This is a genomic window from Paraburkholderia sp. BL18I3N2 (assembly GCF_003001875.1).
In the GTDB taxonomy this organism is placed as follows: Bacteria; Pseudomonadota; Gammaproteobacteria; order Burkholderiales; family Burkholderiaceae; genus Paraburkholderia; species Paraburkholderia phytofirmans.
The window spans coordinates 1-95,629 of record NZ_PVNC01000022.1 but is presented as its reverse complement, the minus strand read 5'-3'; the positions used below and the strand labels follow the sequence as shown (position 1 = coordinate 95,629).

Annotated in this window: 89 protein-coding genes and 1 pseudogene; 42 read left to right on the top strand and 48 right to left on the bottom strand. The window is 64.0% G+C overall.

Going from position 1 to position 95,629, the window contains the following annotated elements; all coding sequences use genetic code 11:
• Both B0G75_RS34730 and B0G75_RS34725 read left to right on the top strand, forming a co-directional pair.
• Positions 1 to 213: TolC family protein (locus tag B0G75_RS34730; RefSeq protein ID WP_146142568.1), on the top strand; the 213-nt coding region annotated here is incomplete at its 5' end.
• 450 nt (positions 214 to 663) lie between these two features.
• A complete protein-coding gene (locus B0G75_RS34725; RefSeq protein WP_374956938.1) occupies positions 664 to 1,545 on the top strand; it encodes a fructose bisphosphate aldolase in 882 nt (293 codons plus the stop codon).
• Between the two features lie 240 nt (positions 1,546 to 1,785).
• Here B0G75_RS34725 and B0G75_RS34720 read toward each other — a convergent pair whose 3' ends face one another.
• The 4 genes from B0G75_RS34720 to B0G75_RS34705 form a co-directional block, all read right to left on the bottom strand.
• Positions 1,786 to 2,457, bottom strand: coding sequence for a TetR/AcrR family transcriptional regulator (locus B0G75_RS34720; RefSeq protein WP_106314334.1), 672 nt, complete (start codon positions 2,455 to 2,457; stop codon positions 1,786 to 1,788).
• Positions 2,458 to 2,554: 97 nt separating this feature from the next.
• Positions 2,555 to 3,406, bottom strand: a complete 852-nt coding sequence (locus B0G75_RS34715) for a sugar phosphate isomerase/epimerase (RefSeq protein WP_106314333.1) — start codon at positions 3,404 to 3,406, stop codon at positions 2,555 to 2,557.
• A 63-nt stretch (positions 3,407 to 3,469) separates the two neighbouring features.
• Entirely contained in the window at positions 3,470 to 4,630 is a 1,161-nt protein-coding gene (locus B0G75_RS34710; protein WP_106314332.1) for a dihydrodipicolinate synthase family protein, read from the bottom strand.
• A gap of 7 nt (positions 4,631 to 4,637) precedes the next feature.
• Positions 4,638 to 5,420: a 3-ketoacyl-ACP reductase gene (locus tag B0G75_RS34705; RefSeq protein ID WP_106314331.1), complete on the bottom strand. Its 783-nt coding sequence runs from the start codon at positions 5,418 to 5,420 to the stop codon at positions 4,638 to 4,640.
• Positions 5,421 to 5,807: 387 nt separating this feature from the next.
• On the opposite strand from B0G75_RS34705, the gene B0G75_RS34700 reads away from it, so the two are divergent.
• The 3 genes from B0G75_RS34700 (at position 5,808) to B0G75_RS34690 (ending at position 9,527) form a co-directional block, all read left to right on the top strand.
• Positions 5,808 to 7,316 (top strand): acyl CoA:acetate/3-ketoacid CoA transferase, encoded by a 1,509-nt coding sequence (locus B0G75_RS34700; RefSeq protein WP_106314330.1) that lies wholly within the window; start codon positions 5,808 to 5,810, stop codon positions 7,314 to 7,316.
• A gap of 59 nt (positions 7,317 to 7,375) precedes the next feature.
• Entirely contained in the window at positions 7,376 to 8,149 is a 774-nt protein-coding gene (locus B0G75_RS34695) for an enoyl-CoA hydratase/isomerase family protein (RefSeq protein WP_106314329.1), read from the top strand.
• Positions 8,150 to 8,225: 76 nt separating this feature from the next.
• Positions 8,226 to 9,527 (top strand): MFS transporter, encoded by a 1,302-nt coding sequence (locus tag B0G75_RS34690; protein WP_106314328.1) that lies wholly within the window; start codon positions 8,226 to 8,228, stop codon positions 9,525 to 9,527.
• A 105-nt stretch (positions 9,528 to 9,632) separates the two neighbouring features.
• Here B0G75_RS34690 and B0G75_RS34685 read toward each other — a convergent pair whose 3' ends face one another.
• Entirely contained in the window at positions 9,633 to 10,292 is a 660-nt protein-coding gene (locus B0G75_RS34685; RefSeq protein WP_106314327.1) for an NADPH-dependent F420 reductase, read from the bottom strand.
• 133 nt (positions 10,293 to 10,425) lie between these two features.
• Between B0G75_RS34685 and B0G75_RS34680 the strand changes: the two genes are divergently transcribed.
• From B0G75_RS34680 to B0G75_RS34665, 4 genes are all read left to right on the top strand, one after another.
• Positions 10,426 to 11,322 (top strand): LysR family transcriptional regulator, encoded by an 897-nt coding sequence (locus B0G75_RS34680; RefSeq protein WP_106314326.1) that lies wholly within the window; start codon positions 10,426 to 10,428, stop codon positions 11,320 to 11,322.
• 330 nt (positions 11,323 to 11,652) lie between these two features.
• A complete protein-coding gene (locus B0G75_RS34675; RefSeq protein WP_106314325.1) occupies positions 11,653 to 12,231 on the top strand; it encodes a DUF2760 domain-containing protein in 579 nt (192 codons plus the stop codon).
• A complete protein-coding gene (locus tag B0G75_RS34670) occupies positions 12,228 to 14,087 on the top strand; it encodes an Hsp70 family protein (protein WP_106314324.1) in 1,860 nt (619 codons plus the stop codon). The genes B0G75_RS34675 and B0G75_RS34670 overlap by 4 nt, the downstream gene beginning before the upstream one ends.
• Positions 14,084 to 16,966: an Hsp70 family protein gene (locus B0G75_RS34665; protein ID WP_181309412.1), complete on the top strand. Its 2,883-nt coding sequence runs from the start codon at positions 14,084 to 14,086 to the stop codon at positions 16,964 to 16,966. Before B0G75_RS34670 ends, B0G75_RS34665 begins: the two co-directional genes overlap by 4 nt.
• A gap of 11 nt (positions 16,967 to 16,977) precedes the next feature.
• On the opposite strand, the gene B0G75_RS34660 is transcribed toward B0G75_RS34665, so the two are convergent.
• Positions 16,978 to 17,187 carry a hypothetical protein gene (locus B0G75_RS34660; protein WP_106314323.1) on the bottom strand — a complete coding sequence of 70 codons (210 nt, stop codon included), beginning with the start codon at positions 17,185 to 17,187 and terminating at the stop codon, positions 16,978 to 16,980.
• A gap of 367 nt (positions 17,188 to 17,554) precedes the next feature.
• Positions 17,555 to 18,337 carry a glucose 1-dehydrogenase gene (locus B0G75_RS34655; RefSeq protein ID WP_106314322.1) on the bottom strand — a complete coding sequence of 261 codons (783 nt, stop codon included), beginning with the start codon at positions 18,335 to 18,337 and terminating at the stop codon, positions 17,555 to 17,557.
• 131 nt (positions 18,338 to 18,468) lie between these two features.
• On the opposite strand from B0G75_RS34655, the gene B0G75_RS34650 reads away from it, so the two are divergent.
• Positions 18,469 to 19,377, top strand: coding sequence for a LysR family transcriptional regulator (locus tag B0G75_RS34650; RefSeq protein ID WP_106314321.1), 909 nt, complete (start codon positions 18,469 to 18,471; stop codon positions 19,375 to 19,377).
• A gap of 13 nt (positions 19,378 to 19,390) precedes the next feature.
• On the opposite strand, the gene B0G75_RS34645 is transcribed toward B0G75_RS34650, so the two are convergent.
• A complete protein-coding gene (locus B0G75_RS34645; protein ID WP_258194837.1) occupies positions 19,391 to 20,422 on the bottom strand; it encodes a sensor domain-containing diguanylate cyclase in 1,032 nt (343 codons plus the stop codon).
• A gap of 236 nt (positions 20,423 to 20,658) precedes the next feature.
• Between B0G75_RS34645 and B0G75_RS34640 the strand changes: the two genes are divergently transcribed.
• On the top strand, positions 20,659 to 21,555 hold the full coding sequence (locus B0G75_RS34640; RefSeq protein ID WP_106314342.1) for a LysR family transcriptional regulator: 897 nt from the start codon (positions 20,659 to 20,661) through the stop codon (positions 21,553 to 21,555).
• 36 nt (positions 21,556 to 21,591) lie between these two features.
• Here the strand turns inward: B0G75_RS34640 and phnX are convergent, their stop codons facing one another.
• Positions 21,592 to 22,395, bottom strand: coding sequence for a phosphonoacetaldehyde hydrolase (phnX, locus tag B0G75_RS34635; RefSeq protein WP_106314320.1), 804 nt, complete (start codon positions 22,393 to 22,395; stop codon positions 21,592 to 21,594).
• A gap of 56 nt (positions 22,396 to 22,451) precedes the next feature.
• Positions 22,452 to 23,684, bottom strand: a complete 1,233-nt coding sequence (locus tag B0G75_RS34630) for a 2-aminoethylphosphonate--pyruvate transaminase (protein WP_106314319.1) — start codon at positions 23,682 to 23,684, stop codon at positions 22,452 to 22,454.
• Between the two features lie 119 nt (positions 23,685 to 23,803).
• Here B0G75_RS34630 and B0G75_RS34625 point away from each other — a divergent pair, with 119 nt between their 5' ends.
• On the top strand, positions 23,804 to 24,712 hold the full coding sequence (locus B0G75_RS34625; RefSeq protein ID WP_106314318.1) for a LysR substrate-binding domain-containing protein: 909 nt from the start codon (positions 23,804 to 23,806) through the stop codon (positions 24,710 to 24,712).
• 117 nt (positions 24,713 to 24,829) lie between these two features.
• On the opposite strand, the gene B0G75_RS34620 is transcribed toward B0G75_RS34625, so the two are convergent.
• Both B0G75_RS34620 and cynR read right to left on the bottom strand, forming a co-directional pair.
• Entirely contained in the window at positions 24,830 to 25,576 is a 747-nt protein-coding gene (locus B0G75_RS34620) for an SDR family NAD(P)-dependent oxidoreductase (protein ID WP_106314317.1), read from the bottom strand.
• A 308-nt stretch (positions 25,577 to 25,884) separates the two neighbouring features.
• Positions 25,885 to 26,799: a transcriptional regulator CynR gene (gene cynR, locus B0G75_RS34615; protein WP_106314316.1), complete on the bottom strand. Its 915-nt coding sequence runs from the start codon at positions 26,797 to 26,799 to the stop codon at positions 25,885 to 25,887.
• A 123-nt stretch (positions 26,800 to 26,922) separates the two neighbouring features.
• Here cynR and B0G75_RS34610 point away from each other — a divergent pair, with 123 nt between their 5' ends.
• Positions 26,923 to 27,582 carry a carbonic anhydrase gene (locus B0G75_RS34610; RefSeq protein ID WP_106314315.1) on the top strand — a complete coding sequence of 220 codons (660 nt, stop codon included), beginning with the start codon at positions 26,923 to 26,925 and terminating at the stop codon, positions 27,580 to 27,582.
• Positions 27,583 to 27,621: 39 nt separating this feature from the next.
• On the top strand, positions 27,622 to 28,092 hold the full coding sequence (gene cynS / locus B0G75_RS34605) for a cyanase (protein WP_106314314.1): 471 nt from the start codon (positions 27,622 to 27,624) through the stop codon (positions 28,090 to 28,092).
• Between the two features lie 196 nt (positions 28,093 to 28,288).
• On the opposite strand, the gene B0G75_RS34600 is transcribed toward cynS, so the two are convergent.
• Positions 28,289 to 29,038, bottom strand: coding sequence for a sulfite exporter TauE/SafE family protein (locus B0G75_RS34600; protein ID WP_258194836.1), 750 nt, complete (start codon positions 29,036 to 29,038; stop codon positions 28,289 to 28,291).
• 152 nt (positions 29,039 to 29,190) lie between these two features.
• Between B0G75_RS34600 and B0G75_RS34595 the strand changes: the two genes are divergently transcribed.
• Positions 29,191 to 30,075: a LysR family transcriptional regulator gene (locus B0G75_RS34595; protein ID WP_106314313.1), complete on the top strand. Its 885-nt coding sequence runs from the start codon at positions 29,191 to 29,193 to the stop codon at positions 30,073 to 30,075.
• A gap of 162 nt (positions 30,076 to 30,237) precedes the next feature.
• The gene (locus B0G75_RS34590) at positions 30,238 to 31,215 is read left to right on the top strand and encodes a PDR/VanB family oxidoreductase (protein WP_106314340.1); all 978 of its coding nucleotides are present in this window, start codon (positions 30,238 to 30,240) and stop codon (positions 31,213 to 31,215) included.
• A gap of 50 nt (positions 31,216 to 31,265) precedes the next feature.
• Here the strand turns inward: B0G75_RS34590 and catC are convergent, their stop codons facing one another.
• From catC to B0G75_RS34575, 3 genes are all read right to left on the bottom strand, one after another.
• Entirely contained in the window at positions 31,266 to 31,556 is a 291-nt protein-coding gene (gene catC / locus B0G75_RS34585) for a muconolactone Delta-isomerase (RefSeq protein WP_012433151.1), read from the bottom strand.
• 139 nt (positions 31,557 to 31,695) lie between these two features.
• Positions 31,696 to 32,604, bottom strand: coding sequence for a catechol 1,2-dioxygenase (gene catA, locus B0G75_RS34580; protein ID WP_106314312.1), 909 nt, complete (start codon positions 32,602 to 32,604; stop codon positions 31,696 to 31,698).
• A gap of 63 nt (positions 32,605 to 32,667) precedes the next feature.
• Positions 32,668 to 33,825 carry a muconate/chloromuconate family cycloisomerase gene (locus B0G75_RS34575; RefSeq protein ID WP_106314311.1) on the bottom strand — a complete coding sequence of 386 codons (1,158 nt, stop codon included), beginning with the start codon at positions 33,823 to 33,825 and terminating at the stop codon, positions 32,668 to 32,670.
• Between the two features lie 103 nt (positions 33,826 to 33,928).
• Here B0G75_RS34575 and B0G75_RS34570 point away from each other — a divergent pair, with 103 nt between their 5' ends.
• Positions 33,929 to 34,816, top strand: coding sequence for a LysR family transcriptional regulator (locus B0G75_RS34570; RefSeq protein WP_106314310.1), 888 nt, complete (start codon positions 33,929 to 33,931; stop codon positions 34,814 to 34,816).
• A gap of 21 nt (positions 34,817 to 34,837) precedes the next feature.
• On the opposite strand, the gene B0G75_RS34565 is transcribed toward B0G75_RS34570, so the two are convergent.
• Complete coding sequence (locus B0G75_RS34565) at positions 34,838 to 35,755, bottom strand: LysR family transcriptional regulator (protein ID WP_106314339.1); 918 nt, start codon at positions 35,753 to 35,755, stop codon at positions 34,838 to 34,840.
• Positions 35,756 to 35,859: 104 nt separating this feature from the next.
• Here B0G75_RS34565 and B0G75_RS34560 point away from each other — a divergent pair, with 104 nt between their 5' ends.
• The 4 genes from B0G75_RS34560 to B0G75_RS34545 are packed head-to-tail and all read left to right on the top strand — an operon-like array spanning position 35,860 to position 39,411.
• Positions 35,860 to 37,143, top strand: a complete 1,284-nt coding sequence (locus B0G75_RS34560; protein WP_106314309.1) for a Rieske 2Fe-2S domain-containing protein — start codon at positions 35,860 to 35,862, stop codon at positions 37,141 to 37,143.
• Positions 37,140 to 37,640: an aromatic-ring-hydroxylating dioxygenase subunit beta gene (locus B0G75_RS34555; RefSeq protein WP_106314308.1), complete on the top strand. Its 501-nt coding sequence runs from the start codon at positions 37,140 to 37,142 to the stop codon at positions 37,638 to 37,640. The genes B0G75_RS34560 and B0G75_RS34555 overlap by 4 nt, the downstream gene beginning before the upstream one ends.
• Positions 37,641 to 37,671: 31 nt before the next feature.
• Positions 37,672 to 38,055, top strand: coding sequence for a tautomerase family protein (locus B0G75_RS34550; RefSeq protein ID WP_106314307.1), 384 nt, complete (start codon positions 37,672 to 37,674; stop codon positions 38,053 to 38,055).
• A gap of 39 nt (positions 38,056 to 38,094) precedes the next feature.
• Positions 38,095 to 39,411, top strand: a complete 1,317-nt coding sequence (locus B0G75_RS34545) for an MFS transporter (RefSeq protein ID WP_106314306.1) — start codon at positions 38,095 to 38,097, stop codon at positions 39,409 to 39,411.
• A gap of 10 nt (positions 39,412 to 39,421) precedes the next feature.
• On the opposite strand, the gene B0G75_RS34540 is transcribed toward B0G75_RS34545, so the two are convergent.
• Positions 39,422 to 40,918: an ATP-binding protein gene (locus B0G75_RS34540; RefSeq protein ID WP_106314305.1), complete on the bottom strand. Its 1,497-nt coding sequence runs from the start codon at positions 40,916 to 40,918 to the stop codon at positions 39,422 to 39,424.
• 238 nt (positions 40,919 to 41,156) lie between these two features.
• Here B0G75_RS34540 and B0G75_RS34535 point away from each other — a divergent pair, with 238 nt between their 5' ends.
• From B0G75_RS34535 to B0G75_RS34515, 5 genes are all read left to right on the top strand, one after another.
• Positions 41,157 to 42,335 carry an acyl-CoA dehydrogenase family protein gene (locus B0G75_RS34535; protein WP_106314304.1) on the top strand — a complete coding sequence of 393 codons (1,179 nt, stop codon included), beginning with the start codon at positions 41,157 to 41,159 and terminating at the stop codon, positions 42,333 to 42,335.
• Between the two features lie 56 nt (positions 42,336 to 42,391).
• Positions 42,392 to 42,769, top strand: a complete 378-nt coding sequence (locus B0G75_RS34530; RefSeq protein ID WP_106314303.1) for a hypothetical protein — start codon at positions 42,392 to 42,394, stop codon at positions 42,767 to 42,769.
• An 18-nt stretch (positions 42,770 to 42,787) separates the two neighbouring features.
• Complete coding sequence (locus B0G75_RS34525) at positions 42,788 to 43,303, top strand: nuclear transport factor 2 family protein (protein WP_106314302.1); 516 nt, start codon at positions 42,788 to 42,790, stop codon at positions 43,301 to 43,303.
• Positions 43,300 to 44,424 (top strand): amidase, encoded by a 1,125-nt coding sequence (locus tag B0G75_RS34520; protein WP_106314301.1) that lies wholly within the window; start codon positions 43,300 to 43,302, stop codon positions 44,422 to 44,424. The genes B0G75_RS34525 and B0G75_RS34520 overlap by 4 nt, the downstream gene beginning before the upstream one ends.
• 64 nt (positions 44,425 to 44,488) lie before the next feature.
• Positions 44,489 to 45,232, top strand: coding sequence for an SDR family NAD(P)-dependent oxidoreductase (locus B0G75_RS34515; protein ID WP_106314300.1), 744 nt, complete (start codon positions 44,489 to 44,491; stop codon positions 45,230 to 45,232).
• A gap of 39 nt (positions 45,233 to 45,271) precedes the next feature.
• On the opposite strand, the gene B0G75_RS34510 is transcribed toward B0G75_RS34515, so the two are convergent.
• Positions 45,272 to 45,913: a response regulator transcription factor gene (locus B0G75_RS34510; protein WP_181309413.1), complete on the bottom strand. Its 642-nt coding sequence runs from the start codon at positions 45,911 to 45,913 to the stop codon at positions 45,272 to 45,274.
• A gap of 278 nt (positions 45,914 to 46,191) precedes the next feature.
• Between B0G75_RS34510 and hpaC the strand changes: the two genes are divergently transcribed.
• On the top strand, positions 46,192 to 46,731 hold the full coding sequence (hpaC, locus tag B0G75_RS34505; RefSeq protein ID WP_106314298.1) for a 4-hydroxyphenylacetate 3-monooxygenase, reductase component: 540 nt from the start codon (positions 46,192 to 46,194) through the stop codon (positions 46,729 to 46,731).
• A 246-nt stretch (positions 46,732 to 46,977) separates the two neighbouring features.
• Here hpaC and B0G75_RS34495 read toward each other — a convergent pair whose 3' ends face one another.
• From B0G75_RS34495 to B0G75_RS34485, 3 genes are all read right to left on the bottom strand, one after another.
• On the bottom strand, positions 46,978 to 47,370 hold the full coding sequence (locus tag B0G75_RS34495; RefSeq protein ID WP_106314338.1) for a copper resistance CopC family protein: 393 nt from the start codon (positions 47,368 to 47,370) through the stop codon (positions 46,978 to 46,980).
• A 15-nt stretch (positions 47,371 to 47,385) separates the two neighbouring features.
• Positions 47,386 to 48,279 (bottom strand): hypothetical protein, encoded by an 894-nt coding sequence (locus B0G75_RS34490; protein WP_106314337.1) that lies wholly within the window; start codon positions 48,277 to 48,279, stop codon positions 47,386 to 47,388.
• A 106-nt stretch (positions 48,280 to 48,385) separates the two neighbouring features.
• Positions 48,386 to 48,832, bottom strand: coding sequence for a DUF2946 domain-containing protein (locus B0G75_RS34485; RefSeq protein WP_106314297.1), 447 nt, complete (start codon positions 48,830 to 48,832; stop codon positions 48,386 to 48,388).
• A gap of 126 nt (positions 48,833 to 48,958) precedes the next feature.
• Here B0G75_RS34485 and B0G75_RS34480 point away from each other — a divergent pair, with 126 nt between their 5' ends.
• Positions 48,959 to 50,311: a TAXI family TRAP transporter solute-binding subunit gene (locus B0G75_RS34480; RefSeq protein WP_106314296.1), complete on the top strand. Its 1,353-nt coding sequence runs from the start codon at positions 48,959 to 48,961 to the stop codon at positions 50,309 to 50,311.
• A gap of 15 nt (positions 50,312 to 50,326) precedes the next feature.
• On the opposite strand, the gene B0G75_RS34475 is transcribed toward B0G75_RS34480, so the two are convergent.
• Complete coding sequence (locus tag B0G75_RS34475; RefSeq protein ID WP_106314295.1) at positions 50,327 to 51,070, bottom strand: ProQ/FinO family protein; 744 nt, start codon at positions 51,068 to 51,070, stop codon at positions 50,327 to 50,329.
• A gap of 177 nt (positions 51,071 to 51,247) precedes the next feature.
• Between B0G75_RS34475 and B0G75_RS34470 the strand changes: the two genes are divergently transcribed.
• The gene (locus tag B0G75_RS34470) at positions 51,248 to 52,171 is read left to right on the top strand and encodes a LysR family transcriptional regulator (RefSeq protein WP_106314294.1); all 924 of its coding nucleotides are present in this window, start codon (positions 51,248 to 51,250) and stop codon (positions 52,169 to 52,171) included.
• Here the strand turns inward: B0G75_RS34470 and B0G75_RS34465 are convergent.
• From B0G75_RS34465 to B0G75_RS34425, 9 genes are all read right to left on the bottom strand, one after another.
• Positions 52,168 to 53,544 carry an MFS transporter gene (locus B0G75_RS34465; RefSeq protein ID WP_106314336.1) on the bottom strand — a complete coding sequence of 459 codons (1,377 nt, stop codon included), beginning with the start codon at positions 53,542 to 53,544 and terminating at the stop codon, positions 52,168 to 52,170. The two genes, B0G75_RS34470 and B0G75_RS34465, sit on opposite strands and share 4 nt — an antisense overlap.
• A gap of 93 nt (positions 53,545 to 53,637) precedes the next feature.
• Positions 53,638 to 55,371, bottom strand: coding sequence for a GMC family oxidoreductase (locus B0G75_RS34460; protein ID WP_106314293.1), 1,734 nt, complete (start codon positions 55,369 to 55,371; stop codon positions 53,638 to 53,640).
• Positions 55,372 to 55,416: 45 nt separating this feature from the next.
• Entirely contained in the window at positions 55,417 to 56,223 is an 807-nt protein-coding gene (locus B0G75_RS34455; protein ID WP_106314292.1) for an enoyl-CoA hydratase/isomerase family protein, read from the bottom strand.
• A 3-nt stretch (positions 56,224 to 56,226) separates the two neighbouring features.
• The gene (locus B0G75_RS34450) at positions 56,227 to 57,804 is read right to left on the bottom strand and encodes an AMP-binding protein (protein WP_106314291.1); all 1,578 of its coding nucleotides are present in this window, start codon (positions 57,802 to 57,804) and stop codon (positions 56,227 to 56,229) included.
• Positions 57,797 to 58,318: a (2Fe-2S)-binding protein gene (locus tag B0G75_RS34445; protein WP_106314335.1), complete on the bottom strand. Its 522-nt coding sequence runs from the start codon at positions 58,316 to 58,318 to the stop codon at positions 57,797 to 57,799. The genes B0G75_RS34450 and B0G75_RS34445 overlap by 8 nt, the downstream gene beginning before the upstream one ends.
• Positions 58,319 to 58,350: 32 nt before the next feature.
• A complete protein-coding gene (locus B0G75_RS34440) occupies positions 58,351 to 59,172 on the bottom strand; it encodes a xanthine dehydrogenase family protein subunit M (protein WP_106314290.1) in 822 nt (273 codons plus the stop codon).
• A complete protein-coding gene (locus tag B0G75_RS34435; RefSeq protein ID WP_106314289.1) occupies positions 59,169 to 62,207 on the bottom strand; it encodes a molybdopterin cofactor-binding domain-containing protein in 3,039 nt (1,012 codons plus the stop codon). The genes B0G75_RS34440 and B0G75_RS34435 overlap by 4 nt, the downstream gene beginning before the upstream one ends.
• Positions 62,204 to 62,830 (bottom strand): UbiX family flavin prenyltransferase, encoded by a 627-nt coding sequence (locus tag B0G75_RS34430; protein ID WP_106314288.1) that lies wholly within the window; start codon positions 62,828 to 62,830, stop codon positions 62,204 to 62,206. Before B0G75_RS34430 ends, B0G75_RS34435 begins: the two co-directional genes overlap by 4 nt.
• Positions 62,823 to 64,307, bottom strand: coding sequence for a UbiD family decarboxylase (locus tag B0G75_RS34425; protein WP_106314287.1), 1,485 nt, complete (start codon positions 64,305 to 64,307; stop codon positions 62,823 to 62,825). Before B0G75_RS34425 ends, B0G75_RS34430 begins: the two co-directional genes overlap by 8 nt.
• A 306-nt stretch (positions 64,308 to 64,613) precedes the next feature.
• Between B0G75_RS34425 and B0G75_RS34420 the strand changes: the two genes are divergently transcribed.
• Positions 64,614 to 65,603 carry a LysR family transcriptional regulator gene (locus B0G75_RS34420; RefSeq protein WP_106314286.1) on the top strand — a complete coding sequence of 330 codons (990 nt, stop codon included), beginning with the start codon at positions 64,614 to 64,616 and terminating at the stop codon, positions 65,601 to 65,603.
• 25 nt (positions 65,604 to 65,628) lie between these two features.
• Here B0G75_RS34420 and B0G75_RS34415 read toward each other — a convergent pair whose 3' ends face one another.
• Complete coding sequence (locus B0G75_RS34415) at positions 65,629 to 66,993, bottom strand: ATP-binding protein (RefSeq protein ID WP_106314285.1); 1,365 nt, start codon at positions 66,991 to 66,993, stop codon at positions 65,629 to 65,631.
• Complete coding sequence (locus tag B0G75_RS34410) at positions 66,993 to 67,652, bottom strand: response regulator (protein ID WP_106314284.1); 660 nt, start codon at positions 67,650 to 67,652, stop codon at positions 66,993 to 66,995. The genes B0G75_RS34415 and B0G75_RS34410 overlap by 1 nt, the downstream gene beginning before the upstream one ends.
• A gap of 254 nt (positions 67,653 to 67,906) precedes the next feature.
• On the opposite strand from B0G75_RS34410, the gene B0G75_RS34405 reads away from it, so the two are divergent.
• From B0G75_RS34405 to B0G75_RS34395, 3 genes are read left to right on the top strand one after another with little or no spacing between them, the layout of a single operon-like run.
• Complete coding sequence (locus B0G75_RS34405) at positions 67,907 to 69,349, top strand: TolC family protein (RefSeq protein WP_258194834.1); 1,443 nt, start codon at positions 67,907 to 67,909, stop codon at positions 69,347 to 69,349.
• Positions 69,339 to 70,460 carry an efflux RND transporter periplasmic adaptor subunit gene (locus B0G75_RS34400; RefSeq protein WP_106314282.1) on the top strand — a complete coding sequence of 374 codons (1,122 nt, stop codon included), beginning with the start codon at positions 69,339 to 69,341 and terminating at the stop codon, positions 70,458 to 70,460. The genes B0G75_RS34405 and B0G75_RS34400 overlap by 11 nt, the downstream gene beginning before the upstream one ends.
• The gene (locus B0G75_RS34395; RefSeq protein WP_106314281.1) at positions 70,457 to 73,507 is read left to right on the top strand and encodes an efflux RND transporter permease subunit; all 3,051 of its coding nucleotides are present in this window, start codon (positions 70,457 to 70,459) and stop codon (positions 73,505 to 73,507) included. The genes B0G75_RS34400 and B0G75_RS34395 overlap by 4 nt, the downstream gene beginning before the upstream one ends.
• A gap of 140 nt (positions 73,508 to 73,647) precedes the next feature.
• On the opposite strand, the gene hpnK is transcribed toward B0G75_RS34395, so the two are convergent.
• From hpnK to B0G75_RS34380, 3 genes are read right to left on the bottom strand one after another with little or no spacing between them, the layout of a single operon-like run.
• Complete coding sequence (gene hpnK, locus B0G75_RS34390; RefSeq protein WP_106314280.1) at positions 73,648 to 74,472, bottom strand: hopanoid biosynthesis-associated protein HpnK; 825 nt, start codon at positions 74,470 to 74,472, stop codon at positions 73,648 to 73,650.
• A complete protein-coding gene (gene hpnI, locus B0G75_RS34385) occupies positions 74,462 to 75,751 on the bottom strand; it encodes a bacteriohopanetetrol glucosamine biosynthesis glycosyltransferase HpnI (protein WP_106314279.1) in 1,290 nt (429 codons plus the stop codon). Before hpnI (B0G75_RS34385) ends, hpnK begins: the two co-directional genes overlap by 11 nt.
• Positions 75,752 to 75,763: 12 nt before the next feature.
• Positions 75,764 to 76,114 carry a hypothetical protein gene (locus B0G75_RS34380; protein WP_106314278.1) on the bottom strand — a complete coding sequence of 117 codons (351 nt, stop codon included), beginning with the start codon at positions 76,112 to 76,114 and terminating at the stop codon, positions 75,764 to 75,766.
• Between the two features lie 179 nt (positions 76,115 to 76,293).
• Here B0G75_RS34380 and B0G75_RS34375 point away from each other — a divergent pair, with 179 nt between their 5' ends.
• Both B0G75_RS34375 and B0G75_RS34370 read left to right on the top strand, forming a co-directional pair.
• Positions 76,294 to 76,953 carry a response regulator transcription factor gene (locus B0G75_RS34375; RefSeq protein ID WP_106314277.1) on the top strand — a complete coding sequence of 220 codons (660 nt, stop codon included), beginning with the start codon at positions 76,294 to 76,296 and terminating at the stop codon, positions 76,951 to 76,953.
• A complete protein-coding gene (locus B0G75_RS34370; RefSeq protein WP_106314276.1) occupies positions 76,950 to 78,353 on the top strand; it encodes an ATP-binding protein in 1,404 nt (467 codons plus the stop codon). Before B0G75_RS34375 ends, B0G75_RS34370 begins: the two co-directional genes overlap by 4 nt.
• Positions 78,354 to 78,479: 126 nt before the next feature.
• On the opposite strand, the gene B0G75_RS34365 is transcribed toward B0G75_RS34370, so the two are convergent.
• From B0G75_RS34365 to B0G75_RS34350, 4 genes are all read right to left on the bottom strand, one after another.
• Positions 78,480 to 79,475, bottom strand: a complete 996-nt coding sequence (locus tag B0G75_RS34365; RefSeq protein WP_106314275.1) for a flippase-like domain-containing protein — start codon at positions 79,473 to 79,475, stop codon at positions 78,480 to 78,482.
• A 96-nt stretch (positions 79,476 to 79,571) separates the two neighbouring features.
• Positions 79,572 to 80,732, bottom strand: coding sequence for a bacteriohopanetetrol glucosamine biosynthesis glycosyltransferase HpnI (gene hpnI / locus B0G75_RS34360; protein ID WP_106314274.1), 1,161 nt, complete (start codon positions 80,730 to 80,732; stop codon positions 79,572 to 79,574).
• Positions 80,729 to 82,150, bottom strand: a complete 1,422-nt coding sequence (gene hpnJ, locus B0G75_RS34355) for a hopanoid biosynthesis associated radical SAM protein HpnJ (protein WP_106314273.1) — start codon at positions 82,148 to 82,150, stop codon at positions 80,729 to 80,731. The genes hpnI (B0G75_RS34360) and hpnJ overlap by 4 nt, the downstream gene beginning before the upstream one ends.
• A gap of 342 nt (positions 82,151 to 82,492) precedes the next feature.
• Positions 82,493 to 82,696 carry a cold-shock protein gene (locus B0G75_RS34350; RefSeq protein ID WP_007181784.1) on the bottom strand — a complete coding sequence of 68 codons (204 nt, stop codon included), beginning with the start codon at positions 82,694 to 82,696 and terminating at the stop codon, positions 82,493 to 82,495.
• A 321-nt stretch (positions 82,697 to 83,017) separates the two neighbouring features.
• Between B0G75_RS34350 and B0G75_RS34345 the strand changes: the two genes are divergently transcribed.
• The gene (locus B0G75_RS34345; protein WP_106314272.1) at positions 83,018 to 84,463 is read left to right on the top strand and encodes an NAD-dependent succinate-semialdehyde dehydrogenase; all 1,446 of its coding nucleotides are present in this window, start codon (positions 83,018 to 83,020) and stop codon (positions 84,461 to 84,463) included.
• Positions 84,464 to 84,551: 88 nt separating this feature from the next.
• Positions 84,552 to 85,151 carry a GNAT family N-acetyltransferase gene (locus B0G75_RS34340; RefSeq protein ID WP_106314271.1) on the top strand — a complete coding sequence of 200 codons (600 nt, stop codon included), beginning with the start codon at positions 84,552 to 84,554 and terminating at the stop codon, positions 85,149 to 85,151.
• A gap of 70 nt (positions 85,152 to 85,221) precedes the next feature.
• On the opposite strand, the gene kdgT is transcribed toward B0G75_RS34340, so the two are convergent.
• Entirely contained in the window at positions 85,222 to 86,247 is a 1,026-nt protein-coding gene (kdgT, locus tag B0G75_RS34335; protein WP_106314270.1) for a 2-keto-3-deoxygluconate transporter, read from the bottom strand.
• Positions 86,248 to 86,516: 269 nt separating this feature from the next.
• Here kdgT and kduI point away from each other — a divergent pair, with 269 nt between their 5' ends.
• From kduI to kdgR, 3 genes are all read left to right on the top strand, one after another.
• Positions 86,517 to 87,353 (top strand): 5-dehydro-4-deoxy-D-glucuronate isomerase, encoded by an 837-nt coding sequence (gene kduI, locus B0G75_RS34330; protein ID WP_106314269.1) that lies wholly within the window; start codon positions 86,517 to 86,519, stop codon positions 87,351 to 87,353.
• A 40-nt stretch (positions 87,354 to 87,393) separates the two neighbouring features.
• Entirely contained in the window at positions 87,394 to 88,164 is a 771-nt protein-coding gene (gene kduD, locus B0G75_RS34325; RefSeq protein ID WP_106314268.1) for a 2-dehydro-3-deoxy-D-gluconate 5-dehydrogenase KduD, read from the top strand.
• Between the two features lie 124 nt (positions 88,165 to 88,288).
• On the top strand, positions 88,289 to 89,161 hold the full coding sequence (gene kdgR / locus B0G75_RS34320) for a DNA-binding transcriptional regulator KdgR (RefSeq protein ID WP_106314267.1): 873 nt from the start codon (positions 88,289 to 88,291) through the stop codon (positions 89,159 to 89,161).
• Positions 89,162 to 89,188: 27 nt separating this feature from the next.
• Here kdgR and B0G75_RS34315 read toward each other — a convergent pair whose 3' ends face one another.
• On the bottom strand, positions 89,189 to 90,121 hold the full coding sequence (locus tag B0G75_RS34315) for a TauD/TfdA family dioxygenase (protein ID WP_106314266.1): 933 nt from the start codon (positions 90,119 to 90,121) through the stop codon (positions 89,189 to 89,191).
• Positions 90,122 to 90,925: 804 nt separating this feature from the next.
• Between B0G75_RS34315 and B0G75_RS34305 the strand changes: the two genes are divergently transcribed.
• Complete coding sequence (locus tag B0G75_RS34305) at positions 90,926 to 91,315, top strand: hypothetical protein (protein ID WP_106314264.1); 390 nt, start codon at positions 90,926 to 90,928, stop codon at positions 91,313 to 91,315.
• Positions 91,316 to 91,393: 78 nt separating this feature from the next.
• A complete protein-coding gene (locus tag B0G75_RS34300; RefSeq protein WP_106314263.1) occupies positions 91,394 to 91,642 on the top strand; it encodes a hypothetical protein in 249 nt (82 codons plus the stop codon).
• A 56-nt stretch (positions 91,643 to 91,698) separates the two neighbouring features.
• On the opposite strand, the gene B0G75_RS34295 is transcribed toward B0G75_RS34300, so the two are convergent.
• From B0G75_RS34295 to B0G75_RS34270, 5 genes and pseudogenes are all read right to left on the bottom strand, one after another.
• Entirely contained in the window at positions 91,699 to 91,941 is a 243-nt protein-coding gene (locus tag B0G75_RS34295) for a hypothetical protein (RefSeq protein ID WP_106314262.1), read from the bottom strand.
• A 524-nt stretch (positions 91,942 to 92,465) separates the two neighbouring features.
• A complete protein-coding gene (locus tag B0G75_RS34285; protein ID WP_106314261.1) occupies positions 92,466 to 93,230 on the bottom strand; it encodes a ParA family protein in 765 nt (254 codons plus the stop codon).
• A gap of 117 nt (positions 93,231 to 93,347) precedes the next feature.
• Positions 93,348 to 93,644, bottom strand: a complete 297-nt coding sequence (locus B0G75_RS34280; protein ID WP_219908309.1) for a hypothetical protein — start codon at positions 93,642 to 93,644, stop codon at positions 93,348 to 93,350.
• Between the two features lie 393 nt (positions 93,645 to 94,037).
• On the bottom strand, positions 94,038 to 95,216 hold the full coding sequence (locus B0G75_RS34275; RefSeq protein ID WP_106314259.1) for a 4-hydroxybenzoate 3-monooxygenase: 1,179 nt from the start codon (positions 95,214 to 95,216) through the stop codon (positions 94,038 to 94,040).
• A 240-nt stretch (positions 95,217 to 95,456) separates the two neighbouring features.
• Positions 95,457 to 95,629: pseudogene (locus B0G75_RS34270) on the bottom strand (threonine ammonia-lyase, biosynthetic); the annotation flags it as partial.

Sequence of the window (95,629 nt, the reverse complement as noted above, 5' to 3'; positions counted from 1 at the left end):
CTGAACCAGCGCGCGCTGTCGATTGCGCAGCAACGGTACAAGGCAGGTGCGGTGGATTTCCTCGACGTGCTGAACGTGCAGAAACAGTTGCTCGACGCGCAGAGTAATCTCGAACGGAGCAAGGCCGACGCTGACGCGAACCTCATCACGCTGTGCAAGGTGCTCGGTGGTGGATGGGAATCGACGTATGCCAGGCAGGACAGTCCTCATTGATTCGTGAGCACGAACCTGTTCGCCCCTTCGGGGCGAACCGCCTTTCGCGAATACTGCACACGATGATCGGTAACACTGCGATCTCAAAGAGAACCGGCCGCGAGCGGTGCATCAGCGCAAGGCAGTTCAGAAGGATCGCTACCAATCCCCCCGCTTAAATACCGTTTGCATGCCGGTCGCTACGAGAAACGACATGATTCTTCTCTTTCGAACGGTGCGGTCATCGCGTCGCGCCACACCCGGAGCATATGCGGCGTCGATCGCCTGAACGCCGTGCCGGAACAAAGCCGGAGCAAGGCAACGGCCGCGCCGCGACCATTTTTTCGTCAAATCTCACATTTGCATTAACATCGTGACACTGAACGTATGCAACTCGACGCGTCGCGAGCGGACGTGCCGGTTCGATATTCCACTGTGAAAGAGAGGGAGACGATCGTGGCTGATGAAAAGATGCTGGCGCAAGTTTGTGAAAAACAGGGATTTTTTGCCGCGTTGGACCAGAGCGGCGGATCGACCCCTGGCGCACTGCGGCTCTACGGCATCCCGGAGACCGCCTACAACGGTGACGCCGAGATGTTCAAACTGATACACGAGATGCGCGTGCGCATCATCACGGCGCCCGCCTTTACGGGGGACAAGATCATCGGCGCCATCCTGTTCGAAGCGACCATGGACGGACAGGCCCAGGGCAAACCCGTTCCGGCCTTCCTGTGGGAAGAGCGCGGCGTCGTACCGTTCCTGAAGGTCGACAAGGGCCTGCAAGCCGAAGCCGACGGTGTCCAGTTGATGAAGCCCATTCCCGGCCTGGACGACCTGCTTGCGCGGGCCGTGAAGCTCGGCATCTGCGGCACCAAGATGCGGTCGGTGATCAATCTGAATTCGCAAACCGGGATCGCTTCGATCGTCAAGCAACAGTTCGAACTGGCGGCGCAGATCGACGCGCACGGCCTCCTGCCGATCCTCGAACCCGAGGTTTCGATCAAGAGTCCGGACAAGCCCGGCGCGGAAGCCACCCTGCGCGCCGAACTGATCAAAGGTCTCGACGCGTTGCCGGATAGCCGCCGCGTGATGCTCAAGCTGACCATACCCGATGCGGCGGACTTCTATCGTCCGCTGATCGAACACCCGCGTGTCGCACGGGTGGTGGCGCTGTCCGGAGGCTACACGCGCGCCGACGCGTGTCAACGGCTCGCGTCGAATCACGGCATGATCGCCAGCTTTTCGAGGGCGTTGATCAACGAGCTCAAGGAATCGATGAGCGACAGCGAATTCAACGCAGCGCTCGAGAAGGCCGTCGACGAGATCTATCAGGCCTCTGTCGTCAAGGTTTGAAGCGGCTTTCGGGAGACGGCGCCGGGCGCATCAAGGCCCGGGTCCGTCGAAGGTGAACGGGTTGCTTTATCCGGCCTCATGGCCGGATAAAGCGCGCGGCCTCGCATTAATCAGGCGCTGTATCGTCGTCATAGTGAAGCGGAGTGGTAGTTCGTCCGCGAGACTTGCCAGAATTTGTTCCGATCTTTTTTCGCCGATGGTTGGCGTCGTCGGCCCGTGTCGACGGCAGCCTGGCGGCGCTTACCGCGGACGCAGGACGCTGAGCACGGTATCGATATTGAATTCGAGCCGTGCCTCACGCGCCTCTTTCGACATGAAGTCAAAACCGAAAATCACTTCACCGGTGTGGCGGTTATTCAGGTAGTAATAGCCGACCGCCGCGAGCGTCAGATGCAGCTGCCGCGGGTCGACACCGGGCCGGAAATCCCCCGTAGCGACGCCCCGGTCGAGGATACGCTGCAGCATGTCGATGAAACCGCCGTGCAGTTCATGAAACCGCCGTGATTTCTTCACGTGACGGGCCTCATGCAGATTTGCGCTGTTCACCAGAGAAATGAATTCCGGATGACTGAGGTAGTACTCCCACGTGAAAATCATCAATTGCCTGATGGCTTCCACCGGAGGTAGCGCGTCGAGTTGCAACCTGTTCTCCGCGGTACGAATTTCGGCCCACGCGTCTTCGAGGACAGCCTGGAACAACTGGTCCTTTCCCTCGAAGTACTCATAGATCATCCGCTTGTTGACGCCGGCCTTTTCCGCGATCGTGTCGATCCGGGCACCGCCTAGCCCCACTTTCGCGAACTCCGCCTTGGCTGCCGCCAGGATCTTGATCTGGGTCTGGACCGGGTCCCGCATTTTCGTGGAACGCTCCGGCAAGCGCGTTTTCTTTTCGGTCGCGGACATGGTGGACATTGCTTCAACCTTGCTTTATTCGTGAAACAGGTTCCAGAACTTTACACCACCCGCGTCGCCCCCACCGACATTACTCTTAACCGGCGCACAGCCGCTTCTAGCAGACGGACTGCAGGCGGCCGGCACACATCTGCAGAACCTCGTCAGGCGCAGTAGTCCACCAGCGCTCCTTCGAAAAGATTTCGACTTCGACGAGGCCACGATAGCCGGCATGCTCGACAAGTCCGCGGATGTGTTCGAGGTCCACCACCCCGTCACCCATCATTCCGCGATCGAGAAGCATATCGCGGGTATTGGGCAGCCAGTCGGACACGTGATAGGCGAAGATCCGCTGTGCGTCGCCCGCCGCCTGTATCGATTCGGCGAGTTGCGGATCCCACCAGCAGTGGTAGATATCTATGGCGATGCCCAACACGTCCGCGCCATCCGGTTCGATGACCTGACACAACGCCAGTGCCTGACTGATCGTATTGATTACCGAACGGTCGGCCGCGTACATCGGATGCAGCGGTTCAATGGCAAGTCGGACACCAAGCCTGCGTGCCTCGCCGCAAAGTGCAGCGACGCCTTCCGCCACCTGCTCGCGTGCGGCCGACAGATCGCGGCTGCCGGCCGGCAGACCGCCGACGACCAGCACGAAACATTGCGCGCCGATTTGCGCGGCCTGCCGCAACGCGTTCACGTTGGACTCGATTGCGGCAGCCCTTTCCGCTGCGGTATCCGCAGGAAAATAGGTCGAGCGGCAGTAGCCAGTGACCGTCAGTTCGAGAGCGCGTATCTGCTTCGCAATATCGTCGAGATTGGCCGCGTCGAGTTCGTGCCGCCATGGAGCGACGCCGCCGAAACCGGCACGCGCAATGCGGTCGATCGTCAGGCTCAGGGGTTCGCGATGGCCTAGCGTGGCCGTATTGATCGAGCAGCGATCGAGTCGCCCGCGCAGTGAGTCCATGATGAGTTCCGGTCCAGAAGAAAGGACGCCCTCCGAAAGCGACGCCCAAAAGCGTAGTGAGGATCAGGCGATGCCAAACGTCGTCATGACGTTGCGCATCCGGTGAACCGCGACTTCCGGATCGAGCAGCAGATTCGCTTCGTCGGCGAGGCGAAACACATCCGCCAGGTAGACTGGCGGCCGCATGCCGTGGTGGCCGCCGAGCATGAAGAAGTGAGGCTGGAACCCGTTCAGGTAGGCAAGAAACACGACGCCGGTCTTGTAGTACTGCGTCGGCGTGCGGAAGATATGGCGCGACAGGGGCACGGTCGGCACGAGCAGCCGTTCGTAACGGGCGCGGTCGTTGTCAGCCAGCGCGGCCAGCGCCTGCGACGCGGCCGGGGCAATGGCATCGAATATGCCGAGGAGCGCGTGTGAATAGCCCGCCTCGTCACCGGCGATCAACTCGGGGTAATTGAAGTCGTCGCCGGTGTACATCTTCACGGATGCGGGCAAGCGGCGCCGGAATGCGATTTCCTTCGCATCGTCGAGCAAAGAGATTTTGATCCCGTCCACCTTGGCGCTGCTCGTCGCGATAGCTTCGAGGCAGACGTTCGCAGCGTCTTTGAAACTCGCATGCCCCCAATAGCCCGCCAGCTCCGGATCGAATGCTTCGCCCAGCCAATGCAGGATCACCGGCTGCTCGCACATCGACAGCACTTCGCGATATACACGGAGGTAGTCGCTCGCACCGCGCGCGACCCGAGCCAATGCGCGGCTCGCCATCAGGATGATCCGGCCTCCCGCACGCTGCACTTCGGCGATCTGCATTGCGTAGGCACGAATCACGTCGTCGCACGTCGTCGCTTCGCCGGGCAGCAGGTGATCCGTACCGCAACCTGAAGCGATAAGCGCTCCAGAAATGTCTCGTGTTTCTGCAAGGGTGCGCACAACAAGCTCGCGGGCTTGCGGCCATGAAAGTCCCATGCCCCGCTGTGCCGTATCCATTGCTTCTGCGATGCCCAGACCCTGCTCGAGCAGATAGCGGCGGTATTCGATCGTGCGGGTCCAGTCGATTGCGCAAGGGTGATTCAGTTCGCCGGCGCGCAGCGGGTCCGCAACGACATGCGCCGCCGAGTAAGCGATCCGCGTGAATGGTCTGGCGGGACGCACGGGCGCGAGAGGCGTGCCTCTGACGAGATATTCGTACGTTTGACCGTCACTACCGGGAAGATTGATTTGCATGATTGACTCAGTACTTGTGAACGAGCAGGCCACCGTCTACGCGAATCGCCTGGCCAACGCTATAGGGGAGACAGTCTGTCGCGAGGGTGCGCACGACGGTCGCCACCTCCTGAGGCGTACCCCATCGTTTGATGGTGGTTAGCCCGCTCTCCATTTGCGCGTCGTAGCGCGCTTTGGATGGAGATGTCATCTCGGTTTCGATGAAGCCCGGCTGCACTTCGTAGACGCGCACGCCGACCTCGGCGAGGCGCACCGAGAAAAGCGTCGTTGCCATGGATAGGCCGGCTTTCGATACGCAATACTCGCCGCGCTGTATCGACGCCGCGACTGCGTTAGACGACGTGATCGTGATGATCGAACGGGAGGTGCCGGCCGCGGCGCCCGCTCGCGCCGCCTGCTCGGCCCTCCTGCCAAATGCCTGCATCAGGAAGAACGTGCCGCGCGTGTTCACTCCGAGGCATCGGTCATAGCTTTCGGGTGTGACGTTCAGCAAGTCGCCACGCGACATGACCGAGACACCCGCATTGTTGACAAGGCACGTGACTGCTCCAAGCGCGTCCTCGACCGACTGCAGCAAGGTTTCATGAGTCTCGATGCGGGCCAGATCGGAGACGAACGTCGCTGCTCGTGCGCCTCGTTGCTGGACGGCGTGGCGCACGCTGTCGAGTTCGTCGGACGCGCTCACGTCGGTCAGCGCGATGTCGAAACCGGCATCCGCGAGTTCGAGCGCGATGGCCCGGCCGATTCCCCGTCGGGCGCCTGTTACGAGCGCGATCGGGCGTTGTGGCATGGGTGCTTCCTCCTGCGTTAGGTCGAGATGAATTCGAGTCCACGGCATGAATCACCGGTAAATAAGTTAAGTAACGACTCGGTTCTACTTTAATACGTTCAAGCGATCGCCGTCAAAAGGGTTTTCACCAGGCCACTGGACGACTCGGGACCCATCAGTGATCGACACACGCTCCATTGTCCTTGAATAATTTCACTTCCATCGCCACACTTTAGCGTTCTTTGAAGCACTGCACAGTCCAGCCGAAGCAGCCAGCAACCTGTCGTAAACCCGACCACAAGCCACAATTTCTTGAACCTCGTCGAGTCATGTGCCACCATTATAAACAAGTAACGATTCAGTTCGGTTTAGACCAGAACCGATGCGAATTTATGACAAGGAGGCACGGTGGACAAATGGACGAGCGCTGAAGCGGTTGCCGCTTCAATCTTTGACGGTGCGACGATTGCGATCACCGGTTCCGGTGGCGGCCTGCTCGAACCGGACGCCCTACTCGCCGCAATTGAAGCGCGGTATCTCGAGAGCGGGCACCCGCGAAATCTGACAGTTGTCCATGCCCTCGGTGTTGGAGACGGACAAGGCAGCGGCCTCGGCAGGCTCGCGCACGCCGGCATGGTCAAGCGCGTCATTGGCGGCCACTGGGTGTGGTCATCGGAAATGCAGAAACTGGCTGAAAGCGGCCAGATCGAGGCTTACAGCTTTCCTGGTGGCGTCATCGCAACCCTGTTCCGCGAAATCGGGGCTGGGCGCCCAGGCGTGATTACGCGAGTTGGCCTGCGAACTTTTGTCGATCCCCGGCTCGACGGCGGCAAACTCAATGCGGCGACGACTGAGGATCTCGTAGAACTCGTCAACGTCGGTGGCGAAGAGTATCTGCGCTTCAAGCCGTTCAGGATCGACTTCGCCCTCGTCATGGCGTCGTCGGCCGACGACCGCGGGAATCTCACCACCCAACGTGAGCCGGCCGATCTCGACATCTACGCGGTCGCACTGGCTGCGCACAACAGCGGCGGAAAGGTCATCGCGCAAGTCAAGGCGAAGTCTGCCGACCACGTACTTGCGCGTCTCGTGCGAGTCCCCGGCGTAATGGTCGATCAACTTGTCGAGACAGGTAGCCAGCGCCAGTGCGCCATTAGTGATTACGACCCGACGTTGAGCGGTGAAGCCCATGGTGCGGATGCGGAGATGGAAATGCCGGAAGGCATGCGTCTCTTTGTTGCTGAACGCGCCGCTCAGGAACTGGGCGTGGACCGGTCGGTGAACTTCGGTTTTGGTTTTCCCGGTGCAATCCCTGCCGTGCTCTCGCGGCAAGGACGAGGCGGCCAGTACTGGGGCTCGGTCGAACAGGGCATCCATCGCGGATCCATGCTAGACGGCGCGATGTTCGGCACAGCCCGCAATGCGGACGCCATCGTGCCGAGCGTCGACCAGTTCGATTTTTACAGCGGCGGCGGTATCGACGTCACGTTCCTCGGCATGGGGGAATTCGACGAAGAAGGCAACGTCAATGTCTCGAAACTGGGCAGCACCGTTGTCGGACCGGGCGGATTCATGGACATCGCTCAAGGCGCCAAAAAGATCGTGTTCTGCGGCGCATTCGAAGCGAAAGGGCTGAAGGTCAGTCGGCAGGAAGGAACGCTTGAGATTGTCTGCCCCGGTTCCGTTCCCAAGGCGGTGAAAAAGGTTCGCCACGTGACCTTTAGCGGGGTTCAGGCCCGACTCGAAGGCAAAGAGGTTCTGTACATCACGGAGCGTGCCGTGTTCAAGCTCGATCCGCTTGGGGTTCGTCTGATCGAGGTGGCCAGGGGCATCGACGTCCACAAGGATGTCCTGTCGCGCATGGAGTTCACGCCCGTAGTCGATGAGCACCTCCTTGAAGCCGAGGCCGCACAGTAACCGACCTCGTCGATCGCGATACAAGGGTTGTTCTTCTCCTTAAAAAACCGGGTGCCTACATGCAGTCGAATTCCGACGTTCTCTTCAACATCAGCGGGTGTGTTGCAACCATCACGCTCAATCGAGTTTCACGCCATAACGCATTGACGATTCACATGCTCGAACAGATCGAGCACGCGATTGCGAGCGTCGAGCGTAACGATGAAGTACGCGTGCTGAAACTCGAGACATCGAGTCAGCGTTTTTTTTGCAGCGGCGCGGACATTAATGAATGGGGTGACCTCGAAGCCGCGAAAATGGGCTCCCGGTTCATCCGGGAAGGAAACCGCGTGTTCCGCAGACTTGCGGAGCTGGACAAACCCACCATCGCCGTGCTTTCCGCCAGCGCGCTAGGAGGCGGCTTTGAACTGGCGTTGGCCTGCGATCTCCGTTACGCGAGCGTCGATGCGAAGGTAGGTTTCCCCGAGTCATCGGTGGGCGCCATCCCGGGATGGATGGGATGTGCGCGACTCGTTGAGCTCGTAGGGGCGACGCGCACGCGCGAACTGATCCTGCTCGGAGATTCCATCACGGCCAGTCGCGCCGCGCAGTGGGGAATTGTCAATGAAGCCCTGCAGCCGGACGAACTTCAGCAACGAATCGACGCTGTCTGCGACACCTTGCAGAAGCGCTCACGAACTTCGCTGTCGGTCGGCAAGAGGCTTGTCCGGATGATGGAAACCGGTCAGCCCGAATACGCCCACGAATTCGCCGCTTCAGTCTGCAAAGCATCGCCCGATGCAATCGAAGGCGTGGCAGCGTTCCGGGAAAAACGCGAGGCAAAGTTCAATTGACCAGCGACAGTGCAAACCAACGCGTCAGCGCAGTCGCTAACCTGCGCAAGCGCATATCAGGAGACAGGAGTACTTCATGGAAGATCGTTCAAATTACCGGTGGCGCATTTGCGCTCTGCTGTTCTTCGCGACCACGATCAATTATCTGGACCGGCAGGTTCTCGGGCTGCTCAAGCCTGTACTTGCGCTGCAATTCGACTGGTCGGAAACCCAGTACAGTTACATCGTCATCGTTTTCACCGGCTGTTACGCGATCGGCATGCTCCTTTCGGGCAAGCTCGTTGACAGGGTCGGCGTGAAGCTCGGCTATGGCGTCTGTGTTCTGCTCTGGAGCATTGCCGCGTGCGGCCATGCTCTCGTGCGCAGCACGTTCGGGTTCGGAGTCATGCGCGCCTTGCTGGGTCTTTCAGAGTCGGGCAGCTTTCCCTGCGCGGTCAAGACCGTATCCGAATGGTTCCCGCGCAAGGAACAGGCCCTGGCCGTCGGGATCCTCACTTCCGGTACGAGTATCGGTGCCGTTGCCGCGCCCGCCGTCGTTCCGTGGCTTGCCGCGACGTATGGCTGGGAAGCGGCTTTCCTGATCACCGGTCTGACGGGCTTCATCTGGCTTGGCTTCTGGTACGTGATGTACCAGGCCCCGCTGAAACACGGGAAGGTGTCCAGATCTGAAATCGAGTACATCAACGACGACCCGGTGCCGGCTTCTCCGGCCGCGCGGGTGCACTGGTTCTCGCTATTGAAGCTGCGTCCCACGTGGGCTTTTTTCGCGGGCAAACTTCTCACCGACCCCATCTGGTGGTTCATGCTCTTCTGGCTGCCGTCCTACTTCAACTCGCTGTTTCATCTCGACCTGAAGAATCTCGGTCTGCCACTTGTCATCGTCTACGTTGCTACTTCGATCGGCAGCATCGGCGGCGGCTGGATTTCCTCTGCACTGATCGAGCGAGGCTGGCCGGTCACGAAGGCGCGTCAAACCACGATGCTCGGACTTGCGTTTCTGGTCACGCCGATCGCTTTCTCACCGTGGATCGATAACATGTGGGCGATGGTGGGCCTCCTCAGTCTGGCTGCGGCAGCGCATCAGGGGTGGTCGGCCAACCTTTTCACGACCGCTTCAGACATGTTCCCGAAGGCGGCTGTCGGCTCGGTTGTGGGGATCGGGGGGCTGGCCGGCGCCTTGGGCGCGACGCTGTTTCCTTTGCTGGTCGGCACGCTGCTCGACCATTTCAAATTGCTTGGCCAGATCAATGCCGGCTATAACATCCTGTTCGTCATCTGCGGGTCGGCATATCTGGTGGCATGGGTGGCGATGCGCGCGATCCGCGCATCCAGCACGGCAGTGGATATGACGCAACTGTCGGCTACTACGAGCGGCTAAATCGATCAGGCGCGGGAGCGTGGGGTTCGCGCCCGCGCATAGTTCGTCTATACGTTGGACCGGCAAGCTGAAGGCTCTCTTCGGGCTGAACTGCCCGTGCGCCAATCAATGCCGCCACGACCCATGCGGCAACTCCACATGCCGCTGTGCCGCAGCCAATCCTTCCAGCATGCCGGCTCGATCGAGCGGAATGCAATACACCGGCTTGGCGCGCTCGAAGCGCCAACTGTCCGCCAGCGCGCCCGCGTCGACGGGATCGAAACCGAACTGATCCAGCAGTTCGCTCACGACGCGTTTGGCCGATTCATCGTCACCGGCAAACGGCAGCGCGCGACGCTTCGGCGTATGCGGCGCTGAGCCATCCGTTTCGAGGTCCCTCGCCAGAATCGCGTTAAAGGCTTTCACCACGCGAGCGCCCGGCAAGGCGGCGGCGAGCAGCTGGCTGGTGGTCGTGGCGTGGCTGGCGAGCGCCTCGATCTGGCCGTCGCGCTCGGGATAATGATTGCAGGTGTCGATCACGATCTTGCCGTCGAGCGCCGCCGCCGGCAGCGCGTCGATGCTGCTGAACGGCACGGCGACCACGACCACTTCGCCGAACCTCGCCGCCTCCTGCGCCGTGCCGAGCGCGCAACCGAGCGCCGCAGCCGTGCTGATCAAGGTCCGCGGATCGCGGGAATTGCTGATCATGACTTCGTGACCGTTCTGCTTCGCCAAAGTCGCCATCGCGCGGCCGATAAAGCCGGCGCCGAGAATACCTATCTTCATCTTTCACACTCCATGCATGTCCGGGGATCGCTCCGTCGAGCCCACGCTCGCCGGTGAGAACCACTATGATTCAAAACTCAAACGGGATAAACATGCGCAGTTCGACGACTGTCGAAAGCAGGAATAGGGAATCATGGATCGACTGACCAGCATGGCGATCTTCGTCAAAACGGCCGACAGCGGCTCGTTCGCCGCGGCGGCGCTCGCCTTCGGCATTTCGTCGCAGATGGCCGGCAAGCACGTGAGCACGCTCGAAGAGCGCGTCGGCGCCCGGCTGCTGAACCGCACCACGCGCCGCCAGAGCCTCACCGAAATCGGCCAGATCTTCTACGAGCGCTGCAAGGCGCTGCTCGCCGACGCGGCGGCGGCGGAGTCGGTCGCTCAGGAACTGTCGGCGTCGCCGCGCGGACGCCTGCGCATCACCGCGCCCGTCACGTTCGGCGCCTGCTGTCTCGCGCCGCTGATCGCGCACTATCTGAAAGCGCATCCCGAGGTGCGCGTCGAGTTGACATTGACGGACCGTTTCGTCGATCTGATCGATGAGGGTTACGAGGCCGCGATCCGCCTTGGCGCGCTGTCGGATTCGTCGTTGATCGCGCGGCCGTTGATGCCATACCGGCTGGTCGCGTGTGCATCGCCCGGCTATCTGGCGGAACGCGGCGAACCGCGCACGCCGCAGGAACTGACGGCCCACGAGTGTCTGAGCTTCGCCTACACGAGCATGCCGGCCGATACCGAATGGCGTTTCGCCGATGCACAAGGCGAACAGGCGGTGCCGATTGCCGGCCGCTTCGAGGCCAACGACGTGAAGGCGCTGCTGGCCGCCGCGCTCAACGGCGGCGGCGTGATGCTCGCCCCCGAAGTCGCGGTCAGGGACGAACTCGCGGCCGGCCGCCTCGTGCGCCTGCTGACCGGCTACGAGGCGACCGCGCGGCCGATGCATCTGGTATTCCCGGCCAGCCGCGTCACGCCGAAATTGCGTGCGTTCATCGACCAGGTGGTCGCCGAATTCGGCCCGCACAATGCGTGAACCATGCGTGAAGATCCCACGAACATCGCGCGAACGAGCTGCACGGAAATGCTCACCACACGCCCATGACAAGCCGCCAATCTCGCCGCATTGCCCGCTAGAATGGCCGCCTTTGCCCGCTTCGGGCTCGCCACAAGGCAAAATACGGGTTTTGCGCGCGCCAGCCGCGCCGCGCATCCCGGTAAATCAGACGCCGGCGGCACGCATGCCGACGGCCTTAGCAAACTCGCACGACGACCGCCCGTTCATGCCCAACGGGGCTCCAGCGGCCGGCCGCGTGCGGCGCAGCCAGGACAGCTCGTCCTCTAACAGAGCACCTCAGGAGCATTTATGACCGATTCGAACCCATCCTTCCTCGGCAGGATTTCGCTGGCCGTGGGCACGTTCTTCCGCATCCTCGGCGATGGCGAATTCGCCGCCGGCGTGCTGCGCCTGCGTGACGGCGGCGTTGCCGCCAGCGCCGCGCCCGCCCCGGCTCCCACGCCGGCGCCAGCACCCGCGCCGCAACCCGCGCCCGTCCTGAAGGAAGCAAGCCCCGACGCCGCCTTGCAACTGCTCGGCCTGCTGCAACGCGACGCGCGTTTCATCGATTTCGTCGAGGAAGACATCAAGAGCTACAGCGACGCCGATATCGGCGCGGCCGCGCGCCTCGTGCACGACGGTTGCCGCGCGACGCTGCGCGAGCATTTCACGATCCGCCCGGTGCGCGACGAAGCCGAAGGCAGCCGCGTCACGCTGGCCGAAGGTTTCGATGCGGCCTCGATTCGCCTGACCGGCAATGTCGTCGGCAAGGCCCCGTTCAACGGCAGCATCAGCCATCGCGGCTGGCGCGTCGACGAAGTGCGTCTGCCGAAGCTCGCGGACAGCCACAACGCGAAAGTGATCGCACCGGCCGAGGTGGAGCTATGAGCGACGCACGCCAATCACGCTACGCCATCGGCATCGATCTGGGCACCACGCACTGCGCGCTGTCCTATGTGGACACGAGCGCCAGCGACGGCGAAAAGACCTCGCAAGGCGTGCTGCCGATCGCGCAGCTCACGGGCCCCGGCGCGATCGACAACCTCGATCTGCTGCCCTCGTTCCTCTATCTGCCGCATCCTGACGAACTCGCCTCGGGCGACCTCTATCTGCCGTGGACCGGCCAGCGCGAATTCGCCGTCGGTGAATTCGCCCGCAGCCGCGGCGCGGCCACGCCGATCCGGCTCGTGTCGAGCGCGAAGAGCTGGCTGTGCCATCCGGGCGTCGACCGGCGCGCGGCGATTCTGCCCAACGACGCGCCGCCCGAAGTCGCGCGCGTCTCGCCGCTCGAAAGCTCGGTGCGTTATCTGACGCACTTGCGCGAAGCCTGGGACCACGCGCATCCCGACGCGCCGTTCAGCGAGCAGGACATCACGGTGACGATCCCCGCATCGTTCGATCCGGCCGCGCGCGAACTGACCGCCGAAGCCGCCGAGGCCGCGGGCTTCGGCCGCATGACGCTGCTCGAAGAACCGCAGGCCGCGCTGTATAGCTGGATCCAGAAGAGCGGCGGCGACTGGCGCAAGCAGGTCAAGATCGGCGACATCATCCTCGTGGTCGATGTGGGCGGCGGCACGACCGACCTCTCGCTGATCGCCGTGATCGAGCGCGAAGGCAATCTCGAACTGCATCGCGTCGCGGTCGGCGAACACATTCTGCTCGGCGGCGACAACATGGACCTCGCGCTCGCGCACGTGGTCGCGCGCAAGCTGGCCGCGGCAGGCACCCAGGCCGACGCGTGGCAGTTGCGCGCCCTCACCTACGCGTGCCGCTCGGCCAAGGAAACGCTGCTCAGCGATCCGGCCACCGATACCGTGCCGCTCGTCGTGCCGAGCCGCGGCTCGAAGCTGATCGGCGGCTCGATCCGCACCGAGCTCACGCGCGCCGAATTGACCCAGACGATCCTCGAAGGCTTCTTCCCGCAGGTGGACAGCGCCGCGCGTCCGGTGAGCCGCGCGCGCGCCGGGCTGACGCAGCTCGGCCTGCCGTATGCGCAGGACGCCGGCATCACGCGTCATCTGGCGGCGTTCCTCGGCCGTCAAGTGGGCGCGCTCGCGGAGCTGGCGGGAACGAGCGGCATCGCGGCCGCTGAGAATGCGAGCTTCCTGCATCCCACGGCGGTGCTGTTCAACGGCGGCGTGTTCAAATCGCCGCTGCTGGTCGAACGGATCATGGGCACGCTGAACAACTGGCTCGCCGCGGAAGGCGCGGCGCCGGCGCGGCTGCTCGAAGGCGCCGATCTCGATCTCGCCGTGGCGCGCGGCGCGGCCTATTACGGCTACGTGCGACGCGGCCGCGGCGTGCGGATTCGCGGCGGCACGGCGCGCGCGTATTACATCGCGATCGAATCGGCGATGCCCGCCGTGCCCGGTCTCGAACCGCCGATCCAGGCGCTGTGCGTCGCGCCGTTCGGCATGGAGGAAGGCACCGAGGCCGAGCTGCCCGCGCAGGAATTCGGACTCGTGGTCGGCGAGCCGGTGCACTTCCGCTTCTTCGGGTCGTCGGTGCGCCGTCAGGATCAGGTCGGCACGCTGCTCGACTTCTGGGGTCCCGAGGAATTGCAGGAACTCGAGGAGATTCAGGCGACATTGCCCGCCTCCGGCCGCAACGCCGGTGAAGTCGTGCCGGTCAAGCTGCACGCGCGCGTCACCGAAGCGGGCACACTCGAACTCGAAGCCGTGCCGCGCGGCACCGACGAGCGCTGGAAGGTCGAGTTCGACGTGCGCGGCAACGCGAATGCATGACTGAGATGAAGCGGTACAGCGTCGGTATCGATCTCGGCACCAGCAACACGGTGCTCGCCTATGCGGAGGCGGGATCGCCGGGTGGGTCGCCGCTTATCCACGTCTTCGAGATCGAGCAACTGGTGAGCCCCGGCGAAGTGGCCGCGCGGCCGCTTCTGCCCTCGGTGCGCTATCAGGCAGCGCAAGGCGAACTGAACCCCGGCGATCTGCAATTGCCGTGGTCCGGCGCCGCTCAGAGCGGCGCGCGCAAGGATGCACAGCAGGCCACGCAGGACGCACAGCCGGTCGTGATCGGCCGGCTCGCGCGCGTGCTTGGCGCTCAGGTGCCGGGCCGGCTGGTGTCGAGCGCGAAGAGCTGGCTCTCGCATGCGTCGGTGGATCGCACCGCGCCGATCCTGCCGTGGGGCGCCGCCGACGACGTCCGCAAAGTCTCGCCGGTCGAAGCCAGCGCGAGCTATCTGGCGCACGTGCGCGCGGCCTGGAATCAGCGGTTTCCAGACGCGCCGCTCGAACGCCAGGACGTGGTGCTGACAGTGCCGGCGTCTTTCGACGAAGGCGCGCGAGCGTTGACCGTGGAAGCCGCCCGCATGGCCGGCTTGCATACTTTGAAGCTGCTGGAAGAGCCGCAAGCGGCCTTCTACGACTGGCTGTTTCATCATCGCGAGCGGCTCGCAAGCGAACTCGCGGACACGCGTCTCGTGCTCATCTGCGATGTGGGCGGCGGCACCACCGACCTCACGCTGATCGAAGTCGGCCTGCGCGACGGCGAGCCGCAGCTCACGCGCATCGGCGTGGGCAATCATCTGATGCTCGGCGGCGACAACATGGACCTGGCGCTCGCGCATCTGGTGGAAGCGCGGTTGCCGGGCGGCTCGAACCAGCCGGGCGAGCGCGCGCGTCTGTCGGCGGCGAGCCTGTCGCAGCTGGTCGAGCGTTGCCGCAACGCCAAGGAACAACTGCTCGGCGCGCAGGCGCCCGACTCCACGTCGATCACACTGCTGGGCGCGGGCTCGAAGCTGATAGGTGGCGCGCGCACAGCACAAGTCACGCGCGACGAGGTCGAGCGGATCATCGTCGATGGTTTCTTTCCGGCGGTGGCGTCGCATGAACGGCCTGGCCGGCCGCGTGGCGCGATCGTCGAATTCGGTCTGCCCTATGCGACCGATGCCGCGGTCACGCGTCATATCGCGGCGTTCCTGAGCCGCTTCGCGGCGCAATCACGCAAGGCGCTGGGCGTCGCGGAACCCTCCGGTTCATCGGACGAAGCAACGTTGCCCGTACCCGACACGCTGCTGCTGAACGGCGGCGTATTCCGCGCCGAAGCGCTCACGCAACGTCTGGCGAGCACCTTAGGCACATGGCGCGGCGAAGCGCTCAACGTGCTGCACAACGACAATCCCGACGTGGCCGTGGCGCGCGGCGCGGTCGCCTATTCGCTCGCGCGCGCCGGCAACGCGCCGAAAATCGGCGGCGGCTCGCCGCGCAGCTATTTCCTCGTGCTCGACGAAGCCGGCGACGGCAAGCCCGATGCCGAACCCGTGCAACGCGGCATCTGCCTGCTGCCGCGCGGCACGGAAGAAGGCCACGAGATTCTGATCGCGGACCGCACCTTCGCGCTGCGTCTCGGGCATCCGGTGCGGTTTCACCTTGTCTCGTCGAGCGCGGATACGGTGTATGTACCCGGCGAACTGATCGATCTCGCCGGCGGCGATTTTGTCCGCCTGCCACCGATCGCGACCATCGTGCAGCCGCGCGGCGCGAAGAGTGCGCGCGAAACCGCGGTGCAGATCGCGACGTCGCTCACCGAAGTGGGCACGCTCGACGTCCACTGCATCGAACTGGACGATCCCACCCAGCGTTGGCTGCTCGAATTCCAGTTGCGCCGCGAACACGCGCAAGTGAACCTGACCGACGATGCCGCGCAGGCCCGTCATCCGGCGCTCGATCAGGCGATCGACCACATCGACCGATGCTTCGGCTCGCGCGCGCAGAAAGTCGATCCGAAAGAAGTCAAACGTCTGCGCTCGCAACTCGAACAACTGCTGGGCCCGCGCGAAAGCTGGAACAGCGCGTTGCTGCGCGAACTGTTCGGCGCGCTGTGGGAACGCGCGCGCCGCCGGCGCCGCTCGGCGGATCACGAGCGCCTCTGGCTGAATCTGGCCGGCTATTGCGTGCGGCCCGGCTTCGGCTATCCGCTCGACGAATGGCGCGTCGAACAACTCTGGTCGCTGTTCGACGACGGCATCCAGTACGTCAACGAAAGCCAGGTCTGGTCGGAATGGTGGACGCTCTGGCGTCGCGCCGCCGGCGGCCTCGACGAGAGCGCGCAGCTGCGCGTGCTCGACGCGATGGCGTATCTGCAAGGCGCCGCGCAATCGCGTCACAAGCTGCCGTTCGACGTGGCGAAGACCGGCTTCACCGACATGGTTCGTTTGAGCGCATCGCTCGAACGCATTCCTGTGGAGCGCAAGATCGAACTCGGCGAGTCGGTGCTGACGCGTCTGAAAAAACCCGCTGAGAATCATCAAAGCTGGTGGGCGGTCGGCCGTATCGGTGCGCGGCGGCCGTTCTACGGCAGTGCGCATAGCGTCGTGCCGCCGGAGATTGCCGGTGTATGGCTCAACGCGATCCTCGCGCTCGACTGGAAGAAGGTCGATCCCGCCGCGTTCGCCGCCGTGCAGATCGCCCGCATGACCGGCGACCGTTCGCGAGACTTGCCCGAAGACTTGCGTCTTGCGGTAGTGCGCCGCCTCGAAGCGGCTAACGCGCCGCGCGCGTGGATCACCATGGTGAGCGAGAGCGTCGAGCTCGATAACGCCGACGAAGGCCGCGTGTTCGGCGAGTCGCTGCCGGCGGGGCTGAAGCTGATCGCGAGCTGAGGCTGGCGCGACTAGGGCAGCTCGAAATTCAGCACCGCCTCCGCCGCAAGTTTGTGCTTGCGATTCTTGAGACTCTCCGCGAGCAGATCGCGGAAGATGAGCAATGCGTCGGCGCCGTGCTCCTCGCGAAATCCGTTCAGGACTTCAGCGATGGCGGCCTGTTGCGTCGCCGGCGTCAACGTGCTGGCAATGTACGAACTGCCGCGCGCCAACTCCATCATGTAGGTGGATCTGCAAAGCGTCTTCTCTGCCTCTCGAGCGGATTTTCGTCCGTTATGCATCGTTGTTTTTCTCGGTTGTTTTTCGTTGCGCGTGCAACCAGCGGCTCTCCCCGCTGGCGAGGCGAAGCGTTCTTATGCTCCGGCCCGACGCAACCGTCTCCTTCTATCTGAACAGTTCAAGCTTAAGAGAACCTTATGCGTAACGGATAAAAGCTCACGCAGAGGCACGCTTGAGAAACGCAATCTATTCGTTCGATGAATATCGGAATGTTTTGCTGAATGCGCCGTGGCCTTTGACCCTTCACATGCAAAAAAGGCCGGAAAAACCGGCCTTTTATTATGAAGTCTCGACGCTTGCCTGGTAGTGCTACACCTGCGCCATGCCACCGTCGACAGCCATTTCGATCCCCGTGATGTAGCTCGCGTCGTCCGAAGCGAGGAACGAGACGGCTTTGGCGATCTCGTCCGGTTCGCCCACGCGGCCAAGCGGTGTCGTTTCGCTGGCCTGCTGGGCGAAGGCGGCGATCTGCTCGTCGTTCATTCCGAGTTCGGATTTGTAGGCCGGCGTCACCACCACGCCGGGCGCCACCACGTTGACGCGAATTCCGCGGCCCTTCAGATCGGTCGCCCATGTACGCGCGAACGAGCGCAGCGCGGCCTTGGTCGCCGCATACACGCCGAAGGCCGGCATGCCCTTGCTTCCGGCAATCGAGCCCGTGATGACGATCGCGCTGCCCGGACGCATCAACGGCAAAGCTTTCTGCACCGTGAACAGCGTGCCTTTCACGTTGATGCCGAAGTACTTGTCGAACTGCGCCTCGGTGATCGCGCCGAGCGGCGAAAACTCGCCGCCGCCTGCATTCGCGAACAGAATGTCGAGCCGGTTATGGGCGGTCTGCACGGTGTTGAACATGCGGTCGAGATCTTCGGCTGACGAGATGTCCGCGCGAATCCCGGTGGCGCCGTGGCCGATGCGCTCCACCGCATCGTCGAGTTCGGCCTGACGCCGGCCGGTGATGTAGACGGTCGCGCCTTCCTGAGCGAAGCGCGTTGCGGCGGCGAAGCCAATGCCGCTGCTGCCGCCCGTCACCAGCACGATCTTGCCAGCGTGTTTGCGGGAATTGACGTTTCCAAGTGTGGACGTGTTCATGATCTGCTCCTAAGTTTGTGAGGTCGGTTGACCATGAAGAGAAGCTTATTTCATGCACACGTAGAGATAAATAGGTATACTGTGACTTCTTTATCCACCTATGTGGATAATCACCGGGAAATCGAGTCCGCATGGATCATTTGCAGGCCATCCGCATCTTTGCGCGTGTGGTGGAAACCGGCGGCTTCAGCCGGGCGGCGCAGTCGCTGCAGATGCCGAACGCGACGGTCAGCAAGTGGGTCAAGTCGCTCGAAGACCATCTGGGCGTGAAACTGCTCGAACGCAGCACGCGCAGCGTCAGCGTCACGACGGACGGCACGGCGTATTACGAGCGCACGCGGTATTTGCTGAGTGAACTCGACGATATCGAGGCGACCTTGGGCCGCGACCGCGCGAATCCGCGCGGCGTGCTGCGGGTCGACAGCGGCGGCTCGACCGCGAGCGGCATTCTGATTCCCGCGCTGCCCGAATTTTGCGCGCGTTACCCGGACATTCAGGTGCGCCTGAGCGTGACGGACCGGACCGCCGATCTGATCGCGGAGAACATCGACTGCGCGATTCGCAGCACGGCGGACGACCCCAATCTCGTGACAAACGCCATCGGCACGCTGCGCTGGACCACGTGTGCGAGCCCGGCGTATCTGGCCGAACATGGCACGCCGCTACATCCGCGCGAGATCGTCGATGACGGGCATGCGGTGGCCGGCTATTTTTCGGCGAGCAGCGGACTCGCGCCGCCCTTGCATTTCCTCAAGGACGGCGAGCGCATCGTGCTCGACAAGGTCCGCAATACGGTGATGGTGAGCGAGAGCAACGCGCATCTGGCCACTGCGCTGGCGGGACTCGGCATCGTTCATACGCTGGATTTCATGGTGCGGCCGGCCGTGGAGCGCGGCGAGCTCGTGCCGATTCTCACGGACTGGCGGCCGGACCCGCTGCAGGTTTATCTCGCCTATCCGCCGAGCCGCCGTTACAGCACCAAACTCCGCGTGTTCGCCGACTGGGTGAGCCAGCTCTACGCGCAGCTTGAGACTGCCTGAACGCAGAGGCGCGCTACGCCATCGTCACCTGGTTTCGACCGCCATGTTTCGATCGATACAGCGCGCGATCCGCGCTCGCGAAACCCTCGCGATGCGCCGGCCGGGAGGTTTCGCTGATGCGCGTCAACGACGCGCCCACGCTCACCGTCACCCTGCCGAGCGGCGACGCGCGATGCTCGATCGCCAGATCCGCCACGCCCTGACGCAGCATGTCGAGCGTGTCTTCGAGCGCCGCGTGCTCCGCGTGCAGCACCAGCAGGCCGAACTCCTCGCCGCCCATGCGCCCGACGATGATGCGTTCGCCATCGGCCGCGGCCTGCATCACCGAGGCTACTTCGCGCAGGCAGCGATCGCCCGCCTGGTGGCCGTAGGTATCGTTGTATTGCTTGAACCAGTCGACGTCGACCACGACCGATCCCATCACGTCGCCGTCCTGTGCCTCTTTCCAGCGGCGCGTGATGCTCTCCAGCAGGAACCGCCGGTTGTACAACTGCGTCAGCGGATCGATCGCGGTGGCCGTGCGCATCTTCAGGTCGTTCTCGATCATCGCGCGCAGGTGATAGAACACGCCGCGCTGGCCCGCGTCGAGGCGGCCGGGCGCCGGGTCCATCGCGCACAACGCGCCGACGATCTCGCCATTGGGCGCGCGCAGCGCGATCGCCGCGTAGAAACGCACGAACGGATGCCGCTGCACCAGCATGCATTCGCCGAAACGGGTGTCGTCGTGCGCGTCCTCGATGACGAACAGCTCGGCGTCGCGCACCGCATAGTCGGCGAGCGAACGGGCCCGCGTGACGAGCGGCATCGCCATGCCGACCTCGGCGCGGTAATGCTGGTACTCCTCGTCGAGCAGCGTGATCGCGGTGATCGCCGCACCGGTCACGCTCTTGAGAATTTCCGCCGCGTGGGTGAAGCATTCGCGCATCACCTGATCGTCGTGCAACAGCCATTCAATCACCGACGACTCCACCTCGGGTTCACCGGCGGCGGACGAATCGAACTGCATGCGGCTGGACAGACGGTCGTTACTGAAGGCGAGTTGCACGGCTGGGTCCCGGAATGTGATTAGCTCGTGTCAACGGCACAACCGCGCGAAACTTGAGCGGCCGCGAAACCTTGTCGGCGCGCAAGCCACGCATGGCGGCGCGGATCGGCGCGGGGTGCCAGGACGTACAATTCACCCGCCGGTCACGCGCCGCCTGCGTTTACTCGAGTAACAGGCAGCGCGGCCTTTTCAATAGACAATTGCACGCGCTCTCGCCGCGCGCATTTCGCATTCTCATGATCAATCTCTTCCAGGCCATGCAAGCGTTCGTCAAGGTCGCGGACGCGGGCAGCTTCGCGCAGGCCGCGGAGCAACTCGGCGTCTCGACCTCGGTGGTCACGCGCCACGTGTCGAGCCTTGAAAAGCATCTCGGCATTCGCCTATTCCAGCGCACCACGCGCAAGGTCGTGCTGACCGAAGCCGGCGCCGAGTATGCCGACGGCTGCCGCCTCCTGATGGCCGAACTCCAAGAAGTCGAATCGCGCGCCACCACTGCTTCAAAGGAAGTCGCGGGCGATCTGCGCATCGTGGCGCTGGGCAGCTTTTCGCTATTCCGCCTCACGCCGCTGTTCGCGGAGTATCAGGCCAAGTTTCCGCGTGTGAATCTGCGGGTCACGTTGACGGAGAAACGCGTCGATCTGCTCGAAGGCGGTTTCGACGTGGGGATCGTGACCGAGCATATGATCCGCTCGGAGTCGCTGGTGGTGCGCCGGCTGATCAACTCGCACGCGGTGCCGGTGGCGTCGGCCGCTTACCTCGCGCAGGCCGGCCATCCGAAAACGCCCGCCGATCTCGCGCGGCATCGCGTGATCACCGCGCCGCTCGACACCAGTCCGCAGACCTGGGTGTTCGACAACGGCGACGGCGGCGAAGACAGCATAGCGCTCGATGCGTCGTTCACCGTCAACAGCATGATCATGCAGAAACAGGCGGCGCTCGGCGCGATGGGTATTGCGCTGCTGCCGCTGGAGATGGTCGATGACGAATTGCGCGCGGGCACGCTGATGCGGATTCTCGAGGATCACGCCGTGCTCAACGGCGACGTGGCGGTGTCGCTCGTGTATCCGAGCCGGGAATTCGTGCCGCGCAAGATCCGGGAGTTTATCGATCTGGCGGTGGGGTTTTTCGAGTAATGCCTTAGAGAGAGGCGTCTTAGGCCCCTCTCCCGATCAAGGCCGCTCGCCTCGCGCCAGCCGCGCCTCGATGTCATACACCACCGGCATCAGATCCGCGACGCTGTCGATCACGTAGTGCGCGCCCGCCGCCTGCAGCTTTTCAATCGCCGCCTTGCGACGCCACGCGAACTCATCCGGGGCCAGCGCCTTGACGTCGTTTTCAGCCATGCCGAAAGCGTTGCCGCTCACCGCGACGCCGACCGCCCACGTGCCGCCGTTGATGCCCTCTTCGATGCCGACTTCGGTGTCGTCGACCTTGATCGCATCCTTCGCGCGCCACACGCCCAGTTCCGGCAACGTCTTGTAGATCATGTACGGCGAGGGCCGCCCTTCCGGTGTATCGCAGGTGCACACGATGCTGTCCGGCGAGAACCCCTGCGCGGCCGCGCCCGGCACGATCTCGGCCATGATTTCGCGCGTATAGCCGGTGGTCGTGCCGATCCGGATGTCGTCGCTGCGCAGCGCGCTCGCCACGTCGGCCACGCCGGGAATCACCGAGCTGTAGCTCGCCGCCACGGCGATGTTCTTCGGCACGAACACGTCGTATACGGCGTCGATATCCGCTTCGCCCGGCGCGCGGCCGTACTTGTCGGCCCACGCCTGCGCGACGCGCGGCAACGCCATCAGCGCCGCGATATGCGGACGCTTGGCCATGCCCATCGGGCCGCGCGCTTCATCGATCGTGATCGACACGCCGAACTGTTCGAAGGTTTCGACGAAGGCGCCCATCGGCGCCAGCGAACCATAATCGACCACTGTGCCGGCCCAATCGAAAATCACTGCTTTTACGTGTTTCATTTACTTCGATCCCAAGGAATTTCCCAAGCTCGCGCGGTGCGCCCGATCTGTGTGCTTCAGGCCGCGTCGGCCAATCTCTTGCGCTCGTCGAGCGCGGCCGACGGCGGAGCCGCGTGCTCGACGCCCATCGTCCCGAGCGCGTTGCCGCACGCCGCCACGACGCGGCGCATCACGTGCTCGTTCACCTGACCGATGCAGCCGATCCGGAAGCTGTCCACCACCGTCAATTTGCCCGGATAGATGATGAAACCCTGCTGCTTCATCAATTCATAGAAGCGCTCGAATCTGAACGACGGATGCGCCGGCGCGAAGAACGTCACGATGATCGGCGAGCGCCAGCGCGCGTTCAGCAGCGGCTCGAAGCCGAGTTCGTGCATGCCGGCCACCAGCACGTCGCGATTGTTCGCGTAGCGCGCGAGACGTCCGGCCTGCCCGCCTTCGAGCTTGTGCAAGCGCAGCGCCTCGATAAACGCGGCGACCGTGTGCGTGGGCGGCGTGAAACGCCACTGGCCGGTACGGTTCATCACGTCCCATTGATCATGGACGTCGAGCGCGAGCGAGTGACTGCGGCCCTTCGCTTCTTGCAACGCACCCTTGCGGGCGATCACGAAGCCGAAACCCGGCACGCCCTCGATACATTTATTCGCCGACGACACGAAGGCCTCGCAGGCAATCTCGCGCACGTCGAGCGGCACCGCGCCGAAGGCGCTCATCGAATCGATCAGCAGCTTGCGGCCCTTCTTCGCGGTGGCGGCGGCGATTTCTTCGAGCGGGTTCAGAATCCCCGAGCTGGTTTCGCAGTGCACGGCGACCACGTGCGTGATGCGTGGATCGGCGTCCAGCATGTGCTCGATTTCAGCGCCGCGCGGCGGCAGGTAGTCGCCCTTGTCGAGCAGCGTATAGGCGCGACCAAGATAACCGAGCGTGGTCGCGATGCGCTTGCCGTACGCGCCGTTGGCCAGCACGAGCGCATGGCCGTCACGCGGGATCAGGCTGCCGAGCATCGCTTCGACGCAATAGCTGCCGCTGCCTTGCAGCGGCACGCAGTCGTAGTCGCCCGCCGTGTCGCCGGCAATCTCCAGCAAGCTGCTGCGCAATAGCGCTGTCATCGCGCGGAAATCGCCGTCCCACGAACCCCAGTCGCGCAGCATCGCTTCCTTGGTCGAGAGCGCCGTGCTGAGCGGCCCGGGTGTCAACAGATACGGCTCGCCCCCGGCCGGTGCCGCGCACGTGACGGCGGAAGGTCCCGCGGCGTTCACGGCTGCTAAACGGTCGATCACGCTGTCCATGTTCGGAATCTCCGATATCGCTGGTTTGGTGACTTACACAGTACAGAAACGCGTGGCATCGGTAAAATCGATATAATCGATGCAGGTATCGCAATAACTTATAGGGTAGCGAGGTACACGTGCAATACGCGCAGTTGCGGGCATTTCATGCGGTCGCGGAACATGGCGGGTTTTCCAAAGCGGCGCAGGCGCTTTCGCTCACGCAGCCGGCCGTGTCGGATCACGTGCGGCGGCTGGAACAGGATTACGGCGTCAAACTGTTCGAACGCGGGCCGCGCGGCGTCGAGACCACCGAACTCGGCCTGCGCCTCTTCAGCGTGACGCGGCAGATGCTCAGTTGCGAGCGCGACGCGCGGCAATTGCTCGAATCGGCGGGCGGGCTCGAATCCGGCTCGCTGTCGCTGGCCGCGGACGCGCCCGACCTGGCGGTCGCGCTGATCGGCGCGTTTCGCAAGCTGCATCCGGGCATCGTCGTGACGCTGTCCATCGCCAACGCCGCGGACTGCATGCAGCGCGTGCTCTCGAGCGTCGTCGACGCGGCCATTACCGCCGCGCCGCAAGTGCACAGCCGGCTGGAGGCGCGCGTATTGCGGCGCGATCCGCTGGTGGCGATGGTGCCGGCAAGCTATCCGGTGGCGAAAAAACGCAAGCTGAGCTACGCCGAACTGGTGCAGCAGCCGATGATTTTCCGCGAGTCGCAATCCGTCACGCAGCAGTTGCTCGAAATCGAACTGGTGCGCGAGTCGCTGCAAGTGGAACCGGTGATGTATGTGGACGGCCGCGAGGCGCTCGAAGAAGCAGTCGCGCAAGGCATGGGAGTTGGGGTCATCGCGCGCGCCGAATTCAAGGAGTCGCGGCGGATCAGGATGATTCCGCTACAGGACTGCCGGGTGCAGATGATCGAATCGCTGACGCGGCTCGCCGAGCGGCCGGGCTCGAATCTGCTGGACGCGTTGTTCGCGGTGGAGTTGGGGAAGCCGGCCGCGGCATTAAACGACAAGCCAGTTCCCGCTGCTCCGGCTGAATGAAACGACAAGCCGCCCGGCAGGCGATGCCTGCGGGCGGCGCTTCTTTCGTTTCTTTCTCGTGTTGCGATTGCGGCGTGGACTTATGCGGCCACGCTACATCCCTTCACACCGAATCGCTTAACGCGATCCGCCGCTAGCGATCAGGCTTTCACCAGTCAGCCAGCGTGCATCGTCGGAAGCGAGGAAGGCGACCACATCGGCGATGTCGTCAGGCTGGCCGATACGGCCGAGCGGCGTCGTACTGACGGCCCACGTTTCGAAGTCGGAGCCGAGGATGCCGCCGGTGTGCGTGCCTTCGGTTGCGACCATGCCCGGATTCACCGAATTGACGCGAATCTTGCGCGGGCCAAGCTCACGTGCCAGCACGCCGGTGATGCCATCGACAGCGCCCTTCGTGGCGGTGTAGACCGCGCTGCCCGACGGCGTGATGCGGCTCACCACCGAACTGATATTGACGATGCTCGCGCCTTCGCCGAGATGCTTGACCGCTGCCTGCGTGGTCAACAGAAGACCCAGCACGTTCACGTTGAAGTGCTTATGAAAATGCTCTTCGGTGATCTCTTCGATCGGCGCGAATTCATACACGCCCGAGTTGTTGACCAGAATGTCGAGACGGCCATACTTTTCCACCGCCGTATCGATGATGCCTTGCGCGTCCGCTGCTTTGGACACGTCGCCCGCGACGGCCACGGCCTTACCGCCGGCAGCGGTGATCGCCTCGACCACGCTGTCAGCGCCGGCCTTGCTCGACGCGTAGTTCACCACCACCGAAGCGCCTTGTGCGGCCAATGCCTTGGCGATTGCCGCGCCGATACCTTTCGATGCACCGGTTACGACTGCAACTTTACCTGTGAGCTTGCTCATGATCGATTCCTATAGATGGGATTGGCGCCGACGCTGTCGCGAAGATTCGCGGGCTGCGGTGGAAATGCACTGGCGCTGACACTGGTGACAATGTAGTTACGTCGGCCGCGCGGATAAAGCGGCTGAAGGCGAATAGATACGTCGGTTGAGACGAACAATCGGAAGACACGTGACGCGGATGGCCCGAAGGCTCGATGCGACCAGCGGTGTCGCCCGCCAGTGCGAATGGGAAAGCACGAGTAAGCACGCACATAAGAACGAACAGTACTTCCCCCTGTCAGTGTAGGCGGTTCGAAGCGTCGGCGTTTCTATAAAACAGCCTTTGCCCGCCGCCCGCCTGTATCAGCCGCAAGCCCCTCCATCGCGAGTTCGATGAACGCGCGCGTTGCCGCGCTCCGGTACGCGCCTTTGCGCAATAGCAGCGCAGCCGTACGCTGTGGCAGAGCCGGCTCCAACTGCACGAGAAACAGTTCGCTCTGCTCGCGCGCGATCGCGGCCGGCAGCAGCGTGGCGAGCGCACTGCGACGCACGATCTGGACGACCGCGCCAATCGAGTTCACCTCCATCGCGATGCGAGGTGACACGCCATGCAGCTTGCAATAACGATCGATGTACTGACGCGTTGCGAACTCTTCATTAAGCAGAACGAGCGCTTCTTTCTGGAACTGGCTCAGCTTCAACGCGGAACGACGCTTCGCATGCGGATGCGCCTTGCCGACCACCATTGCCAGCGCTTCGACGAATAGTGTTTGCGTCTCGATGTCCGGCGTGTTCGTGTCGTCGAATGCGATGCCGACGTCGAGCGCGTCTTCGCTCAGCAACGCTTCCATCCGGTCCTGCGGCATTTCGAGGATGTTCAGCGTAATGTCCGGATAGCGGCGGTTGTACTTCTCCAGAAGCGGGCCGATCAGGTAGGCCGTGAAGGTCGGTGTCATCGCGAGACGCAGCGAGCCGCGGCTCAACTCCTCCACGTCGTGAATCGCCCGCTTGCCCGCCTCGAGGTCCTGCAGCGCGCGCTGAGCGTAATGCACATAGGCGGTGCCGGCGTCGGTCAGCTGGATCGTGCGGCCGGACCGGTCGAGCAACTGCACTCGCAAGGTGTCTTCCAGCTGCTTGATCTGTTGCGACAGCGTCGGCTGCGACACGTGCAGCGCCTCGGCCGCGCGCGTGAAATTGCGGTGCTCGGCGACTGCAAGAAAGTAACGGATGTGCCTGAGTAGCATGACGTCCTCTTGAACTATTGGTGTTTCTTATCGAGAGAATAATAAACCGGTCTTGGACGCTATAGCTTGATCGGCGCATTGTTCGTCCATTGATTCCCCACGAACAACCTGATGGAGCGAAACATGCAAGACATCATCGACGGCTTCCTGAAGTTTCAGCGCGACGCCTTTCCGCAGCGCTCCGAGCTTTTCAGGAAGCTGGCCACGACCCAGAACCCGCGCACCTTGTTCATTTCGTGCTCGGACAGCCGGCTCGTGCCCGAACTCGTCACGCAGCGCGAACCAGGCGATCTGTTCGTGATCCGCAACGCGGGCAACATCGTGCCTTCGTACGGTCCGGAGCCGGGCGGCGTGACCGCCACGGTCGAGTACGCAGTCGCCGCGCTCGGTGTCACCGATGTGGTGATCTGCGGTCATTCCGACTGCGGCGCGATGACGGCCATCGCGAGTTGCAAATGCATGGACCATATGCCTGCCGTGCGCAGCTGGCTGCACTACGCGGACTCCGCGAAAGTCGTCAACGAGGCGCGCGAGCACAAGAGCGAACGCGACCGGGTCGACTCGATGGTCCGCGAAAACGTGATCGCGCAACTGGCTAACATCAAGACTCATCCTTCCGTGCGGCTCGCCCTCGAACAGGGACATCTCGCGCTGCACGGCTGGGTGTACGACATCGAAACCGGCTCGATCGATGCGCTCGACGGCTCGACGAATCGCTTCGTTTCTCTCGCGGATCATCCGCATACGTGTGCCACCCCGGCTCGACTCGACGTCGCGGCCTGACCGCACTTATTTCATTGACTTACTCTGAGGAAATTCATCATGACGCAGTCCCAATACAGCCAGGCCCCGCGTGAAGCACTGACCGACGCGATCATCGACGCGAAGGTTCGCAAGAATCTGACGTTCGAGCAGATCAACGAAGGCACCGGTCTGAGTCTTGCATTCGTCACCGCCGCCTTGCTCGGCCAGCATCCGCTGCCCGCAGACGCCGCGAAGGTCGTGGCCGACAAACTCGAACTCGGCGAAGATGCGGTGCGCCTGCTGCAAACCATCCCGTTACGCGGCAGCATTCCGGGCGGCGTGCCGACCGATCCGACCATCTACCGCTTCTACGAAATGGTGCAGATCTACGGTTCGACGCTGAAGGCGCTGGTGCACGAGCAGTTCGGCGACGGCATTATCAGCGCGATCAACTTCAAGCTCGACATCAAGAAAGTCGACGATCCGGAAGGCGGTCAGCGTGCCGTGATCACGCTCGACGGAAAGTATCTGCCGACCAAACCGTTCTGAGACGGCAGCGGAGTCGTTCTATCAAGAACGGCTCCGTCAAAACCTGTGACGCAGCCTGCCACGCAATGAATTCAGCACTTACGCAGCAACATGATTTGCGCGGCCACGCTGGCCAGCACCGCCAGCGCGCCGAGTGTATCCAGAATAACGTGCCACACGATATCGCTCCTTCCACATTCGTTTCACCATTGCCTGATTAAACGAATGCTCGTGCCATTAATTGAATACCCAGTCCGAGCAGACAGATAAAGAACCAGCGTCTGAACGTGTCCGCGCCGATGCGTCCGCGCACGTGCTGTCCGATCCACATGCCGAGCAGCGCCGGCACCACGGCGAATATCGATTCGCCCAGATCGCCGGCGGCGAACGCGTGCTCCCTGGTGAGCCCGATTGCCAGCGCGATGGTCGACATCGTGAACGACAAGCCGAGCGCCTGCACCAGTTCCTCTTTCTTCAGCGCCAGCCCTTGCAGATACGGTACCGCCGGCACGACGAACACGCCAGTGCCGCCGGTGACGAGGCCCGTCACCGCGCCGATCGCCGGCGACAACCAGCGCTCGTGCCGCGCCGGCACCGAAAAGCGCCACGCCAGCAAACCGGCCACGCCGTAGAGCGTCAATGCGGCGCCGAGTCCGACCACGGCCCATTCGCCGCCTCCGCCCGCGATGAACGACGCGGCCCCGACAGTGCCGGCGACGATGCCGAGCATCATTGGCCACAAACGTATGAGCAGCGCCCGCACGCTCGGCCCCGCGAACAGTTGCCAGACATTCGTCACGAACGACGGCAACAACAGCACGGCGGCGGCCTGCGCCGGCAGCATCAGCGTGCCGAGCACGCCCATGGCGACGGTTGGCAGTCCCATGCCGGTCACCCCCTTGACGAAGCCGGCAACCACGAAAGTCGCGGCGACCACGCCCGCACGCATCGCAAACGAAGAGATCATCGGGAGCTTGTTGTTGAAGTGATGCCGGCAATTTTCAATCGCCGCAAGCGCGGCCACAATGCGTAAGATACTTACCGTGACTTAGGCTGGGGCTAAGGCTGTGACCCTTGCTGAATCCCACCCGCTTCCACACACATAACGATCCGTCTTCCATGCGCTTCGACCTCATCGACCTACGCCTCTTTCTGCATATCCTCGAAACCGGCAGCATCACTCACGGCGCGGCGCGCGCGAACATGTCGCTGCCGTCGGCGAGCGCGCGGCTGCGCGGCATGGAAGACGCGCTCGGCATGCCGCTGCTCGAACGCGGCCGCCGCGGTGTCGAATCCACGCCGACCGGCGACACGCTCGCGCATCACGCGCGGCTCGTGCTCGGACAGATCGAACGCATGCAGGGCGAACTAGGCGAGCATCAGGAAGGCCGCAAAGCGTGCATACGGTTGTGGACCAACACCGCGGCCATCACCGAGTTCCTGCCCTCGGCGATCGGCCTCTTTCTGCGCGATCACCCCAACGTGCAGATCGATCTGAAGGAGCGTCAGAGCAGCGAAACGGTCAAGGCCGTGCTGACCGGCGCGGCTGAAATCGGCATCATCTCCGACGCGGTCGATCACGGCGCGCTGCAGACCTTCCCCTTCGCCGTCGACAAACTCGTGCTGATCACGAGCCGCGACGATCCGCTTGCCGCGCTGCGCCGCACGACACTAGCGGAAGTGGCGGAGCGGGAATTCATCGGGCTGAGCGCGGACAGCGCGTTGCAGGCCTATCTAGGCGAGCGAGCGCTGCTGGCCGGCCAGCCGCTCAGCTTCCGCACCCACGTGCGGACGTTCGACGCCATCTGCTGCATGGTCGAGCAAGGCGCCGGCGTCGGTATCGTGCCGGCCACGGCGGCGAAGCGCTATCGCGGCACGCCCGGCATCCGCACGATCGAGCTGACCGATAGCTGGGCCGCGCGCCAGTTGCTGATCTGCATGCGCGATCTGAACGCGATGCCGCGGCCGGAAAAGGCGCTGGTGCGGCATCTGGCGGGGATTTGAATTTCCGTCTGGAATGCCTGCACCGCACTATTATCAGTCTGGTTTATCTAACTGCCTATTTTTAATCGATTTGCCTGATTTAGCACGGTTTCTTATCCTTGACCCACAACCGCATGCGGCTCGATGCATGCGCCGTCCGCCACTTTTTTTGCCGGCAAGATCATGGAAAGAACCACCTTCAACGTGCGCGTCGATAGCGTTAGCGACGAAGCGCATGGCGTGCGCTCGTTCAGCGTCTCGCGACTGGACGGGCAACCGTTCGATCACTACGAACCCGGCGCGCACATCGACGTGACCGGACCATCCGGCCTCACACGGCAATACTCGTTGTGCGGCGACCCGGACCAGCGGGACGCGCATCTGTTCGCCGTGAAGCGCGAAGACACATCACGCGGCGGCTCGCGTTCGCTGCATGACGATGTCACGGTCGGCAGCGAATTGACTATCGGCGCACCGCGCAATCTGTTCCGGCTCGCTCCGGGCGCCGAAGAACATGTGCTCATCGCCGCGGGTATCGGTGTGACGCCGTTGCTAAGCATGGCGTACCGTCTGCTCAGGCAACAAGAGCGCTTCGTGTTGCATTATTTCGCGCGCAGCGCGGAGCACGCGGCGTTCTTGCCGCTGCTTTCACGCGCGCCCTTCAGTGACTATGTGAAGCTCCACTTCGGCGTCGCGCGCGAGCAACTCGACGCGGTGCTTGGCGATTGTCTCGCGAACGCGCGCGAAGGCACGCACGTTTATACCTGCGGGCCGGCGCCTTTCATGGAACGTGTGGTGGCGATCGGCGAAACGCGTATCGCGTCTGAAGCGATTCACCTCGAACGATTCGCCGCTGAGCCGGTTTCGACTACGAGCGCCGAAGCGGCCGCGCTCGATACCTTCGACGTGCGGATCGCGAGCAGCGGCGCGACCGTGCGCGTCGACAAGGACACGACCATCGTCGCGGCTCTGGCGTCGATCGGCATTGAAGTGGATACGTCGTGCGGAGAAGGTGTATGCGGCACGTGCATGGTCGACGTGTTGAGCGGCACGCCCGAGCATCGCGACCATTGCCTGAGCAAAGCGGAACGCGCGAGCGGCAAAGTGATCTGCTGCTGCATTTCACGCGCTACGTCGCCCGTGCTGGTGTTGGATCTTTAGAAGACTCCACGAGGTGCTGCATTCGCAGCACCTTTCACAAGCGCCTCTTCTTACCGGTCGTCGTCGCGAATCGACGACGCATGCCGGCACAGCGCGCGCACTTCGACATCCATATACGGAAACAGCGGCAACTGGCTCAGCACGTCGTGCAGATGCGCGGGGCTCTCCACGTCGAATACGCTGATATTCGCGTAACGGCCGGCGATGCGCCACAGATGCCGCCACACGCCCTCCTGTTGCAGCCTTTGCGACATCGCTTTCTCATCGGCCTTCAGGCGCGCCGCGCGTTCGGCATCCATATCGGCCGGCAGGTGGACGGTCATCTCGACGTGAAACAGCATGCTTGCTCTCCTCTCTGATCGGTAAAAAAAAGCCCCGGCGGCGCGGCCAATCGCGCTGCGCAACCGGGGCTGACAGATTCGTGCGATACGTCAGGGCGTTTTCTGTTCAACGCCCGGCTTCAGCCCTGCGAACGCAGCATCAGGCTTCGGCGCGCAGACGCTCCACTTCGGCGTCCGGCAGGTTGTCGCGCTCTTTGAACAGCGTGAAGTCGAAATCGATCAGCGCGAAATTGCCGTCCACGCCATACGGTTTGCCTTCGGCACCTTCAGCCTGCTTGACCGCCGGCACGAGGCCGTCGCGCGTGGCGAAGGCGAAGTCGTCCCACAGATACGGATCGCCGTCGATGTTGATCTGCGTGGTCAGCTTGCGAAAACCCGGCGCGGATACGAAGAAGTGGATATGTGCCGGACGATGCCCATGCCGGCCGAGCTGATCGAGCAGCAATTGCGTCTGGCCTTGCGGCGGCACGCTATAGCCGACCGGCACCACGCTGCGGAAGCTGTATTGGCCTTCGGCGTCGGTACGGATCGAGCGGCGCAGATTGAAGGCAGGCTGCGATTTGTCGAAGTACGAATAGTTGCCCAGATGGTCCGCGTGCCACACTTCGACGAGCGCATGAGCGAGCGGCTTGCCGTCTTCGCCGAGCACGCGGCCACGCATAACCAGCGTCTGGCCCGGATCGGTGCCGTCGTCCAGTCGCGCATGTCCGTCGGAAACGGGCGCGCCGGCCACGTACAACGGACCTTCAATCGTGCGCGGCGTGCCGCCTTCGATGCCGGCCTTTGCCTCCGCTTCATCCAGACGCAGATCGAGAAAATGCTCGAAACCCAGACCCGCGGCCAGCAGACCGAGTTCGCCGCTCTTGCCGGCGTCGCCGAGATAGTTCAGCGCGGTCCAGAATTCGGCGGGCTGCACGTCGAGATCTTCGATCGTATAGAACAGGTCCTGCACGATCCGGTTGACGATCTGCCTGGTGCGCGGATTGCCTTCGCTGGTGGCGCTGTCGTTGATCTTATTGAGCAGCGCGTCGATTGCTTGCTTGTTCATGGGGTATCTCCTTCGATTGATGTTCTGGATGGCTAACGGATGAGCCTTCAGTGCTTCGATGCTTCAGTTCGTGGCAACGCTGGCGCCTTTGCGCGTATCGCGCCGCAGGCGATCGATCTTGTCCCAGTCGAGCGTGATGCCAAGACCCGGACCTTGAGGCAGATGCAGCGCGAAATTCTCGTAGCGCAGCGGTTCGGTGAGAATCTCTTCGGTCAGCAGCAAGGGGCCGAACAGTTCCGTGCCCCACTTCAACTCGCCGAAGGTGCTGAAGAGTTGCGCGGAAGCGATCGTGCCCACCGCGCCTTCGAGCATCGTGCCGCCGTACAGATCGATGTTCGAGGCCGACGCGATGGCCGCCACCTGCGCGGCGCCCACTAGGCCGCCCGATTGCGCGATCTTCACGGCGAACACATCGGCGGCGCGCGCGCTGGCGACGGCGAACGCATCGGCCGGACCGTGCAGCGCTTCGTCGGCCATAATCGGCACCAGCGCGAGGTCGGTCAGACGCTTGAGACCCGCACGATTCTCCGCGGCGATGGGTTGCTCGATCAGCGTCACGCCTGCATCGGCAAAACGCCGCGCGGCCCAGATGGCGTCCGCTTCGCTCCATGCCTGGTTCACGTCGACGCGCACTTCGCCACGTCCTTCCACCGCTTCCTGGATCGCGACGACATGCGCGACATCGTCGGCGACAGCGCGCGTGCCGATCTTCAGCTTGAACACGCGGTGGCGCTTCGTCTCGTACACCTGCTCGGCTTCGTCGATATCGCGTTGCGTATCGCCGCTTGCGAGCGTCCAAGCCACCTCCACGGAATCGCGCACACGGCCGCCGAACAGTTCCGACAGCGGCACGCCGAGGCGCTGTGCCTGCGCATCGAACAACGCCGTTTCCAGCGCGGACTTCGCAAAGCGGTTGCCTTGAAACAGTTCGCGCAGTTTCGCCATCGCGGCGCCCGGACGCGTCGCGTCCATGCCTTTGAGCAACGGCGCGAAATAGGTGTCGATATTGACCTTGATACTTTCCGGGCTTTCCTCGCCGTACGCGAGGCCGCCGATCGTGGTGCCCTCGCCCACGCCGACCAACCCGTCGGCGCAACGGATGCGTACCAGCACCAGCGTCTGGCAGTTCATCGTTGCGACCGAGAGGCGGTGCGGACGGATCGTCGGTACGTCGACGAGAATCGTCTCCACGCTCTCGATCTTCACGGGTGTTGCTATCATTCGTTGCCCTCCTGAACTGCCTGACCGGGAGCCCTCATAGTAGAAACAACCCGCGAAGCAGTCCAACACCGATTCCGACTACTTCCATACCGTAGGGGTATGCATGGAACTTCGCCAACTCCGCTACTTCATCGCGGTCGCCGAAGAAATGAACATCACGCGGGCCGCCCAGCGCCTGCACATGACCCAGCCGCCGCTCAGCCGCCAGATCCAGCAGATCGAGGAAAGCGTCGGGCTGGCGCTGTTCGAGCGCGGCTCGCGGCCGCTGCGGCTGACCGAAGCCGGCCGGATTTTCTATACACAGGCGAAGCGCCTCGCCGACGAGGCGGACGAACTTGCCCCGCTCACGCGGCGCCTCGCGCAACTGGCCGAGCGCGTCGTCATCGGCTTCGTGCCGTCGACGCTGTATGGCGCGCTGCCCGCCGTGATCCGCGCGTTTCGCGAGGCCGCGCCGCATATCGAACTGTCGCTGATCGAAATGTTCACCATCGAACAACTCGCGGCGCTCAAAGGCGGTCGCATCGATGTGGGCTTCGGCCGCCTGCGTTTCGACGACGCGCAACTCGCGCGCGAGGTGCTTCTGGAAGAAAAAATGATTGCCGCATTGCCGCAAGACCATCCGCTGGCACGACAAAAGAAGCCGCTGACGCTGGCAGCGCTCGCCCAGGAAACCTTGATCGTCTACCCCAGCACGCCGCGGCCGAGCTATGCCGACCAGCAGCTATCGGCCATGCACGATCATGCGTTGGAACCGAAGGCGATTCATGAAGTGCGCGAATTGCAGACCGCGTTGGGTCTGGTGGCGGCGCAAGTGGGCGTGTGTCTCGTGCCGGAAAGCGTGGAAGGTTTGCGCGCGCATGGCGTGGTGTACCGCCCAATTCCGGCGGCCAACGTCGCTTCGCCGATCATCATGAGCCGCCGCTTGCAGGACGAATCGCCAACCACCACGTTGCTGTGTTCGATCGCGCGAGACCTGTTCAAGAAGAACTGAAATACCGAGAGCGTGGCCTTGTCACTCGTCGAAGCGCCTCACGATATCCGCCATCAGATTGCGCAGCCACACGTTGCCCTCGTCCTGATCGAAATGCTCGTGCCAGTGCATCGTGACCGCCGCGATCGGCAAGGTCACGGGCAATTCGTAGATCTGAAAGCCGCCGTCGCGATTGAAAATGTGCGCGAGGCGACGCGGCAGCGTGGCGAACAGATCGGTGACGGCCAGCACACTCGGCAACGCCACGAAATGCGGTAGCTCCAGCGCAATATGACGGCCGACGCCTTGCGCGCGGAATTCGTCGTCGAGCGCGTGGTGGCTGTGCTCGACCGACGTGATCTGCACGTGCGACGCATCCAGAAACGCCTTCAGACTCAGCTCCTTCGTGCGCGGCAGGCCGCGCCGCTTTCTCGTCATACACACGTACGTCTCTTCGAACAGCGCCTGATGCCGCGTGCGCGCGGTTAGCGTGGGCAGATTGCCGATGGCGAAATCGAGCCGGCTCGCGCGCAGTGCATCTTCCATTTCCTCCACCGGCAGCGGCTCGATACGCAGCCTCACGCGCGGCGCTTGCCGGTGCAAAGCCTCGCATATCGGCGGCAGATAAGCCAGTTCGCCCGCGTCCGACAGTGACAGCCGGAACGTGCGCGTGCTCACCGCCGGGTCGAAATGCTCCGCGTAACGCAGCGCTTCGCGCACGGTGTCGAGCGCGCGGGACACGATAGACGACAGTTCCAGCGCGATCGGCGTGGGCTGCATGCCGGCGCGCGTGCGGATGAACAGCGGATCGTCGAACAGCGTGCGCAAACGCCCCAGCGAATAGCTGATGGCCGGCTGCGAGAGCGCCAGCCGCTCGCCCGCGCGAGTCAGGCTGCGCTCCTCGACGATCGCCTGAAAAACGCGCAGCAAATTGAGGTCGACGTGGTCCAGCGAGTTCATCCAGATATCCATGCGGTTGATTTTATATTTCATTTTAGATCAATTTGACGCATATCAACGGGCGGGCGAGACTTGGCTTCATCGACCACCCACTTACACAAGCCATGAGCGAATCCTCATATCAGACCGTCGATGCGAGCGCGTTGTATCAGCGCGCGCAGTCCGACCGCGTGGCCCCGTCGCTGTACTACGACCCGGCCGTCTTCGAAGCGGAACTCGAGCGCATTTTCTACAAGACGTGGATCTGGGTCGCGCACGAAAGCGAACTGCCGAATCCGGGCGACTTCCGCACCACCACGATCGGCCGTCAGCCGGTGATCGTGGTGCGCGACAAGAGCGGCGCGGTCAACGTCTTGCAGAACCGCTGCCGTCATCGCGGCGCGACCGTCTGCGAACAGCACAAGGGCAACGCAAAGGGGTTCACGTGTCCGTATCACAGCTGGACTTACGGCCTTGACGGCGCCTTGCGCGCGCTGCCGTATGGCGACGGTTATGAAGGCGTGGTCGACAAAGCCGAATTGCCGCTCGCCAGTCTGCGCGTGGGCATCTATCAAGGCCTGATCTTCGCGAGCTTCAATCAGGAGATCGAGCCGCTGGAAGACTTCCTCGGCGGCGCCAAGCCGTGGATCGATCTGTTCATGAAGCAAGGCGCGGGCTATCCGATCAAGGCTAACGGCGAACACCGTTTCCGCTTCAACGGCAACTGGAAGATCCAGCTGGAGAACACCACCGACCTGTACCACTTCCCGGTGGTCCACAAGTCCTGGATGAAATCGATCGACGACGAAACCGCCGCCGCGATCACGAGCTTCATGACCAGCGACCAGGCCTTCTGCCGCTCGCTCGGCAACGGCCACAGCCTCGCCGTGCTGGTGCCCGAAATCGTCGATCTCGACAAGGACGACGGCGCGCCGATTCCCGAACGTTTCGAAGAACTGGCGGCCTCGCTCGCCAGGGATCACACGCCGGAGGAAGTGCGCCGCATCGTGCGCTCGCTGATGGGCGTCGGCTTCAACCTGAATCTGTTTCCGAACCTCGCGCTGTCGATGGCGTTTTTCCGCGTACTGCGGCCCATTTCCGCGAACGAGACCGAGATCCGTCACGTCGCCCTCGCGATGGACGGCGGCCCCGAGGAAGCGAACCGCGTGCGTCTGCGCATTCACGAACACTTCCAGGGCCCGTTCGGTTTCGGCAGCCCGGACGACGCCGAAGCGTGGGAGCGCGTGCAGCGCGGCTCGCATGCCGGCCCCGATCTGCCGATTCTCGTCAACCGTGGCTTGAATCGCGAACGCACCGCGCCGAACGGCGAAAAGACCGCCCACGCCACCGACGAGACCGGCATGCGCGAAGCGTACGCGCAATGGCGCACGATGATGGAGCAAGCATGATGGATGACAGAAACACGCTGTTTTCGCAGAAGACTTTTGCCGGCGCGATCGAACTCATCTGGCGCGAAGCCGAGTTGCTGGACCGCAAGGACTATCGCGAGTGGCTCACGCTGTGGGACCCGGCGGGTTTCTACGTGGTGCCGATCGATCACAACACCACCGACTTCGCCGCCACGCTGAACTACGCGTACGACGATCAGGACATGCGCGAAAAACGCGTGCAGCGCATGACGTCCGGCTATTCGGCATCGGCCACCGACGCCGCCCGCACTGTGCGCACCGTGTCGCGCTTCACGCTCACGAGCGACGCCAGCGATGAAGTGACGGTGAATTCGGCGCAAGTCATCGTTGCGTACAAACGCGGCAAGTCGACGCTGTTCGCCGCGGACCTCACGCATCGCATCAGCTTCGCGAGCGGCGAGCCGCGCATCGTGCAGAAGGTGATCCGCCTGATCGATTCGACCGAAGCGTTGAGCGCGATCGGCTTCCTGCTCTGATCTTCTCGTCTTTGAAACTGCGAGCGCAGCAATGCCTACACTGGAAGTTTATTTGCCGGATGGTCACTGGCCGGCGCGCAAGGCGCAATTGATCGCGGCTCTTACGAAGGCCACGGTCGCGGCAATCGGCGCGCCCGCTGAATCGGTGCGGATTCTGCTGAGTGAACTGCCGTCGCACGATTTCGGTTTGGGCGGCGTGAGCAACGCGAATGTTCGAGCGCCGCTGCTCACCATCGTGGCGATCCTGATCGCGGGCCGCACGCCCGCGCAAAAGGAAGCCCTGATCGCCGCGCTCAGCAAGACCGGCGCGGATCTGCTCGACACGCCGCTCGATGCCGCCCGCGTGATGATCAAGGACATTCCGAACACCGATTTCGGCATCGGCGGGCAGACCGCGAAATCACTCGGGCGCTAGCGCCTTTCCTTTAGTCAACGCGAACCAACGGGCACGCAGATGCAAAACGACACGTTTTCTCCCACGGCCGGATCGCCACCTGTATCCGCAGCGCCGGCCACCTCGCGAACCTTGCGGCGGATCATCATCGCCTCCGTGCTCGGCAATGCGCTCGAGTGGTACGACTTTTTTCTGTACGGCACGGCCGCCGCACTGATCTTCGGACCATTGTTCTTCCCGCTGCACGGCGATCCGCTGTTGGGCACGCTGGCCGCTTTCGCGGGCTTCGCGATCGGTTTCCTCGCGCGGCCGTTGGGCGGCATCGTGTTCGGCCATATCGGCGACCGGCACGGCCGCAAGCGCGCGCTCGTCATCACGCTGATGATGATGGGCGTGGCCACCTTCGGCATCGGCCTGTTGCCCACGTTCTCGCAAGTCGGCTTTCTCGCGCCTGCCGCGCTCGTGTGTTTACGAGTCGTGCAAGGCATCGCGTCAGGCGGCGAATGGGGCGGCGGCGTGCTGCTGATCAGCGAGAGCGCGCCGGCCAATCGTCGCGGCTACTATGCGGCGTTCAGCCAGTTGGGTGTGGCCGGTGGCTTCGTGTTGTCGGCGGCCGCGTTTTATCTGGTGCAGCGCTTGCCGCTAGAAAGCTTCATGTCGTGGGGCTGGCGTGTGCCGTTTCTGGCCAGCGTGCTGATTTTCGGCGTGGGCGTGTACATTCGCCGGCGCCTGCCGGAGAGCCGCGACTTCGCCGCCGCCAAACCGAAGCACATGCCTGTGCTGACGGTGCTGCGCAATCATCCGAAGCAGGTGTTGCAAGCGATGGGGCTGCGCGTCGCCGAAAACGGCGGCACGTATATCTTTCTTTCGTTCGTGCTGGTGTACGGCAAGACGATCGGCGTGCCCGTTTCGGTGATGCTCGGCGGCGTGATGCTCGCCATGTTGCTCGAACTCGTGACGATCGTGTTGTGGGGACGTCTATCGGATGTAATCGGACGGCGGCCCGTGTATATGATCGGCGCGCTCGGGCTGGTGGTCATCGCGTTTCCCGCCTTCTGGCTGATCGACACGCATCAACCGATGCTGGTGTTCCTCTCGCTCGTGCTCGGTCTGCCCTTCTGCCACGCGGCGATGATCGGCACACAACCCGCGTTGATGGGCGAACTGTTCCCCACTGAAGTGCGTTACTCGGGCATGGCGCTCGGCCACGAAATCGCTTCGGTCTTTTCCGGCGGACTCGCGCCACTCGTCGCTACCGCGCTGTATGCGCAAGTGCGCGCACCGTGGCCGGTCGCGCTGATGCTGATCGGCTTCGGCGTGATTACCGCGCTCACGCTCGTGACGATTCCGCGCAACACCAGCATCACGCATGATTGAACTGTTGCAATCAACCGGCCGGCGCGGCGGCGAGCGGCAGCGAGAAGCTGCATTCGAGCCCGCCGTGCAGCGCCGGTTTTGCCCAGATCTCGCCGCCGTGTCGCGTGACGATGTTCTTGCACAGCGAAAGTCCGATGCCGTTGCCGCCCGCTTTCGACGAAGAGAAGCCGTCGAACAGGCGGCCATGAGCATCGGCGGGTACGCCTGGGCCGTTGTCGATCACCTGGACGATCGCGTATTTACCGCGCAAGTGCGTGACGAGGCGAAGCTCGCGGCTTTCCGAGGTCGCGCTTCTGTTTGTCCCTTCCCCAAGCGCTTCGATTGCGTTGAAGGCCAGATTCAACACCACCTGGCCGATCAACACGCGCTCAACGTACACAGGCAGCGGCTGCGTCGCCTGCTCGATCGTGAGCGTCACGCCCGCCTCGCGCGCGCGCAATTCGATGAAGTACGCAACCTCCGCGAGCACCTCGCGCAGATCCGTATGCGTCTCGCTCGGCTCGCGCTTGACCATGTAATCGCGCACACTCTTGATGATCAATGCCGCATGTTCAGCCTGACGATCGGCGCTGCGCAGGCCCCATACAGCGTCGTCGATCGAAGCGGGTTGCGCGAGCCGCCGGATCGCGCCTTCGATGAAGTTGCGCACGGCGGCAAGCGGCTGGCTCAGCTCATGAGCAATGGCGGTCGCCATTTCCCCCATCGCGTTGTAACGTCCAGCGTATTCAAGCAGACGCGCTTCATTGCGCCGCGCTTCTTCGACGGCGACTTCGTCCGTCACGTCGCGAAAGTGCAGCAGCCTTCCATTCAGGTCGTTTTCAATCTCGATACGCCGGCACGTGATGCGCAACCAGCCCGGCGTGCCGTCGCGGCGCGTGATGCGATAACGCTGCGGCGCCGACGGTTGAATCCGCGGCGCGTTCGCGAGCTGCTCCAGCAGACGCTCGCGGTCCGGCTCGCTGCAATAGTCGAGCAGGTCGCCCATCGGCGCGCCCTCTTCCAGACCGAGCACACGCCGCCCGGATTCGCTGACGAACTCCACTTCGCCCGTGGGTGTCAGCACCGCGACGCCTTCGCCGAGATCCTGCATGAATTCGCGCAACCGCGATTCGTAACGGCGCAGCGACTGCTTGAGCGTGTCTTCGACGCTGATGTCGCGGAACTGCACCATCACCACCGCGCGCTCGCGCAGCGGCACGTAAGTGGCAATCGCCTCGGACAACATGTCGGCACCGGTGCGCGAGCGGTAACACCACTCGTACACCTGCGGGCCTTCGGTGATCGAACGGTCCATCGCGCCGACGCCGATCTCGCGGCGGTATTTCGGCACCGGACGCGTCATGTCCTTTGCCTTGAGCGGAAGCAATTCGGCGAGCGTAAAGCCAAGCGCCTCGCAGGCCGCGCGATTCGCCCACACGATCGCCTTGGTTTCGGCGTCGTGCAGCAGCACGCACAGCGTGAGCGCGTCGAGCAGGCGGTGGAAGTCTTCTTCGGCGGGGAAATTCATCGGGCAGTACCGCACACAGGTTCGATCACGTATGGGCAGAAACATAACACCGGTGCGCGTGTTGCGCGTCTGAAGATTTCTTTAGACGACCCCGGAGCATTACCTAAAACGGCGCCTCGCGTCCCAATTGAAGCGTTCTTTTTGCATTTCTAGACTGATTCGAATCTGCGCGGCTCACCGTTTCGGGTCCAACTTGCCGCGCATTCCAGTCAATAACGAATCAAGGAGATACCCCACCATGTCCGACACCGCCGCCGTTGCTGCCGAACAATCGAACACGTCGAATACCGCGCGCCTGCCGCTCGACGAAGTGATCGCCGAGATCGCAGCGCGCCGCGATGAATTCGACCGCCTTTCGCATGTGCCGCGTGACGTGATCGCGAAGCTCAAGCGTGCGGGTGTGTATCGCGCGGCCACGCCGCGGCGGTTCGGCGGCGACGCGCTGGCGCCCGCCCTGTTTCTCGACATGATCGAGCGTATCGCGGTCGCGGACGGTTCGGCGGCGTGGGTCGCGAGCTTCGGCTCGGCCAACGTCTACCTGGCGGCGCTGCCGTTGCATACACAAGCGGAAATCTATGCGGACGGGCCCGACCAGGTGTTCGCGGGCGGACTCTTCCCGGTGCAGCCTGCGCAGTCCGCTGAAGGCGGCTGGCGCGTGAACGGCACGTGGAAATTCGCGAGCGGCTGCAAAGGCGCGGACTGGCTCGGCGTAGGCATCGGCGTAGGTGCTCCAAGCGCTCCAGGCGCGGGCGGTAAACCGCGCACGGCCGTGTTCCGTCCGCATCAGGTGGAGATCGTCGAGAACTGGGACGTGGTCGGCATGCAGGGCACCGGCAGTCACGATCTGCGCGTCTCCGACCAGTTCGTTGCGGACGACTGGACCTTCGTGCGTGGCGGCGAACCCTGCGTGGACGAGCCGTTGTATCGCTACCCAACCATCGCCTACGCCGCGCAAGTGCTCGCCGTGGTCAACCTCGGCCTCGCGCGCGCCGCGCTCGACGTCGCGAACCACATGGCCGGCGGCCGCAAGACGACCACCGGCGCGCCGCAACTCGCCGACCGCGCGTACTACCGCATCGAACTTGCGAAAGCCGAGGCGCAATTGCGCTCGGCGCGCGCATTCTTCTACGACACCACTCACCAGGTCTGGCAATCGATCCTCGCCGGCAATCCCGTCACAGCGGATCAGGTGAGCCTGCTGCGTCTTTCGGCAACGCAGATCGCCCGCGAAGGCGCCGACGTCGTGCAGCGCGCTTACCGGCTCGGCGGCACGACGGCGATTTATCGCACGCATCCGTTGCAACGTCTGATGCGCGACTCGATGGTCGTCACGCAGCACGCGTTTCTCGGCGAAGGCAACTATGACGGCGCGGGCGCGGTGTTCGTCGGTGTGCCGCCGATTCCTGGCTACCTGTAAGCCGTTTTCTGATTGATCACTATCCGCACAACCAGGATTGCAAGGAGCAACATCTCATGTCCGATACTTCAACGCTGCCGCTGCGTGTTCTGTTCTGCTGCGGCGTCACGCAGAATTTCTTCGATCTGCCACGCGAACAGATCGGCGAAGTCTGGCAGGCCTACGGCAAGATGCTCGCCGCGATCGAGTCGATGGAAGGCGTCAAGGTGCTCGGCATCATGGACGACGACCGTCTCACCGTGGGCCACGCCGACAACTCGCCGTGGACCTTCTACATCATGGCCGACGTGCGTAATTTCGACACGACTGTCGCCGTGTGCAATCTGTATCGCACCACGCCGGTGGGTGAATACAACCTGTGGCGCTATGGCAAGATCGAAGCGCGTGTCGGGCGCGCGCTGCAAGTACCGCCGCAACATGCCAATGCCGCTTGACCGTATTGGAGCAATGCAATGAACGTCAACCAGGATGCGCTTGCCACGTTGACCGAACGGCTCGCCGCGCTCGAAGCCGAATCGGCCGTGCGCCGGACGATGGCGCGCTATATGGCGCTATGCGACGTGCCGTCCGGCGTGCTCGAAGGCGAAACGCTCGCGGCTCTCTTCTGCGCCGACGCGATCTGGGAAGGCATCGGCCCACAGTACGCGAACAAGTTCGGCCGCCTGACGGGCCACGCTGAAATTCTCACGATGCTCACGCGCTACCTGCCGCCCTCACCGCATTTCTCGGTGAACGTGCACTTCCTAACGTCGGAAACCATCGACGTGCAGGGAGCGAGCGCGAAAGGCCGCTGGATCATGCTGCAGGCCTCGGGCTATGTCGATGCGCCGGCCGAATTGATCTCGGCGCGCCTCGAAGTGGATTTCGCGCCCGCCGATAGCAGCCGCGACTGGCTCATCACGCACTTTCGCACGGAGCGTCTGTTCGACGCGCCGTGGCAGGTCAACGCAAGGAAAACGCATCCATGAACGAGTTTATCCAGACGCTGTCGATAGGCGGCGCCGGCCCGAGCATCGCGATCAAGGACACGATCGATATTGCCGGTTACGCCACCACCGCCGCGAGCCGCGCGCTGGCCGATACGCCGCCCGCGCAACAGCATGCGGAGGTTGTCGAACGTTTGATCGCTTCCGGCTGGCGCATCGTCGGCAAAGCGAACATGCATGAGCTGGCGTTCGGCATGACCGGTATCAACGACTACACCGGCACGCCGCAGAATCCGCAAGATGCTGCGCGCATTCCGGGCGGATCGTCGAGCGGATCGGCGGCGGCAGTCGGACTGAAACTCGCCGACGCCGCGCTCGGCACCGACACCGGCGGCTCGATTCGCGGCCCCGCCGCATGCTGCGGCGTGATCGGATTGAAGCCCACCTTCGGGCGCGTGTCGCGACTCGGCGTGGCGCCGCGAGAATCCACGCTCGATTGTGTCGGCCCGTTTGCACGCGACATGCGCATGCTCGTTGCCGCGATGCAGGCCATCACCGCTAACTTCGATGCGAATGCCGCGCATGCGTGGCAAGGCGCGTGCAAGGTCGGCATCGTGCAAGCCGAAGCCACGGCCGAAATCCTCCAAGCCGTGACACGCGCGGCAGACAAGGCGGGTTGTGTCGCCCAGACGGTGCCGCTTGCAGGACTCGCCGCCGCCTTCGACGCGGGCCTCTCCGTCATCAATGTCGAGACCTCGCGTGCATTCGGCCATCTGGTGGCAAGCGGCAAACTCGGCGCGGATCTCGACGCACGCTTGCGCGCCGCGGCCAACACCACCGCCGCGCAACTCGACGCGGCAGAACAGGTGCGCCGCGACTTCACCGCGGCGGTCGACCACGCGCTCGACAACGTCGACCTGCTGATTCTGCCCACGCTGCCCGCCCTGCCGATCACACTTGAACAGGCGCGCAGCGGCACATCGGTGATCGCAATGTCGTCGCTGATCCGGCCGTTCAATCTGAGCGGCCATCCCGCGCTGAGTTTGCCGTTGCCGATCGGCGGTTCGCCGCTCAAGGCGGGTTTGCAGATTGTCGGACGCAAGGGCCAGGATGAGCAGGTGTGTGCGATCGCCGGGCGTTTCGAAGCCGCCCTCGCCGCTTGAATCGCTTGCGCTGTGCCTCGGGCCGCTCGAACAGCGGCCGTTATTTCGAAGTGGAGTGGATGCAATGCAGAAGAGAGTCGTTCTTGTCACCGGCGCCGCGCGCGGTTTGGGCGCCGCGATCGCCACGCGCTTTCACGCGGCGGGTTACGCGGTCGCCATCGGCGATATCGCGTTCGATGCCGCAGAAGCGCTCGCGCGCGATCTGAGCGCCGACGGTTCCACTGCGTTCGCGCTGAATCTCGACGTCACCGCGAAAGCGGCCTTCACTGCGGCGCGCGACGCGATGTTGCAGCGTTGGGGGCGTATCGACGCGTTGGTGAATAACGCGGGTGCCTCCAAAGTCGTCTCCGTGATGGACATTACCGCCGAGCAATTCGATCAGGTCATCAACGTCAACTTGCGCAGCGTGCTGTTCGGCTGTCAGGTGTTCGGCCAGCATTTCGCCGACGTGGGCGCGGGCCGTATCGTCAATATCGCGTCGCTCGCGGGACAGAACGGTGGCTCGGCGACCGGCGCGCACTATGCGGCCGCGAAAGGCGGTGTGATCACGCTCACCAAGGTTTTCGCGCGCGATCTCGGCGCGGCGGGCGTGACCGTCAACGCCATTTCGCCCGGACCGATGGATCTGCCGATCGTGCATGAAAGCGTCGCGCCCGACAAACTGAAGGCGGTGATCGCGAACATTCCCGCAGGACGTCTGGGCTCGGCGGAGTATGTCGCGGATGTCGCCGTCATGCTCGCTGCGGAAAATGCCTACTTTGCGAACGGCGCGTGCTGGGATGTGAACGGCGGACTCTTCATGCGCTGATGCGGTTGCGGTTGCGTGGGAACACCACAGCGGCATGCATCAACGCTGCATGCCGCCCGTGTTTGCATCCTGATCCCACACCGCCATCACTTCGCGCACCAGCATCGCGATCGACGGCGCGCCGAGCTTGTCCTTGATGCTCGCGCGATGCACGTCGACGGTCTTCACGCTGATCGACAGATCGCTGGCAATGCTTTTGCTGCCTTTACCGTCGATCACGCCGCGCAGCACTTCTTTTTCACGCGCGGTCAGCGACTCGATCCGCTTGCGCAACTCGCGCTGCTTCTGGCCCGCTACGTGACGTTGCGACGCAAGCTTTAGCGCGCTTTGCACGCGGTCGAGCATCTGCTGCGAGTTATACGGTTTCTCGACGAAATCGATCGCGCCGTTTTGCAGCGCGCGCACCGACATCGGAATATCGCCATGGCCGCTCACGAAAATGATCGGCAGCGTGACGCCCTGGCGATTCAATTCTGCTTGCACGTCGAAGCCGCTGTGCTCCGGCATGCGCACGTCGAGCACGAGACAGGCAGGCACGTCCGCATCGAATGCGCCGAGAAACTCGCTCGCATTGGCGAAACCCGCCGACTTCACGCCAACCGATTCGAGCAGCCACGCGAGCGACGTGCGCATGCCGCTGTCGTCGTCGACGATGTAGACGATCGGTGCAAGTGACGTGATGGATGGCGAAGGCTGGGACATGGTGGTCGTTTTAGAGGCGATTCGAAGCGTAATACCCGGTCCATCATAACCAGCGGGAAAAGCGCTGCAAAGCAATAGTTACCCTGAAAGACTCATCAATCATGGACCATGCGCCAGTGCTCAACCACACGTTGGGGAAAGCTTTAGATGCACTGGGAAACACGCCTGCCCGCCTGCCGCTCGTGCGGATATTTTTCCGCATGGCGATTGAGTACGCTTGAACCCAACCACTCGACACCTGCCCGAGGAATCTAACAGTGACGCCGACCCCACACGCGACTCCCGACGCCGAAGCTCACATCGACGTCAAACAGCAATTCCGTCAAGCCATGGCGCACCTCAGCGCCGCCGTGAACGTGATCACGACAGCCGGCCCGCATGGACGTTGCGGCGTGACCGCAAGCGCCGTGTGCTCCGTCACCGATGCGCCGCCCACGCTGCTCGTCTGCCTGAACCGGTCGAGCGCGATGCACGCGACCTTCCAGAGCAACCGGCACGTTTGCGTGAACGTGCTGCCCGGCGAGCACGAACTGCTCGCGCGCCACTTCGCGGGCATGACCCAGGTGCCAATGGAAGAACGCTTCGGTTGGCCGATCTGGGATGAAGGCACGCACGGCGTGCCGGTCTTGCGCGACGCGCTGGCGAGTCTGCAAGGCGAGATCGTCGACCTGAAGGAAGTCGGCTCACACTCGGTGATGTTCGTGAAGACCACACGCATCAGCGTGCGCAGCGATGGCGACGGGTTGATCTACTTCGATCGCAACTTCCATCGCATCAAACGCGTGGCATCGCATTGATCACGCACCGTGGCGGCGCGCGTGGCAGTCAGAGCACATCGGCGCGATCGGTATCGGACTGAAAAACCAGAGCCGACGCGACGGTTTTGACGAAACAGTCGATCGGATAATCGCAGGCCGATGTAGTCAATGCGTCGCGCCGCGAGATGATCCGCGCCGACACGCGCGTAAAGCGTCTTTTCGATAGTAGACCTTTCAGACGCTGCGCCATCGCCCGATAGATAACGCAGCGCATCACCGCTTCAGCTACTTAACATTGAACGCATAGTCGCCATGGGTGCGATGTCCGTCCGCCGCCACGGCCACCCAGTGCACCGTGTAGTGACCGGCCGCGAGCGTCGGCAACGGCACGGTGATCAATGCCCGCTGATGCTCATCGACCGCGGCCTTCTCCGTGTTGACCTGTTTGCCGCTCGCGTCGGTCACCGTCAGCGAACTGAACGCCGCTTCGAGCGGGCCGTCGAACATTACCCGCACCTGCGCGGGTGACGCCACCGTCGCGCCGGCTCCTGGCTCCTGCTTCTGCGGGAACACATGCGCGAAAGCCGCGCCGGCGAATGCAAGTGCGGCGAACAGCGCCGCCGGTTTCGCCACGGCGTGTGTGCCACGCAATCGCGCATGTTTCATCGTGTCATTCATCATCCCTCTCCTGCTTTACTGGAACAGCGGTTTGCCGATCGTGGTCGGTGCGACATCGTCGAAGAAGATATGCGCCTGGACCAGAATGCCCACATGCGAGCCGCTCGCACGATTGATCGGGATTTGCGCCTCCACGCCGAACTGCCCATAACGGTTGATCCAGATGAAGCCCGGATTGACCGTGCCGGTCGTCTGCCCCTGGCTGCGGGACAACGGAATTTCCACCAGCGGAATCAGATTGGCGAATGGCTGCGGCAGACCGACATCGCGCACATGCTGTTGCAAATACGGCAAGCTGTATTGCACGGTGAAGCCGTAGTTGAAGGCGTTCGGTTGTCCCGCGCCGGTGGTCAGCGCCGGTCCCGCTTCGCCCGTGATGGCGATCGGCCGCAGATACGCCAGTGAGTCGGGCAGATCGCCCATGCCCTTGCCCGCATAGATAGTCGGCGAGATCGTCGAGAAGTTGTCGGCGATGGCGCGACTGCCGGTGCCGCCGAGTTCGGCATTCACGCCGATCGAGGTCATGAACTCGTGCGCGTCGTTGACGTACAGCAGGTACTTCAAGCCGACGCCGAAGTTGTCGAAACCGCGCGCCCGCGGATTGTTCTGCATCGCATACGTGCCGTCGACGGACACCGCGAGCCGCGGCGTGATCAGCTTGTCGTACTCGAAGTCGAAGGTGTTGATGCTCTGGTCGCCGTCGTCGCCCGGCACGCGTTGATGGCCGAACCGGAGGTTGGCTTCATCGCCGACGCCGGGGTCGTCGACAGCGATCGTCGCTGGGAAAACGCGGTTGCCCGCAATGGCGTGGGCGCCGGCGAGCGTTGACGCGCACAGCAAGGCGCCGGTGGCGGCGAGAAGCGCCGCCGAGCGCAGCGGCTGCGCGCGGGGCGTTGAAAGGATACGCATGATCGATCCTGTTTCATGGGTCGTGACGATGCCGGCGCGCACAGTCGACAGGGACGTGCGGCGGCAGCCGCGATGCACTCGATGCATCGCGCCGTGGTGACTCGAATCAGGATGCGAACGGAGGGGCGCGGGGTTGAGCGAAAGTGAGCGGCTCGACGCGGCGCACGCTTTGGAAGCGGGTCGCGACGGTGTGCTGCAGGGCGCGGACGGTGACAACGAACAGCGCCTCGACGCTCGGCACGGCCGGCATGTGGGCGAGCAGGCTGCAATAGCCGCAGGCGTCGCCGTCGGACATAGCCGCGTGGTCCGTCTGTTTGCCGGCTGCCTGATCGGGCGCGCTCGGCATGACCGACGACGCGTCGGGCATGTCCTTCCGCATGGAGTCCATCGACCCCATGGACGCCATCGACGGCATATCGCAATGCTCGTCCGACATGGCGCTTTCGTCGGCGTGCGCGGCGACTGTGTGCGAGATCGTCGGCGCGAGCGTGGCCATCAGGATCGCGAACAATCCCAGCCAACTGCCGATCTTCCGATAGAAACGACTCACGATGCGCCCGGCGACACGATGGGGAAGCTGTCGCGGATTATGCCACGGTCAATAGAGCAAACTGCCGACGGCAAACCCGCCACGGACGGTGGACAATGCGTTCATCCCGGCTCCCGGCACGGAGTGTCCATGAAAGCGCAGCGCCCACGTCCCCCGCGGTTTCCCGGCGAAGAGCCGCATGCCGAGTGGCGCGACCATACCCTGCTGTATGTCGTCGTGGCGACGGTCATCATCCTGACGGTCACGCTGGTCGTCTGGCTGATCGATCCGGCGCCGCCGAGGACGATCACCCTGAGCGCCGGGCCGCATGACAGCTCGTTTTTCCTCGCCGCCGAGCAGTACAGGAAAATCCTCGCCCGCAACGGCATCAAGCTGAACGTGCTGGAGTCCGACGGCTCCGTGCAGAACCTGCAACGTCTGCTGGACCCGAAGCAGCGCGTCGACGCCGCGCTGGTGCAAGGCGGCGTGGCCGACGGCCTCGATACCTCATCGTTGATGTCGCTCGGCAGCGTTTTCTATATTCCGGTGGTGGTGTTCTATCGCGGCTCGGGCTTGGGTCAGCTTTCGCAACTGGAAGGCAAACGGATCGCCGTGGGCCGCGAAGGCAGCGGCACGCGCATGCTGGCGCTCAAACTGCTGGATGCGAACGGCATCGAGCCGGGCGGCGACACCACGCTGGTCCCGAGCGACGGCTTGCAGGCCGCCACCCAGCTGGTGGCGGGTGAGGTGGACGCGGCGATCCTGAACGGCGACTCGGCCACGCGCGGCTTGATGCTGCGCCTGCTCAAGCTGCCCGGCGTGTCGGTGATGAACTTCGCGGAGGCGAGCGCCTACACGCGTCTTTTTCCCTATCTGGATCAGATCGACCTGCCGGCCGGCGTGCTGGATCTGAAGCGCCGAATTCCGCCGGAAACGGTGCATCTGATCAGTCCGACCGTCGAGCTGGTGGCCCGCACCACGCTGCATCCGGCCATTTCCGATCTGCTGATCGAGGCGGCGCAGGAAGTGCATGGCATGCCGGGGCTATTGCAGCGGGCGGGAGAATTTCCGAGTCCGGTCGCGCGTGAATATCAGATCAGCGAGGACGCGCAGCGCTACTACAAGACGGGCAAGAGCTTTCTGTACCGCACGCTGCCGTTCTGGCTGGCGAGCATCGGCGACCGTACGCTGGTTCTGCTGCTGCCGATGGCCGTGCTGCTGTTCCCGGCCATGCGCCTGATTCCCGCGCTCTACCGCTGGCGGGTGCGCTCGCGCATCTATCGCTACTATGGTTCGCTGATTGCGATCGAGCGCGGCGCGCTCGCCGATTCGACCGACGAGGAGCGCAAGCGGCTCTTCGCGGAGCTGGATCAGATCGAGGATTCGTTGAATCGGCTGCGCATGCCGCTCGCTTACGCCGACGCGTTCTATGTGTTGCGCGAACACGTCGGCTTCGTACGCAGCCGGCTGGGGGCTGCGTCGCGGCAAGGCAGCCACGCCTAGGCGGGGTGGCGGGTTTTACGCTTCGCGGGTGGCGGGTGAGTTCGCCGCTTCCGCAGCGGCTTGCACGGCGGCTTCAGCGTTCGGCTGCGCGGGCGTCTCGGCGGACGCTTGCGTGACTGCTTCAGCCGCCGCTTCCGCGCTTGCTTCGCCAGCCGCATTCGCGCTTGCATTCGCCGCGCCGGCTGCCGCCTTCGCCGCACCCCTGCCCGCGCGATGCGCCTGCAGACGCTGCGCACCGGCGGCTTCCTGCGCCGTGACCTTACCGGCCTCGGCGCCCGTCAGATCGACGCGCGCCGCGCCTTCCACGAGAGATTTCCAGTAGCGGCTGCCACGGCACCACGTCTTGATCGCGTCGCGCAACTCGGCTTCGCTCAGCGACAGTTCCTTGGCGTGCACCACGAGGTCTTCGAAAATACCGACCTTGAGCGGCAGCTTGGGCGCCGGATTCTTGGGGAAGGCAATGGGGAAGCGCTTCTGCAGCCGCCCGATCGATTTCACCACCGGGTCCACCGGCTTCGCCTCCACCGCCGGTTTGGCGTCGGATGCGGCTGCGGGCGCGGCACGGCGCGGCGGCGCGGGCTTGCGGGCAGGCCTCGCGCCCGGCTTGGCCGCATCCTTGGCAGCGGGCCTGGAAACGTCCTTGGCCGGCTTGGATGCGTCCTTCGAAGCAGGCTTGGCGCCGGACTTCGCGGCAGGCGCAGCCTCGCGGCGAGCCGCGGCCAATTGCTTCTTCAGTTCAGCGAGTTGTTCGAAACCCATAGCGCACAATCGATCGAGAAAGACGAGATTGTAGCAGTGTAAGGAAACACATTCGTGACGACACCGCGCGGGCTCGCACGCAGGCTTGCGCGTATGCTCGGCGCGGTGCGTTTAAACTCGGTATCTGCGGCGCTTTCCGCCGTCTTTTTCCCCTTCCCGCCTCCGCACCCTGGCTTCATGGACCTCAAGCAAATCCAGTATTTCATCGCGCTTTTCGAAGACGGCTCCGTCACGCGCGCGGCGAAACGGCTCAATATCGTCCAACCCGCGCTCAGCATGCAGATTTCGAAGCTCGAAACCGAATTGCGCCAGAAACTCTTCGAACGCGGCCCGCACGGCATGACGCCGACCGACGCGGCGCGCCAGATGTACCGCCTGTACACGCCGATCATGCGCGATATCGAGCGGGCCCGCGACCAGTTGAGCCGCCAGGACGCGATCGTGACGGGGCGCGTGTCGCTCGGCATGGTGTCGTCGGAGGCGGAAAGCGTGCTGCCGGAGTCGCTCGCCAGGTTCAACGCGATGTTCCCGCAAGTCGAAGTGTCGGTCGCCGACGGATTCAGCGCGCAGTTGATCGACGCGGTCGAAGCGGGCCGGCTGGATGCGGCCATCATCAACAAGCCGCGCGGGCGCCTCACGCTCGACATGGTGCCGCTGGCCGACGAGGAAATGGTGCTGGTGACCAGTGCCGCGCTGGGCCCCGACCTGCCGCCAGCGGTCGATTCCGCGCAACTGGGCGGCATCGAGCTGGTGCTGCCGACCCGCCGCAACGGCCTGCGCGGCGTGCTGGACGCGGCGCTGCTGGCCGCGGACGTGGTCATCAAACCGAAGTTCGAGATCGATCTGCTGAACACCATCGTGCAGTTCGTCGAACAGAGCAGCGTCGCGACGATCCTGCCGCGCGTGGTGGTTCAGCGCAAGGTCGACGAAGGCGTGCTGTGCGCGCGCACCATCACGTCGCCGCCGATCGTGCGGCACATCATCCGCGTGAGCCATCCGAAGCGGCCGATCGGGCCCGCGGCGCACGCGCTGATCGAGATCATCGGCGAGGAGATCCGGCGCGTGACGACGGGCGTGCCCGCCGACCCACCCGAGAGCTAAACCGGCTCGCGCACCGCGCCTTGCTCCAGCCGGCCGCGCGTTTCCGGCACGACGAACGCGCCGATCAGGAAAATCACGCTGATCGCCCCGACGAAGATCGCCAGCGTCATCGGCAACTCGCTCGCGTCTTTCGCCACCAGCGAGACGGCGGTCGGCATCATCCCGCCGATCGCGAAGCCGATGTTCCATGAAAGCCCGGTGCCGGTCGCGCGAATCGCGGTCGGGAACCGTTCGTTCAGGAAAATCAGGACCGGCGCATAGCCCGCGCTGCCGAGCGCGCTGAGAATCACCGCGTAGACGCCGATCATCGTGATGCTCTGCGCGGTGGGCAGCAGCAGAAACAGCGCGGGCAGCGCGAACAGGCGAATCAGGCCGAGCCAGATGAAAGCGCTCTTGCGCCCGATGAAGGTGCTCAGATGCCCCGCCGCCACGGACGCGATCACGACCGCCACGCTGCAGATCAGCAGGATCGCCGCCGCGGCGCCATTCGGGGCGTGGCTGACCACCTTGAGGAAGGTGGGCAGATAGCCCGAGGTCAGGTAATAGCCGCTACCGCCGCCGATGGTCAGCAGCAGGTTGACGAACAGAATCGACCGATAGTCGCGGGAAAACAGCGTGCGCAGCGGCGAGCGCACGATTTCGACCGGCGTGTCGAGCTTCTGCGCGGCGGCCTTGGCGGCCTTTTCGGCAGCGAGCTTTTTCCACAGCGGCGACTCTTCGAGACTGCTGAAGACGAACAGGCCGAGCACCGAGCTGATGATGCCGGTGAAGAACATGCAACGCCAGCCCCAGACCTCGAACGCCGCGCCGGGAAACAGCGCCGACATCGCCAGATACGTGAGCGAGGCGAGCAACGCGCCGAGCCCCGCTCCGCCGCCGCCGATCAGCCCCGACACCGCGCCGCGATATTTCGGCGCGACCGATTCGGTGCCGATGGTGTGCGTCGACGCCACCACGCCGCCCACGAACACGCCCTGCACGAGCCGCAGCGCGAGGAACAGGATCGGCGCGACGAGACCCACCTGCACGACGGTCGGCAGCAAACCGAACGCGGCCGTCGAGAGGCCCACGCCAACCACGGCGATGATCATCGCCCCCTTGCGTCCATGCCGGTCCGCGTACGAGCCGAACCATGCCGAACCCAGCGGGCGCATCAGCAACGTCACGGCAAACGACGCATACACCGCTGCGAGCGAGAGCATCGCGTGCTCGGACGGAAAGAACAGCCGCCCGACCACCGGTGCGACGAACAGCAACACGAACAGATCGAACAGATCCAGTGCCCAGCCGAGGCACGAGGCCATTACCGCACCCATCACTTGCCGCTGGTCAATCGCGGGCAAGGCGGCGCCATTTTGCGCTGCTACGGACATCGTCATCTCCTTGACTATCTGCGGGTCGTCTCTCGATCGTCCCCGTTTTGAGGCACGTTCTCTTGCGCGTGCTCTTGGTGGTGTTAAGAAACCTTATGGCGAGGCCGCGGTGAGCGGCGCCGTATTCGGTGCAGCGTTTGCCGCGCGCCGCGCGAGCATCGCATCGGCGATTTTTTCGGCCATCATGATGGTCGGGATATTCGTGTTCGCCGAAGGCAGCCTGGGCATCAGCGAGGCATCGACCACCCGCAGGCCGTACGCGCCGTGCACGCGGCCCGACGTGTCGGTCACGGCCATGACATCGTGCGCGTCGCCCATCCGGCAGGTACCGCTGGCGTGCCAGACGCCGAACACATTGGCGCGGATGAAGTCTTCGAGCGCGCCGGGCTCGGCGAGCAGCGCCGACATGCGCTGGCCACGCGTGAAGAAACGCTCGATCAGCAGACGCCGCAACGGCGCGGGCGTATCGAGCAGCATGCCGAGTAGCGAAGTCAGCGCCGCATTGCCCTTGCCGACGCGGCTCAGCGCTTTCACACGCGGTGAAAACACGGCCGGGAAAAAGTCGCGCGGGTTGTCGCCGAGACTCGACGCCTCGACGATCTTCGTCAGCATCCGCACGCCGTACGAGAGGCGCGCGAGATCGCGCGGATCGTCGAGCAGATTCAGATCGACGCGCGGCGCCACCGCTGGATCAGCGGACACGAGTTGCACACGGCCGCGCGAATAAGGCCGGTTGCACCAGAGAAAAAACAAACCGAGGCGGTTGCCGAGCGCATGCCAGGCGGCGCGCGTCGCACTCGATAGATACAGATCGGATTCATCGCACCCCGCAACGCCCGAGGTAAAACGCGCAGCCGTCATACTCGCGCGACGGCGCGACAGCGGCATGCGAAAACGCCGTTCGAGAAAATGACAGAACGTGAGCGACGGATGGTCCTGCAAATTGCGTCCCACGCCCGGCAGATCGACCTTGCAGTCGATGCCGAGCGCGTCGAGTTCCGACTTCGGGCCGATGCCGGCTCGCATCAGCAACGCGGGGGATTGCAACGCGCCCGCGCTGACCACCACCTCATTGGCTTCGAAACGGAGGCGCACGCCGCTGCGCTCCACCGCGACCACGCCGCGCGCGACACGCCCTTCCATGACGATCGACTCGACGCGCAAGTCAGCATAAATATGCAGATTGCGGCGCTGCCGCGTCGCCTCGTCCAGATAGGCCGTTGCGGTCGATACACGCCGGTCGTCGAGATTCGAAAACGCGCCGGGAAAATAGCCGTCGCCGAATTCGGCGTTCTGATCTTGCAAGGCCGCGAAACTGTTTTTCCGCATGCCGTTGGCGAAGGCATCGCAGAACGCGGGCCAGTATGCCGGCAGAATACGGCGAATCGGCACCGGGCCGTCTCTGCCGTGCAGTTCGCCGGCGGGAAAATTCACATCGCGTTCGAGCTTGCGGAAATACGGCAGCACGTCCTGCCATGCCCAGCCGGTTGCACCGTTGGCGGCCCAGTCGTCGTAGTCGCGCGGCAGCCCGCGATTGGCCGACTGTACGTTGATGCTCGACCCGCCGCCCATCACGCGGCCCTGCTCGTACACACGAGGCGCGGCGCCGCGCGTGGCGCTCGCCTTCAGCTGCGGCCAGATGTATTCGTCGCCGCAGAAAACCGGCATCGGATAGCTGTCGAGAATCGCCGCGGGCACTTTGCCCGGCGGCGTATCCGCGCCCGCTTCGATCAGCGCGACGCGCAACGACGGAATTGCCGACAGGCGATGCGCGAGCACGCACCCTGCCGAGCCACCGCCAACGATCACGTAATCGAAGCGCTCCATCCGTCTGTCTCCCTTATTTGGGTTCGCCCGTGCTCAACGTTCGCCTTAACTACCGCGAAACACCGGCTTGCGCTTACCGTGAAACGCCTCGACGCCTTCGCGGAAATCATCTGAAGCGCGCAAACGGCTATAGGAGTGCCCTTCGAGTTCGATCGCGATCGACAGCGGCGCGTCCTCGGTATCGTTGAGCAGCTTCTTCGCGGTGCGTTGCGCGAGCGGCGAGAACGCGCGCAATTCATTTACCAGCGCGTCGGTCGTCGCTTCGAGTTCGGAGTCGGCCACGCATTCGACCGCGATGCCCCACTCGTAAGCCTGCTTGCCCGGAATCCGGCGCGAGCGCATCACGATGTCCTTGGTGCGACCGATGCCGACCATCTGCTGCAAACGGGCCGAGCCGCCCGAACCCGGAATCTGCCCGAGCTTCTGTTCCGGCAGGGCGTAGAAAGTGGTGTCGGTGGCAATGCGGAAATCGCACGCAAGCGACAGTTCGAAGCCCACACCAAAACAGAAACCGCGATTGGCGGCGATCACCGGCTTCGAGCAACGCGCGGGCGCGGCGATATTCCAGGCGAGCTTCGACACGGTTTCCGGCGATGCGTCGAGAAAGCCCTTGATGTCGCCGCCACTCGAAAAATGTTCGCCTTTGGCGCGCACCACGATCACACGCACGCTCGGGTCGTCGTCGAGCGCCTCGAAGGCGGCGCGCAACTGGTCGCGCGCGTGCATCGAAATCACGTTCAGCGGCGGCCGGTGCAGGATGATGTCGGCCCGCTCGCGTTGCGCGTCGATCTCGATGGCAAATCCGTCGAGGTCCTGCAGCAGGCTCTGGCCGCGGTGGGTCAAATCGGTCATGAGTTACTCCTTGGTGGTTTCGGTATGAGGTGCAATGGCTTCGCCGCGGGCGTCGCGCTGGTACTCGCCGGCGGACAGCTTGCGGCGCAGAATCTTGCCGACCGGCGACTTCGGTATGTCGTCGACGAACACGTATTCGCGCGGACGCTTGAAGTTCACGAGGTCGGAGGTGCGGCAATGGGCATCGAGCGTGTCGGCGTCGACGTAGACGCGGCGTTTGACGAAGGCGACCACGCGCTGGCCCCAGCGCTCGTCCTTCACGCCGGCCACCGCAACCTCGTCGACCGCGGGATGCAGCGACAGCACCGACTCGATATCGACCGGCGAAATGTTCTCGCCGCCGCTGATGATCATGTCGTCGACGCGGCCCGACACGTACAGGTCGCCTTCGGCGTCGAAGAACCCGGTGTCGCCCGTGAAGTACCAGCCGTCGCGCAACGATTTGGCGTTCGCGTCGGGACGGTTCCAGTAGCCTTCGAAGGCTTCGTCGCCGAGCAGGTCGGCGATGATCTGGCCTTCTTCGCCCACCTGCGCCAGGTCTTCGGGCGTAAGGGCGTCGAGCCTGACCACGCGCAAACGCGTATTGATACCCGCGCGCCCCGCGCTGCCCGGCTTGCGCGTGGCGTCCTGATCGATGCTGAAGGTGTAGACCTCGGACGAGCCATAGTGATTGACGAACAGGTCCGGTTCGAACGCCGCCGAGAGGCGCTTGAGCAAACCGTCGTTCATCGGCGCGCCGGCGAAACCGAGCTTCTTCACCGTGGACGTATCCGTCGGCGCGAAAGCCGGATCGGCCAGCAGATCGTGATACAGCGTCGGCACCAGGTAAAGGCAGGTGAGCTTGTGCTGCGCGATCGCATCGAGTGCGAAGCGCGCATTCCAGCGGCGCACGCAGACGAACAGGCCGTCCACCAACGCCATCGAGAGCAGCGAGCGCACGCCCATGGTGTGATAAAGCGGCATCACGCCGAGCGTGCGTTCGCCGTGGCCGTACAGATTCTGTGCGACATGCGCGAGCGCGGCGGCGCGTTCATGCCGATGACGGCGCGGCACGCCTTTGGCCTTGCCGGTGGTGCCTGAGGTGTAGAGAATCAGCGAGTAGTCGTCGGCATTCGCGCGGGTATGCCCGGCGTTCAGCGCGTCCGGCGTGCTCTGGGCCATCAGCGTTTCGAAGCTCGCGGTGCGGCCTTGCACGTCGTCGAGACCGATACGCGGCAGACGTTGCGCTGCGGGACTTTGCGCGACGGCGTCGGCGCACACCGGCTCGTACACAATGGCTTTCACGCCGGCGTCGGTCACGCAGTATTCGAGTTCATCGGGTTTCGCGCGCCAGTTCAGCGGCACAATCACCACGCCCGCGAACTGACAGGCCCAATGCAGGGTCGCCATTTCCCAGCGGTTCTGCAGTACGACCAGCAAGCGGTCGCCATGCGCGAGACCCAGGCCGCGCAGACCTTCGGCCACCTTCACGATGAGCCGGTGCCACTGCGCGTACGTCAGCGTCAGTTCACCGTCGACGATAGCGAGCGCATTGGGGCTGCGTTCAACGCTCTGTAAAAAAGTTCGGCCGAGGTCAAGCATGAGCGGCCTCCACGGTTTCACCAGCCGCGTTGCCTTGCCGGCGCCGTGCCGCCACGTCGAGCACCGCTGCGACGATCGGCGTATAGCCCGTACAGCGGCACAGATGGCCCGAGAGCATGTCGCGCACCTGGGCTTCGCTCGGATCGGGCACACGTTGCAGATAGTCCGCGCACGACATCAGTATCCCGGCCGTACAGAAGCCGCACTGCAACGCGTGATGCCGCTGGAACGCCTGCTGCAGATCGCCGAGTTGCATGTCGGGCGCGAGTCCCTCCACGGTGTCGATGCGGCGGCCATCGGCCTGCACCGCCAGCATCAGGCACGAGCGTCCCGCCACGCCGTCCACATGCACCGTGCACGCGCCGCACACGCCATGCTCGCAGCCGACGTGCGTGCCGGTCGCGCCCAGTTCTTGACGGATAAAATCCGACAGCAGCTCGCGCGGCTCGCAATAGCCGCTGCGTTCACGGCCATTGAGCGTCAGCGTGACGCATTGCCGGTCGCCCTGCCGCATCACGTGCACGACGTTGCCGTTCGATGTCTTGCTCACTTCGCCTCCTCGATCACGCGCCATCCCAGTTGCCGGACCAGATGCCGGCGGTACGCCGCGCTGATATGCGCGTCGTCCTGCGCGCCCAGTTTCCAGCTCAAATCGTTCAATGCGCCGCGCAGGTCCTCGTCACGCAGACGCGGCCATTGCTCGACCACCGGCCTGTCCGCGACGCCGCCCACCGCCAGGCGGATCGAATCGCTCGTCACGACGGCCGCGCAGGCGACCATCGCGAAGTCGCCGTGGCGCGCGGAGAATTCCGTGAAGCCGTAGCGTTCGCCCGGCCGCTTCAGCGGAAAGCGCACGGCTTCGACCAGTTCGTCCGGCTCGCGCGCGGTCATCAACATGCCTTGAAAAAACTCGCCGGCCGGCAGCACGCGATGTTTCTTTTTCGAGCGCAGCATCACGTCGCCGCCGAGCGCGGCCAGCACCAGCGGCAGTTCCGCGCTCGGGTCGGCATGCGCCACCGAGCCGCATACCGTGCCGCGATTGCGGATCTGGAAGTGCGAGATATGCGGGAACGCCATCGCCAGTAACGGCACTTCGTCGCGCAGCGTTTCGCGCCACTCGACGCTGCCTTGCGTCGCCGCCGCGCCGACTGTCAGCAAGCCGGCCTTGTGATCGGCACGCACCGAGTTCAACTCGTCGGTGCGCGAGATATCGATCAGCATGCGCGGCTGCGCGAGCCGCATGTTCAGCACCGCCATCAGCGACTGGCCGCCGGCCAGCACGCGGGCGTCTTCGCCGCTTTGCGCGAGCGCGTCGAGCGCATGCTGCGTCGTCATGGCGCGCAGATAATCGAACGGCGCGGGTTTCATGCCTGTCTCCTGAAACGGGCCAAGAGGCGCGAGAGCCACGAGCCGCCGGTGTGAACCGGTTTGCCCGCTGCCTGACGGCCGAGCGATTCGAACAGTTGCCGCAACACGACCTTGGCCGCGCCTTCGAGCATGCGTCCGCCCACTGCCGCGACCTTGCCCGACACCTGGGCTTCGTAGTCGTAGGAAAGACGCGTGCCGTTTTCGATCGGCGTCAGTTCGACGAGGCCGCTGCCGCGTGCGCTGCCGAGCGACGACATGCCCGCGCCCGCCAGACGCAGCCGATGCGGCGCGTCGATTTCAGACAGGCCGATCTTCGCTTCGAAGCGCGCCTTGATCATGCCGACGCCGACCGTCACGTCCGCGCGATACTGGTTCGTGCCTTCGGCTTCGAGCGCGTGACAGCCGGGTATCACTTTCGCGAGCGCGTTCGGATCGAGCAGCACGGCAAAAATCGCTTCCGGCGACGCCGGCAGGTCGACGCTGCCTTGCGCGGTGAGCGCCTTGCCGCTACCCGGCGTCGCGGGCCTGGCGGCGGGCGCTTCACGGAACTCGGGTCGCGACGGCTCCGGATCGTCGATGCCGATCAGCGCCATCACCTTCGAAGGCGTCAGCGGCAGACGGATATCCTCGACGCCGAGCGCATCCGCCACCGCATTCGCGATGCACGGCGGCGTACTCATGTTGTTGCCTTCGCCGAGGCCCTTCGCGCCGAGCGGCGTGACCGGCGACGGTGTTTCCAGATGCACGATCACCGGATCGGGCACTTCGCAGGTGGTCGGCATCAGATAGTCGGCCAGCGTGCCCGACTGGAAGCTGCCGTCCGAGCCGTAACGAAACTCCTCCATCAACGCCGCGCCGAGCCCTTGCGCGAACGCGCCGCGAATCTGGCCGTCGGCGAGCGCCGGGTTCAGCAGCGTGCCGGCGTCGTGCGCGGTGACGTAGCGGTCGATCCGCACGCGGCCGGTGGCGCGATCCACTTCGACGCCACACATGTCGAAAGCAAAACCGTAGGCCGCCGACGTGTTGACACGATCGTTCTCATCCGGCGCGGCCATGTTCGGCGGATTCCAGAACACTGTCTCGCGCAGGCCGGGCTCTTCGCCTTCAGGCAACAGCGCGGGCGCCCAATGCGGCGCATTGGCGGCGACGCGGCCGAACGGCTGCGCGCGGTCCTCGGCGCCCCTTGCAAAGATGCGGCCCTCTTCGAAACGGATATCGTCGGGCGCGCAGCCCATCTGCTTCGACACGATTCGCGCGATCTTGTCGCGCACCCGCACGGCCGCGAGATGCACCGTGCCCGCCACCGCGCCGGCAAAGCGGCTGGAATAGTTACCCGCCGCCACCGACCACGCGTCCTTGTGCGTATCGAATTCGACATTGACGACAACATCCTGCGGCGAAACGCCGAGCACGTCCGCGACCACCTGCGCGCACACCGTCATATGCCCCTGGCCCGCGGGCGTCGATGCAATCGTCACCACCACGCCGCCGAGCAGATCGACGCTCACGGTCGCGCTGGCGATCGCGCCGCTCTTCGGCCCGGCTTTCTTGCGCGCCTCGGCGGGCATCACGGTCGTGATGTAACCCATGTTCGACACCGACGGTTCGACGATCGCCGCAAAGCCGATCCCGTACAGCCGCCCTTCCTTGCGTGCCGCCTCGCGGCGCGCGCGCAGTTCGTCGTAGCCGCCTTCGGCCAGCGCGCGGCGCAGCGCTTCCTGATAGTTGCCCGAGTCGAGCAGCGCGCCCGCTGCGGCGCGATACGGGAACGCATCGGCGGCGACGAAATTGCGGCGGTACACGTCGAGCATATCGAGCTTCAGTTCGAGCGCGATGCGCTGCATCAGCCGTTCGAGCGCAAAGTACACCTGCGGTCCGCCGAAGCCGCGCACCAGACCCGTCGGCGTCTTGTTGGTCAGCACGACGCGGTTGCGCACCAGCAGATTGTCGATCGCATACGCGCCGGTCAGACAGCCGTGCATGCGATAGAACGTGGCCGGTTCCGGCGCGCGCAGATAGCCGCCGCAATCTTCGAGTTGATCGTAGGAGAGCGCCGTGATGCGGCCGTCGCTTTCCACGGCGGCTTCGAGCGTCGAGACGCGCGCGGTCGCGGAGGTGGCCGCACTCAGATGCTCGAGCCGGTCCTCGACCCATTTCACCGGAGCGCCCGCCTTGCGCGAGGCGAGACACATCAGCACGACGTACGGAAACACCGCCTGCTTCACGCCGAAGCTGCCGCCCGAATCGCGCGGCGCCTTGTGGCGCAGACGGTTGGCGGGCACGTTGAGCGCCATCGCCATCACCGCGTGCAGCGAGAACGGGCCCATGAAATTCGACGTGACGTCGTAGCCTTCGTCGCCTGCCAGATACTCCGCGATCACCACGCCGCATTCGATCGGCGCGCAGGTATTGCGCGGATAGTGCGCGACCAGTTTCACGCGATGCGGCGCCTTCTCAAACGCGGCTTCCGGCTCGCCGTAGCGGAAGTGCCGGTCGCTGATCACGTTGCTGCCCACTTTCTCGTGCAACACCGGCGACTCATCGCTCGCCGCCTGCTCGATCGATGTGACCGGATCGAGCGTCGCGTACTCGACCTTGAGCAGATCGAGCGCGTCTTCGGCCAAGGCGCGCGATTGCGCCAGCACCACCGCCACCGGTTCGCCGACATAGCGCACACGGTCCATCGCGAGCGCCCACTGTTCCATCGGCGATTTCACACCGACCACGAAAGGCCGCGACCAGGCGCGCAGGTCGTCGCGTGTCAGGATCGCGTGGACACCGGGCAGTTTCGACGCGGCATCGGTGTCGATCGACACCAGTTCCGCATGCGCGTGCGGCGAGCGCAGGATCGCGGCGTGCAGCGTGCCCGGACGGATGCCGATGTCGTCGCCGTAACGGCCGTGGCCGGTGAGAATCGCGGGATCTTCCAGACGCTCCATCGGACGGCCGAGATGCCGTTGGGGGCGTTTGTCCAGTTCCGGATCGCGTTCATGCGTCGCGGTGTCGCCTGCGTTGATCAAGTCGCGCTGATTCATTCGTCCACTCCCGAGCGGCGCTCCGTGAATTCGTCAGCGAGTCCGTTCCAGCGCCGCGCGATCTCGCGATGTTCGATCGCGAACAGATCGAGAATGCGCCCCACCGTGTGATCGACCACGTCCTCGATCGTCTTGGGATGCGCGTAGAAGGCGGGCACCGGCGGCATCACGATCCCGCCCATCTCCGTCACGGAAGTCATGTTGCGCAGATGTGCGAGGTTGAGCGGTGTTTCGCGCGCGACCAGCACGAGCCGGCGGCGCTCCTTGAGCATCACATCGGCGGCGCGCGTGAGCAGGTTGTCGGCGAAACCGTTGGCCACGCCCGCGAGCGTCTTCATCGAGCACGGCGCGATCACCATGCCCGCCGTGATGAACGAACCGCTCGCCACCGCCGCGCCGATGTCGCGCACGTTGTAGACAACGTCGGCGAGACTGTCGAGGTCGCTGCGCGTCAGGCCGAGTTCCTGCGCCGCCGTGACCGCGCCGGAGGCCGACACGATCAGATGCGTCTCGTGCGTGCCGAGGCGGCGCAACGCCGCAAGCAGCCGCACGCCGATCGACGCGCCGCTCGCGCCGGAGATGCCGACGACAATGCGCTGAGGCTTGTGTGCGTGCTCAGTCATGCGCGCCACCCAGATAGGTATCGAACGCGGTGTTGTCGGCGGCAACGAGTTCGTCCAGATTTACCGTGTCCTGGCCCGGAATGCGCACCCGCGTGAACACGTGCGACGGATACACCACAGGCCGCGTGGCGTCGAGTCCCATCTTCGCGCTCACGCCTTGCAAATGCGGCGGCGCGTCTTCCGGCTGACCGACGGTGGTCGACGGATCGAGCGGCGAACCTTGCGCGCCTCCGATCACGACCAGGTCGCGATCGGCCTGGAAGCGCGTGGCGATGGCCCATTCGATTTCCGCCGGATCGTGCACGTCCACATCGGTGTCGACCACGACCACCTGCTTGATGTCGTAGTGCGCGCCGAACGCGCACAGAATCACGTTCTTCGCTTCGCCTTCGCGCTTCTTCTCGAACTGCACCCACAGGTGATAGCGGCACACGCCACCGACGGACAGATGCACGTCCTTTACATTAGGATGACTACGTTGCAGATGTGCGAGCAGAGTCGCCTCGCGCGGAATCGCGCCGAGCAGCAGATGCTCCATTTCCGCCGGCACGATCGTATGAAAGATCGGCTTCTCGCGATGCGTCACCGCGGTGACTTCGATCACTTCACGCGCTTCCTGCGCGCTGTAGTACTTGGGGAATTCGCCGAACGGGCCTTCCAGTTCGCGCACGTTGGGCAGAATGCGCCCTTCGATCACGATCTCGGCGAAGGCGGGCACATTCACGCCATTGCTCACGCACTTGACCACCGGCAGCGGCGCACCATGCAGCGCGCCGGCGATTTCCAGTTCGTCCGAATCGATTGGGGAAATGGCTTGCGAGGCGAGCATCGTCAGCGGATCGACGCCGATCGCGATGGCGACGTCAAGCGCATCGCCCGCCTCTTCCGCGGCTTTCTGGAATGCGTACAGGTGGCGCGGCAGCAGCAGGATCGCCATGCGGTCGGGCCCATGCACCTGAATGCGGTTGATCGACACGTTCTGCACGCCGGTACGCGGATTGCGCGCGATCACGAGACCCGCGGTGATGTACGGTCCGTTGTCGTGTTCGCTGTGGGTGGGAATCGGCAGCAGCTTGTGAAGATCGATGCCGCCGGTATGCACGACCTGCTGGCAGGCCGCTTCGGCGCGTGAAATTTCCTTCGAGGCAAGCGGCTGATCGGCCGCGTCGCGAAAGCGCGTCAGTAGATCGGCCTCGGCCACACCCATTGCTTCGGCGATCCAGGCGCGGCGCGACATGAAACCGCTGACCACCGGCACGTCGTGTCCGCCCGGTTTCGTGAAGAACGCTGCCTGCGTGCCGTCGAGGCGCTTGGCAATCGCGGCAAGTTCGTGTTCGAGCGCCACCGGCTGGTCGATCGTGGCCACCCGGTCCGTGCGGGCCAGATGCGCCAGCCAGTCACGCAGCGTGAGCGCGCCGGACGGGCGGCCCCACGTCAGTTGGAAATTACCGTGCGATGCGGCGTCGCGAGTATTCATCTACGTCTCCATCCGTGCCCGGCTTCATGTCCGAACCGGACAGCCAGTTGATGATGGAAGCGTAACGAGATTGCCTTATAACTTCTAATACTGATTATTGATGCGTCGAATCATTCCCGATGATATGCGCGTTAGCACCAATGACAGCCAATTGTAGGCGGGATATCAATAGACACCGGGCGGCTTGCGGCGCATTCTGCGGAATCGTAGCCAGGGTTCCGGAGCATTCGCGGAGCGCAGTTCCTGTCTTTATCTGATACGGCGCGCCATTCTCATTACGTTTGTTGATGTTTTATTCATACCAGCATGGACCTCAGGCAAATCCAGTATTTCATCGCGCTCTTCGAGGACGGTTCGGTCACGCGGGCAGCGAAACGCCTGAACATCGTGCAGCCCGCGCTCAGCATGCAGATCGCCAAACTCGAGGACGAACTGCACCAGCAGCTCTTCGAGCGCAACGCACACGGCATGGCGCCGACAGCCGCAGGCCGGCTGATGTACCGGCTCTTTCTGCCGATCATGCGCGATCTCGCGCACGCCCGTCAGCAACTCGTGCAGCGCGACGAGGTGGTGACCGGCCATGTGTCGATTGGACTGATCGCATCGGTTACGGAAAGCGTGCTGGCCGATGCGCTGTCGCGTTTTCACGCGCGTTATCCACACGTGGAAGTGACCGTGGCGGACGGCTATAGCGCGACCTTCATCGACTGGGTGGCGGGCGGCCAGCTCGACGCGGCGTTGATCAACAAACCGCGCGCGCGCCTCTCACTCGACGCGCAGCCCTTGCTCGACGAGGAAATGGTGCTGGTAACGAGCGCCGAGCACGGCCCCGAGTTGCCGCACGTCATTGAACTCGCGCAACTGCCGGACCTGGAACTGGTGCTGCCCACCAAGCGTCACGGCTTGCGTGGCGTGCTCGATACGGCGGCACAGCATGAAGACGTGCTGCTCGCGCCGCGCTTCGAGATCGACGTGTTGAGCACGATCGTGAAGCTGGTGGAAACCACCCACTTCGCGACCATCCTGCCGCGTATCGCCGTGCAGCGCGCGGTGCGCCTGGGCAGCCTGCGCGCCTATCCGATTCTCGCGCCGCGCATCGTGCGGCATATCGTGTGTGTGAGCCATCCACGACGCCCGTTGAGCGCCGCGGCGGACGCGCTCGTGTCGATCATCGCCGACGAATTGCGCCTGGTGTCGAGCGCGTCCGAACTGGACGCGACGCTGAGCGCGCCGTCCGGTGATGGGTCGAATGATCCACGTCCAGCGTTTTCGTCAAGCAACGAACGCAGCGCTTGAACGTGGCGGTGCGAATTGAACACCGTCAGGTTTTAAGGGCGACCGGCGCGCCGACGTCATGCGCCTTCAGACCGGACACGGACACCCGCAAGCCGGGCTGGCCTTCGTTGTTGCCCAGAGACAGATCCATCTGATGCCGCTCGGCGATGCGCGACACGATCGCGAGGCCGAGACCGCTGCCCTCGCCTTGCGCCTCTTCGCCGCGATAAAAACGATCGAAGACCCGTTCGAGTTCGGGCTCCGGAATGCCCGAGCCGGTATCCGCGACTTCGAAGCCGACGCGCGTACCGTCACGCTTGAGGATCACATCGACGCGGCCGCGGCGCGGCGTATGCCGGATCGCGTTGTTGATCAGATTGCCCAGCAGCACGCTCATGCCGTGCGGCTCGGCCAGCACGGTATAAGCATCGCCCTCCGTGCGCGCGCCCTCGCACTCCAGGCCTATGTCGATCTCCTTCGTTTCCGCCAGCAGCGAAAAATCGCCCACCGCCTGCTCGCCGATTCGACGCAGGCTGACCGGCACCATCGACGTGACCGGATGCGCGTCTTCGCGCGCCAGCGTCAGCAGTTGCTGCACCAGATGAATGATGCGGTTGACGCGCCCTTCGACGCGTTCGAGCGTTTGCCCTTCGCCCTTTAACGAGCCGTCGCGTGAAGCGGCCTGCAATTGCAGCTTCAATGCGGCGAGCGGCGAGCGCAATTCGTGCGCGGCATCGGCGATAAACGTGCGTTGCGCCTGCGACGCCGTGTGCAGCCGCTGCAGCAGATCGTTGAGCGCTTCGACCAGCGGCTTGATCTCGACCGGCACGCTGCCGTCCAGGCGCAACGGTTCCAGTGAATCGATCGTACGGGTGGCCAGCGCGCGCGACAGCCCGCCGATCGGCGCCAGCCCGCGCGCCACTACCAGCAGCACTAGCACGATCGTCGCCGGCACCAGCACGCCGAGCGGCCAGAGCGTGTGCAGCGCGAGCCGCATCGCGAGGTCCTCGCGCACGGAAATGGGTTGCGCCACCTGAATATAGCGTTCCCCCTGCTGCACGGCGAATGTGCGCCAGTGATACTCGCCGCGCTCCACCGTGTCGTAACCCGGGGGTTGGCGCGCGAACACCGGCGCCTGCAGCGAGTGATAGATCAGCTTGCCGGCGCGGTCCCAGATTTCGATAACGACCCGGTCGTCAGCCAGACCGCCCAGGTCGGGGCCGCGATGTTCGCCGTCGCCCGCGCCGGCGAGATTGGATGGCAGCGACAGTGCGATCGTGCGCAATTCGAAGTCGAACAGTTCGCTCGCTTCCTCACGCGCCGTATGGAAGATGCCGTAGCCGGCCACGCCCGAGGCAGCCGCCAGACCGAAGATCAGCCAGCCCAGCAGCCAGCGGCGAATCGACGTCATCAGCACCTCTTCAGACGGTAACCCACGCCGCGCACGGTCACCACCTGGTCCGCGCCGATCTTGCGCCGCAAACTGTGCACGTGCACTTCGATGGTATTGCTGCCCACTTCCTCGCCCCAGCCGTACAGCTTCTCTTCGAGTTCGGCCTTGGTGAACACGCGCGTGGGTTCTTCGATCAGCGCCTGCAGCAGCGCGAATTCGCGCGGCACGAGCGGCAGCGGTTCGCCGGACTTGGTGACCTCGTGCGCGGCGGGGTCGAGCGTGAGCTCGCCGTGCGCGTACACCGGCTGCTTCTGTCCAGTGCGGCGTCTGAGCAGCGCACGCACGCGCGCGGCCAGTTCGTCGAGGTCGAACGGCTTGATCAGATAGTCGTCGGCGCCGGCGTCGAGGCCGCGAATGCGTTCGTCGACGGCGTCGCGAGCCGTCAGGATGATGACCGGCGCGGCGCCGCCGTTCTTGCGATAGGCGTTGAGGACATCGATGCCGTCCTTCTTCGGCAAACCAAGATCCAGCAGCACGAGGTCGTACACGCCGTTGCCCAGCGACAACTCCGCCGCGCGGCCGTCTTCGGCCCAGTCGATCGCGTAGCCGGCGCGGCGCATCGCGCCCAATACCGTTTCCGCGATCATGTCGTCGTCTTCGACCAGTAGCAGACGCATGGTCTCTCCTCTCCCTTGTTGGCTCCGGCATTGTCCCGCCCGGTAGCTTAACGCTTCCTTATGGTTTGCTTAGGTTTTGCTGAAGGGACGCTGAAGGGAGGCTTAAATTGGCGTTAAGCATGTCTTAAGCAGTCCATCAGCAGAATCGCCTCCTGTATTCCGGCATCCCTTTCCGGATGCCGCACTCTTCATTCAGGAGCCGGATTTTGCCCGTTATCAAAGCCGCGCGAGCGGTTATATCAGCGGTCGTGTCCATGTTTGCTTCGGCCGCGAGGCCAGCGATCGAACCCGCGCTGCGACCCTACGCACAGCTGCGCGCTCTCGTGCCGCTTTGCGCGCCGCTTTGCGCACTGATGATGGGCGGCTGCACGTGGTATCACCGCGAGCCGCTCGCGCCACAGGATACGTCCACCTCCGCCCATTCGCTCGAACGCATCCGTATCGATCCGGCAAGCATGCCGTTGCCGGAACTCGCTGCGCACCGCTTCGACCCATCCGACGGGCTCGATATCGACGAGGTCGCAATGCTCGCGGTCGCCAACAATCCCGACCTCAAGCTGGCTCGCGACGACCTTGGCATCGCCCGCGCTCAAGCCTATTCGGCAGGTCTGCTGCCGGACCCGCAGCTGAGCATAGCGAGCGATTACCCCGGCCAGATCGGCACCACGCGCGCGTTCAGCTACGGCTTGAGCATGGACGTGATGGCGATCGTGCTGCGCAGCGCCAATAAACAATCCGCCGACGCCACCGTAGCCAAGACCGATCTCGGCCTGCTGTGGCAGGAATGGCAGATCGTCGCGCAGGCGCGGCAGCTGTTCATCAAATCGCGCTTCCAGCAGGACACGCTGCCGCTTTTGCAGCGCCAGCGCGATCTGGCGCGCACGCGCTACGAACGCATGGCCGAAGCGCGCCGGGACGGCAATCTCACCGACGATACGCTCACCGCCGCGCTCACCGCCTATAGCGACGCCCGCAAACAATACACCGATGCCGAACGCGCATCCGAGCAAACGCACCACGATCTGAACGCGCTGCTCGGCATCTCGCCCGAGGTGCAACTGCAACTCGCCGGAGGCGAAAACATCGCACCGCTCTCCGACACGACCCTCGATGCCGCGCTCGCCGGACTGCCTCGACGCCGCCCGGATCTGATCGCGCTGCAAGCAGGCTACGAGGCGCAGGAGCAGAAATATCGCGCCGCGATTCTCAGCCAGTTCCCGAGTCTGTCGGTGGGCTTCGTGCGGGCACGCGACACGTCGAACATTTATACGAGCGGTTTCCAGATCAACCTCAGCCTGCCGATCTTCAACCGCAACCAGGGCAATGTCGCGATCGAGCAGGCGACCCGCCAGCGTTTGCGCGACGAATACCAAACGCGGCTGAACAGCGCCTACGCCGACGTCGCGCATCTGCGCGCGGACAACGCGATCCTCACGCGGCAGTTGCAGCAGACCGAAGCCGCGTTACCCGAGGTAGACGTCGCCGCCCAGCACGCGGCCGCGGCCTACTCGGAACACAACCTCGCGCTCGGCGCCTACACCGACGCGCAAAGCGCCGCGCTGACCAAACAGATCGACGTCGCGACCTTGCGCGAGTCGCTCGCCGAACAACGCGTTGGCTTACAGGCGCTGCTCGGCAGCGCGATTCCCGACGCCTACTCCACCGCTCTCACCTTCACCGACACTCATGCGAAATAGCCTGATTTCAGCGCTGCGGCCACGCCTTGCCGCTGGCGCGATTGCTATCGCCTGCGCCGCGCTGCCGTGCGCCGGTGCTCAAACGGCCAGCGCCGCAACGCCCGCCGCCGACGCCGCCGATCAACCCGTGGTCGCCGTGCAGACCGTGCGCGTGCAACGCGCCGAGATCGCGCAGCCGGTGCGGGCGTATGGCATCGTCGCCGCGTCGGCGTCGAACCTCACCACCGTCAATCTGCCGTACACCGCGCGCATCGTGCAGATGCGCGTGCAGTCCGGGCAAACGGTGACGCGCGGCACGCCGCTCTTCGTCGTGCAGGCCGACCCTGCCGCCGTGCTCGCGGCCACCCAGGCGAAAAGCGCCGTGACGCTCGCACAAGGCGAACTGGCGCGCACGCAATCGCTGTACGACAAAGGGCTCGCCACACAATCGCAACTCGCCAGCGCCCGCAAGGCCGCCGACGACGCGCAGCAGGCGCTCGCCGCGCAAAATCAGACCGGCGTGGCAAACGGCAACAAGATCATCACCGCGCCGAACGACGGCGTCGTGCTGCAAGTTTCGGCCGCTCAAGGCGATCAGGTCCAACCCGGCACGGCGATCCTGCAACTTGCCGGCGGCAGCGGCAAGGACGCGCGCGCCAACGTGATGCTCGGCGTCGAGCCCGCCGATGCCGCCGCGATCCACGCCGGCGACATTGTCACGTTGCACGGCCTGTCGACGTCGCTTGCCAGGACTTCGGCGAACGGCCACGTGGCACTGGTGGGCGCGTCGGTCGATCAGCAGAGCCAGCTCGTCGACGTCGGTGCGAACGTGCCGCTTGGTCAGACGGCCTTTATTCCCGGCACGCGCGTGAGCGCCGACATCGCGACCCGCAACGGCACGCACTGGATCGTGCCGCGCGCCGCCGTGCTGAAAGACGACAAAGGCGCATACGTGTTCCAGATCACGCCGCAGAACAAGGCGCGCCGCGTGGCAGTGACCCTGCAGGTCGAGAACGGCGAGCGCTACGGCGTGGATGGCGCGCTCGACGCGGCGCAAGGCCTCGTGGTCAGCGGCAACTATGAGTTAAGGGACGGCATGGCGGTGCGCACCGGCGGAGGCGCGCCGCGATGAATTTCGGTCAATGGATGCAGAAGCATCGCCGCTCGCTGCTGTTCGTGATCGCATTGCTGGCGATAGCGGGCGCACTGACCGCGTTCCGCCTGCCGATCTCGCTGTTCCCGAACGTCGCGTTTCCGCGCGCGGTCGTTTCGCTCGACGCGGGCGACCGCCCCGCCGAGCAGATGGCCACGCTCGTCACGATGCCCGTCGAAGAAGCGCTGCGGCGCGTGCCGAACGCGCGCGACGTCGAATCGAAGACGAGCCGCGGCGCGGCGGAAATCTCGATCAACTTCGACTGGGGCACCGACATGGCGCAAGCCACCTTGCAGGCGCAGTCGGCCATCAGCGAGATTCTCGCGACGCTGCCGCAAGGCACCTCGATGCAGGTGCGGCGTATGGACCCGACCGTGTTTCCGGTGCTGGCGTACAGCCTGACTTCGCAGCAGCAATCGCTCTCCGCGCTGCACGACCTCGCGCAGTTCCAGATGCGGCCGTTGCTGTCTTCGGTGGAAGGCGTGGCGCGTGTCGACGTGATGGGCGGGGCGCAGGACGAGTTCGAAGTCGCGATCGATCCCGCGCGGCTCGCCGCGTACAAACTCTCGCTCGCCGATGTGTCGAAGGCGATCGGCGCGAGCAATGTGCTGATGGCGAACGGCCGCATCGAGGATCACTACAAGCTCTATCTCGTGATCGCCGACACCACCATTACGCGGCTCGACGAACTGCGCAACGTCGTGGTGTCGGCGAGCGGCGCGACACAGATCCGCCTCGGCGACATCGCGACCGTACGCCAGGGCGTGGTGCCGCAATGGATGCGCGTCACCGCCGACGGCCAGGACGCCGTGCTTATCAACGTGTACCAGCAGCCGGGCGCGAACAGCGTGGCGATGGCCAAAGCGATTCGCGCGAAGCTCGCCGACTTCCAGCACCAGATGCCGGCCGGCGTGCATCTTTCGAATTGGTACGAGCAGAGCGAACTGGTGATCGCCTCGGCCACCAGCGTACGCGACGCGATCATGATCGGCGTGGTGCTGGCGGCGCTGACGCTATTCGCCTTTCTGCGCAACTGGAAGATCACCGCCATCGCCGTCGCGCTGGTGCCCGTGGTGATGGCCGCAACGATCCTGCTGCTCGACGTGTTCGGCATGGGCTTTAACATCATGACGCTCGGCGGCATGGCCGCCGCCGTCGGTCTCGTGATCGACGACGCGATCGTGATGATCGAACATATCGTGCGGCGCATGCGCGAAGGCGGCGCGCGCGCTTTTCATGGCCGCGTGATGGCGGCGGCGCTCGAATTCACGCGGCCGCTGGCGGGGTCGTCGGCGGCGACGCTGATCATTTTCGTGCCGTTGGCGTTTCTATCCGGTGTGACGGGCGCGTTCTTCAAGGCGCTCTCCGTCACCATGGCGAGCGCGCTGTTCATTTCGTTTCTCGTCACGTGGCTCGCGGTGCCGATTCTGTGCGACCGCTGGCTGAAACCGAAAGACGCCGAGGAACATCAGGAAACCCGCTTCGCCTCGTGGATGAACCGTCGCTACGCGTTTCTGGTCGAGCGCGTCAACGCGCGGCCGGTGCTCGTGCTGCTGGGCGTGCTGCCGCTGATCGTGGTGGCCGCGTTCGCGTTCACGCGCGTCGGGAGCGGTTTCATGCCGAGCATGGACGAAGGCGGTTTCGTGCTCGATTACCACACCGAACCGGGCACGTCGGTGACCGAGACCGATCGGCTGATGAAGCAGATCGAAGGGATCATCCGCGCGAATCCGAATGTCGCGACCTATTCGCGCCGTACCGGCGCCGGTCTCGGCGGCGATCTGAACGAGCCCAACAAGGGTGACTTCTTCGTGCGGCTGAAGTCCGCCAACCGCGAGCCGATCGACACCGTGATGGAAGAAATCCGCTCGAAGGTCGAGACACAGGTGCCCGGCGTGAGTATCGAACTCGCGCAGTTGATGGAGGACCTGATCGGCGACCTGACGGCGGTGCCGCAGCCGGTCCAGATCAAGATCTATTCCGACGACCCGAACACGCTCGAGACGACCGCGCGCAAGGTGGCGGCGCAAATCGGCAAGATTCAGGGCGTGGTGGATGTGAACGACGGCATCAATCCGGCCGGCGACGCCCTCGAACTGCACATCCGCCCGGAAGCGGCAGCGGCCGAGGGCATGGACCCGCAATCGATCGCGCAGGCCGTGTCCGACATGGTGGAAGGCAATGTGGCCACGCAATTCCAGAGCGGCCCGAAAACGGTCGGCGTGCGCGTACGCGTGGCCGGCGCGATGAAGCTCACGGATACGCAACTGGGACAGTTGCAGATTCGCGCGCCCGACGGCCATCTGTTCGCGCTCGATCGCGTCGCCGACCGGGTGACGGTGACCGGCCAGCCGGAAATCAGCCGCGACAATCTCAAACGGATGGTGGCGGTGACCGGGCGCATCGACGGCCGCGATCTGGGCTCGACGATCGCCGACGTGCAGAAGACGCTCAGCGATAAGAGCCTGTTGCCCAGCGGCGTGTATTACGAATTGGGCGGTCTGTATCAGCAGCAGCAGATTGCGTTCAAAGGGCTGCTGAGCGTGTTCGGCGCGGCGATTGCGCTCGTGTTCGGCTTGCTGCTGTTTCTCTACGAGCGTTTTCGCGTCGCGCTAGCCGTCATGGCGATGCCGTTGCTTGCGGCGGGCGCGGTTTTCATCGGCTTATGGATCACCGGTATCGAGCTGAACATTTCCGCGATGATGGGGATGACGATGATCATCGGCATCGTGACCGAGGTGGCGATTTTTTATGTGTCGGAGTTGCAGGGGCTCGTGCGGGACGACGAGATGCCTTTCGAGGACGCGCTGCTGAGCGCCGGCCGAAATCGTCTGCGCCCTATCGCCATGACGACGATTGCCGCGATCCTGGCGCTGTTGCCGCTGGCTTTTGCACTGGGGCAAGGTTCGGCAATGCAGCAGCCGCTGGCGATCGCGATTATTTCCGGCTTGATTGTGCAGTTGCCGCTGGTGTTGCTGTTGCTGCCGGTGCTGTTGAAGTTGTTGATGAAGAAGGAAGCGATTTAGGTTGGAATTCACGGCCTGGGTGGCCTGTCCGGTCCGTGCGCCTGCGGCTCGCCGCGGGTGCGCCCCGGACTCGGTTCACGGTTCACGGTTCACGGTTCACGGTTCACGGTTCACGGTTCACGGTTCACGCAGCGGGAGATCTACGCCTTCAGCACATCCCCAAACCCGCCAACTCGCACTTGCGCCGCACGAATCGCCATCGCAACCTTCGGCGACAACAACGCGTGCAGTTCATCTTCGTGCCGGTACGTCTTCATCCCGTCGCTCAACGCCCGCTCGCCCGCCACCGCGGGATGGCAGTAAATCTCGCCCACCCCATGCGGCAGATCGGCGAGCGCCGCCAGCCACGCCGCTTCATCCATCCGGCCGCTATCCGCGATCCCCACCACATAATCGTTATGCGCAATGCCAGCGCGATCGAGGCGCACCTTGACTCGCGCGATCCACGGCCGCAACCACAGCGGCGCATTCGCCTCGAACGGCAAGCGCATCGCCTTCATCCCATACTCGCGGCCGATTTCCAGAATCAGTCCCAGCACGGTCGGATGCAAATGAAAATGCTTGTGCGTGTTGACATGATCGAGCGTCAGGCCGGTCTGCGCAAAGGCATCGAACTGCGCGCGAATTTCCCGCGCAAGCTGCTTGCGCACGTGCGGTAAAAAGAAGAACCGCACGCCATCGCGCACCATGTTGTCGCCGAAGCGGCCATGCTCGTCGAGCAAGGCCGCAATCCCCGCGCGCGGCGAGACCGCGTCGCCGTCGGCCAAGACCAGATGCAGGCCGACACGCAAGCGCGGCAACGCGCGGGCGCGCGCCACCGCGTCGCGCGCGGCCGGTGCGCCGATCATCAGGCTCGCGGCAGTCAGCACGCCGTCGCGATGCGCTCGCTCCACGGCCAGATTCACTCGCGCGTGCAGACCGAAATCGTCGGCGGTCACGATCAATGCGCGTGGCTTAGCCGCCATCCGACGCCTCCATCACATCCATCACATTCAATGCGCCGTTGCGCGCGGCCTTCGACGTCGAAGTTTGGACAGGCACACGCGCGCCGCGCCACGTCACATGCGAGCCGAACACGGCGGCGCACCACTGCAACGCCAGCAACGCATCACGCAACGGCACCAGCGGCAGATCGCGCCAGAAGGTGCGCTCACGACGCGCCGAGCGCAGATGCATCAGCAGACGCGCGGCGAGGCCCGCGGCCGCTCCGCTCGCGCTCGTGAACGCGGCCCACGTGTGCACCGCGTCTGACGAAGTGGCCGCGAGACCGGCGCTGAGCCACGCGCCGGCAACGAGCCAGGGCGTGGGAAAGGTAATGAAGAGGAACGCGAAACCCGGTGCATTCACCGAGCGGATCGTACGCAGCCAGCGGGTCTCGCGCTGCCACAAAGCGGCAAACGTCGGCTCGATCACGTCGGTGGCCACCATGACGCGCGAGAGCACGGTTTGCAGGCCGAGGGCGCGCACGTGTTCGGCCAGCCAGTAATCGTCCGCGAGACAGTTTTTCAGTGCCTCGAAACCGCCGATGCGTTCGAGCGTCGCGCGCCGCAACGCAAGCGTCGCACCGAAGCCGAAGCGGCGCGAGCCGGCCGCGTGCGCGACCCGCACCGACGGCGCGAACCATTCGTTGATGAAGAGCGCGCCCACGCGCGGCCAGAAGCCGCCGATGCCACGCGCCACGTAGAGACACGTGACCACGCCCACGCGCGGATCCGCGAGCGGCGCGGCCACGCTGTCGAGATAATCGGCTTCGACGGCGATGTCGCTATCCGCTATCACGATCACGTCATGGCGCGCCCGCGCCGCCATGTTGATCAGATTGCTGACCTTGAGATTGCTGCCGTGCACGCGCGTGTCGATCGCGAGTTCGATATCGTGCAAGGGATAGGCGGCCTGCAGACGGCGCACCACGGCAATCGCGGGATCGTCCGGTGACGACACGCCGAGCACGAGTTGAAAATGCTCATGATGCTGGTCGCAAAAGGTCCGCAGATTGTCGTACAGACGCGGCTCCGCGCCGCACAGCGGCTTGAGTACGCTTACGCCGACCCGCGCGAAGCGATGCTGCGGCTGCGAAACGTGCGTAGGCGAAACGTGCGCAGGGAAATATGCGGCGCGACTCGCCGCGCCGCTGCGCGAGCCAAAAAACGGCATCGCGACCGCCGCCAGCAACGCGTAAAGGGACGCGATCGAGCAGACAGCCAACAGGACCCATTGGCATGCCGTCACTGGGTGCGCCGCCATCGTCCCGTTCCGTCAGTGCTCGGCCAGCACGAACGGCCTGCCGGTCAGGCGCAGATGAAGAATCACGAGCCAGCGCCGCGGACAATCCACGGCGATCGCGACCGGTCGCGAAGGCCGGCTCGCGCCCGTGGCAAAGCGGCTGTCCAGCGCGAGTTCGAAGGCGGCATGCGCGAACTGGCGCGTCACGATCACGCCGCTGAGAATCACAGCAATGGCGAGCAGCCGGAACGGCAGGGAGCTGAGGGCGCTCTGCGAAACCGGCAGTACCAGCAGCGCGAGGCACGCGAGCACCTCGGCGCCCATGGCGGTGAGCGAGGCCACCAGCAGGTGGGCGCGCAGCATGTCGACGGTGGCTGGCTTCATGACTGGGTCTCGTGACCTGTTGAGGGGCGATAGTAGCGATCCAAGCTGAAGGAAACCTTAAGGAAGAAAGCGTATAAAGCGGGTAATGAACAGCATGGTTAAACTTCAGATTACGGTCGGCGCTTGCCTGAATATTGCGGCTGCCGTGCAATGAAACATCGAATGGAACTAACAGACTCATGCGCGTACTCCTCGTAGAAGACGACGATCTGATCGGCTGCGGTATCGAAGCGGGACTGCGTCAGGCAGGCTTTACGGTCGACTGGGCGCGCGACGGCCACAAGGCCGGTCTCGCGCTCGACACCACCGCCTACGCGCTGGTGCTGCTCGATCTCGGCCTGCCCCGCGTATCGGGGATGGAACTGCTGAAACGGCTGCGCGATTCGGGCAAGGACGTGCCGGTGCTGGTGCTGACCGCGCGGGGCACGGTGGTCGACCGTGTCGGCGGCCTTGAAGCGGGCGCCGACGACTATCTCGGCAAGCCCTTCGATCTGACCGAACTGATCGCCCGTTGCCGGGCCCTGTTGCGCCGCGCGCAGGGCCGCAGCGTCGAGCAGATCCGCTATCAGGACCTGACGGTCAACCCGGCCGCGCAAACCGTCGAAGTGGGCGCGACGCGCGTGCCGCTCACTTCGCGCGAATGGGCGATCCTGTTGCAGTTACTGACCAACCAGGGGATTCCCCAGTCGCGCTCGCGGCTCGAAGAAAGCCTGTATGGCTGGCAGGAAGAAATCGAGAGCAACGCGATCGAGGTGCACGTGTCCAATCTGCGCAAGAAACTCGGCGCCAAGCTGATCAAGACGGTGCGCAATATCGGCTACGTGGTGGAGAAAGAATGATGGGCGCGTCGATACGCCGGCGTCTCGTGCTGCTGGTCCTTACCAGCATCGCGCTGGTCTGGGGCATTGCGCTGGTGTCGAGTTATCGTCAGGCCACCCGCGAAGTCGCCGAATGGGAAGAGGCGCGTCTCGCGGAACTCGCGCAGATTCTCGCCCTGCTCGATCAGCCCAATCTGACCACGCTCGCCAACGCCCGCATCGACGTGCGCGAGGAAGAAAAAGGCGGCGAGCCGGGCGCCAACGACCGCGACGACGACGACGCGCTGCCGCGCGATGCGCTGTTCCAGGTGCGCGGCCCGAACGGCGCGGTGCTGGCGGGCAGTCCGCAATTGCACGAACTCAAGGCCTGGGATCTGCCGGTGCCGGCGGTGAGCGGCACGCAGGACATCACGCTTGGCGGCCAGATGTATCACTCGTTCACCTTGCGCGACACCGCGCTCGGCCACACGGTGCGCGTCTTCGAACCGGCCAATACGCGCAGCGACCTGGTGAGCGGCGTCGCGAGCCGCATCGCCCGCCCTACCCTGGTCGCGCTGCCGGTGCTGGCGGTGCTGGTGTGGTTCAGCATCGGCTGGAGTCTGGCGCCGCTCAGGCTGCTCTCGCGCGCCATCCGTTCGCGCGACGTCAACCGGCTGGAACCGGTCGACATAGGCCACGCGCCGACCGAGGTGCGCCCGCTCGTCGATGCGATCAATCTGCTGCTGTCGCGTCTGCTGCATTCGCTGGAGCGTGAACGCGCGTTTACCGCCGACGCCGCGCATGAACTGAAAACACCGCTGGCCGCGATCAAGGTGCAGGCGCAAGTCGCGCTGGCGGAAACGGACACGGCGCGCCAGCGGCTGGCGATGGAGCGCGTGGTGCAAGGCGTCGATCGCAGCGCGCGGCTCGCGGAGCAACTACTGCTGCTCGCGCGTCTGGACGTGCATGAAAAAATCTCGACCGCGCCGCTCAAGCCTGCAGCAGTGGCCAAAGACGCGCTGCTCGCCAACGAGCGCAACGCGCAGCAAAAAGATATTCACGTGACGCTGCTCGGCGACCTGCGCGCCGAGATCGACGCGGAGCCCGTGCTGATCGGCATCCTGCTCGACAATCTGCTCGATAACGCGATCAAGTACGGACGTGCAGGCGGCAGCATCGAAGTGGCGGTGCAGCACGCGCAAGACCGCGTGCAGGTGACCGTGCGCGACGACGGCCCCGGTGTCGAGCCGGGCGACCTCGACCGTCTGACGAATCGTTTTTTTCGCGCGACCGGCAATCAGGCCACGGGCAGCGGGCTGGGGCTCTCGATCGTCGCGCGGATCGCGGAGCATTTCGGCGCGAGCCTGCATCTGGGTAAAGGCATCGGCGAGCGCGGGCTCGCGGTCGAGGTGTCGTTCCCGGCCTATGCGCAGGCGAGTTGAGGAGAATGCGGAAGCGGCCTCGCAGCGGCGCGTCTCGCTTGTGAAGGTGCGCTTTCTCGCGCCCACGCGGCCCATGTGCTGCGAACTGTGGTGCCTTGGCGGCCGTGCGCCGCGCGCCGTTCGTCTCTAAGGCGCGCGCTCGAACGCGCGCTCCGGTGCCCGGTTCGACGACTCCGCGAACTGCCACGCGATCAGGCCGGGCACGAACATCACGAGATCGCGAATCCGGCGTGCGCCGGCCAGTGCGAGGCAGGTGGAAGGATCGAGGCCCAACGCGCCGCCGATCAGAATGAAGCCGCCCTCCTGCACGCCGAGACCGCCCGGCACGAAGAACGCCGCGCTGCTGATCGCCTGGATCAGTGATTCGATCACCACCGCTTCCACGAGCGTGACCTGCACGCCGAGAAAGTGCAGTGCCAGCCAGATTTCCAGCGACGTGAGAAAGCACTGCAGCGGTTGCCAGAAGAACAGGTAGCGCAGCACCACGCCACGCCGCCGCCAGATCAGCTTGATGGCCTGATCGATCTGCGCCGACTGCCCGACCAATGCGGCGAGCTTACCGCTCGTCAGATGATTGAGCGCGCGCGTGATGCGCTCGAACGGACTCGCGTGCTGTACGAGCGCGAACAGCACCAGTAGGGGCGTGAGCACCACCACGCCCCATGCCAGTTGTCCAGCGAGCCGCAGCGTGTCGGAATGCGCATGCGCGAACAGAAAGCCGATGCCGACCATGGTGAAGAGCAGCTGGCTGATCACCGTGAGCTGCATATCGACGATGATGCTGCCCACCGCCATGGACGGCCGCACGCCCCAACGCTTGAGCATGCGAAACGACACCACTTCGCCGCCGATACGCGCCACCGGCAGCATGCTATTCACCGATTCGCGCACCCACACGAGGTGCAGCATATTGACGAGGCTGGGACGGGTCGCGCCGCGAATCAGCGAACGCCAGTCGCAGGCATTGGCGAGCATCGGCAGCACGTGCGCGAGCGCGGCCAGCAGCAGGCCCGCGCCGGCCGCTCGCAGCGCGCCGAGCACGGCGCCGGGATTGTCATGCCAGACGAGCCAGAGCGACACCAGCAAGCCGGCTAACGCGGCGATGCGGCCGAGATGCTTCATCACGCGCGCACCTCGTACGCGCGCCTGACGCGCATTGCCCTGCTTTTAACCGCTGCTTTAAAAACCCTGTGCATCATGGCCGTTCCGTACTGCCGTTCATTCGTCCTGTGCCGCCGATAACAGGCCGTCGCCGTCCACCTTGAAGCTGAAGCCTCGCCAGATCACGCGCGACGACCAGAAGCTCGCGACAAAAATCGCAAACGATACGATATCCCAGAACGGCAGCAGCCACAGATCGCGATGCGCCTGTTTCAACGCGCGATCGGACAGCAGCTTCAAGGCGAGCCGCGCGCCCATGGCGGCCAATGCGAGCGACCACGCCCACCATGCGCCGGCGGAAAAGACCACCGCGAGCAGCGCGAACGCCAACGGATGAACCAGCGCGGAGCCGAGATGGCCGAGCGGATCGATGCGGCGAATGGTTCGGCTCCAGCGCAGTTCATGCGCGATCAGTTGCGCCGCGCTCGATTCGACGCACGCATGCGAGATCGTGAACGGCGGAATCACGACCTTCTCGCCGAGCAGGCGCACCGCCTCGCCGATCGCATGGTCCTCCGCCAGATGCCGCACGAACGGCGTAAAGCCGCCGATTTTTTCGAGCGTATCGCGCCGCATCACGATGGTCTGCCCGAAGCACGGGCGCGCGAGTCCGAGCGCGAGCCCGGTCACGACGCCCGGCAGGAACTGGTAATTGGTCGCCTTCGCCGACAGCCGCGGCCAGAAGCCCGGATCGGGCTGTCCGCGATACGCGCAGGTAACGAGTCCCACACCCGGCTTCTGCAACTCGCCGATCACATTGCGCAGATAGTCCACGCCGACGCTCACGTCGCTGTCGGCGAACACGAGCACGTCATGCCGCGCTTGCGGCAGCATGTTGAGGATATTGCTGATCTTGCGGTTCGGGCCGTACAGGCGCGCGTCGGCCACTACGGTGATGTCCGCGTCGGGATAGAGACGGCGCAGGTCGTCGACGGTTTGCAGCGCGGGGTCGGCCGAGTCGTGCACGCCGAACAGGAATTGCACGGGTCCAGCATAATCCTGGCAGCAGAAGCTCGACAGATTGGCGAGCAATGCCCACTCGTTGCCGTGCAGCGGCTTGACGATCGTGACCGGCGGAAAGGCAGTCGGCTCAGACACCGCTCGCGCGAAGAACCGTCCGATCAACGCGCCGGCGAGCACGGTGTAGCCGACGCCGAGAACCGCGCCCGCCGCGCACGTGCAGGCGAGCGTGACGGCGACCCAATGCGCGGCGTTCACGCCTCGCGGGCGCGCAGGAAACGGAAGAATTCGACGCCCTCGCGCAAGCGCCGTTTCATCATGTCCCAGCTCGTCAACATCTCACGCAGGATTTCCCAGATCTTCGACGGGCGGAAATAGAAACGCTTGTAGAAGTTCTCGAGCTGATGGTAGATCTCGTCGCGCGACAGATGCGGATAGCCGATCGCGGCCAACTGCACGCCTTCCTTGCTCACGAGATTGATCACCTTGTTCTCTTCGAGCCAGCCGTTTTCGACCGCCTGGTTGTAGAGGGTCGTGCCCGGGTACGGCGCGGCCAGCGACACCTGGATCGTGTGCGGATTGATCTCCTTGGCGTACTCGATCGTCTTCTGGATCGTGTCCTGCGTTTCGCCCGGCAAACCGAGAATGAAGGTGCCGTGAATCTTGATGCCGAGCGTGCGGCAATCGTTGCTGAAGCGGCGCGCGATATCGGTGCGCAGACCCTTCTTGATGTTCAGCAGGATCTGGTCGTCGCCAGATTCGTAGCCGACCAGCAGCAGGCGCAGGCCGTTTTCCTTCATGATCTTGAGCGTCGCGTACGGCACGTTCGCCTTGGCGTTACACGACCACGTCACGCCGAGCTTGCCGAGACCGCGGGCGATTTCCTCGACGCGCGGCTTGAAGTCGGTGAAGGTGTCGTCGTCGAACATGATCTCCTTGACTTCAGGCATGTTGTCGCGAATCCACTTCACTTCCGCCAACACGTTCTCGACCGAACGCGTGCGGTAGCGATGCCCGCCCACGGTTTGCGGCCACAGACAGAAGGTGCATTTCGAGCGGCAGCCGCGGCCCGTGTAGATCGACACGTACGGATGCTTCAGATAGCCGATGAAGTAGTTGTCGATCTTCAGATCGCGCTTGTACACGGGAGCGACGAACGGCAGTTCGTCCATGTTCTCGAGAATCGGGCGTGCTTCATTGTGCTCGATCGAGCCGTCGCGGTTGCGATAGCTGAGACCTTTGACTTGTGCGAACGGCTTGCCCTCGGCGACTTCCTGGCAGGTGAAGTCGAACTCTTCGCGGCACACAAAATCGATCGCCTCGCTCGCGGTCAGCGAATTGTGCGGATCGACCGCGACCTTCGCGCCGACCATGCCGATCAGCAGCGACGGCTTGCGTTTTTTCAGGTCTTCGGCGAATAGCGCGTCGGTGGGGAAGGACGGTGTGCTGGTGTGGATCACCACCAGATCGTAGTGCTGCGCGATGTCGAGCGTGGCCTCGACCGACAGGCCGTCGGCGGGCGCGTCGAGCACGCGGCTATCGGGCACGAGTGCGGCGGGTTGCGCGAGCCACGTCGGATACCAGAACGAGCGGACTTCACGCTTGGCCTGATAGCGCGAACCCGCGCCACCATCGAAGCCGTCATACGACGGCGCCTGCAAGAACAGGGTTTTCATGGATGCTCCAGCAAGCCTTGAATGGGCGCTTTCAGTTCTCTGTCGACATACTATCGGAACTATCGCCCGCCGGGCGGCGGGGAATCGCGGAAATACTACGGAGCAAAGCTGAAGGAAACCTTAAGGAAAATGCGGGCGCTGGCGATGCCGGGGGGCGCTGCTTCATCTACTTCGAAACAGGCGGCTGGATAGGTGTAGCAGAGAGGATCGAACGGGCAAGAAACGGGCAAGACTCCGCTAGCGGCGCTTCATGTCACGCGTGTGAACGAGGCGCTTTTTATGTGCGGATCACACGCAATGATGGCCGGCCGCACGCGTTGCGCGCGCGAACCGGCCATGACGTCAGACCGGCTTGATATCCGCCGCCTGCTTGCCCTTCGGCCCCTGCTTGATTTCAAAGCTGACCTTCTGGTTTTCCTGCAAGGACTTGAAACCTTCGGAGCGGATCTCCGAGAAGTGCGCGAACAGATCTTCGCCGCCGTCGTCGGGGGTGATGAAGCCAAAACCTTTCGCGTCGTTAAACCATTTCACTGTACCGGTTGGCATGTCGTTTCCTCTGTGCATCTGGGTTGATTGGGCTGCATTCGCCGAGCTTCGCCCGCCGCCGCGGGTGTGCGCCGGATTCTGCCTCCGCCGCTCGACTCTACGCTTCTTTGCGCGGCACTGCTTCGCCCGGATTTTCGGCGCCGCGACAGCCGCGTCGCAAGCGCCGTGCCGCGCGTCACAAGCGGGCGGCCCGCCGGTGCGATTCCGTCCAATCAGATAAACTGTTTGGTTATCGGCAGTCCATCCAGGGCCCGCGCAGTTCCAGCCCAATGTTTCATGAACGCGCGGCCTTGTCGTTTTCCCCTACACAGGAACCCCAGCATGGCAACCTCGAGCTATACCGATACCCGACTTCTGATCAACGGCGAGTGGTGCGACGCCGCCAGCGGCAAGACCCTCGACGTCATCAATCCTGCTACCGGCAAGGCCATCGGCAAAGTGGCGCACGCCGGCATCGCCGATCTGGACCGCGCGCTCGAAGCCGCGCAGCGCGGCTTCGAAGCCTGGCGCAAGGTGCCGGCCAACGAGCGCGCCACGACCATGCGCAAGGCCGCCGCGCTGGTGCGCGAGCGTGCCTCGGACATCGGCCGCCTGATGACGCTGGAACAGGGCAAGCCGTTCGCCGAAGCGCGCATCGAAGTGCTGGCGGCGGCGGACATCATCGAATGGTTCGCCGACGAAGGCCGCCGTGTCTACGGCCGCATCGTGCCGTCGCGCAACCTCGCGGCACAGCAACTGGTGCTGAAGGAACCGATCGGCCCGGTCGCCGCTTTCACGCCGTGGAATTTCCCGGTCAATCAGGTCGTGCGCAAGCTGAGCGCCGCGCTTGCATGCGGCTGCTCGTTCCTCGTCAAGGCGCCGGAAGAAACCCCGGCGTCGCCGGCGGCGCTCTTGCAGGCTTTCGTCGAAGCCGGCGTGCCGGCGGGCACGGTTGGCCTGGTGTTCGGCGACCCGGCTGAGATTTCGAGCTATCTGATTCCGCATCCGGTGATCCGCAAGGTCACCTTCACCGGCTCGACGCCAGTGGGCAAGCAACTGGCCGCACTGGCCGGCTCGCACATGAAGCGCGCGACGATGGAACTGGGCGGTCATGCGCCGGTGATCGTGGCCGAAGACGCCGACGTGGCGCTCGCCGTGAAGGCCGCGGGCGGCGCGAAGTTCCGCAATGCCGGCCAGGTCTGCATCTCGCCGACGCGTTTCCTCGTGCACAACAGCATCCGCGAAGAATTCGCCGCGGCGCTGGTCAAGCATGCTGAAAGCCTCAAGCTGGGCGACGGCCTTGCCGAAGGCACCACGCTCGGCCCGCTCGCCAACGCACGCCGCCTCACGGCTATGAGCAAGGTGCTCGACGACGCGCGCAAGACCGGCGCCAAGGTCGAAACGGGCGGTGAGCGCGTGGGCTCGGAAGGCAACTTCTTTGCGCCGACCGTGCTGACCAACGTGTCGCTCGAATCGGACGTGTTCAATAATGAGCCGTTCGGCCCGATCGCCGCGATCCGCGGCTTCGACAAGCTCGAGGAAGCGATCGCCGAAGCGAACCGTCTGCCGTTCGGGCTCGCGGGTTACGCGTTCACGAAGTCGTTCACCAACGTGCATCTGCTGTCGCAGCAACTGGAAGTCGGCATGCTGTGGATTAACCAGCCGGCTACGCCGTCGCCGGAAATGCCGTTCGGCGGCGTGAAGGATTCGGGCTACGGTTCGGAAGGCGGCCCGGAAGCGATGGAAGGCTACCTGGTCACCAAGGCGGTATCGGTGATGTCGGTTTAAGACGGACAGAGGCGGCTTGCTGGCCGCCTCTTTTTACACTACCGTGCCGGGTCCACGAGTCATCGATTCGCGGACCTTTTTTATTGCCATGAACGATATCGACCAACGACTCATTCAGCCCACGCTGACCGGCAAGACCGTGGAACTGCGGCCGCTTCAGCGGGAGCACGCGCAAGGTTTGCTCGACGCCGCCGCGGACGGGCAATTGTGGAATATGAAGCTGACGGTGGTGCCCGGAGCCGGCAGCATCGACGGCTATATCGCCACCGCGCTCGAAGGCCGCGCGGCCGGCACCGTGATGCCGTTCGTGATCGTGCGCCGCGACACCGGCGCGCTGGTCGGCAGCACGCGGTTCTGGAAGATCGATCGCGTGAATCGCAAGCTCGAAATCGGCCACACGTGGCTGAGCGAATCGGTGCAGCGCTCGGCGGTGAATACCGAAGCGAAGTATCTGCTGCTGTGCCACGCGTTCGAAGCGATGCAATGCGTGCGCGTCCAATTCACCACCGACGAGCTCAACGAGAAATCGCGCGCGGCGATTCTGCGCATCGGCGCGAAACAGGAGGGCGTGGTCCGGCACGAACGCATCATGCCGGATGGGCGTAAGCGCAACTCGGTGCGCTTTAGCATCATCGATGAGGAATGGAGTGAAGTGAAGACGATGCTCGAGGCGAAGCTGGCGCGATAACAAAGCCATCAGCGGGCGGCCCGCTTACGCCGCAAATACAAGTGCGCAAGCGAGCCGCCGTCACCCTGCTCTACACATGCACATCCCGTTCATTCAGCGGCGGCGCATTGCCTGCCGCGGCCGCCGCGAACTCCTCGCGTAACGCATCGCGCGCATGATGCCGGCGCACCCACATCGCCGTGAGGATCGGCACCAGAACCGCGGTCACGAGACACGCCGTCGCGACCATCGCGGTGGCGGCCGGCACCAGCGGCTTGAAGCTCGGAATCATCTCGCCGATGATCGCCGGATTCGCCACCGCGGCTCCCGCCGTCGACGAGGCCGCCAGCCCCGCCGCCCCATTGCCGCCCGCGATCCAGCGGTCCGCGAAAATCAGCGGAATGCCCGTCACGACGATCACGCCGAGACCCAGCACGATCCCCGGCAGGCCGCTTTTCACGATCACGCCGAGGTCGATGCCGTTACCGAGCGCAAAGCCGAAGAACGGAATCAGCGGATGCACGCAACGGCCGAAGAACTCGCGCAGCTCGCCATCCAGGTTACCCAGCGTGAAGCCGACCAGAAACGGCAGCACCGCGCCGACGAACAGACGCGGCTCGAAGAACGCCACACCGGTTGCGCCGAGAATGATCATGCTGACGAGCGGCCCCGATTCGATCGACATCAGCACGAACGCGCCCGCCTCCTCCTTGGTCCCGTATTGCTGCATCACGGCGGCGTAGAGACCGCCGTTGGTCATGTCCATCGACGTCGTGATCGCCAGCACTGAGAGGCCCGCGAAGAGCCCAGCCTTGACGCCGTCGATTGGAATGAAATGCGAAGCGACGATCGTCGCGATCCACGCCACGAGCATTTTCGTCACCAGCAGCGTGCCCGACTTGCGCAGCACCGTGCCGGTCGCCCGCAGATCGATCGTCGCGCCCATGCAGAAGAACCACACCGCCAGAATCGGCACGGTGCCGGAGATCAACCCATTGGTGAACGAGCCGAAGTACTTGCCCGCGCCGGGCGCAAATGTGTGGACGCAGGCGCCGAGCAGCAACGGCACCAACATCAGGCCGCCAGGAATGCGGTCGATGGCCTTCTTGAGCTTCATGCCTCCTCCATGGACTTTGCGTCCAGTTATTGGGTAATTCACCCTGGGTAATGTCCCGTTCTCGCGCCGGGCTGCTCCCTTTCGGCGCAATATAGCATCATGAAAGGAACACTGTTCCGTTTCATTCGGAAATCTCGCTCATCGTTTACCCGCGTGTTCTTGGAAAGCCTTGTCAGTCATCATGCGGCGTCGCAATATTTTCGGACCACTGTTCCGAAACCATATTTCTGCGCTACAGTCGAATCCACAACCCCAGCGGAGAAAGAACAATGGAAGTGAGACAGGCCATCAACAGCGAATACGCGAAGACGCTGGATACCGACGGGCTGCGCAAGGCGTTTCTGGTCGATCAGGTGTTCGAACGAGATGCGCTGAAGCTGACCTATAGCCATATCGACCGGATCATCGTCGGCGGCGCGATGCCGGCGGCGCGCGCGGTCGAGGTGCCCGGCTCCATCGGCCAGGCGATCGGCGTGAGCTATCTGCTGGAGCGGCGCGAACTCGGCGCGATCAACATCGGCGGCGACGGCTGGGTCGACGTGGACGGCACGCGCCACACGGTGCGCAACGAAGAGGCGATCTACATCGGCAAAGGCACGCAAGCCATCGCCTTCGGCAGTGACGACGCCGCGCGTCCCGCCAAGTTTTACCTGAACTGCGCGCCCGCCCACACGTCGTATCCGACCCGCACGATCTCGCTCGCGCAAGCCTCGCCGCAGACCCTCGGTGACCCCGCCACGAGCAACCGCCGCACCATCTACAAGTTCATCGTTCCCGAAGTGCTGCCCACCTGCCAGCTTTCCATGGGCATGACGAAACTCGAACCGGGCAGCCTGTGGAACACCATGCCGTGCCATACGCACGAACGCCGCATGGAGGTGTATTTCTACTTCAACGTCGCCGACGACGCCGCCGTCTTTCATATGATGGGCGAGCCGAACGAGACGCGGCATATTCTCGTGCACAACGAGCAGGCGGTGATTTCGCCGAGCTGGTCGATTCACTCGGGCGTCGGCACGCGGGCGTACACGTTCATCTGGGGCATGGTCGGCGAAAACCAGGTGTTCAGTGATATGGATCACATCGCGGTGCGGGATCTGCGTTGATGCGCGGCCCTTTTCACATTAGCAACCACGACCGCACGACATGGGCTCGAACATCGTGAATCCCTTTGATCTCACCGGCCGCGTCGCCATCGTCACCGGCAGCAATACGGGCCTCGGCGCCGGCATGGCCGTCGCACTCGCCGCCGCGGGTTGCGACATCGTCGGCGTGAGCCGCGCCGACGCCGGCGACACCGCCGCGCGCGTCGAAGCATGCGGACGCCGCTTCGCGGACGTGCGCGCCGATCTCGGCTCGATCGCGCCGGTCGAGGACATCGTGCGCGCCGCGGTCGAAGCGTTCGGCCGCATCGACGTGCTGGTGAACAACGCAGGCATCATCCGCCGCGAGGACGCGCTCGATTTCACCGAAGCCGACTGGGACGCCGTGGTGGACGTCAATCTGAAGAGCCTGTTCTTTCTCTCGCAGGCCGCCGCGCGGCAGTTCGTGAAGCAGCAAAGCGGCGGCAAGATCATTAACGTCGCGTCGATGCTGTCGTTCCAGGGCGGCATCCGCGTTGCGTCCTACACGGCGTCGAAAAGCGGCGTGCTGGGTCTCACGCGACTGCTCGCGAACGAATGGGCGGCGCAAGGCATCAACGTCAACGCGATCGCGCCGGGCTACATGGCGACCGCGAACACGGCCGCGCTGCGCGACGACGCCCAGCGCAACGACGAGATTCTCAGCCGCATTCCGGCCGCCCGCTGGGGCACGCCGGACGACCTCGCGGGACCGGTGGTGTTCCTCGCGTCGCCGGCTTCGGACTACGTGCATGGGCATACACTGGCGGTGGACGGCGGCTGGCTCGCGCGCTGACTCGGCAGCCGGCGCCGGACGCGGTATGCTCTCGGCGCCTCGCCGGCGCATGCCGGCAAGCGCGACACAGTCGCGACAAAACTCGCGGGAACGTCGCGGGAACGGATAGACAGGGAACACGGAAATGGCATCGACAGGAAAACGGCGCAAGGACGACGGCGCCGCACAGGCGCAAGACGCGGAGAACGCCGACTGCGGCGAGCGGGGCGAATCGGCCTCGTCCATTGGCCGCGTCTTCGCGATTCTCGGCGCGATCGGCGACAGCGGACAGATCGGCATCAGCGAACTGTCGCAACGGCTCCGCATGTCGAAGACCACCGTGCACCGCGTGATCCAGACGCTAAAGGCGCTCGGCTACGTGACGCAGGAAGTGGAAACCGAGCGCTACCGGCTGACCATCCGCCTGTTCGAACTCGGCGCGAAGGCACTGGAAAGTGTCGACCTGGTGCGCGAGGCGGACGTCGAAATGCGCCGCATCGGCGAAGCGACGCGCGAGGCGGTTCACCTCGGCGCATTCGACGAAGACGCCATCATCTACATTCACAAGATCGATTCGGACTACGGGCTGCGCATGCAGTCGCGCATCGGCCGGCGCAATCCGCTGCACAGCACGGCGATCGGCAAGGTGTTGCTGGCGTGGATGGATCCGGCCGATGCGCGCGAAGTGCTCTCGCACGTCGAATTCCGCAAGTCGACGCAGAAGACGCTCTCCTCCGCCGAAGCCGTGCTGAACATTCTGCCGCACGTGCGCGAGCAAGGTTACGGCGAGGACAACGAGGAACAGGAAGAAGGTCTGCGGTGTCTCGCGGTGCCGGTGTTCGACCGCTTCGGGCGCGTGATCGCCGGCCTGTCGATTTCGTTTCCGACCATGCGCTGCGGCGCTGACACGAAGTCGCACTACGTCGCGCTGCTCAGGAAGTCGGGCCTCGCGATCTCGACGCGGCTCGGCTATCGCGAAACGACGGCGCCGGAACAGACCGCCGCCGAGCCGCGCTGAACGTTAGATCGCTAGATCGTCAGGCCATCAGGCCGCCTTCGCCGCCGGATTGGGCTGCACGCTGCGCGTGAAACTGCGGCGGCCGTCCACACTTACCGGCACGTCGCCCTTCAGCGTCACGCGGCGCACCACGCGGTGCGCATCGCCGTAGTCGTTGACCGCGTAGTGCTGGGTCGCGCGGTTGTCCCAGATCGCGACGTCGCCGGCCTGCCAGCGCCAGCGCACGATGTTCTCGTGACGCGTCACGTAGCCTTGCAGCAGTTCCAGCAGATGCGCCGACGCGCTCGGCGCGAGACCCACGAAACTCTTGACGAAGTGCCCGAGAATCAGCGTCTTTTCGCCCGATTCCGGATGCACGCGCACGACTGGATGCTCGGTCTCGTAACGCGTCGAGACGAACGCCTCGCGGTGACGCCTGATCGCTTCGGCGTCGCGGCCGCGCTCGCCGACGCTGGTGTGATTCGCGTAGTCGTAGTCGTTGCTGTGCACTGCCCAAAGCTGATCGGCGAGCGCTTTGAGCGGCGGCGGCAGATCGTCGTACGCGGTGGCCGTGTTGGCCCACACCGTGTCGCCGCCCACTTCTGGAATCGTCACGCCGCGCAGGATCGATGCCTGCGGATAAGCGTCGACGAACGTTACGTCCGTGTGCCACGAATTGGCGCGGCCGCCACGATGCGAGTCGAGTTCGAGCAGATAGTCCGTGCCGTCCACCACCGGCACCGTGGGATGCGAAACCGGCTCGCCGAGCAGCTTGGCGAAGGCTTCCTGATCGGCATCCTGCAAGTGCGTCTGGCCGCGGAAAAAGATCACCTTGTGACGTACCAGCGCCGCGCGGATCGCTTCGACCGTGGCCGCTTCGAGTTGGCTCGACAGCCGCACGCCGCGAATTTCCGCGCCGATGCGGCCAGTGACGGGATGAATGTCCAGTGCGTTGGACGTCGCGAGACTCAGATTCGACATGCTATGCCACTCCTGGTGTGAGGACGATCGAGGACGAGAGAGGCCGGCGTGGACCGGCACGAATGCGATTGGACTGAAGTGGCTGACGGTCAGCCGATGCAGCGATCTAACCAGTCTCCGCGGCGCGCGTAAAACACTTGTTTCTCATGTCCTTATCACATGCGACGGCATAAGGATCGCGTGCGGATGCGATGACGCCGATATCGTCACGGTACTGTCGTTCATGTTCGCTATCGACGCTCGCGTGGCGCGCGAGCGCATGCGGACGTGCGGTCGGCGCGATAAATCGGCTGAGAATGTGGGTCGGCGCCGCTAGTCTGCAACCGAATGTATCCGCACGGCATAGCTGCAACGACACGCGCCGCAGCATGCACGACGGCCGTGGATACACGCGCCGTTGGACGCGCCGCAACCCGGGAAACGCTCGACCACCCCGTCTTTTCCACAATGCGTTCAATGGCTTGCACTTGCGGCCGCTCGCTTCGCCCCCTCTCCTCACCGCACATTCAAGCACGCTATCCACGCGACGCACGCGCTGCCGGCATACGTCGCAATCGACACGTCCTGTTACACACAAACACACCGGAAATGCCGCGGCTCAGTAGAGTTCGGGTCACAAGGAAACTGGAGCATTGTCATGAAAAGATTTTTCGCGCTGGTGATTCTGGCCGTCACGCTCGGCAGCGCATTGGGCGGTTGCATCGTGGTTCCTGAAGGCGGCTACCACAATCACTATCACGATCGCTATTGAACGCGAGTCGCGCAGGACTTTCCACCCACCATCGTAGAAGCCGGAAATAAAACATGAAGCAATCACAAAACCGCTGGCTGTCCATGGCGCTCGTCGCGGGTCTCGGAATCGGCGCGTCGTCGCTCGCGCTGGCCCACGTCGATGTGGGCGTAAACATCGGCGTTCCGGGCGTCGCTTATGCGCCCGAACCCGTGTACGCACCGCCGCCACCGCCCGTCTATGCTCCGGCTCCGCCGGTGGTCGTCGTGAGTCCCGGCTGGTACGGTGAGCGCTACTACGACGGCAACCGCTACTGGGAACGGCGCGAGTGGGAAGAGCGTCATCACGGCGGACGCGAGTGGCATGAAGCGCGTGGTCCGCACGGCGACTGGCGCGGTCACGATAACGGCTGGCATGGTCATGGCGACGATCACGATCATGGCCACGGCCACGGCGATCATTGATGCATAGGCCGCGGCCGCGTCGATGACGCGGCCGTGCCGCGCACGCATTCGCGCCACACGTTCTGTAGGAGCGACGATTTGCTACGCAGCGATCCAAGACGAGTCACCGCGCACATCAACGACACGCTGATCTGCGCCGAATACAGCGAACAGACCGGTCAATTGTGTCTGCGTCAGGACGGCGCACTCTTGCGCGAATGGTTTCCACCTCACTCGTGGATCGCGATTGCGTCAGTGGCGGGCGCGCGGCATTGGGGCACGCGGCCTAGCGATGATGATTTGCTGGCGCTGCTGCACAACGAGATGACACTGCTGCGCACGCCATAGAAGAAGAGAGTCAGTCTCGCGCGCGGTGATAGCTCGCCGCGCGCTTCGTGAAATGCTTAACGCGCGTTGTGAATCGGCGGCGAGTACGAGCTGACCGTCGTATCGCTACCTTGACCTGCCTGCCACGTGCCGACGCTGGCCGAACCGTATCCACTGTTATTGGCCTGAGCCGAATCCTGACGACCGGCGGCTTGCGTTTGCGCGCCTTGCGATACAGGGTCATTGGACGACTGGGCGAACGAGGCTACCGGCGCGGCGAGAACAACGGCGATAGCAACGGCTTGAATGAGCGACTTCATGAAACCACCTCCAGAGATTGTCTTTCTGCGCGCTGCGGCAAGGGCTGTCGTTGCAGCGGTAAAAGGAGTGTAGGTGGCGAGCGCGGCGGGATAAATCCGCCAATCCTGAATTCACTGTTGCTGCTGCCACTACAATGAAAAACGGCTGTTCAGCGAGTGCTTTTTAAATTTCATTTGACTGAAATTCGCTGTTTCTCCGGCAGCAATCGAGAGACTGTTCTGCGTTGCGCGCACAGTGGCGGTCATGTCCCGATCGGCTTTTGGCGGCAATTATCAGATCATTCGAAGTTCCTCGCGCCGATCAATTGCCTCCGGTACACGTTGTCGACACTGAAGTCCAATCCGTACGTCGATAAAACGCATTTTCCAGAAAGAACTGCCGGCACTGCAGGCTAACTGGAAAGCGATCCGAGTTCGTGTTCGGCGATCCGCTAGCGAGCGTGGCCACCGGCCTCGGCATCCACGCAAAACGGGTATTTGGCTGGCGGCAGATTCGCCTCGATGACGTTGCCCTGCGGCGCCGGCTAGTCGATCAATTCCCGATGCAACGCCACGAATTCCTGAGCGAGCTTGTGACGGGGATCGAAGTGAATCATCGGCTTCGCGTACTGGTGCGACTCACGAATCTTCACGGACGTCGACAGTCGCGACTCCAGCACAGGCAAGCCTTCGCTGATCAGTTCCTCGACCAGTTGAAGCGGCAAACTTGCGCGCGGCTGAAACTGGTTGATCACGATTCCTTCGACTTCCAGTCCGGGATTATGGTCCTGCTGAATTTCCTTGACGTTGTCGAGCAGCGTGTACAGCGCGCGACGGGAGAAGTCGTCGCAGTCGAACGGAATCAGGCAGCGTTCCACCGCGATCAGCGCTGAGCGGGTATAGAAATTCAGCGCCGGTGGTGTGTCGATGTAGATGGCATCGTACTGATCCAGTTCGTTCAACGCGTCGCGCAACTTGTAGATCTTGTAGCGCGATTCGAGCTTGCCGTGCAGCGTGTCGAGATCCGGATGCGAGGGCATCACATCGAGGTTCTCGAACGGCGTGGGGTGGATGAACGTCGAGACCGGCGTTGGCCGGAAACTGAAGCTCAAAGCCGTTTCGAAGAAGTCCGCGACATTGGGCTTGAGATCGCTGGCCTGCTTGCCGAGAAGATACTGGCTGGAGTTGCCTTGCGGGTCCAGATCGATGACTAGCGTACGCAAGTTCTCGCTGGCGTTGATGGCCGCCAGGTTGCATACGATGGTCGATTTGCCCACACCGCCCTTCTGGTTGAATATCACACGCCGCATTGACCTCTGCCCCTATATTGAGAACGCACCAGAGGCACAGCTTACCCTGGCAAAATGACAGCGCGAGGTGCGTCCCCATGAATAGTTTTCGAAGGCCTTCACCTGTGTCCAATCCGGTCAGGTCAATTCCCATACGCGGTGAATTTTTCGATCGACATAGCTTGCGATCAGCGCGACTTCGAATTCCGGCGGCGCCTCGTTCGGCCGCCGCGTTTTGATCCACACGCGCGTGGCGATTCTCTCCGGGCTCTCAGCCCAAGTGCCGTCGTCGTAGCGGATTTCGTTGGTATCCTCGGCCGCGTACACCTTGCGGTGCCCTTCGGCAGAAGCGTCGTAGTCCTGTTTCTGGCCGTTGGTCTCCAGAATGAAATCCGGATGGTGGTAGTGAGCGATCAATGAAGCGTCTTGCTTCACGACCATTTCGCTGAACATCTCTTGCAGGAACCTGCGAGGCAAGCTGCCGCTGCCGCGAGGCTTAGTGGAGTGCGCCCGCCGACGCTCGCGAGCACACGCGCGCCTATGCGGTCACGCTCGGCAACGCCGCGAACATTGGTCATGAACGGCGCTTCGAAAGCGACCGCGCATTCGCTCGTCAGCGCAGCGTGCCGTTCGGCCCGCGCGAGTGACAGGCACACCGCCGTATGGATGATTCTTTGTGCGCACCGCGATAACGTGAGTCGCAATCGGTGGTTCGACACGATCAGTCTGCCTAAGCAACCGCGTGCACGCAGATGAGCGCTTTTCCGCGCGATCAGATCGTCTCTGAGGCGCGCCGCCCGATCTCTCGATGCGACGCGCCCTGCTCGTTCACGCTTGAGCGCCTGCGATGCCGACGTAGTTTTCCGCCATCGCGGTGGCCGCCGCGCGCGATGTCGTCACGTATTCGAGTTCGGCCACCTGAAGCTGCTGCTCGAAAGGCGACGCGCCTTCGATACGGTGCATCATGCTGGTCATCCAGTACGAGAAATGCTCGGCGCGCCAGATGCGTTTGAGCGCTGTTGCGCTGTAACCGTCGAGCAGATCCGTGCGATTCTCTACGTAGAACGCATTCAGCGCCTCGGTCAGCACGCGCACGTCGGCCACCGCCAGATTCATACCCTTCGCGCCGGTGGGCGGCACGATATGCGCCGCGTCGCCTGCGAGGAACAGCCGGCCATGTTGCATGGTGTTCGATACGAAACTGCGCATGCCGACAATGTTCTTCTGAAAGATCTTGCCGTCGACGATCTGCTGGCCGTCATGCGAGTCGACTCGTGCATGCAGTTCTGCCCAGATGCGGTCGTCGGACCAGTTCTCGACGGAATCCTTCGGATCGCACTGGAAATACATGCGCTGCACGTTCGGCGAGCGCGTGCTGATCAGCGCGAAGCCGCGCTCGTGACGAGCGTAGATCAATTCGTCCGATGACGGCGGCCCTTCGCACAGGATACCGAACCAACCGAACGGGTACACACGTTCGAAATCCCTGCGCAACGCATGGGGAATCGATGCGCGCGACACGCCTTGCGAACCGTCGCAGCCGATCACGAAGTCGCACTGCAATTCGTGCGCTTCGCCTTCGTGGCGATAGCGGATCGACGGCGTGTCGGTATCGATGCCGTGAATCGACGTCTCCGAAACGCCGAAACGCAGCTTGCCGTCGTCGGCCACACGCGCCGCGACGAGATCCTTGATGACCTCATGCTGCGCGTAGACCGTGATCGAATGTCCCGTGAGTCCGGTCAGATCGATGCGCCTCCGCTTGCCTTCGAAAGCCAGTTCGAAGCCGTGATGCAGCGCGCCTTCCGCTTTCATCCGTGCGCCGACGCCGGCTTCGGTCAACAGGTCCATCGTGCCTTGTTCGAGCACGCCGGCACGGATGGTGGATTCGATCTGATCGCGACTCCGCGACTCGAGTACGACGGAGTCGATGCCGCGCAAATGGAGAAGATGGGAAAGCAGCAGGCCCGCAGGCCCGGCACCGATGATGCCAACTTGAGTACGCATGAGTTGTCTCCTGAATGCGGCGTTAGATTTGCGCTCAGTTTGACGATCACGTACGGTATCGCGCAACGCGATATGGTGGATAGGCCGTATCTGATTTAGAGATAGCAGTCGCGGTCGGGCGCGTGCAGCCGGTAGGCGCAGTCGGGCCCGAACGCCGTCCAGATGGGCTCGTGGCCCATTCGCTCGACGACTCATCCTCCACGCAGTGTTCCACTAGATCAAGGTAAACCCCGAGCCACGCTACGACGCAAGAAACAGTCGATACACCGGATTCTGCGTCTCTTCCCAGTTCGGATAGCCGAGCGTGGCGAGAAACTTGTTGAACGCCTCGTTCTCGCTGTCCGGCACCTGGATGCCGACCAGAATCGAGCTGTAGTCCGCGCCCTGGTTGCGGTAGTGGAACAGGCTGATAT

Bases quoted from the DNA above. Each gene is read 5' to 3' on its own strand.
- B0G75_RS34660 (WP_106314323.1), bottom strand. From the start codon at position 17,187: ATGATGGAGTTGGCGCGCGGCAGTTCGTACATTGCCAGCACGTTGACG.
- B0G75_RS34275 (WP_106314259.1), bottom strand. From the start codon at position 95,216: ATGCGTACTCAAGTTGGCATCATCGGTGCCGGGCCTGCGGGCCTGCTG.
- B0G75_RS34590 (WP_106314340.1), top strand. From the start codon at position 30,238: ATGGAAAGAACCACCTTCAACGTGCGCGTCGATAGCGTTAGCGACGAA.
- B0G75_RS34490 (WP_106314337.1), bottom strand. From the start codon at position 48,279: ATGCGTATCCTTTCAACGCCCCGCGCGCAGCCGCTGCGCTCGGCGGCG.
- B0G75_RS34575 (WP_106314311.1), bottom strand. From the start codon at position 33,825: ATGATAGCAACACCCGTGAAGATCGAGAGCGTGGAGACGATTCTCGTC.
- B0G75_RS34570 (WP_106314310.1), top strand. From the start codon at position 33,929: ATGGAACTTCGCCAACTCCGCTACTTCATCGCGGTCGCCGAAGAAATG.
- B0G75_RS34515 (WP_106314300.1), top strand. From the start codon at position 44,489: ATGCAGAAGAGAGTCGTTCTTGTCACCGGCGCCGCGCGCGGTTTGGGC.
- kdgT (WP_106314270.1), bottom strand. From the start codon at position 86,247: ATGAAGCTCAAGAAGGCCATCGACCGCATTCCTGGCGGCCTGATGTTG.
- B0G75_RS34550 (WP_106314307.1), top strand. From the start codon at position 37,672: ATGCCTACACTGGAAGTTTATTTGCCGGATGGTCACTGGCCGGCGCGC.
- B0G75_RS34475 (WP_106314295.1), bottom strand. From the start codon at position 51,070: ATGGGTTTCGAACAACTCGCTGAACTGAAGAAGCAATTGGCCGCGGCT.
- B0G75_RS34395 (WP_106314281.1), top strand. From the start codon at position 70,457: ATGAATTTCGGTCAATGGATGCAGAAGCATCGCCGCTCGCTGCTGTTC.
- B0G75_RS34640 (WP_106314342.1), top strand. From the start codon at position 20,659: ATGATCAATCTCTTCCAGGCCATGCAAGCGTTCGTCAAGGTCGCGGAC.
- B0G75_RS34535 (WP_106314304.1), top strand. From the start codon at position 41,157: ATGTCCGACACCGCCGCCGTTGCTGCCGAACAATCGAACACGTCGAAT.
- B0G75_RS34410 (WP_106314284.1), bottom strand. From the start codon at position 67,652: ATGCGTCTGCTACTGGTCGAAGACGACGACATGATCGCGGAAACGGTA.
- B0G75_RS34455 (WP_106314292.1), bottom strand. From the start codon at position 56,223: ATGACCGATTTGACCCACCGCGGCCAGAGCCTGCTGCAGGACCTCGAC.
- B0G75_RS34480 (WP_106314296.1), top strand. From the start codon at position 48,959: ATGAAAGCGCAGCGCCCACGTCCCCCGCGGTTTCCCGGCGAAGAGCCG.
- B0G75_RS34695 (WP_106314329.1), top strand. From the start codon at position 7,376: ATGCAGTCGAATTCCGACGTTCTCTTCAACATCAGCGGGTGTGTTGCA.
- B0G75_RS34420 (WP_106314286.1), top strand. From the start codon at position 64,614: ATGGACCTCAGGCAAATCCAGTATTTCATCGCGCTCTTCGAGGACGGT.
- B0G75_RS34525 (WP_106314302.1), top strand. From the start codon at position 42,788: ATGAACGTCAACCAGGATGCGCTTGCCACGTTGACCGAACGGCTCGCC.
- B0G75_RS34405 (WP_258194834.1), top strand. From the start codon at position 67,907: ATGTTTGCTTCGGCCGCGAGGCCAGCGATCGAACCCGCGCTGCGACCC.
- cynR (WP_106314316.1), bottom strand. From the start codon at position 26,799: ATGCTACTCAGGCACATCCGTTACTTTCTTGCAGTCGCCGAGCACCGC.
- B0G75_RS34295 (WP_106314262.1), bottom strand. From the start codon at position 91,941: ATGAAGTCGCTCATTCAAGCCGTTGCTATCGCCGTTGTTCTCGCCGCG.
- B0G75_RS34415 (WP_106314285.1), bottom strand. From the start codon at position 66,993: ATGACGTCGATTCGCCGCTGGCTGCTGGGCTGGCTGATCTTCGGTCTG.
- B0G75_RS34685 (WP_106314327.1), bottom strand. From the start codon at position 10,292: ATGAAGATAGGTATTCTCGGCGCCGGCTTTATCGGCCGCGCGATGGCG.
- B0G75_RS34530 (WP_106314303.1), top strand. From the start codon at position 42,392: ATGTCCGATACTTCAACGCTGCCGCTGCGTGTTCTGTTCTGCTGCGGC.
- B0G75_RS34595 (WP_106314313.1), top strand. From the start codon at position 29,191: ATGCGCTTCGACCTCATCGACCTACGCCTCTTTCTGCATATCCTCGAA.
- B0G75_RS34305 (WP_106314264.1), top strand. From the start codon at position 90,926: ATGAAGCAATCACAAAACCGCTGGCTGTCCATGGCGCTCGTCGCGGGT.
- B0G75_RS34545 (WP_106314306.1), top strand. From the start codon at position 38,095: ATGCAAAACGACACGTTTTCTCCCACGGCCGGATCGCCACCTGTATCC.
- hpnK (WP_106314280.1), bottom strand. From the start codon at position 74,472: ATGGCGGCTAAGCCACGCGCATTGATCGTGACCGCCGACGATTTCGGT.
- B0G75_RS34345 (WP_106314272.1), top strand. From the start codon at position 83,018: ATGGCAACCTCGAGCTATACCGATACCCGACTTCTGATCAACGGCGAG.
- B0G75_RS34350 (WP_007181784.1), bottom strand. From the start codon at position 82,696: ATGCCAACCGGTACAGTGAAATGGTTTAACGACGCGAAAGGTTTTGGC.
- B0G75_RS34465 (WP_106314336.1), bottom strand. From the start codon at position 53,544: ATGTCCGTAGCAGCGCAAAATGGCGCCGCCTTGCCCGCGATTGACCAG.
- kduI (WP_106314269.1), top strand. From the start codon at position 86,517: ATGGAAGTGAGACAGGCCATCAACAGCGAATACGCGAAGACGCTGGAT.
- B0G75_RS34565 (WP_106314339.1), bottom strand. From the start codon at position 35,755: ATGAACTCGCTGGACCACGTCGACCTCAATTTGCTGCGCGTTTTTCAG.
- B0G75_RS34715 (WP_106314333.1), bottom strand. From the start codon at position 3,406: ATGGACTCACTGCGCGGGCGACTCGATCGCTGCTCGATCAATACGGCC.
- B0G75_RS34670 (WP_106314324.1), top strand. From the start codon at position 12,228: ATGAGCGACGCACGCCAATCACGCTACGCCATCGGCATCGATCTGGGC.
- B0G75_RS34435 (WP_106314289.1), bottom strand. From the start codon at position 62,207: ATGAATCAGCGCGACTTGATCAACGCAGGCGACACCGCGACGCATGAA.
- B0G75_RS34610 (WP_106314315.1), top strand. From the start codon at position 26,923: ATGCAAGACATCATCGACGGCTTCCTGAAGTTTCAGCGCGACGCCTTT.
- B0G75_RS34620 (WP_106314317.1), bottom strand. From the start codon at position 25,576: ATGAGCAAGCTCACAGGTAAAGTTGCAGTCGTAACCGGTGCATCGAAA.
- B0G75_RS34710 (WP_106314332.1), bottom strand. From the start codon at position 4,630: ATGCAAATCAATCTTCCCGGTAGTGACGGTCAAACGTACGAATATCTC.
- kduD (WP_106314268.1), top strand. From the start codon at position 87,394: ATGGGCTCGAACATCGTGAATCCCTTTGATCTCACCGGCCGCGTCGCC.
- hpnJ (WP_106314273.1), bottom strand. From the start codon at position 82,150: ATGAAAACCCTGTTCTTGCAGGCGCCGTCGTATGACGGCTTCGATGGT.
- B0G75_RS34680 (WP_106314326.1), top strand. From the start codon at position 10,426: ATGGATCGACTGACCAGCATGGCGATCTTCGTCAAAACGGCCGACAGC.
- B0G75_RS34600 (WP_258194836.1), bottom strand. From the start codon at position 29,038: ATGATCTCTTCGTTTGCGATGCGTGCGGGCGTGGTCGCCGCGACTTTC.
- hpnI (WP_106314279.1), bottom strand. From the start codon at position 75,751: ATGGCGGCGCACCCAGTGACGGCATGCCAATGGGTCCTGTTGGCTGTC.
- catA (WP_106314312.1), bottom strand. From the start codon at position 32,604: ATGAACAAGCAAGCAATCGACGCGCTGCTCAATAAGATCAACGACAGC.
- B0G75_RS34725 (WP_374956938.1), top strand. From the start codon at position 664: ATGCTGGCGCAAGTTTGTGAAAAACAGGGATTTTTTGCCGCGTTGGAC.
- B0G75_RS34430 (WP_106314288.1), bottom strand. From the start codon at position 62,830: ATGACTGAGCACGCACACAAGCCTCAGCGCATTGTCGTCGGCATCTCC.
- B0G75_RS34690 (WP_106314328.1), top strand. From the start codon at position 8,226: ATGGAAGATCGTTCAAATTACCGGTGGCGCATTTGCGCTCTGCTGTTC.
- B0G75_RS34425 (WP_106314287.1), bottom strand. From the start codon at position 64,307: ATGAATACTCGCGACGCCGCATCGCACGGTAATTTCCAACTGACGTGG.
- B0G75_RS34380 (WP_106314278.1), bottom strand. From the start codon at position 76,114: ATGAAGCCAGCCACCGTCGACATGCTGCGCGCCCACCTGCTGGTGGCC.
- B0G75_RS34370 (WP_106314276.1), top strand. From the start codon at position 76,950: ATGATGGGCGCGTCGATACGCCGGCGTCTCGTGCTGCTGGTCCTTACC.
- B0G75_RS34340 (WP_106314271.1), top strand. From the start codon at position 84,552: ATGAACGATATCGACCAACGACTCATTCAGCCCACGCTGACCGGCAAG.
- phnX (WP_106314320.1), bottom strand. From the start codon at position 22,395: ATGAAACACGTAAAAGCAGTGATTTTCGATTGGGCCGGCACAGTGGTC.
- B0G75_RS34520 (WP_106314301.1), top strand. From the start codon at position 43,300: ATGAACGAGTTTATCCAGACGCTGTCGATAGGCGGCGCCGGCCCGAGC.
- B0G75_RS34365 (WP_106314275.1), bottom strand. From the start codon at position 79,475: ATGAAGCATCTCGGCCGCATCGCCGCGTTAGCCGGCTTGCTGGTGTCG.
- B0G75_RS34675 (WP_106314325.1), top strand. From the start codon at position 11,653: ATGACCGATTCGAACCCATCCTTCCTCGGCAGGATTTCGCTGGCCGTG.
- catC (WP_012433151.1), bottom strand. From the start codon at position 31,556: ATGCTGTTTCACGTCGAGATGACCGTCCACCTGCCGGCCGATATGGAT.
- B0G75_RS34720 (WP_106314334.1), bottom strand. From the start codon at position 2,457: ATGTCCACCATGTCCGCGACCGAAAAGAAAACGCGCTTGCCGGAGCGT.
- B0G75_RS34555 (WP_106314308.1), top strand. From the start codon at position 37,140: ATGATGGATGACAGAAACACGCTGTTTTCGCAGAAGACTTTTGCCGGC.
- B0G75_RS34630 (WP_106314319.1), bottom strand. From the start codon at position 23,684: ATGGACAGCGTGATCGACCGTTTAGCAGCCGTGAACGCCGCGGGACCT.
- B0G75_RS34400 (WP_106314282.1), top strand. From the start codon at position 69,339: ATGCGAAATAGCCTGATTTCAGCGCTGCGGCCACGCCTTGCCGCTGGC.
- B0G75_RS34655 (WP_106314322.1), bottom strand. From the start codon at position 18,337: ATGAACACGTCCACACTTGGAAACGTCAATTCCCGCAAACACGCTGGC.
- B0G75_RS34540 (WP_106314305.1), bottom strand. From the start codon at position 40,918: ATGAATTTCCCCGCCGAAGAAGACTTCCACCGCCTGCTCGACGCGCTC.
- B0G75_RS34375 (WP_106314277.1), top strand. From the start codon at position 76,294: ATGCGCGTACTCCTCGTAGAAGACGACGATCTGATCGGCTGCGGTATC.
- B0G75_RS34450 (WP_106314291.1), bottom strand. From the start codon at position 57,804: ATGCTTGACCTCGGCCGAACTTTTTTACAGAGCGTTGAACGCAGCCCC.
- B0G75_RS34285 (WP_106314261.1), bottom strand. From the start codon at position 93,230: ATGCGGCGTGTGATATTCAACCAGAAGGGCGGTGTGGGCAAATCGACC.
- B0G75_RS34650 (WP_106314321.1), top strand. From the start codon at position 18,469: ATGGATCATTTGCAGGCCATCCGCATCTTTGCGCGTGTGGTGGAAACC.
- kdgR (WP_106314267.1), top strand. From the start codon at position 88,289: ATGGCATCGACAGGAAAACGGCGCAAGGACGACGGCGCCGCACAGGCG.
- B0G75_RS34705 (WP_106314331.1), bottom strand. From the start codon at position 5,420: ATGCCACAACGCCCGATCGCGCTCGTAACAGGCGCCCGACGGGGAATC.
- B0G75_RS34665 (WP_181309412.1), top strand. From the start codon at position 14,084: ATGACTGAGATGAAGCGGTACAGCGTCGGTATCGATCTCGGCACCAGC.
- B0G75_RS34445 (WP_106314335.1), bottom strand. From the start codon at position 58,318: ATGCGGCAGGGCGACCGGCAATGCGTCACGCTGACGCTCAATGGCCGT.
- B0G75_RS34495 (WP_106314338.1), bottom strand. From the start codon at position 47,370: ATGAATGACACGATGAAACATGCGCGATTGCGTGGCACACACGCCGTG.
- B0G75_RS34560 (WP_106314309.1), top strand. From the start codon at position 35,860: ATGAGCGAATCCTCATATCAGACCGTCGATGCGAGCGCGTTGTATCAG.
- B0G75_RS34440 (WP_106314290.1), bottom strand. From the start codon at position 59,172: ATGAAACCCGCGCCGTTCGATTATCTGCGCGCCATGACGACGCAGCAT.
- B0G75_RS34315 (WP_106314266.1), bottom strand. From the start codon at position 90,121: ATGTCGAATCTGAGTCTCGCGACGTCCAACGCACTGGACATTCATCCC.
- cynS (WP_106314314.1), top strand. From the start codon at position 27,622: ATGACGCAGTCCCAATACAGCCAGGCCCCGCGTGAAGCACTGACCGAC.
- B0G75_RS34470 (WP_106314294.1), top strand. From the start codon at position 51,248: ATGGACCTCAAGCAAATCCAGTATTTCATCGCGCTTTTCGAAGACGGC.
- B0G75_RS34460 (WP_106314293.1), bottom strand. From the start codon at position 55,371: ATGGAGCGCTTCGATTACGTGATCGTTGGCGGTGGCTCGGCAGGGTGC.